Genomic DNA, 114,668 nt, shown 5'->3' on the forward strand with positions numbered 1-114,668 from the left:
CGTCCTCTTCTTCGTCTTCGTCTTCGTCCTCTTCTTCTTCTTCTTCTTCTTCTTCTTCTTCTTCTTCTTCTTCTTCTTCTTCTTCTTCGTCTTCGTCCTCTTCTTCTTCTTCTTCGTCCTCTTCTTCGTCTTCGTCTTCGTCCTCTTCTTCTTCTTCTTCTTCTTCTTCGTCCTCTTCTTCTTCTTCTTCGTCTTCGTCCTCTTCTTCGTCTTCGTCCTCTTCTTCGTCCTCTTCTTCGTCTTCGTCCTCTTCTTCGTCTTCGTCCTCTTCTTCTTCTTCTTCTTCGTCCTCTTCTTCGTCTGTAAAAGTAACTTCTGTTTCATCAAAATATTGAATTTCAACCTCTACACCATTATGCGTGCCTGATTGTATTACTTCAGCTAGAGCTTTTAGAACTTCTTGTAAATCATCTCCAGGATTAACACTAAAGCCATTCTCAACATCTAGTTTTATTTTTGCTCTTTTCACATTAGCCATTTACCTAACTCCTTCCATATAGATTTATATATACTATGTTGAAAGAGTATAAAAAGATTAATATATTTGCGGAAGTTTCATTAATCGTTCTCCTTAGCGTTATTTACCAATATTGATACCCATGGACCTTTTAATGGATGATCCGGAGTAATAATAGTGACTTTTATTTTTGGCTTTTCTATTTGTGTTAAAACGGTCTCATTTAATTCCTTACTTTGTTCTTCCAGCTCTATTACATCTTGAATCTCTTTATCTTGTACTTCATCAATCATTGTAGTTTTTGGTGGTGACTCCTCTTCTAAATCTAGCAATCCAATTTTGGGTAACTCCTCTAATTCCACTTCCTTAATAACCGCTAAATTCTCTAGCACCGAAGATTCATTTAGTACAATATTTTTTTGCTGCTCATACTCTGACAATTCCCATCCCATTGGCCCTGGTGGAGAAAACACAAATTTTTCTAAATCTAAAATAGGGATTATTATCTCTTCTTGTTCTGAACTCATTTTATTTCCCCCCACTATTACTCTTGATTTCATGATAAATATCAGAAAAATTTTGTAAAAATTCTTCCTTAGAATCTTCAAGTGCAATAATATTTTGCAATGCCCAAATATACTTTTCGTCAGACCATGAACGCTTTTGTCCTAAATAGTATTTATGTGCAATTGAACAGAATAAGTGAGGAAACGATAAATCAGTCCAAAGAACACGAAATTGTTTTTCTAAAAAGGGATTTTCCGAATTATACGCACTCAACATATGAATAGCTAAATTAGTATCCCAAACTGACATTTTTTTCATTACTTTATTTAAAATAATACGTAGGTCCCTCACTGGTAAATCACTTGTAATAGAATGTAACTCTTTCATAAACATAGCATCATCTATTTCTGTGAACCTCGCTAATGTAAAATCTTGCTGACAAAAACTATTAGATGCAATAACTTCTTTTGTCCATTGGTCATAATATGGATCATTTAGTTCTTGTAATGCTTTCTTTCCACGTGCTAACATCTTATCAACATACTCTAAAAACATAGTTGAAAATACATCATCTGGAAAGGAAAGTGCAATTCTTTTGTTTCCTTCTAACTCTTGTAATTTCCATCTGTATAATTTATGCCATTTTCCTAATCGACTCCGAATTTTACTTTCTTTCATCGGAATATATCCTTCCGAGGCTTGATGGAATTTACCTGCATATATTAGTACCTTCTCTAATTGTTCTTTATTATAATAAATAGCTTCTTTCCCTTGATGCTTATCATATAGTACATACGCATACTCATTAGATCCAATACAAAAGCCTCCTCTTTTTGTTTTATGAATTTTTGTAATTGGCAATCCATTTTGAAGGAGATGTAAATGTGCTCCAGCAATAAATAGCATCCTTTTGGGGTGCATTTGTGCTTGTTTTAATATTTTTAACCCTTCTTCTGTTTCAACTTCCCACATTGTTCTCCCACTTCTGCTTGATTGTAAAAAAACATTACTTATTTCAAATGGATAAAAGCTAAGGACCTTTTTTAAATGTTCACTCTCTAATCCGGTTGTTTCTTCCACCTTTCATCATCCCCTTCTTAAAATTTATAAGATTTCCCCATACACTTTCATTAAATCCATAGCAACTCGGTTCCAATTAAATTCTTTTTCAACCTTACTACGTCCATATTTCCCTAACTGTTTTCTTTTATTTTCGTTATTTAAAAGATTAATTATCTTTTCTGCATATGCATCAGGGTTTTCAAAGTCATTGACAATATATCCATTTTTTCCTTCTTCAATTACTTCAGGATTACCACCTCGATTACTCGTAATTATTGGTAAACCTGCTGCCATTGCTTCGTAATGCACCCTAGCAAGGGGCTCTTGCCACTGTGAAGAGCAAACAAAAATATCTGACATAGCATAAAGTGTTGAAATATCCTTTGGCTTAACAAATTTAATAAAGATTACATGTTCTGGAAACATCGCACCTAAGGTATATAAGTGTTTTACATAATTATTTACATTGTTATCTCCAAACCATTTTGAACCAATAAATACCATTACAATGTCTGGATTCTCCTCAATTATTTTAGGAAGAGCTTGTAGCAAAATATGAGGACCTTTTACTTTACTCAAGCGTCCAACAAATAAAACTATTTTTTTATTTTGTAAATTCAACTGTTTTTGCACATGACTTTTAACTTTTGTTCCATTCACAGTCCACGAAGGATAGTACTCATTTACATCTACACCAGAATATACTGTTCTCGTCTTTGCTTTTGCAGCTCGAAAGCGCGAGGTAATTGTTTTTCCTATATAATCACTAACTGTTACAATTTTTGAAACAGCTGCAATACATGCTTCTCCCTCTTCATCACTTATCTTTTCATATGCAAACATTTCATTATGCACACTTAACACAAATTTCGTCTGTGGTGCTGCCTCACGTAAAATTGTAATCCAATTTGGACGATTGCATAAATGAACTACATCATATTTTTCCTGTTTCAAATGTTTAATAACATAAGGGAGATATTCCTTTTCTGGAAACCGTATATACCTTACGCCTTTGTTTTTTTCTTCTGGTTTCAAATTTGGATCTGTTATAGAAATAACCGTCACATTTTTTCCATTTGAAGCAATAATGGGAGCAACAGAATCTATATAAATTTGAATAGCTCCACCTCGTACAGCCGGTACAGGTAGCTTTTCAGTCGAAATTATTGCAATTTTCATTAAAACGCCTCCCCGTTTCATAAAAATACAACCTTCTTCATATGTTACGAAAAAAACTTTGTGTTTGTGATTTATCTACCATTTTTTCATCCTTTATTATGAAAATTAGTCAATAGTACTTTTTCTTCTTAAAGGCAAATGGCTAGAACAAAAATGGTCATGTACCATACAGTAATAAGAGAGTATAAAAGGATGGTGATATATGTGGAGAATAACAATGAAGAAGCGGTGTATACATTATCGCCCGAAGAGGAACAAAAACTAGTAGAATTGGCAGCGACAATGATTCAACATTGGGATATTCAAGCAACTACAATCGAATTAATACAAGGTGGACAACTGGCCTTAGTATGGAAAATTCAAACTGCAGATGGACCATTTTGCTTAAAGAGAATTCATCGCCCCGAAAAAAAAGCTCTATTTTCAATTCACGCTCAAGATTATCTAGCCAACAAAGGCATGCGTGTTCCAAGTATAATCCCAAGCAAATTGAATCAGTTGTATACAAAGCACGGTCCATTTTTATTTGTTGTTTATGATTGGATTGAGGGGAGACCATTTGAGCTTACAATGCAAGAAGATCTTGAAATGATTATGAAAGGGTTAGCAGATTTCCATGTAGCCTCGATTGGCTATAAGCCCCCACCAGGCATACCTATATTTACAAAACTAGGACGTTGGCCCAATCATTACATTAAAAGATTTCAACAGATGGAGATTTGGAAAACTTTATCCGCAACTATGCCAGATGATCCATTTTCACAGCTATATTTGGCTGAAATTGATGCGTTTATTTTAGAAGCAAAACAAACTTACCAAAGACTATTGGAATCTGAATATACTAAATGGACTGACGAATTACAAACATCCCCCAATTTATGTCATCAAGATTATGGAACAGGAAATTCCTTATTAGATCCAAGTAATCAAATTTGGGTAATAGATTTAGATACGGTTTCTTACGATTTACCTATTCGAGACTTGCGTAAAATGATTATTCCTCTATTAGATACAACTGGTGTTTGGAATGAAAACCAATTTAAAATTATGATTAACGCATATGAGTCAGTTTCTCCTTTAACAGCTGAGCAGAAGAAAATTATGTTTATTGATATGTTATTTCCATACGAATTGTATGATGTAATTCGCGAAAGATATGTTAGAAAGTCGCCTTTACTTGCTGATGAGCTTGCTGAGGCTATAGAATATGAAAGGATTAAGTCAAAAGCTTTAAATATATTAATAGAGGAACTTTAATATGCAATACTAAGAGTACTAGTGTGAAAATTACTATTATTAATAAAGAAAATAGTTTTGTTGCATATTTGTATCCATATAAACAAAAAAACGCTATTCTTTTTGTAGAATCATAGGAAAGGATGGCGTTTTTGATATGAACTTATCGATTATTATTGAATTAGAATTGTTTTCTAAAGAGTTGCAAGGATATATGTCACCTTAGAAGGACTGTTATTTTTTATTTCGCTCTTATATACTTGCAATCACATAAACCTTCATAAACACATCGTACTTAGCTGCTAACGTTTGTTTTTAGATGGTAATGGTAAAATTATTTCTGCATTTCCAAGACAAGGTCGATAATTTAATTTTTAAGGGAGAAAATAATATGGATTACAAATTTGAGTTACTTAGTACAGGAAGTTTAGTTATTAGACTACCAAAGGAATTCGATATTTTAGAAGCTTTTTTAAATGTAGAGGTATCTGAATTCGGTGATTGGATAGCAGAAACTGTAGATAAAGTTTTAAATGAAAAAAGTGATTATGAAAAAATAAGTGCGAATATTTTTGGGGCAGATGTTCGAAGAGATAAAACTGTTATATTTAATAAGTATGATGAAGATGAAATCGAAATCCCTCTTGAAATAGAAACTATTACATTAAGAAATCTAATAGATATTTGGTTAAATGAATACACAAAATTGAAAACCGAAAAAAATAACAATTAAATGATGTTACATACAACACGAAAAAGGCCGCCTATAATAAGGGGCCCTTTTCGTTAAATTAACGCACATTCACATACGTATCAATAGCCGTAATATAGAAAACTTGCCCATGACTATTATGCACTTTATATTGATACGAATCATTTACACTTATCTTCGCATCAATTATAAATCCTAATCCTGCATCTACAGAACCAGCCACATCTTTATCCTGCCAAGATGGAGTATCGTAGAAACGTAGATTGTTAAGTTTTGAAACAACACGTTTTCCAACAATAGAAGAATCTACTGTGCTTTTCTTACTAAACTTCACATAAGATGGATCGTTTTTAATCCATTGCTCACCGCCAAGATTTAACCAACCATCCATTTTACCCCACACCATATATGATTCTGGTTTATTTAACTGACGAATCTTAGAATAGCTTGTACCTGATCCTTTACGTAAATTTACGTTATATCCTTCAATGCATGCCACACCATCTGTTACAGCTGTTGGCACTTCTTCTGGTTTAGGTGGCTTTTCAGGAACTGAAACTTCTACATTAGTATTATTGTATGCACATTGCACATCAACACGAAATTGAACTTCTGAAACACCGTGACTACGCAAGTAATCAAGTGGATCTTCATGATCTGTTCCACTTAAAAATCATTCATTATTTATCTGGTTATTTTTTCCTATTATCTTATAATTTAAATTAGGAAAGGGAGGAAAATATATATGTCTAAAAATGAAACTGTACTATTAAATCAGATTGAGATAGTAATTGAAATTTTAAAAAATATACAAAAAGAAGATCCCTTCTATAAAGATTTATGAAAACGATGAAAACGATTAAACCGTTTAGCCACTTATCTGCAAAGTAAATCTCGTGGAATTAAAGGCGTAGTGAGAGCCTATACTGAAACCGATCTCGTAAAAAGATTTGACGATCCTCTACTTATTGAATTAGATAAATTAGAGACTATGCTAAATGAAAATAAATAATATTAAACCGACTTCGAAAAATGACTCAGATATGTAGAAGAACAAACAGATAGAATATTAAAGGAAGCTTGCATGTATCCCTTTTTAGAAAAACAAGTGAAACTTTAGTCAGTGGGGTTTTATTCACCCACCACGCGAGTAAAGGTGTGAAAATTTTTGAGTAATATGAAGAAAAGCCGAATTGAAATTCTAAAAATGAAAGCAAAAAGAACTGGTAGTAGAAAAGAACTGCTAGACGAACTTTCTAATATTGTTACAATTTCTATGGACTCATTTATGGAGCCAGAATCTAATGATTTATTTTGTAAAGACTTATTTAATACGCTAACACAAACTTCAAACATAAAAAACTTTGGTAGCACTAATTATGAAGAAAACAGAAGACTATCAATAGTACTGTTAAAAGAAACAGCTAAAACTATTAAATTTCCAGTTGATCAAGGGAGACTCTTTTTCTCTAAGGGTGGTAAATTTGAAGCAGTTAAACTGAACATTGGTGAAGTATTTGAGAATTTAGAAGAGTTATCAACCATATCAAGATTTCTAACTGGATATGCAGATTTTGTATTAGCTGGGGACGATTTAGAATTCGGAATCGTTATTGAGCGCACTGAATACCACTACGAATTCAGTATGTGGGGTGTATCCACAATATGAAATACGAAAATACAAAAGACCACTTCAAAATGAGAGTGGTCTTTTTATTTCTTTATCTATTAGTTTTTTCAAATCCCACTTATCAATATTCTTTTTTAAGACCTTTTCTTCCTAGGACCTATAATCAATTTAATCGCAGTTCTTTCTTGATCATTAATAGTAACCTCTTGAAATGCTGGAACAAAGGCTAAGTCAATACCACCTGGAGCAACAAATCCTCTTGCGATTGCAATTGCTTTAATCGCTTGGTTTAATGAACCAGCCCCAATTGCTTGAATTTCTACATTGCCACTTGTTCTTAGTACACCCGCTATTGCACCTGCAACTGAATTTGGGCTTGATTTTGAAGATACTTTTAATATATTTTCCATGTAAGTTGCTCCTTCTATCATTTATTCGTTCTTTCGTTACGATATAAAATATTTCAACGTATCTTTAACTACTATTCACACCAAAAGCCAACAATGCTACATATGTACATTCATTCGATACTTTTCGTCTTCTTCCTGCCCCACTACGTAAATAAAGGACAACAACCGTAAACTCTTATATACAAACGTTTCAAAATACAGACATTCGCTTAAACGATCACATCATTGCAACTGAGATTTCTGATTTTATTTTTACATGTGAAAATAAAATATGCGTTCCCGCTTGACTTCAATCTTTCAAGATATTCCACTGATATTTTCACCAAATTATTAATCTTTTCTTCTTCAAAAATGGTTACAGCTTCTATTCTATTACTATATTTCATCGTATTAGCACATTATACTCCAAATCTATCACCTTTTATATAAGACAGGCATAAAATACTATGAGTATACACTTCATTCATAATAGGAGGTAATATATTGGGTTCGTACTATCATTCTTCAAACTCCAATAAAAAATGTTCATGTAAATCTTCTTCTAGCTCATATAAAAAATGCTCATGCAATTCCTCTTCTAGTTCCTGTAAAAAAAGCTGTCCAGCATACGGTACTTTTTGGCAAACGGAGTTTATAACTGTTCCTTTCGGAGATCCTTTTCCATTTAATCACGTTGGCCCTATAGCAGGAGGCGTTTCCTTACTAAATCCTACTACTATACAATTTAGTCAAGCTGGTGATTATAGAGTTTCTTTCATTTCGACTATTAACACTACTTTAAATCCTGTATTTCCACATATCCCAGTCATGACTATATTTTTAAATAATAATCCACTTGCTAATAGTCAAGGTGACTTTGCTTTTCAAATGAATACTTCATCAAATAACGAATGTCTTCAACTAGTAGGCGAAACGATTGTTACAGTTCCTGCTAATGCAACTCTTCAATTGAAAAATAATAGTGGTTTTAATCGTCAAAGTATTGTAACTTGTGACAATGGTATAAATTCAGTTGAATTAACAGTTACAAAACTAAGTTAATATTATTTCTTTACATTCAGATACTATTTCAGCATCTTTTTTTATTGAATAACAGTTTTCTTCGACTTTTATTATCTCTCATCACGCAAAAAAGTGCAGAATTCTTTCTAACACAAGATTTCTGCACTTTTATATTATGCTTATTTATTCTTCCTTATTTCTCTACATAAACCGACTTAACAATTGTACGACTATAAGATTTTCCTTCTTTATTCATCCCTTTTATATCCATCGTAACGTTATATACTCCTGGTTGCTTTATGTTCTTCAAAGCACCAGTAAATGTATTGTTATTCACATTTTGTAATTCATTAAATTCAGAGACTAGTTTTCCTTCTTTACTCACGACTCTTACCGTTATAGAAAGATCCCCTTTCATTTCAGGTGCCACAGGTGATTTTTTCAGTTTATACTCAGATTTATTCGCTTTAACTTTTGTAGGCATTTGAAGAACAAATGGTGCGTCACTCTTGTAATCGCTTATAACTAAATATGCATCTTTCGACTGCTTCGCCATCATTTTAACTTTCCATTCTCCTACATCCATTTTATCAAATTTAAATGTTTTAATTGTCGCACCACCAAAGAAAGATTCACCTTCACCAGTAGTTATAACGCCATCTTTATTTGTATACATTTTTCCTTTTGGTGATATCATTTGTACCTCTACATCAGAAGACGCTGTTAATATAGAAACGATTCCTTCTGCCTTTTTATCAACTGTAACGGTTTGCTCTATCCACTGATTTTGTGGCAATTCTCCTCCTAATATGTTTTGATTTGAAGTTGTATTTAATTGTTCTATATTTTCATTTGAACTAGTGCTGGATGCTACTAAAGCTGGTACGGCTACATTTGACGTACGTAAATATGGCTCAATTCGCGAGAAAACAGCAGATCCTTTTCGTATGTTATCATGATCAAATCTGGAATCTGTAAATAAATGCGTTCCATACGGCAACTTAGCACTCCATTCATTTACTAGTCCATCATTTGAACCGTATGATGACAAATATAACCCGCCCATAGATAACGCAGAAAATACTGGTCCCCAGCTTGTCCCAGTAGCGGTATAGTAACGGTTTAATTTAGCTGCTGGATTATTATCAATCGTTGAACGAAATTTTGCCATTTCCCCCATTTGTAATGAGTACGTACCATCATCTTTTTGACCTAATATAGAAGCAAGCCATCCCGCCCACCAACTATATGATAAATCAGCTAAGTTTGATCCATGATGTGGTGTCGCAAGCGTGATAACATTTCCGACAAATCGATTTGCACCATATCCTACTAATGCAGCCTGTGTATCGATACCGCCTTTACTATGTGCTACAATATTAACTTTTTTACCGAAATGATTATATATTTCTTCTAATTTTTGTGCTAACAATTTTCCGTTGTCCCACTGACTAGCTGATCCTTTTCCAGCAGCATCATATAATTGTATAAATACTGTTTGATAGCCTGCTTTCAAAGCATAGTCATACATATCATTTATGTCGTGATATACAGTTTTTCCATACCAACTATCTGCATTTCCATTCCTTCCTTGCACAAAGAGAATTGGAGGCTTACTTTCATCATAATTAGCAGGCTTTTTTCCTAAAAACCATTCTCCAGGTGTAAAGACTTCTTGATCTGGAAAGCCTGTTTTAAGCTCTTTTACAACTTCTGCTCGCACATTTGTGCTAATCATTGGAACCATGATAAAAAATACAATTAGTAAGACAACATATCTTCTCATCAATCGCATGTTACTCTCCCCCCACTTTTTTGAAAGAAGGTGCTCTTTGTAATTTTTTATCTTCTTTCTTAATACTAGATAATCTTTTTACTTAAACAAAATCTTGTCCCTATTCCCAATAGATTACTAGTACCCCTTCTTCCTTAACACACGTTATTCTCTTTGTTTCTATCTCTTCCTTTTGAGAGAACACTATAAAAAAATTTCTCAATAATTGTTAACTTTACTGAATCTAAATATCCCCCAATTATTATTGTTTATATAAAGCATACAAATCTTGAAAAAACTTTAGTAAAAAAACACTTTATTACCAGCCAGTTATAAAAAAAGGTAATGAAGATATGTGCTTTTATTTAATTAAATACAAACTAAACAAAATAGACGCTTATCTTATAAGACTTTCCTACCATTAAATATTAAACTGAAATTTCTGAATATAAAATAACATTTCCAGAAACATATATTATGATAATTTTCGCAGACTTGAATTAAACTTTTAGAAGTACTAACCTATCGGTGAGCAGAAGAAAATTCTGTAAAAAGAAAGGAGAATGCTTTATGATGACCGATTTACAAAAGGAGTTTTTTAAACGATTAAAAATTCCTGCAAAAGAAATAACATTTGATGATTTAGATGAAATTCTCTTAAAAATGGGATTGATTCTCCCCTATGAAAATCTCGATATTATGGCTGGTACTATTAAAAACATCTCAAAAAATAACTTAATAGAAAAGTTACTTATTCAAAAACGAGGCGGTCTTTGTTATGAATTAAACTCCTTATTGTATTACTTTTTAATGGATTGTGGATTTCAAGTATATAAAGTAGCTGGTACTGTTTATGACCTTTATGATAATAAATGGAAACCCGATGATGGTCATGTCATTATCATATTAAATCATAATAATAAAGATTATGTTATAGACGCCGGTTTTGCCTCTCATCTACCTTTACATCCAGTCCCTTTTAACGGAGAAGTCATATCTTCTCAAACGGGTGAATATCGAATTTGCAAAAGAATTACCCGAAAAGGTACACACATTTTAGAAATGAGAAAAGGAGCTAACGGGGAATCTACAAATTTCTTGCAATCTGAACCTTCAGATGAATGGAAAATAGGCTATGCCTTCACTTTAGATCCAATAGATGAGAAAAAGGTGAATAACATTCAGAAAGTCATTGTAGAACATAAAGAATCCCCTTTTAATAAAGGAGCTATCACTTGTAAATTAACTGATTATGGTCACGTATCATTAACAAATAAAAATTATACAGAAACCTTTAAAGGCACAAAAAACAAACGACCAATAGAATCAAAAGATTATGCTCGCATTCTTCGTGAATCTTTTGGAATAACGCAAGTAAAATATGTAGGAAAAACACTCGAAAGAGGATAGTTGATTAGAAGTATTTCATAATAAAGCAGATTCCATATTTAGAATCTGCTTTATTTTATATTTTGTTATAAAGAAATTTATTTTGCTTTTACCCTTTAATTTTCAATGATATACTCATCATCATATTTATCGTATTGGAGCCCTGACCCTATTTTTGATTCCGTAACTTGATCTCTTAAAAACGGTGCAGCTTCCATTTTGCTAGTTGCAATTTCAATTCCATATTTTTTCGTTAAATGGGCTAATTCTATTAAAAACCACTCTCTTCGTAATGTAACTGGAATATCAAATGTTCTTCTTTTCATATATAATAGCACCTCTTTAATTTTCATAACTTAAAAAACATTATAGTATATGCATGTCCATTTTAAATGTGCTATTAATAAAACAAATTTTAGTTTACATAAAATTATTATGTAACAGTAGAAAGGAGCTTGTCCTCCTCTTTCTACTGTAGAGATTTAAATTAAGAACATCTTGGTACACCTAAAGCTAAGAATAAACCTGCTACTCCCGCAGTAATCGGTACTTTCAACGTAATTACATCGTCTACCTTCGTTACTAAAAAGTAAGCATTACCTTCTTGTAATATACAATTCACTAACAATTGAAATTCCATTCAAATCCCCTCCTTTCAATCGATATATTATACTTTATGAATTTTATTTAAAAAGGTAATAAGAAATATATCTATTTTTCCATATATACTAAATAACAATTTGTAAATCTATTAAAAATACTAATTTTCTAAATTTATATAAATCGTGTACTATCCAATAAATTCCTATATAATCAATAGTGAAAATCTTACAAATAGAGGTATAAAAATGACGATTTTGAGTAATATTGGTGCAGCTTTATTTTTTATTGCTTTTATTCTTTTCATTCTATGTATCATCTCGTTTTTCAAGAAAAATGGAACAGCAAAACAATATGGTCGTCCTGCCGTTATTCTTTTTATGATTTCGATTGTATTAATAATAACTAGTGCTGAGACTTCTAATAACCCAATTGTTGAATTCTTTTCTATTTTAAGTTTTGTTTTATTTGTTTTCTTCCTTGTGCTAGCAATCTTATCTGTAATTAAAAAGACTGGTGTAGCAAAAAAACAATTTATTATCACAGCTATTTTATTTGTCATTTTTGTTGCATTATTAAATATTTCAGCTCCTTCTTCTGAAAAGACGACAGCAACTAGTAAAAAAATTACTTCTAACAATGCAGAACAAAAAGAGAATGAGAAGAAAAAAGAACTTGAAAAGAAAGAAGAAAACGAAAAGACTCAAAAACAAGAAGACGAGAAGCGTCTAGCTGATGAACAAGCTCGTAAGCAAGAGGATGAAAAACGCCAAGCCGAAGAGCAAGCTCGTAAACAACAAGAAGAGCAAAAGCGCCAGGCTGATGAACAAGCTCGTAAACAACAAGAAGAGCAAAAACGTCTAGCTGATGAACAGGCTCGTAAACAACAAGAGGAACAAAAGCGCCAGGCTGATGAACAAGCTCGTAAACAACAAGAGGAACAAAAGCGCCAGGCTGATGAACAGGCTCGTAAACAACAAGAAGAGCAAAAACGTCTAGCTGATGAGCAAGCCCGTAAACAACAAGAAGAACAAAAAGCACAGCAAACTCAAACACAACCTGCTTCAGGAAATACTAGTAGTGCATATTACAAAAATTGTGCTGCAGTTAGAGCTGCTGGGAAAGCTCCCCTATATAAAGGACAACCAGGTTATGCCTCACATCTTGATCGTGATGGCGATGGAGTCGCATGTGAAAAATAGTAGTAAAAAAGAAGCTTATTAGAAGCTTCTTTTTTACTACTACGTATAGTTATTACTCTTCCATTCTTGTAAGCCATATATCAATTCAAATTGGCATCTTATTTTTTAAATGCTTGTAATATTAATCATTAACTGGAGCAATACTCCAATTTATTATTTCAAGATTTTTCACCTCTATTTTTCCTTTGACAAGAACATGTGGAATTAAGTGAAACATCCCAAATCTTCTACCCTTTTCATATTCCTCCCTGTAATATTCTTTGGTGCCGGTATTTAATTGCTTTAATTCTCTATATTCATTAAAGTTGATGATTTCTATTTCGCATTCTTTTAATTCTCTATTTGGTCCACCCCAATTATGCTTTGAGTACTTGTATATTGCCATACACTGACCCTTCAATGCGCTAATAGGAACTTTATAAAACAGTTTATTTGTATGAAGGTTTATTCCTATTTCCAGTGATACTTTATAAATCTCATAAGGATGCAATGGTAAAAAATGCACAACATCATTCCATAAACATTCTAATTTTGGTATTTTACGTGTTAATAAGTTCTCCCTTTGAGGATGATCTTTATATTTTTGTATATACTCACCGTATAAATTTGGATATACACTTTTCAATTCATTTAATAGGATTAAATATTCTCCTTTTAGTTCTTCTGGTACCATATGATAAACATATTCCATAAAAACCTCCTATAAAAGATATACTTCCTATCCCAAAATTCTTCGCCATCTTTTCTATAATGTCCTCTGTTGAAGAATAATCCTATTATTCTCAAATCAGATACATAATAAGTGATTTCAATCACCACGTTGTTTTTCATTTATCGCTATTCTTAATTTAGATATTACATTTAAACTTTATGGAGGCATTCATATGGAACATACATTTACTGAGAGTTCAATTGTTGGTGAGATTGTTACACAATTTCCGAAAGCTAGTGATCTTTTTAAATCATATAGATTTTTGTTGTAGTGGTAATAAGCCACTTATTGATGCAATTCATGAAAGAAAATAATGTTTTATTTCCGCGTGCCATTACAAAGGCATAAATAAAAGCAGGACATGAGTAACAATACTCCTGTCCTACTTTTATTCACGCTTCATCACCCTCTCAATCCAAATAACTACATTTCCTATCCGCTTCTCTTTTCACATTAAACTACAAATCATTATTTACCATATTGCCCTAAGTTACGGAAACAATTATACTAGATGTAATCAGAATAAATAATCTGAATATTCTTAGAATTAAAGATGAAATCTTTACTTCCCTCAATTAGATGGATACATTCTATTTTCCGCTAAATAGATTAGAAAGCGATAATAACACATTAGGAGGATTACGATGCACCAGCTTGATTCATTACATCCCATTATAGAAAAAATAATTAACAATATTGAAAAGTTAATGGTCGGAAAGCGAAAAGAAACACTATTAGCTTTAACAGCTCTCTTAGCTGAAGGTCATGTACTATTAGAAGATGTTCCTGGCGTTGGGAAAACGATGTTAGTACGTGCTCTTTCTAAATCTATTGATGCTGATTACAAACGTATTCAATTTACACCTGATTTACTTCCATCAGATGTAACAGGTGTTTCTATTTACAATCCGAAAGAGCTCCAATTTGAGTTCAAGCCTGGACCAATCATGGGGAATTTTATACTTGCTGATGAAATTAATCGTACATCTCCCAAAACACAATCCGCCTTACTTGAAAGTATGGAAGAAGGCAATATTACAATTGATGGTATAACAAGACCGTTACCCAAGCCATTCTTTGTAATGGCTACACAAAATCCTGTCGAATATGAGGGAACATATCCTTTACCAGAAGCACAGCTCGATCGTTTCTTGTTGAAACTAAAAATGGGATATCCTACACAAGAAGAAGAATTTGAAATTTTAAACCGGATGGAAAAAACAAACCCCCTCTCCCATTTACAAGCTATTACTACAATAGAAGAATTACTTTATTTACAGCAAAGCGTACGGGAAATAAGCGTGGACAAAGCGATTAAGCATTACATTGTAAAGCTTGTTAGTCAAACTCGGTCTTATAGTTCTATACAACTAGGCGCAAGTCCGCGTGGCTCGATTGCTTTAATGAAAGCTTCACAAGCTTATGCATTTATCCATGGCAGAAATTATGTTATTCCAGACGATGTTAAATTTTTAGCTCCTTACGTGTTGGCTCACAGACTCATTTTAAAAATGGAAGCAAAATTTGAAGGAATAACAGGAGAACAAGTTATCGTAAAAATCGTTGCACGAACTACCGTGCCTACCCAAAGGAAGATGAACCTTTGATGAAAAGGATTCTACGAGTACTCTATCATTTTACTAAGTTATCATTCATTCCGTTATGCCTAGTCTTAACATTTTTATACGCTATGCTTCAAGGAGGATTTGTAAGTTGGTTTTTGTTTTACAGTATGATTCCTATTGGCCTTTATTCACTATTACTCCCCTTCTATGCTTTGCGGAACGCTGAAGTAAAACGAATAACAAATCAAGACGAATATACAGCAGGAGAACCTTTTTTAAGCACCATTACAATAAAAAGAAGATTTCCTTTTCCATTACTTTATTTAATTATAGAAGATGAATTACCATCACAATTTACAAAGTGTAAACAAACGAAGATGAATAAAGTAATACTCTTTCCAGGATTGAAACGAAATATTTCGTTTCAATATGCAATCGACACAATCCCTAGAGGAGAGCATACTTTTTCAAGCGTACGTGTGAAAACTGGCGATCTATTCGGTATAATGGAGAAAGAAGTAATTTTTTCAGTTCCAGATACATTTTTAGTCTACCCTCAGTATGTAGATATAACATATCGACAAATGGAAAATCATTTCGAACAAGGAGCACTTTCAGCAAATATAAATTTAGTAAAAGACTCTACCATTTCTGTCGGTGTGAGAGACTATAAACCTGGTGACCGCTTTTCATGGATTGATTGGAAAGCAACTGCACGAACGAACAATATTATGACGAAAGAATTTGAACAACAGCGCAGCCATAATATTATGATATTCATGGACAGAACCCCATCCCCTCTATTCGAATCAGTCGTCACATTTACTGCCTCTATTGTCAGATCTGTTTTGAAGCAAAATTCACCGGCGTCATTCGTATCTGTCGGAAAAGAACGAACTTTTTTCCCTTTAGACAATGGAGATAGTCAGTTACATCAAATCTTTTGTCATTTAGCAAAAGTACAAGCGGACAGTGTATTCCCACTCTCCCGAAGTGTAGAAATGGAATTAAGAAAAGTTTATGAGCCCGTAACAATTATACTCGTGACAAGTGATCTTTCTCCCGATATTCAAAAGGCAGCTGACTATGCTGCTATAAAAAATAGAAAATTAATGGTGTTTGTCGTAAAAGAAAAAGCAAATCAACTATCACATCGCGAACTTAGTATTCTAGAAACTCTACAAAAACGAAAAATATTTGTAAATGTAGTTTATGGAAACCAGTATACAAACGTGTTTTTTGAGGTGAGCAAATGATAACATTACAGACAAAAAAACAATGGGATATGACTAGATTTTTCATGCATGTATGCGCATTTCTACTTTTACTAGAATGGCTAAGCCCCCTTATAGGTATTACAAATGTAGGTAGATTAGATATTTTTGTAATATTTATAGGGATTTGCTTCACTCTCTCTTGTTTTCAAACAAAGTGGCAGATTCCAATAAAAGTCTTCACGATTTTATTCATCATTCATTTCCTATACTATAAAAATGCTTTTATAAATCCATCTTGGTTAACAAAATTCTTTAATGATATTTCTCAAAATTCCTCCCTGTTATTTCAGGGGAATTTGCTAGATATTTCTCCTGTTTTTCCAACACTTTTATTTTTTTTATCATTTTGGTTTTTGAGTTCTTTCATTTCCTTTTGGATGATTCATAAAAAGCATGGATTGTTATTTCTTATATTGACTATTATTTATATCACCATTTTTCATAACTTACATGTATACAATGCAAATTACGCTATTATTCGTACTGTAGTCATCGGCTTTTTTATGCTTAGTCTTCTTCGCATAGAACGAATAAAAGAGAGTGAACACTTACAAAATTATGCTAGAGAAATCTCAAAATTACTTAGACCTCTTACATTATTTATTGTATTGTCAGCAACAATCGCATACTTTGCTCCAAAATTTGGCCCTCAATGGCCAAACCCAATGGATTTTTTACAATTCAACACATCCGAAGCAAGTAAAAAACAAGAAGTTTCTAAAATTGGATATGGTTTAGATGACTCGCGATTAGGTGGTCCTTTTAAGACAGATCCTACAATTGTTTTTACAGCAGCAACACAAAACAAACAATATTGGAGAGTCGAAACGAAAGATTTTTATACCGGAAAAGGCTGGGAAGTTTCTGAAAATCAAAAGAAGGTTTCTTTTAAAAATAAAAATGACGTCGTGAGTTGGTACGAACAAAATACAAAAACGGAGACAACAAAGGCAACAATCAACATGCAAAAAAGTTATCCTCATCTTACCTATCCAGCAGGGTTAATATCAGTTGAGGCTTCTTCAGATGTATCATACAGCGTTGACCCATTTTCTGAAAAAATCTATACGATGGATGGAGATTCTTCTACTACTTTACATTCATATAAAGTAACGTATGAGGTCCCGGAGTTTTCCATAGAAAACTTAAAAGCTGTAAAAACGAATGAAGGTCAAGAATCAAATCCTTATTTCATGACAAAGTACACGCAACTTCCAGAAGCATTACCGCAGCGAGTAAGAGACTTAGCTAGTAGTCTAACAAAGGATAAAGACACCCGATACGATAAAGTATTAGCTATTGAAAACTATTTCACCGACCATTCTTTTGTATATGAAACAACGAATGTCTCATTCCCTGCCCAAAACCAAGATTATGTAGATCAATTTCTTTTCGATACAAAAAGCGGCTACTGTAATAATTTCTCGACATCTATGATCGTGTTACTTCGTTCTGCTGGAATTCCTGCTCGCTGGGTAAAAGGTTATACAGAAGGAACTCTTGATAATACGCTGGTGGGTGCTGAAGGTGAGGATGTTTATAAAATCGCGAACGATAACGCACACTCTTGGGTCGAAGTATATTTCCCTGGATACGGATGGATTCCATTCGAACCGACAAAAGGATTTACGAATCCCTATAATTTTATAAATAATACTCCTGCTCCTACTTTACAAAATAGCGAAGAAACTAATTCTCAAAACGCGCAAATGCACCAAAGAAACAATGAAGCAAAGCTTAAAAGTTTAATAGAAGATACTGAAGAAACTCCTACTAACAAAATTACAAATGCTAAAAATAAATTTTCTTGGTGGTACGTATTCCTTTCTACAATACCAATTAGTATCATCGGCTACACTCTCTTCGCTACTAGAATGAAATGGATTACATTTTTTATCATTCTTTACTATAAATATCGAAAAGATGATGCTATTTATAGTAAAGCTTACAGTGCACTTTTGAAACAGTTTGCGAGAACTGGTATACCCCGAGAGGAAAGTCAAACATTCCGAGAATATGCTCTCCATATCGATACACTTTACAACTCGAATGATATGCAACAACTTACTTTCAGTTATGAGAGTGCTATATATCAAAAAGGACAAGCCGCAACAGAATGGGAAAAATCCGTACACTTATGGGAAGTGCTTATGAAAAAAGCTGCTTCTCCGCCTAAATCAAATGACTTCCATTCAGCGATTTAATATTGACAATGTGAATGTAAAAAAATGCCTCAAAGAACAAAATAGTTCTTTGAGGCATTTTTTAATAAAGTGAAACTCCTAGTTATTCGCCAAGTACCTTCTCAATCTCAACCTCTAAATCAACCGGCTTCGTTTGCGGTGCAAAACGCCCTACTACTTTTCCGTCTTTTCCAATTAAAAATTTTGTAAAGTTCCATTTTACTGCTTTCATACCGAGTAAACCTGGTGCTTGTTCTGTCATGTATGTATACAGAGGATGAGCCTTTTCACCTTTTACATCAATTTTTGCAAACATTGGGAAGTTTACACCGTAGTTTAATTCACAAAAGCTTGTAATATCTGCTTCTGTACCTGGTTCTTGTCCTCCGAATTGGTTACATGGGAAACCGAGTATTTCTAGCCCTTGTTCTTTATATTTATCATACACTTCTTGTAATCCTTTATACTGTGGTGTAAACCCGCATTTACTAGCTACATTTACAATAAGAAGCGCTTTTCCTTCGTAATCTTTTAACGATTTATCTTCCCCTGTTATCGTTTTAGCTGAAAAATCATAAACTGTCATTATCCTTGCCCCTCTCTTCACTATCATTCTATGTTTATACTATACTACATTCGTGAATATACAGCTCTTATTACGTACTTACAAGATATAATGATAGCGCTTTATTTTTGTTCGAAAATTCGACACAAACTACTAGACTTTTCTGTTGGAAAGTTTTACAATTGAAATGTGAACAAAATGTGACAGTTTATATTCTATTATGATAGAAAAGGATGGTGTTCAATATGAAAACTGCACAACATGAAACGATTTCAAATCGCGAGTTTTATTTCGTACTATATATGATGTTATTGTATGTGATTGGTTGGGTAATCGATGTAAATGGTTTATTTTTAAGCTCCTACTTTAATTTAGCAGGAGAAATTATCCTTCCATTAGTTGGCGGCATTGTTGGGCTGTTCGTTATGTCTATCAATAAACAACAAAGGCAATAAGAACATTACAAAAAGGCAGAAGACGAATCTTTCGTTTTCTGCCTTTTTGTATTTTTAGCGTATAATAGTTACATACCGTATATAAGGAGTGGTAAAGATGAAAAAAGTAGAGCAATTATCTTCTCACCTATATCTGATTGATGATTTTGATTTACAACATAATGAACGAACTGGTACGTACGTTTTATTTGGTGATGATATTACTTTAATTGAAACTTGTGCAGCCTCTTCTCTTCCGTATATTTTAGACGGCTTACAACAATTACATATTGATTTAATCGAAGTTAAAAACATTATCGTTACACATGTTCATTTAGATCACGCCGGTGCTGCTGGTTTAATGATGGAAAAGTGCCCAAATGCTACTTTATATGTGCATTCTCGCGGTGCTCGTCATATGATTGATCCAACAAAACTTATTTTAGGCGCAAAAGCTGTGTACAAAGAAGATTTCGATAAACTTTTCGATCCAATTCTTCCAATTGAAGAAGAACGTGTTCGTATTGTACAACATGGTGATACGTTACAAATTGCAGAAGACCGCACCCTTACATTTTATGATACACCGGGACATGCGAAGCACCATATTAGCATTCACGATTCATTAACAAATGGCATTTTTACTGGTGATACAATTGGAATTTATTATAGAGAACTTGCAGACCTTGGTGTGGAACTATATCTACCATCAACATCCCCTTCACAATTCCAGCCAGATGCGATGATTGCTTCTAAAAATCACATTCAAAGTATGAATGTAGATACAATTTATTTCGGCCATTACGGTGCATCATCCAATGTTACAGAAGTATATAACCAACTAGAACATTGGTTACCTATTTTCGTTCATACTGGTAAAGAGGTCTTTGAAAAATATAATGATTTCGATGAGGCTACTAAAGCTTTGCAAACTGTATTAATGGATAAGGTCTCTTCTCACCTTACAAAGTTAAACGTTCCATCAGATCATTCCGTTTATAACATTTTACATCTAGATATAGAAATTAGTGCGATGGGCATTATAGATTATTTCACGAAGCAAGAAAAGGCAAACTCCACTATTAACTAACAGTAAAAGAAGAGATATACAACATTCGTTATTGTATATCTCTTCTTTTTTTGAATATATTTTGAGTAAAGGATGGTGGAATGTAATGCAAAAAGTGATGCTATACCTCTGCTTCACATTATTTATCGTCTTATTATTATTTGTCGGAGTGAAAATTCAATTTTATTTAGATACAGACGCGCAAGTGAACTTTAACGTTTATCCAAGATTATTCTACTTTACACTCTTCCCTCTTATAGTCGGTATTTTATTACGATTCCTTCAATCTATTAATCGCGAAACGAGTAAACAAAACTGGAGCTTTCAACCGGATAAATTTATTGCTATTACAGTACCTACACTATTCATTTCCTTTTCCCCAGCACTACTCTTTTCACCACTTGGCGAATACCTACCTTATTTAGTTAATATTATTCTCATAAATACAACTTTTGTTACGATTATTAGTTTAATAGCTGGTTATTCCCTTTTAGATTGTTTTATAAAAAAAGACATTGCAAATATGAAAAAATATAATTGATAACCAATACTTAAATGTCATTGGTTTCGGCGGTTTATTTATAAATGCAATATTACTTGTAAAAGTCGCTACACATGAGAAAAGGAAATTTATGTTAAAATAAAAGGAATCACGTACTAAGTCAAATTACATTTCAATCAAGGGAGAATTATTATGTATAGATTTTTTGGATTCTCGTGTCTAATGTTTCTCGCAAGCATATTTTCTTTCTTTATTTTAAGAGGGCCTAATGCAAATTTAACTTTAATTATTTCGATACTAGGTATTCTCTCATTACTCGGCATTATTTTTGCGATAGCTTCAAAGAATTGGTTATTCGGAATAGTTGGTACAGCATTAAATGGAATAATACTAGTAGTTGCATATTTCCTGTTGCTAGCAAAAGGCATAGGTGGTTAATATATTTACGTTTCAATAAGAAAAGCTCAGAGCTTAGACTCTGAGCTTTTTTACTTATCTCACCTTTTCGTCTACATACTCCATAAACTGCTCTGCTTTCATAAATCTTTCTTTATATGCCTCAGGTACTTCTTCTAGTTTTATTGCACCGGTTGATTTTGTCTTCACTCGTACGATTTCATGTGTCATTAAAGCTTCCATATAGCGATCAAACTCTTCTTGCGTTAATACTTCTCTACTTGATTTATGACCATTTAATTTATCAAAGTATGGTTGAAGGCCCATACTTACCTTTTTCATTTCTTCTCTTTTTGCTGGTGATAATGCATCATAATCAATATTACCGTTCGAATCTCCGTACGCAAGCTTTGCATTTGTTAATTTCTTTAGTTCTTTTGTAAACACTTCATATTCTTTTGTACCCATTTCATCTTTCGCTTCTGATAGCTTTGCACTAAAACGCATATACGCCTCTAATGTCATCGTTCCAGCGTGTTTTTTTAAGTTTTCAAAAGACCCGTATATACCATCTGCCATAATAGATTGATATGCAAAACCAGTTGTCGGGATTAAAAAAGCCGCTGCAAGTACTCCTGCGATAAGGCGCTTCTTCCTCTTACTTCCACCACGATTCATTTTTATTTGAACGATTACTTTTTCTTTTAACTCCGGCGGTGCAACAATCCCCTTCGCTTCTTCTTGTATAGATTCTCGGACTTTACAATCTAAACTCATTTCACATTCCCTACCTCTCCTAAAAAGATTTCTTCTACTTGCTCTTTTTGACGTAGTTTCTTTAATGCCGCATGAATTCTAGATTTCACAGTACCAATTGGAATATGTAATATTTGTGCTACTTCTTCTTGAGAGTAATCGTGTAAGTATCTTAAAATAATAACTTTTTTCAATTTATACGGTAATTTATGAATAAGTTCAATTAGTTTTTGATTTGATATTTTACTTATTACATCGTTAGAAAAATCAATTTGTACTGGTTTTCTTTGCTCTTCTGCTTTTTTTATAATTCGTAGTCGCATCCACCTCTTTCTTCTATAAGAGTGAATTTGTTTAATCGCAAGTCCAATTAGCCAAGGACGAAATGGCTTCTCGCTATCATACTTACGAAGCGATTCATATAGTTGTATGTATATTTCTTGAACGACATCATCTACATCCGTTTTATCTTCAATCAAAAAATGTGCTGTTTTATATACTTCTTGAATCGTTTTATCATACAATTCGCTATACGCTTCTTTATTTCCCGATAAAGTTAATTGGATTAAATCTGTATACACTGTTTCATCCTTCATATACCATCCCTCCTTTGTCTTACACTATATATTGGCAAGTAATCCATATTTCGTTCGATTTTTTCAAAAGTTTTTTTATATAGATTAATATAATGATTCAATATGTTCATAAGCTCCACTTATAATCACGCATAACTATTATATAATTTTCCAATTTCTAATGAAGACTTAAAATGATTTATATAGTCAAATTTAGGAGGATATATAATGAAAGCTATCATTGTAACGTCGTTCGGTGGTCCTGAAGTGATGAAATATACAGATGTGGATATTCCAGCTATTTCAAAAGATCAAGTTTTAATTCGTGTTGTTGCTACAAGTGTTAATTTTGCTGATATTAAATCACGTTATGGCAAAAAAGGAAATAAATCACTACCTTTTATTCCAGGGATAGATGCCGCTGGTATTGTAGAACGTGTCGGTTCTCATGTGAAAAATATTTATCCTGGACAGCGTGTCATTGCATTTCCTCAAAATGGATCATACGCTGAATATGTTGTTGCAAATGAAAATCTTACTTTCGTATTACCTGATGAAATTAATTTCCAAACTGCAGCTGCTTGTCCAATCGTATCTTTTACAAGCTATAATTTACTCGCAAATGTTGCAAGAATTCAACAAGGCGAATCAGTACTCATTCATGCGGCTGCTGGCGGAATTGGTACTACAGCTATTCAACTTGCAAAACTATTAGGGGCTGGAAAAGTTATCGGTACTGTCGGAAGTGAAGCAAAAAAAGAAATTGCTTTATATGCCGGAGCTGATTATGTTATTTGTCATCAAGATGAAGATTTTGTAGAGAAAATCAATGAGCTGACAAATAGAGAAGGCGTAAATATCATTTTAGACTCTATTTCTGGATCTGTTTCGGAAAGAAGTTTAAAATGTCTTGCTTATTACGGTCGCCTCGTTCATTTCGGTAATGCTAGTGGTGAAATTGGCAATTTCCATACGAAAGATTTACATGCAAGTTGCCGTTCTATACTCGGTTTTAGCTTTGGAACTACACGAAAAAAACGTCCTGAACTACTCCAAGAAACTGCAAATGAAGTATTCCGTTATTTGCGTGACGGGCGTTTGCAAATCAAGGCTACAAAATCTTTTCCACTCCAAGATGCAGGGAAAGCACATGAATGGGTCGAAAGTAGAAAAAGTACAGGGAAAGTAATACTAACTGTTCAGTCATCTTCCTGAAATGAATACTTGAAACCGAGGTGTCATTCATGGGATCACGAATTATGCATGCTATTATTGCTAACAGGATTGCCGAGAAATTATGTATTCAAGATAAAACTTCTTTCATACTTGGAGGTGTAGCCCCTGATGCAGTTCATTCAGCAGAAAAAAAAGGAACTTCACATTTTTACGCAGGCACGACGAAAAACTATACGCGAAGGATAGATTTCAATTCTTTTTTTCAAAAATATAAAGTTCATATGAATTCCCCTTTTCTCTTAGGCTATTACACCCATCTCATTGCCGATGATAATTGGCTAAGTGGCTTTTTTCTACCTTGGCTAAAAAATAGAATAGAAAATGATGAAACGATCGCACCTATGTACTATAACGATTTTAAATTGTTAAATGCAAAATTGCTTCATCATTACGATAAAGAACAACAGCTCTTCTCTCTTCTCAATCAAGAGGCTCACATTGTCGATATTGAAGAGGTTTCTAAAGAAAACGTTTTTTCTTTTCGAAAGTATCTTTTTGAAGATATGTTGTATCCGGAGCAAAATTTGCATGAAGACTTACAAGTATTTACGTTTAATCAAATCGTTGGTTATATTGAGACAGCTATTGAAAAAGGCGTATTTTATATTAATCAATTCTCTAATGAAAAATCCACTTCAAACATGTAATCCCCCTCAATATATTTGAAGGGGATTTTCACATAGTAATATTATTATTTGTTCTTTTCCATAACCGCAAAATAATTCCCTTCACTATCAGCAAAGTTAAATACTTTACCAGAAGGCATAGTTACCATTTCGCCAACAGTAACATTTTTATTTTTTAAATCTGCATATAATTGAGCAAGATTTTCTGAGAAGAACATTAAAGACGGTGTACCAAAATTCAATTCTGGGCTCATCTTAGAGATAACTTCTTTATTATGTAATATAATGCTCGTTTCAGCACCGTTAGTTGGAGCGATTTCAATCCATCTCATTCCTTGTTTGTTATCTTCCTCTGCAACTACATGAAATCCTACCTTTTCCGTCCAAAAATTGACTGCCTCATCTTGATTATTTACATATAACATAATTTGTCCAACTTTATGAATCATTGCATTTCCCCCTAATGATTTTTATATTCTATGTAGGTTTCTACAGGTAATGTTATTTTTCCTTTGTCATTCAATTACAAACAAAAAAGACGTAACTACAAATAGTTACGCCTTCCACATTATTTATCTAGGCTTTTTCTTCCCAGTAAATGCTGGTTTCTTTTTCTTTGGTGCTTTCGGTTTCGTTTCTACAAATGATCCTTTGAACATTTCTTGCTTCGTAAATACAATGCCTAGTTTTTTCGCAAATTGCAGTAATTTACGCTCTTCTTGTGGTGTTACAAGAGATACAACAGTTCCTTCTTTACCCATACGTCCAGTACGTCCTGAGCGGTGAATATATTGGTCTACTGTGTCTGGTAACTCTAAATGAATTACATGTGTTAAATCGTCAATATCGATTCCACGTGCTGCAATATCAGTAGCAAGTAGAATTTCTAATTTTCCTCCGCGGAAAGCACGCATTGTCGCTTCACGCTCTTGTTTACTTGCTTCTGCATGAAGAGCTGCTGCTTTCATTTTACGGAATTTCAATTTCTCAGTAATTTCATCTAAACGGAATGGGTCGTTTAAGAACGCAACTGCTTTTACATCGCCCATATGCATAATTCTTCTTACGTAATCATTTTTTTCGCGTCGCTCACAAATGATATACGTATGCTCAACTAAGCTTTTTGATTCTGCACGTGTTACACGTACTAATTGTGGTTCCACTGCTAAATCACGTGCCGCATCTTCTGCCGCTTTTGTCATTGTCGCCGAGAAGAATACTAATTGACGATCGCGCATCGTAGATTTAATTACATCTTGTACAGCACCCATCATCTTTTGTTTTACAATTTGATCAAACTCATCAAATACAATTGTTTTTACTTCATGCATTTTTAGCTTTTTCATACGAATTAATTCTAAAATACGGCCTGGTGAACCAACAATTACTCTTGGGTGTTTCTTTAATTTTTCAACTTGGCGCTTAATATCGGCACCACCAATTAAAGATGCACCTGAAATTTCAGTTCCTGCTGTAAACTTTTGAACCTCTTCATGAATTTGCATGACAAGTTCACGTGTTGGCGCTAAAACAACAACTTGTGGCTGTTTTACTTCAGGATTAATTTTATGTAAAAGGGGTAATAAGTACGCTAATGTTTTTCCTGTTCCAGTTGGAGATTCAGCTATAACGTCTTGTCCTTCTAAAATAGTTGGAATCGCTTGTTTTTGAATTTCAGTTAACTCTTTAAAACCAGCCTTCTCCCAAGCTTGTTGTAAAAATGGTTGCATATCTTTTATCATTTGTTTTTCTCCTTTATCTCTATTTTTGAAGAAAATGCTGTATTGTTCGCACCGTTTCTATCATGTGTGAAATAACAGCTATTAAATCATCAACATGGTCTTCTGTAATCGCTTTTTGAAATAGAACCTCTACCTTATTATGATATGAAATCGCTTGCTTATTATATTCGTATGAAACTTTCTGCATAATCATTCTTTCTTTTCCCCATATAGAACGCATTAATGTTTCAATTTCTTCGCATTTTACTTCTGGTTGTTCTAACGGGAATGAAAATGCTAGCTTCATCTCACAACCAGGTGTAAACTGAGGCACTTCTAGTATTTCACCAGACAAGTTCTTTGCATCCACAGATAATGAAAATGTTGCTTCTACTAACGGTTCAAACGGTTCTGTTAATTGAAATGAGATATGATATATACGACTTAATGAAGCAAGATCCATCATATCTTTTCGATCTGTTACAAGAATATCTCCATGTAGATCAAAATCATACACAGCACCTTCTACGATTACTTTTAAATTGTCAAAAGCAGTTGGATCAAACATAATTTCCTCCAAAAAACAGGCGCCTTTCGATGGAAAGGCGCCACTTGATGTATATATAGTTTACAGATAAACGAGATGAATTACAACCTTTTAGAATAAACCTACTGCTTTTCCATCTTCATTTACATCCATTTGTAATGCTGCTGGTTGTTTCGGAAGGCCTGGCATTGTTAACATTGTACCTGTTAACGCAACGATAAAGCCTGCACCGATAGATGGTTTTAACTCACGAATTGTAACGATAAAGTCAGATGGACGACCTAATTTTGTTGCATCGTCAGAAAGAGAGTATTGTGTTTTCGCCATACAAACTGGTAGGTTACTCCAACCTTCTCCTTCATATTGAGCTAATTGCTTACGTGCTTTCGGAGCAAATTCAATATCTTTTGCACCGTACACTTTTTGAGCAATTGTACGGATTTTTTCTTCTAATGGTAATTCTAACTCATAAAGTGGTGCGTAGTTGTTTTCGCCTTTTTCGATTTCTTTTAACACTTTTTCAGCAAGGTCAACTCCGCCTTGGCCACCTTTCTCCCAAACTTCTGTTAAGGATACTGCATAGCCACGCTCATTACACCATTCTTGTAAGTATGCAACTTCTGCATCTGTATCTGTAATGAATTTATTAATTGCAATTACGAAAGGCACACCGAAGCTTTGAATTGTTTCAACGTGCTTCTGTAAGTTTTCCATACCTTTTGCTAATGCGTCTACATTTTCTTCTTTTAATTGATCTTTTGCTACGCCGCCATGCATTTTAAGCGCACGAATCGTCGCAACAATAACAACTGCTTCTGGTTTAATACCAGCTGCACGAGCTTTAATATCTAAAAACTTCTCTGCACCTAAATCAGCACCAAATCCAGCTTCTGTAATAACATAATCACCTAATTTTGCTGCCATTGTTGTAGCGATAACACTGTTACAACCGTGAGCGATATTCGCAAATGGTCCGCCATGAATGATAGCTGGTGTATTTTCTAGCGTTTGTACTAAGTTTGGTTTTAATGCGTCTTTTAATAATAATGTTAACGCACCTTCTACACCTAAATCTTTAACCGTTACAGGTTGATTTGCAAAATTATAAGCAACTACGATGCGTGATAGACGTGCTTTTAAATCTTGAATATCTGTCGCAAGGCAGAATACGGCCATAATTTCAGATGCTACTGTAATATCAAAACCATCTTCACGTGGTACACCTTGAACGGGTCCACCAAGACCAATTACTACGTTACGTAGGGCACGATCATTTAAGTCAACACAGCGTTTCCAAACGATTTTACGCGTATCAATTCCAAGTGTATTTCCTTGTTGGATATGATTATCAATAAACGCCGCTAACGCGTTATTAGCAGTTGTGATCGCATGGATATCTCCAGTAAAGTGAAGGTTAATGTCTTCCATAGGTACAACCTGTGAAAAACCACCGCCTGCTGCTCCGCCTTTTAGTCCCATCGTTGGCCCAAGAGATGGTTCGCGAAGTGCAATTACTGTTTTCTTACCAATTTTATTAAAAGCTTGACCTAAACCAACTGTTACTGTTGATTTACCTTCTCCAGCTGGAGTTGGGTTAATCGCTGTTACTAAAACAACTTTACCGTCTTTCTCATTCTGTAAGCGCTTAAAAATATCAAGAGATAGCTTACCTTTATAATGCCCGTATGGCTCTAATTCATCTTCTAAAATATTTAAATCAGCTGCAATTTCTTGAATCTTCTTCATACTCGCTTCTTGTGCGATTTCAATGTCGGATTTAACTGTTGTAGTAGTTGTCATATACCCTAGTCCCCCTTTAATTGGTTCTGATGATATTGTATCAGTTTTTTGTATTTTCTGCACTTATTTACCTCCTAAAAATTCTTTCATTTCTTTATACGTTTTTTAACATAAATACCCATAAGAATGTTAACGATTGTTGTAATTCTGTAGGTAGTTGACCTAACATCTGCTCATTTACTCCGCGCTTATATACACCGATACCATCTACAACTTCAAAACCTTGTTCTTGCGCTAACTGTTCAAATTCCCAAGGCATCATCGTATTACAAACAACATCCTTGCCATATAAACGAGGATAACTGTTCTCTCGTGGCTTTGCTGTCGGTCCTAAAATTGCAATACATGCATATCCATCTCTTTGTAAAACACGCTTAATCTCATTTAATGCTCGTAATGGCTCCTCGGTCCATTCTAAAGAATTAATTGCCATAATTGCTTCAAATTGTTCATTTTCAAATGGTAAGGAAGAAAGATCTCCTTTTATAAAAGATAAATTTGGTCCTTCTCCGCGCTCCTTCCCTTTTTGAATCATCACTTCCGATAAATCTACACCAACTGCTTTATATCCTGCGCGACTTAATTTATATGTACCGTATCCATCACCACAACCAACGTCAAGCACCTTGGCTTCTTTCTTCACGTATTGTTCAAAAAATGGAATAATCGTACTCCTACTCCCACTATCCCACATCTCCTGACTATTTTGGTTCCAAAATTCTGCACTACTATCCCATTTTTTCTCTGCTGACTCATGCCAATTAAATTTTGTCATGCAATCCCCTACCTTCACGTTTTGTCACTCATTTCATTCTACATCATTTTCCAAAATCCCTGTTTTATCTTCATAAGGAGATGTACATGCTAATGAAGGAATCTTTATTCTCCAATTTTTGCTTTACTTGGGTTTAACTCATACTCATGCTCTTCTCATTTTGAAAGATACTATAGATACACCCAATTGAAAGAGAGGGATGTACATGCGAAGAAAGAGAAATCATCATTTTAAAAGTGGTGAAAAAAACGAAGAGTATGCAGCTGAAATATCACCAGCTGGCATACCAATTAGACATAAGCGTAAAGAAATTGCAAATGAAATAGAAGGTACAAATACCGGTGCAATGATAGGCTATGTCGCTTTATTTCTTTCGCTTTTCTCCATTGCATTTTATCCAGTTACACTCGGTTCTCTTGCGATTTTAGTCGGCTTATTAGCTGTCAATTTTGGAGCAAGAACACTTGGATATACCGCAATTGGTTTTGGTAGTTTTTCTGTTTTATTTACTTTACTTTATCCGCTTGCTTTGTCAGCGTTTTAAAAAAACACACCAAGTTATACTTGGTGTGTTCATTCGTGATACAACATAATATGACCACATCCACAACAATGTTTCGCTGTAATTTCTTGAAACACTGGATAATTTTCTTCATCCCGATGCTCAATAAACACCTTTTCAAATCGATACATATTTGGTGCATATGCCCAATCTTGTTTCGTACGTGCGTATAATGTAGAAGAGAAAAACTCCTCACCGCCACAAACAATACATGTGTTCTTCATCAATACCCCTCCTATGCTTGTCTTACTTCATCTATATGAACATAAGCATAAGAAAAAGACCTTCTATTACTAGAAAGTCTTCTCTGAAACAAAAAGAAATGTACCAAACATTCCTACTCCGCTATATTCTTTCGTAACACCAGCTTCTGTTTTAAATGTTTGCTTTACAGTCATAAAGAATACACCATTTCGTGCATCTGTACTTTCAAATTTTAGTTTTTCTTTTTTACCATCTACATTTTGTGTGCATTCAAAACTACTCTCATCACATTTCAATGCATACTTATCTTCTAGATACAATTTAAAATCTGATTCTTTTGGACAAGTGATAAGTAAAATTGCCACAAGAATAATACTTACAATACCCACAATTGTATAATACTTCTTCATTTGTACTCCTTTCAAAAGACAAGAAAACTTGACTGCATGCGCCAAGTTTTCTTAGTCTACAACCCATTGCCACTCTTGTTCTTTCTTATCAAAAATAAGCCAACCAGTCTCTGTTGCTTCTTCTTTCAATTCATCGATATTATCTAGTACCTCATCCGTACTTTCATACGAACCCACTACATATACCGGAATTTCAAGACCTCTTCTTGACTCAATTTTTCCTGCCAGATCAATATAAAGACCATCTTCCATTAATGGAATAAGCCCCATAATCACTTCTTTTGAAATTGCTGGGAAAATTTTTGATTTTTGGAAGAAAGAAAAACGTTTCTTACCGAAAGCACCGAGTTTATAAGGAATGACTTTACTTAACATTCCTACAAAATCAGCAATTCTACGATAATACACTTTGTTGTACCATCCGTCATCATGTGAAAAATAAACAAATCTATTTTTCAATAACGGAAAGAACGTTCTTGCAAGTGGTTCTTTTTTGTGAGCCAAATATAAAAGCTCTGCAATTTCTTTTGGCTCTAGTTCATCTAAATCGCTTGCATCATCAAAATCTACCCAACAAAATTCATCAAATTCATCAATCTCTGCTTGAATTAACTTATGTATATTTTCTTCCTCAACATATTCAAATAAAGTATGATAATGAAAATCTGTCCATTCAAAGTTATGCTTCAAAAGCAACACTTGATGAAGCGGTGAAGGGATGTTACTTGCAAACTCTTTAAACGTAATTCCTGATGTAATAAAACAATGACCCCGACGATTACCATTAATATATATCATATTCTTTACTTGGTCAGATCCTCCAGACAAAGCACCTAGCCACCTTCGTTTTATATGTTTCAATTCTATAGCATATTTTAACATGAAAAATTTTAGAAACATAGAAAAAACTTCAAAAACTATTTACAATTTCATGTGTTTTATTACATAGTGATTACAAGAAAAAACACCTGCTCGTAAGCAGGCGTTTTTAAAGGATTTCATCTGGGTTTTGAGGATGATGATTTCCCTCTTTCTTTTCATCTTTTTGGAACATCGATTGAATTTTATCAATTGTTTGTGGAGCTAATTCAATCATTTTCTCTGCTAAATGTGTCGCATTTTGTAAATGAAGAATATTTACTCCATCTTTATTTACTACAAGAAATGCTACTGGTGTAATAGAAACACCACCCGCGCTACCGCCACCAAATGCAGGGTTACCGTTCGCTCTTTGTCCATCATTCGTTTGGAAATCAGAACCTCCTGCTCCAAACCCGAACGCTACTTTAGAAACCGTTAACACTACACCACCGTCAGCCGTTTGAACAGGCTCTCCAACAATCGTATTTACATCGACCATTTCTTTTAAATTTTCCATTGCCGCTTTCATTAATCCTTGAATTGGATGATCCACCGTTCATAACCTCCTTTGTCATATCTTTCCTAGTTTTTCCGAAAGTTTGTGAACTAAACATAAAATTTTATATTGCTTTCAAAAAACTTAAGTTGTAATATTTAGAAAAAATAAAAAAAGGGGCAATTCGTTATGATGCGAAAATTATCAAAGAAAGATCATGAACAAGTATTCACTTACCTAAAAGAAGAAGCAGCCCTTAACTTATTTATTATTGGAGATATTGAAGCTTTCGGTTATGATACAGATTTTCAAGAGCTATGGGGCGTATTTAAAGAGAACGGAACATTACAATCGATTTTACTCCGCTTCCATGATGCATTTATACCGTATAGTCAAGAAGAGTTTGTAGTAAGTGACTATGGGGCACTTCTTTCCGCATATAAGCCGCTGAAACTCTCTGGTAAGTCAACTATTGTAGAACGATTTGAAACCGTTTCAAATATACAACTAGGTACTAAAAATGAAATGTATTTTTGTGAATGTCTAGATGCCGACAACTTACCTAGTACGCCTGCCCAAGAAACAATTAAACTTGCCACACTAGATGATGTAGAGCGAATTATGCAATTACGAAGTAACATCTCTGAATTCCCGACTGCTAATGAATCAGAGAAAATATTAAGACAAGCTCTCGAAACAAATACAGGACGTACATATTATATTGAAAAAGACGGCGCTATTATTGCATCAGCCTCTACATCTGCTGAAAATTCATTATCCGCTATGGTAATTGGCGTATGTACACATCCGAATTATCGCGGAAACGGATATGCTTCGCTTATATTACAAAAAATGATTCGGGACTTTACGGATGAAGGCCGGACACTTTGTTTATTTTATAACAATCCAGCTGCTGGACGAATTTATAAACGATTAGGGTTTAAAGATATTGGGATGTGGACGATGTATCGATAATTAAAAGCCGATTTTAAATCGGCTTTTATACATACTCTGCTATTCCAGCTTCAAAGGCTTTCTTATCATTATTTAATAAACCAAATAATGCCTCTTGAAGCGCAAATGTACTCTTATAAAAATACATTCGCTCCTTTACTGCTTCTAAGTTAGGATAATAGGCTTCAAATAGTTGTAAAAACTCTTCTCCATAACTAGCTAATATTCCAGCAAAATCATAAGCCGGATCTCCAATGCTCGCTCCACCAAAATCTATGACCCCTGAAATATTCTTTTTTGTTGCACTATATAAAATGTTTGTCATGCCAAAGTCCCCATGAACAAGACTAGGAGTAAAGTTAAAATGACTACTTTCATTTAAATATAACTCAAACGATGTTGAGACCTCTTTTCTCGCTACATTTCTCATGAATGGATAAACATGTTCTTTTAATTGGCTATATAAACTATTTATTTCTGAATACATATCAGTACTATCACATTGCATAATACCTTCGAATGTAGATAACGGAATTTCATGCAACTCTTTTAAAAATCTCGCCAATGTGTACGCAAGTTTCTGTAATTGCTTTTCATCATTTATTTCTGTAAAAACATTTTTCCAAAACGGGTCTCCTTCAATCATCTCATAACCTGCAAATACTTTCCCTGGTACTTCATTTTGAAACCCTTGATAACTTGGATTGGGAATTTGAAGCGTAATGAAGGGTCTTATTTTCTCTAGTAACTGTGTTTCTATTAGAAGTTTCTGAATACCTTTTTCATATTTCGGAAACCGGAATACTATATTATCATTTACAATTAACACATCATTATTTTGACCTATTTCATTTATATAAACAGAATTTATTTGTAATTCAGGATACAACCTTTGTAAATACGCAACATACTCATTTTCTTTTCTCACTCTTTCTCTTCTCCCGTTTAAACTATTATTCTCACTTCAAAGTCATAATGACCTGTCTTTCAACAAAACCAAACTCTTCGTACATCCCTTTTGCAAAATTCCCAGCAAATACATTCAAACGAATTTCTGAATAATTCTTTTGTAATTCCTTAATACCAGCCTCCATTAACTTTCTTGACAATCCTTTCCCGCGGTACTCTGGAAAAACATATAATTCGTATATAAACCCTAGTTTTTCATGAGAAAAATAGTCCGTATTTTCCCCTATTAATATCCAACCCATTACAACGTTTTCTTCTTTAACGACTAAATAATACGCTCCCTTTTCTACAATCGGCCTTGTAATTTCAATCGCTTTCTCTGTATTTAAACGACAATTTCCCCTCGTACCTTCAAAAAGCGATTGAGCTGCATATTGTATTATTTCGTCCGTTTCTTCCCGATTTGCCTTTTCTATCATTTTTCACAACTCTCCTCTTTAATAGGCATTAATATCGCTCGTTCAAGATCCTCCGCTTCCATAACAATTGCCATTAATCCATGCTCTGTACTTGTCTCATGAAACTCACCCTTCTCCCAAAACACAGCTTGTCCAGCTTCCACCTTCACTTTTTCTTTATCTGTCCCGCATACATATCCTTCTCCATCCACAATAAGAAGCAGTTGCGATACAACTGCTTCATGATATCCAATTATTCCATTCTCTTTTAAATGCATAGCACCGATATGTATATTCCCTTGATGATTTACTATTTTCGACATTATGAAATTAGATTGAAATGCTGTGATTTGCTTTCCTACTTTTTCATTAAAATCAAAAATTTTCAATTCTAGTCCTCCTTATATGTATAAAACCATCCTTACTGTCTGCATCATATGTCCTTCAAAATCTTCTTCAAATTCCTCTAATTGTGCAAAACCTTTCGCTTCATAAAACCGCTTTCCTTTTTCATTCGCTGCTTCTACATGAATGTATAGTTTCCGAATTCCTTTTAATACCGTTAACCCTTTTTGTAATAAAGCACTTCCTATCCCTTTCCCCTGTTGATCTGGTAACAAATAAATTGCTCCTAATTCTGCTTCGTTTTGCAGTCTAACAGGTGAGAAATTTGCAAAGCCAATTACTTCTCCCTCTTCTTCTGCAACGAATAAATGTGTATTCTCAAGACGATATTTCATTTTTTCATCAGAATAAGCCTCGTCTAAAAAACTGTCTTGAATCTCTCTCGGAATAATGCCTTCGTATGTATCATGCCAAGCTATTTTCGCTACTGATTGTACAGCATGAATATCTTCTTGCTTCATTTCTCTAATTACATATGTCATCTCGTTGTCTCCATTCTCTTTAACTTATATTCTGCTAATATACTAGAAGAAATGGCAGAACCATTTTCATAATTCACCTTAATTAATTTTAATTTTTCAATTGAAGCTGTTGCAAAATCAAATTTTTCATAAATGTATTCCATTACACTTAAAAACTGATTTGTATGTAATCTATTTGCAATCGTACAATGCGGAACCCACTTTCCCGGTACGTAATATGAATTTGGGTTGTCATGAAAAGTTTTAAAATAATCATGATAAGAATGATGAAATTTTAACAATTCATCAGTAACAGTCAGTGCTAGAAAGACCGTTCCATTAGTAGGAAAAACTCCAACAGAAGGAAAAGTTACTGGGTCCGTATTTTCTTGAATAGCTACAAACTCTCCTAATTTCTCCTTATACAAATGAACATCTAACTCATTATAATCAGCTAACGTAATATGAGGTTCTACTCCGGCTAATTGATTTGTGCCAATGATATTTGTTAATTCATTTTGCAATTCTGTAATTTTATTAGTAAACACACGATCAAATGTAGCAATAATAGCGTACATATCCCTTCACCCCTTTGTTACACATAGTGCTTCCCATTCTTCACGAATCATCCCCATTCGAATAGAATCATAGTACGTTCCGTTATAATAACGACATTTGCGCATTCTACCTTCTAAACTCATTCCTATTTTCTCCGCTACTTTCATCATTCGTTCATTACCAGACCAAGTCGTGAGCCCTACTCTACCAATCTCCATCTTTTCAAATAGTAAATCTCGATATAACGTTAACGCTTCTGTACCGTAGCCGCCATTCCAGTAAGCCGGATTATAAATGACAATCCCCATCTCCAACCAACGCGTCGGTTTATACTCCCAATAAAATCCGACCGTCCCTATAACTTGACCGTTATTTTCTATAATTAAATTGGATAGAGGTTCTTCTTTTAAACGAGTTTGCATCTTCTCCTTATAGGATGAGTATTCTTGCATTGAAAACGGAAAATACGGTGCATCCCATTTTTTCCATTCTGGATTTTCTTCTTTAAATGCGAGATCCCATAATGTTTTTATATCTAATTCTTCAATTGTACGAATTGTTACTTTATCCCCTTTTACGATTACGCTTTTCATAATTTCCTCCTACACTCCTCTTTATTTCATATATAATTATAATATTTTTTCTGAAAAATCAAAACAGATATCGTTTATTATATTGTATAATTTTGTTATAAGATACCAATTATTCATGTAGAAAGCTGGTGATTCAGTGAATAATCGATTTAGCATTGCTTTACTTCTCACTATTATTACGACAAATATTATTCTCTATTTCTTCTTACCATTACGTATTGTTACGAAATGGGACTTCAATGGAACACCTACATCAACAATGGATAAAAGTACTTTTGTGATCGTAAATATAATTATATGTTCCTTCTTATTCTTTTTATTTTTAGCTTTATCTAAAGCAGCGAGTAACCAGAAATTTCTCCATTGGATCGGCAACACAATGTTACTATTCTTATTTTTTGTCGATATTGTCATTACCCTCATCGCCCTTGGCTTTTCACTTCCTCTTGATTATTTCATATTTATAGCATTAGGGCTTTTATTTATATTAATAGGTTATTTCAGCTCCAAAATTGATACGAGTAAATCAACCGTTTCATTAGAATGGAATGATAAGCACCTTGAAAAAAGAGCTTCAAATATTTGTAATATTTCAATGATGATAGCAGGTATTTCCCTAGCGGGGCTCCCATTTATCGTTTCTGCTCCGTATAGAGGGTATAGCATACTAGCGATTTTTTTAGGAATGACGCTTATCATTTTACCGAGTACGATTTATTTACTTATTAAAGACAGCAAGCAATCTACTCCTTTAAAAAAGTAATTAAAAAAATAGGAGGTTACATCCCTCCTATTTCAGCTAAATATTTTCTTTTTCGTCTTTTCTATCTCGACTAAAATCCCTTTCTCTATCCAACCTTCTACTCCATCTTTTTTAATTAAATCATATCCTGAGCAGCTAGCATCAATAAGAGAAACAATGTCACCTTTTCTTACGCTTATTTGCGCACAAGAAATATCGGTTTTCACTGTATATTCACCTGAATCTAGTTGCTTAATGTATTCATCTTTCACAGAAAGTATTGTATTCGTTTCCTTTTGCCTACATATTGTGTAATCTTGCTTCTTCTCAATAGGCTCTACGTAATAATGTGGATAGGTAACCCCGCCCTGCATTGTTGCATCTACATGAAAATCTGCTATTACTTCATACTCAGGGAAGTAGTCTACATATGTATAAGAAAACTTATCACCTGTTGGTTTCCTCTGAATGATAAATGCATTTAATTGCCCTGCCTCTTTAATCGTATTTCCGCCGTCAATTGCAATAATCTTTTTTTCCTTATCAATAACTGGATTGTTAGCCGGTGCCTTCTCTGAATAGTTTACAACAGGCCAATGACCGACTACTACATACTTATTTGCTTTATGGGATTGATTGAAAAACTCCGGCATTGCTATCGCATTTTTTCGTTCTGTTTCTTTCCAATCCTCTCTATCTTCAAGACCAGCATGTACAAAAATATAATCCTCAGTTTCAATCGCTGTCGGTAATTCTGTTAGCCACTTTATTTCTTTTGAAAAATGGCTCATTAATTTTGTTTTCAATTCACGAATATCACTTTCTTCATGAGCGGGAACATTCAATTGTGCTAGCCATTCATTAAAAATTGTATTCTTTCGCGTACACAAATAATTTATTAACGCAGGATTTTCATTTACAAGCGCTTCAACTACAACCTCACAATTCCCTTCTATTGCATAAACATTTGGCTTACTAACTACTAGACCCATCACATAGTTGACGACGCCAATGCTATCTCTCCCTTTCTCACAAAGATCACCATTAATAATTAAATAATCTTCATCTTTAAAATTAACTTTATGTAGTAATTCCTTAAAAAGATCTAATTCTCCATGAATATCAGAAATAATAATGACTCTTACATCATTTGGTATTGATAATTCCTTTATTTTTTCCAAGTATAAACGCTCCTAACATTCTCTAAATTCAATATTCCGTTGTTAATTTCTAATATTCGACAAATTATATTACTAGACCTGTCCCTAGCTCAAATCTGAAAAAGAAAATAGGTTCCATATATTTTTACACACGGAACCTACTTAGTATTATAACTCTTTATAAAAAGAATAGCTTACCTTATCAAAACCCTCTCTTTCATAAAAACGATGTGCATCAATTCTTGGAAATGCAGATGTCAGTACGATAGAACTGCACCCTTCTTCTTTCCCCCATTTTTCTACATATGACAGCAGAACATTACCATACCCTTTTGATCTGTGAGCTTCCGCGGTTACAAGGTCATACACAAAAACATGTTTCTCATTATAAAAATTCGTACAAATTGCTACACCAGCTAGACTAACAACTTCATCCTCTTCATTGCGTAGCGAAAATAGTTTATAGTTTTCTTCTTTCATTTTTTGAAATAAACAACTTGCTTCTTCTCTTGAAAGTTTTGTTCGTAATTGCTGTAATACGGGAAATACATCATGTAAATCCGCTTCTGTTACTACTGCTCTAATATTCATTATAATTCTCTCCTTACTATTTATAAAAATTTCTAAATGTTATATCATCATTATAAATAGCAACTGCCCTTGACTTAAGTGACAGTTTCATTCTTTTTTATAAGGCCAGTTTACAAAGGAGCGACTACAAATGGATCTTACTATCCCATTACAATTACAAAGTAAAACACCCATTTACTTACAAATTTACGAATATATGAAACGAGAAATCTCTCAAGGATCACTACGTGCCGGTACACGCCTTCCTTCTCACAGAAATTTAGCGATGCAACTTAATGTGAGTCGGATTACAGTTGAATCAGCTTATCAACAATTACTAGCTGAAGGTTATGTAGAAAGCAAACCGAAACGCGGGATTTTTGTTGCCGAAGTTGATATTGATGTCATTCAAAGGAAACAGCAAATTGCGGCAAGCAGCCCGAACAATAAAGAAAAAGAACAATATGATTATGATTGTAGTCAAGGACTTATTGATCAAAAAGCTTTTCCAATAACAAACTGGAAAAGAGCATTACACGAAACCTTATTTCAGTATGAAAATGAATTATTTGCTAAAGAAGATCCACAAGGTGAGCTCGTTCTACGAGAACATATTTCAAAGTATTTATATCATGCTCGTGGAGTACATTCTTCACCTGATCAAATTATTATTGGAGCAGGTACGCAGCCTCTTCTTTGGCTACTACTTCAACTACTTGGTTCAAAAAAAGAATATGGAATCGAAAACCCTGGGTTTCACCGTATACCTGCTATGATTCAAAGTTCTGGTCTTCCCGTTCACCCGATCCCTTTAGATGATAAAGGGATTCATATTTCCGCTTTACGTGAATCGGGTTCCAATGTGGCATATGTCACTCCATCTCACCAATTTCCACTCGGAATCATTATGCCGTTATCTAGAAGACTCGAGTTATTAAAATGGGCGAATGATTGTAATGGTTATATTATTGAAGATGATTACGACGGGGAATTTCGCTATATAGGAAAACCTATTCCTTCTTTACAAGGGCTAGATTCAAATGAACGTGTCATTTATATGGGAACTTTCTCGAAATCTTTTTTACCTTCTTTACGAATGGGATATATCGTTTTACCACCTCATCTGCTAAAAACCTATAAAGAACTTGGTGGTATGTATAAGCAAACGGTTTCCACGATGCAACAACTTACCTTCGCTACCTTTATTCAAAATGGGGATTGGGAACGTCATATTAACCGAAGTCGTACGTTATACAAAAGAAAACATATTACTTTAATTAAATCTATTACAAACGAAATGGGAAATAACGTACATATACTCGGTGAACAATCCGGACTTCATATTGTACTTCACGTTTATAACGGGATGAATGAACAAGAACTTATTCATACAGCTGCAAAAGAACGCATTAAGTTATACCCTCTCTCCACATATGATTCTGTTCATAATTTGAGGGAGGAGTCATATGTACTGCTCGGTTTTGGCAGTATTCCAGAGGATTGTATCGAAACTGTTGTCAAATTACTGAAAAAAGCGTGGTTCCCTAAATAAAAATAGCTCCACGTAAGTTATCCTTACGTGGAGCTATTTTCATTCACTATTTTTCCGATCTCGCTGCCCTTCCCGGACGTTTGACACCAGTTGTTTCTGTTGAATAAGACGCTTCAATTATAGCAGTTGGATCTACAGAGAGAACGAGATCTTTCATTTTCGGATAAATGAAACGGTTTGTAATACAATAAATGATTCTCTTATGTTCTCCTAAAAAACCACCTTCTCCATGTAGATACGTAACGGATAATTGCAATTCTTTCATAAGTAGATCGCCTATTTCTTTATTTTTACCAGAAATAATCATAACGCTCTTTCCTTGATTAATGCCATCTAATATGAAATCAATCATCTTCGTAACAATATAGAAAATTGCTAATGAGAACATCGCTTGTTCAATTGAAAACAAAATGGCAACAAAGATAAAAATAACTGCATTTACAGCAAGTAAAAATGTACTAATCGGCACTTTAAAATGTTTATTCATCCAAACAGCTAACATTTCTGATCCATCAATTGCTCCGCCCATTTTTACTACAACCCCTACACCAACACCAAATAGGACTCCTCCATAAAGAACAATTAACAATTCAGAAGTTGTAATTGCTGGAAATGGTTTTAAATAAATCAATCCGAGTGTTGTAACAACATTTGCATAGGATGTACGAATAAAGAACTTCTTTCCCATTACTTTTGCAGTAAATAATAAAATCGGGATATTAATTCCTAAGAACACTCCATAAAGCGGCAACCCGGCAACTTTATTCGCCATAATAGCAATGGCCGTTACCCCGCCATCTACTAATCCGTTAGGTGCTAAAATAAGTTCTAATGAACCCGCTACAATAATTGAGCCAATTGTTAATAATACGTATTCAAATATCTTCTTCATTCATTACCCCCAAAACTTATATATTTTCTTAGTATTATTTTAACGTAATTTTTCTACTAATACAAAGATATCAGTTTATATACACAAAAGTTTCACCTTTATAGTGATTTTTTATGTAATTTTTTATAGAAACACACTTACGCATTGCAGTAAGTGTGCTCCAAACATTTATTTAAGTTTTAAGTAGGAATTCATTTTCATTTTAAATATTTCATCAACTGCCCTATTATACCCACCAGCGTTTCGAAGTGACTCTCCAACTTTACGACTATTTTCCTTAAACGTTACATCATACATTACTTTCTTTACAGTCTCACGTAACAATTCAGAAGTTAATTCTTTACGATTAAGCCTTATTCCTGCCCCTACTTCATTCACTCGTTTCGCAACTAAAGGCTGATCTCCTGTTACCGGAATTACAACTAACGGGACACCGTAATATAGTGCTTCACTCGAACTATTCATACCACCGTGTGTCACGAATACATCAGCATGCTGTAATACTTCTAATTGCGGCACATAATTATACAACTTAAAGTTATTCGGAATGTTTTCAAATTGACTTATATTTATCTTCTTACCAACAACTAATACGACTGTCGCTTCTACATCTTTAAACGCTTCAAAACATTTTTCATATAACTCAGGTTGTTCATTAAAAACTGTTCCCATAGAAATGAAAATCAATTTTTTATCTTTTAAATCTTCCATAGGAAAGCTACCTACTTCTTTACGCGTAGCAATTGATGGGCCGACAAACTTATATGATTCATCAAATACATCTGAACGCGGCTGATATTCTTTTGAAGTATACACAATCGTAATATCACCAGGATGGTTCATAATATCATACATACTATTACATTTCATTCCATACTGTTTGTTCCATTTTTCCATTCCCGCTAAACAAGATTGATACAATGGATTCATTTCATCTACTTCACTTGATTCATGTTCATCGTTAAAAGTAATGTACTGATTAAAAGCAAACGTTGTACAAGAAGAAACACTAGGTAATTTTAAAACATTGGCTATAATACGTCCTACTGGAAAATGATTATCATATATCAAATAATCGTACTTTTCCCCTTTTGTTTCTTCTACAATTTGAGTAACAATACGTTCTGATGCTTCCATCATATGAGACAGCATCGTCAAAGGACTCCCACCTTCATTTACTCGCTCCATAATATTAATTTGAGAGAGGAAATTCTCAAACACTCGGAATTGTGCACCCGTTGCTTCAATCTTCTTTCTATAATCTTCAATACAATACGAAACAACTGTTTCCCCTCGACGAATTAACTCACTTACAATAGCTAAAGTCGGATTTATATGACCTTCTCCAGGGAAATTTATTACGAGTACGTTTGCCATCATATTCTCTCCTATCTAATATTATTAATAATTAATTATATTAATTAATTTAAAACTATTATAAAGGAATCTATTCTATTTCTTCACATTTTTCTCTTCATTTTATTATTGAGAAATATTTTTTATAATCTACGTTATAACCCTATTGAAAGTACGTTTAACACTTCATTTACTGAAAAATACGAGATGTATATTCGGGCATTTTTACAGATTTATCACCAGAAACATTATTTCGATAATTCATACAAAAGTAGAAAAATATAATTTTCACACTGATTTCTCACCGTAAATTTATTTAAGTTCTATGTTGTCCCTATCATTATCCACTTCGTACACATTCTGTTATATAATGAATTTATCGAATTTACAGAAAAGGAGCGGCTTCATGCTACAACAACTCTTCGCTTCACCTATTTTATCTGTTCAAACTTTACATCCAAGTTATGAAGACCATGCAAGCGAGGTATTTCTTGTTAAAACAGCATTTGAAGAAGTTATTGTTCGTTCCTCAAAAATGACTGAAGAACCAAACAATGATTTTTGGTGGGGATGCAAAAACCTTTTTGGAATCGATCCAAGGAACGTACATCATTTAGAACATATACACGAATTATTGAAAAAGCATACTAACTTGCCCATCCCCACTATTTTGCAAAAACATGTTTTAAATGGCCGGAAGTATGTTAGTGTCGAAAAACTAACAGGAAGTACGCTCCAATCCTTTATAGGACAATCTGATTCAATTTTATTCAGCCTTGGAAAAGGACTAGCAGAAATTCATTCGTTTCAAGCAGAGTTTATAGGAAATCCATCAGGTACTTTCCAAGTTCCACTAGAAGAATTTAAGTCTCACATATTAAAAGTCAGTAAAGAACTTGTAAATAGGTTTTATTCCGATAATGCGAGCATCCGTAACGCATTTCCTACTTTTGAACAACAACTTTCTTCCTTACCGGTACCACAGGAATCTACACTCGTTTTAATTGATATGGACCCTACCCAGTTTTTATCAGATGGCGCAACTATTACAGGTTTAGTAGATACAGAAGCCTATGCAGTTGCTCCTCGGGAGTTTGATTTTATCGGACTAGAATATGTACTTACCGAAAAAGAAGCGCGTGCCTTTAAAAATGGTTACGAAACAATTATGCCTATTCCTCCACTTGAAAAGTGTAGGTCGCCTTACCGTTATTTGTACCGACTGTTATCTGTTCAAGGAAGTGTGGAATTAGAAAAATGGTTAAGTCATCCATCCTATTTTTAAATAAGAATGTGAGGGGTTATGAAATGAATATTGAACAAAAGAAATTTTTAACAGCAAACGATATTCAGCAAATGAAAGATTTAGCTCATATATGCGGACAACACGATCAAATTGATTACTCGTCAGATTTACATGTAAACTTTTTAACTGCTCGTAATAAAGAAGAGATAAATGATTTTCTATTTTATGACGATACAAAATTAGTCGGTGTATTAAGTATATATGACTTTGAAAGACCAACAAAACTGGAGTTGATAGGCTTTGTTCATCCGAGCTATAGGAAACAACATATAGGCACGACTCTTTTACAAACCGCAATGAAAGAAATACGAATAAGAGTGGCGGATGAAGCGCTTATTATTATGAATGGGGATTCTACTTCTGGGAAAGAATTTGCAAAACATATGGAGTTACCTTATTTATATAGTGAATATAGTATGGAATTCAAAGCAAAAGAAGTTCAAAAAACAGCACAGAATACTATACAGCTTACTCTTGCATCTTCAGAATCACTTCTTGATCTTATTGAAATTTCCAGTAAAGCTTTTGGAGATTCCGTAGAAAATACTACTACATGGTTACAAAAGATGATGAATTCATCTTCCCATCAAGTTTATAGTGCTCGTATCAGTGAAGAAGTGATAGGAACGATTACAGTTTCTGAGCAAGAGCAATCTACTACACTATCAGGATTCGCCGTCCATCCTTCTTATCAAGGTAAAGGATACGGCAAAGATATTCTTAGGTACATGGTACATACCCTTATTACAGAAGGAGTTTCAACAATTGAATTAGACTTCGAAACGAAAAATAACAATGCTTTAAAACTATATACACAATGTGGTTTTGAAATTAAAACGAAGCATGACTATTATAATGTAATGAATTTCAGGGTAAATACATATGTCTAAAAAACTAATTTATTCTGATTATGATATTTTCGCATCCATTTATAATAAACATTGGGGGCATTATGCTGAACATGCCTATCTACTTTTGGAAAAACTCGTTTTACAATATGCACCACCACATTCTTATATTTTAGATCTTTGCTGCGGGACTGGTCACCTTACTAAGAAATTAATTGATAATCATTTTGTAGTAACTGGTATAGATGGTTCTGCTCAAATGATTGAATACGCACGTCAAAACGCTCCAGACGCAGCCTTTATCGTCGATGATGCTCGCAATTTCAATATGTTATCTCTACTGGCGATAGCTTAAACCATATTTTGAAATTAGATGAATTAAAAAGTGTTTTTCATAATGTTTACTCCGTATTACATAGCGAAGGTACATTCGTATTTGATATGAATATGGAGAAAGGTTTTCTAGAAAACTGGAGCGCGTCCTTTCACATTTCAGAAACGGAATATGTTTGTACAATTGATTCTACATATGATAATGAAAATAAAAAAGCAATCATGAACTTTATACTATTTCAACATGACATAGATCATAATTGGACAAGAAGTGACTTTTCATTTGAAGAAGCTTGTTATTCAAATGAAGAAATAATTTCTTCGCTAGAATCCGTAGGTTTTAAGAACATTCAATCACACGGTACAAATAGAGCATTTTTCATTTGTCAAAAATAAAAAAAACTGAATCATAACGATTCAGTTTTTTCTTAGTATATTTACAACAGCAGTCGTTTCATTATTTTCTTTATACACACGTGGAATTCTTCTATCTAACATACATGTAACTTCATAATTAATTGTACCTAACATATCCGCTATTTCTTCTACTGCGATGTTTTCTTCGCCTTGTTTACCGTAGAATACTACTTCGTCTCCTACTTGTACTGGCATTGCTTTTGAAACGTCTAGCATGAGCTGATCCATACAAACACGGCCAATAACAGGTACCCGAACTCCATTTATTAATGCGTGCCCTTTATTAGATAACTGACGGTTATAGCCATCCGCATAACCAATCGGTACAGTTGCAATCCATTCTTCACCAGTCGTTACATACGTATTCCCATAACTTACACCGCGATTCTTTTTCGCATGTTTAATATGAGCTACTTTTGATTTTAACGACAACGCAGGCTGTAACGAAACAACTGAATGATCTACCTCTTTCGAAGGGTACATTCCATAAATTCCAATACCTACACGAACCATATTTTGAAATGTATTGCTAAGTTCCATTGAGCCCGCACTATTTGAACTATGAATATATGGGATATGAATTCCTAATTCTTTTGCTGCATTGACAGCTTTCTCAAATAAACTTGTTTGCATATTCGTATATGATTTATCGATTTCATCTGCCGTAGAGTAATGTGTAAACATTCCTATTACCTCCACATACTCCATACGGTTCAATTCTTCTAAAAATGGTTTAACCTCTTCTTCTTGTAAACCGATACGACTCATTCCTGTATCAATTTTCACTTGAATTTGCGCTTTCTTTTGAAGACGGTTTGCGATTTCATTTATACCTTGTAAATCTTCACTTCTATAAACAGTCATCATAACGTCATATTGAATTGCCTCTTCCGCAGCCGCTACTGACGTATAGCCTAAAATTAAAATCGGCACGTTAATTCCTGCTTCTCTTAACTCTATCGCTTCATCTACAAATGCAACTGCAAGCTGATTTATTCCTGCTTCAATAGCAGCTTTCGCAACTTCAACTGCCCCATGACCATACCCATTTGCTTTTACAGCAGCCATCATTGCAATGTTTTCATCATTTACTCGTTTTTTAAATTCTTTTACATTATGTTTTACTGCATTTAAGTCAACTTCAACAATTGTATCTCTTCCATATTTCAAACTCATTGGTCTAACTCCTAACTCAATAATTGCATTCCATTCTACTTCACGTTTCATATGACCTTTTACAATATAATACTTTTCAATATGCTAGTCAAACTACTAGAATTTTCGGAATTTTGAGTATGATATAATACCCTTAAGAAATTATTATATACGGAGATGAGGAGAATTTCAATGTTTGTTCAATCTGCATTACATCAATTAAAAATTGCTGTTGATAGTTCTATTCAAATGCTTAACCAATATAAAGAAGACGAATTAAAAATACAACCAATTCACTCGAAGCGATCATTATTTGAAATGTGTGCACATCTTTCTCTTATTTGCCATGCAGATCTACTCATTTTAAACGGCAGTACGGAAAAAGAGTTACGTACCTTTTATAAAGAGAATAACCCTAAAACAATTGCTCATATACAGCAAACGATGCTCCAAGGATATGAGTTACTATCTAAAACTTCTTTATCTTATTCGGATGAAGAATTAGCAGAAATTAAGACTACTTATTGGGGTATTTCTTATTCACGATTTGAATGGTTGCTTGAAATTGTTGCACACTTTTATCATCATCGTGGACAAATACATATTTTATTATGCGAGCATATGAAAGACCCTAACATACCTTTATTTCAATAAAGGTATGTTAGACGATATGAAACTTTTCTAAGGCAAATAAAATACCGCCTTCACTTGATTTTTTTGTAACGAAATCAGCTTTTTTCTTTAACTCTTCTCCACCATTTCCCATCGCAATTCCCAGTCCTACATACTGCAACATCTCAATATCATTTCCACCGTCACCAAAAGCAATGGCTTCTGATTTGCAAATTTTCAGGTGCTCCAATACTTTTTGAATTGCAGTTAACTTCGATACTTTACTATCTTCCAATACATTCATAACGTAATCATGAAAACGCTCAAACGTAAGTGTTGAATATCTTTCAAGAAATTTTTGAGCTTCTATTTCATCTGCATACAGACATAAACAATAGATTTCTTCTGACAAATCCCTGCTTTTTTCAGGATACTTCTCTAAATTCAACGTCTCGCTAAGCGCTTGCATTACACGCTCATTATCCGAGGCTATTCCGTTCATTGCAAAATCCTCGGTAAAATAAGAAATACCGTGACCATGTAATTCAGCAAATCTCGAGATATCATGAACGATTTCACGTGAAAGTACTGATTTATGTATAACTTTTTCACCACATTTTATATGGGCACCATTTGCAGAAATAAACGTATTTATGCCTAGTTCCATAAATTGCGAACATAAGCTATAGGGTCTCCCTGTCGTAACAACTACATGAATCCCTTTATCTATTAACCTATGTATCGCTTCCTTTGTACTTTCGTGCATACTTCTATCAATCTCACTTAAAAGCGTACCATCAACATCGAAAAATACAACTTTGTACATAAGTCTCTACATCCCGTCCAAATGATTCGTATCATTAATGAAATGTACCATTTTTTGTTCACCGTCAATTTCAATTAAGCTTATTCCCGTATCTCCCATTTTAAAATAATAGTCCATTGAAATTGGCATTTTGAAAAACGCACGTAATAGACTATTTATTACACCACCGTGTGCAACAATTGCAATTCGGTCATATGTATTCTCTGTCACGATTTTAGAAAAGATGCCTTCTATTCTCATTCTAAATTCAATAAATGATTCCCCATTTTCAAAACGATCATGAAGAAACTTTGGCTCTGGATATTTTTTTGCCTCTTCAAACGATAATCCGGCTTGAACTCCATTATTGAACTCCATTAATTCCTCTTCTAATTGAATTGAGCACCCAATTCCTTCTGCTAATGTTTCACCTGTTTCACGAGCACGTTTTAATGTACTTGCCCAAATGAAATCTGGCGAAAAATCTGCTTTCACTTTCTGTACAAGTCTTTGCACTTGCCTCCTTCCTTTTTCTGTTAATTCAAAGTCAGCTCGTCCTTCATGCACCTGTAAAATGTCCGCTTCGGATTCACCGTGACGTATTAATAATATTTGCACTTGTTTCCCACTCCCTCCATTTAACATCCATAAAATCCCATTATATCATATTTGAAATTTTCTTTAACAAAAATATATTACTTTGACAGTTTTTTAACCCATCTAGTAAACGTGTTAATCCACTTAACAATTCCAAGCACTCTAAACTTATTATTCTGTCAAAAATGACAAACAACAAATTCCTATCCATAATGACAAAGGACTAATATTTTTATCCTACCCAAAAATAAAAAGAGAAATGGCATCCCATTTCTCTTTTTCACTCTTATTGTTCTTTTTCTGTATCATTTGAAGGTAGTTTCTTCGCTTGTTTTTCTTTGAAAATTTCTCCAATTGCTCCAAGAGTACCAAGTGTTTCAATTGCATTAGATGGAATAAACACTTTATTTGCTGGTCCTTTCGCAACTTCAGCTAATGATTCAAATGATTTGTAAGCAAGTATACGTTCATCTAAATTTGCTTCACGAAGTAATTCAATTCGGTTTTGCTCTGCTTTTGCAATTTCCTCAATCGCTCTTGCTTCCCCTTGCGCTTCTAACTCTTTCGCTTCTTTAATACCTTCAGCTTCTCGAATACGTGCCTCTTTATCCCCTTCAGCCATTAATATTTTACTTTGCTTCTCCCCTTCAGCACGAAGAACTTTATCTTGTTTTGCAGCTTCAGCTTCTAAAATAATTGCACGTTTATTACGTTCTGCTTTCATTTGCTTTTCCATCGAAGCTTGCACATCTTTCGGCGGATTAATATCGACAACTTCAACACGTTCAATGCGAACGCCCCATTTTTCTGTTGCTTCATCAAGCGCTAAGCGAATTTCTGTTGAAATTTTTTCACGCCCAGATAACGTTTCATCCAGTTCCATTTTACCAATGATTTGACGCATCGTTGCAGAAGTAATGTTACGTACACCATATTCATAGTTCGAAATGCCATATGTCGCAAGTTCTGGTTCCACAATTTGATAGAAAATAATCGTATCAATCTCTACTTGTACGTTATCTTTCGTAATTACTTTCTGCGGTGGTACATTCGTTTGTTGAATCCGTAAGTCATGATATACACGAACGCGATCTACAATCGGGATTAAAATATTTAATCCTGGGTGCATAATACGTTGAAACTTACCAAATCTTTCAACGACTCCAACTTTTTGCTGAGGAATAATTTTGATTGTCAATGCGATAAATGTCACAACAATTAGTGCAAAAATAATCGTTAGCGTTAATGCTATCATATTTATTCACTCTCCCTTTTTACTTGTAATATAGTACTATGCCTCTTTATAACAATAACTTTTTCTCCAGCATCAATTGGATCATCCGCAATAGCTGTCCAAGTATCTCCATCCACCTTCACAATACCATTCGTTTCATTTGTAATCGCTTGCATAATAATCCCTTTTTTACCGATTAGCATATCTACTGTATCAGTAAAACCTTTTGCTTCTCGAAAGTTTTTTGAAATTCTTTTCGTAAAGAAAGTCAATGTTAAACTTACAATCGCGCCAACAATAACTTGTAAAAATAGAGCATCGGGGGCAAATAAAGCAATAAGACCTCCGACAACAGCTCCAATCCCAAGCCAAAGCATGTAAAATGTAATCGACAACATTTCTGCGATAAATAAAATACCAGCTATTATAAACCAAATTACCCAAGCAGCCATATGCAACCCTCACTTTCTTTCTCATTTTCTATATGTATATGAAGAAAAGAATGGTTTATCCGCCCTTTCTCATACGTGGGCGCTTACTACAAGCTATTGTACATATTCACTGTTATAATGAGTATTATTAAAATACTATATTAATATATTCTTCATTATACATGAAATTTCCTTTCAAAAAGTGACAAAAAATTTAATTCTTTCAAAATTTTATTTTTTAATTATAATTATTATAACTACTTTCATATTTTTCCAGAAAGGTTGTGTGCTTATTGCAAAAACGTTCATTGACTTACTATTTAGGATCCAAAATATGCATTACTCTCGCTGACATCGTATACGTAATGATTATTACAACTCATATGTATATTACAACTAAATCAGCTACATTAACTGCCCTGTTTCCATTGCTCCAAGTCATAACTAATCTTATAGCAAATACATCTGCACCACTTATCATGAATCGTTTTCCATCTTATTCATTACTGTTTACACTACAATGGATAAAAACTGCTCTATTATTTTTATTAATGATATTATTCCCGGTCCTTTCCACAAACATTGTAGCACTATTCATTTTCATTTTTTTCATTTCATTATGTAGTGGCTGGAGCGCTCCATTACTATACGGTATTCTTCCGCGCCTTACACCGAAAGAAAAATTAGTAAAAGTAAATAGTATTTTTTCCTTTTCCACACAAATTGCACAAGCCGCTGCTTATTCATTTACAAGTGTTATTGTGCTTCTTATCGGTGCTTCTTCTACACTCATGATGAATAATATTTTGATGATTTTCGGATGTGTTGCACTACACTTTTCATTACGATCCATACATACTGAACGAGTAATAGAGCCTTCTTCAAAAGGTGCTGCTTTATTAGAAGGTTGGAAACTCTTATTTCAAAATCCTTCTCTCCGTACCGTTACATGTATGGACTTAATTGAAACTTTCGCAGGGACGATATGGATCGGCGCTATTACGATGGCTTATGTAACGACCGCCCTTCATAAAGGAGAAGAATGGTGGGGATATATTAATACAAGTTATTATGTCGGGACGTTAATTGGTGGTCTATTAGCATGGAAAATGAGTCCATACATTCAAAACAATTTAATACGCTCTATGGCGATAGGTTCTCTTCTGTTTAGTATTCTTACATTTTTATATGGTATGACAAGTAGCGGATTTATTGCGCTGTTCCTATGCATTCTAATGGGCCCATGTTACCAAATTAGAGATATTTCTCAAACAACTGTTTTACAATCCAGCGTCGCTCCATCTTTATTATCAAAGATGTATACAGCTCACGGCGCTCTTCTCTCAACAGCTTCTGGCCTTTCTATGCTGAGTGTTGGCATTATTACCGATTTGTTCGGTGTTCGTACGATTTATATCCTTGCTTCAATCCTTATATTGTGCTCTGCTTGTTTATCATTTAACTTATTAAAATATGATAAGACAAAGCAAGAAAACATGTCACTTTAATAAACAAAATAAATAGGACAGGATTTCCTGCCCTATTTATTTTGTTTATGATAAGTTAGGAAATTTCCGATGCTTTGTCACTTGTTCAAAAGCGTATGCGAGTTTAATTAAAGTCCCCTCACGAAAAGCAGTGCTTGCAAGCGTAATTCCAAATGGTCTCCCGTTATCCATATATCCCGCAGGTATTGCTATAGACGGATAACCTGCTTTCGCACATATAGTGGAGCCTATATAAGAAGGGAACAGAATCGCATCAAGATTATATTTTTCCAGTGCAAAATCAATGCCTCGTTCTTGTGAAAAATATATATCTTCTAATCTTGCATTTAAATATTGTGGATTTCTTAACGTATTAGGAAAATCTTTTCCTCTTTCTAACTTAGTTTGTCCATATCTCAGAGCTCTTTCTGCTATGTTTTCATTAAACTCCATTAACTCTGAAATAGAATGGACTGGTATAGTAGAAGGCAATTTCGAAAGATAGTTATCTAAACTATGCTTTAATTCATAGAGCGATACACCCCAGCTCCATTCTCTATGAAAAGACGGAATATTAATATCCTCTACTACTGTCGCACCCTTACTACGTAATACTTCAATTGTTTCCTTAAACAAATTCTCATCATACTCACCAGATTCATAATAATCTTTTGGTGCGTTGTTATATACACCAATCTTTGTTCCATTTAAACCGTTAACATCCAAATACTTTGTATAATCATATTCTGCTATCCCTTCACTTTTACGAGTAGCTACATCTTTCTCATCTACCCCTGTTAAACTCCCTAGCAAAATAGCGGCATCTGTTACTGTTCTAGCAAACGGCCCCGCTGTATCTTGCGAATACGTAAACGGAATAATGCCTCTACGACTAATTAAACCAACAGTCGGTTTAATACCGACTACAGAGTTTTGAACAGCTGGACTCAAAATAGAACCATCCGTTTCTGTTCCAACCGATATTACTGTAAAGTTAGCAGCAACTGCTATGGCAGATCCTGTACTTGAGCCCCCAACAAACATATCATCCTCACCCGTACCGTAAGGGTTTATTGTTTGCCCACCTCTTGCACTATATCCAGCCCACATTTCAAATGACATTGCATTTGCTAATTCTGTCATATTTGTTTTCCCTATTATCACTGCTCCTGCTTCTCGCAGCTTCGTAACGAGAAATGCATCTTCACTACTTATATGTTGTTCTAGCGCAATCGTACCTGCACTTGTATGCATAGAGTCATTCGTTTCAATATTATCCTTAAGTAAAACCGGTATACCATGTAATGGGCCTCTTACACCTTTTGTTTTTCTTTCATGATCTAACGCTTCTGCAATAAAGATAGCCTCCGGATTGATTTCTAAAATAGAATTGATTTTCGGTCCGTCTTGATCATACTTTGCGATTCTATGAAGGTAATACATAACTAATTCTTTTGAAGTTAATTGCCCAGCTTCCATCATTGCTTGTATATCATAAATTGTTAATTCTTTTTGTAGTAGTGTATTGAACTGAATCTTCATCGTCATTCTCCTTCTATAAAGCCTTTTATTGATAACATGTATCTATTACTTGTTTATTTTCTCCGCTCCTCGCATATACAAATACAATCCAATTAAAAGAATTCAACTTACCACTGTAAAAACCTTTTATTTCCTGAAAAACAGAAAAAGTCTGAAACGAATCAACTTCCGCTTCAGACTCTTTTATTATTTTACATATACCTCATCTAACAAATGTAAAAACTCACCTTGTTTCCCCGCTAATTCAGGACATTTTGCAATATCAATCCATTCGTAGCAAAATACTAGGCCTTCATCTTCCTCACCGGCACTTACAATATGTTCCCAACGATCTTTTACATCTGTTAGTAATGTTACGTGAAAGAAATGGCGTTTTTCATATTCCTTTTTTTCTCTCACATGTATGATGTAATCAGCTAGGAATCGTTCTATGCATAAATGACGTAACCCAGACTCTTCTTGTACTTCACGTAAAATCGCTGCTTCTAGCGTTTCCCCTTCGTCAACTGTTCCCCCTGGCACTTGTATACCAGCTTCAGGTATATCACGATGTTTAAAAACAAGCAGTTGCATAACTCCTTCTTTTTCTCTTGTCACATATGCGTGTACTTTTTTCTTATATAACACCGTCATAATCCTTCTCTCCCCTCAATTGTTCACTGCGCTACTTCTTCAAGTGTCAGTTGATTTTCATATAAATATGTAGCTTGTGGATTTCCCACATATCTCACGTGCCATGGTTCAAATCGATAGCCCGTAATCGATTCTTTCTCTTTTGTATATCGAATGACAAAACCAAATTTATGGGCATTTTCAGAAAGCCACTGCCCTTCTTTCGTTTCACCAAAAATTGTCTCTAACTGAAACTTAGCAGATTGTGATGTGATATCCATAGCTAGTCCTGTTTGATGTTCACTCGTTCCAGGAACTGCACTCGACATTGCTGTTTTTGCTTCTCCATCTTGCTTTTTATACATCGTATTTAACGCTTTTTGCCGATCAAAAGATCTAAATCCAGAGACTGCAAATAAGAAAACACGCTCTTTATCCGCTTGCTGAAACATTTCCTCAAGCGCACCGGCTGCCTCTTTCCTCATTTTTTTCTTTTCTTGATCACCTTCATTAGAGTAGCGCACTTTCGGAATAACTAAATCTGGCGGTCTATACCCATCTGGTAAGCGTCTACTTTTATTCACAAGCACAAGCATCGAATTCGGATTACTAATTACCGCAATATCCCCATCCATATTCGCAATCGTTTCTTTCGCTTTCGGAAATATGTTATTTACATTCACCTCGCGCGCTTGCTTATCCTTATACATTTTATAATTGATTCCCGCTACTCCAACAATGAGTATCGCCGCTACGATACCAAGTAGTATCCATCTTTTTTTCATATAACGACCTCTTATTTTAATAATTTGGCCATTTCATACTCATCGATGTTCTCTCCATCGATAATAAGAGCAGCTCTTTTGACACCTTCCTTCTCAAATCCAGCTTTTTTATATAGTGCCTGAGCTCTTGTATTGTGGGCCATTACCGTTAATTCTAAACGCCATACATCATGTAATCTTGCCCACTTCTCGACCTCTTTAAACAATTTAGTCCCAATACCTCGCCCACTATACTCTTGCAAAATCCCAATTACAATACTTGCTACATGTCTCTTTCTTTGAATATGATTTCCATTCACTAAAATAAACCCTACTATTCTCTCTTCTTCAACTGCTACCAATATTGTTGCATATTTATTTTCTACAAAGCGCTGAATCATTTGCTCTTGTTGCTCAGCTGTGAATTTCCTTTCTCCTGGTTCATACAACATAAATTTCGTTTCTTCATCTAATTGCTTACTTAATTGCAAAAATGATGCTGCATCTTCTACTTTGATTTCCCTAATCACTTCAATCACCCTACCAATTTCATAATAAAAAGCTTTCCTTGTAAAAAGATTTTCTCTACTTTCCCGAAAATCCCTTTGTAAATCTCCCAGTATAATTTGACAAATTTCGATATTAGTATAACAACGACAAATTATGTCTATTATGTGACATCTCATCATTACAAAAAAACGCAAGCATTACACTCACGTTTTTCAGACTCTCCCACTAGTTTATGTTTCACTTTATCCATTCACTTTTTCAGCCTGCCAGAAATATTCACCAAACGCTTTAGCTAGCGCATCAATCGATCGATTTAATTCTTCCTCTGTATTATCTACGCCACCAACTTCAATTAATATCGCTTGTCCTGACAAATCTTGATTGTAGACACCATTTCCTGTTTGGAATCCTTTTTGAATGACACCACGACTAACGCCTGGATATTTCTTACTAATCGTCTCATGTAAAGCCGTTGCTAATTGCAAGTTTTTTTCATAGTTTTTGTTACCTTTCCCTACTACAAACGCAAGCTTCGCATATGATTTATCACCGATTATTTTTGTCGTGACATTTTTCCGAGCACTATCACGATGTAAATCAAAGAAGTATTGTAATTCTTTATTGCCGGCCATTGCTTCTTGTACAATTTCCCGTGACATTTTATAAGAACTATTACTATTTAACCCTTTACTAATCAACTTTTGACCAACATCAGTCTTGTCGTTAGTTGCTCCGATTCCTTCATTTGCTAATTGTTCACGAAATCGGTCGCCGACTATTGAAATATTTGTGACTGAACTTGTCGCTTTATTCGGATTTGGATCATTTGCTAAATTCAGTAGTGGCAAATACGATTCCCAACTATGCGTATGATAAATAAATGCAACTTGTCGTTTTCCTGTCGTTTGAGCTGGTTGCTTTTTCTCTTTATTCGTATCCGGCTTTTGGACCTGTCCACCTTCTCCAGTCCGTTCTTTTACTACTTCTTCAAGTGGAACGCTCGACTCTATAGGCAAGTTAGAATAATTTGTTCCTTCACCCGCAATAACAATTTCTGTATCGTACTTACCGAAACCAGGTAGCTCTTTGCCGACAAAACTGCGTACATCGTTAAAACGAATATTCGTAGCCATAGAAAAGAGAAACGAAGATATTGAAAAATCTTGATTTAAATTTCGATATTCCTGTGTAAAATAATGATTCTCTTTCCCAAGAACGTACATGTAACCATTCATTGATAACTCATTTAACCAATTATATAAATACGTTGACTTTGTCTCTTTCATAGAGGTTACCATCATACTAATAAGAAAAAAAGTCGCTAGTACTGTAGCAATAATAAATAATACTAACTTACGTACACTCGTGAATTTCACATAAAAAAAGCCTCGATTCATACTATCACCTCTCTATTTCAAGTTATGTACAAGCTCTAGAGAATAGACCGTCTAAATTCCGGCTATATTGTTAATGAGGTGAAATGAATTGAAACTACTAATAGGAACACTACCCATTGTACTATCATTTATTTTTTATTGGCTTGCTAAGCATCCTACCATCCGTGTTGCGTTACATATTTCAGCATATCTAGCACTTTATGTACTCGGTACAATCATTTCTATTCATATATATGATGTTTTAATACAAGACTTAGTTTTTATGACAAGTATTCATGGGATTTTACTAAATCCATTTTTTCTTATATCAGGAGCGTATATAGGGATATACACTTTGTACCTACTTTTGTCCTACATGATTACAAATATAAAAAATGGAGCGCAATGAAATGCAACCACCGTTCATCTGTCATACATGCAAAAAAAGAATTACGCGAAAGAAAGATCTTATTACTACCACATGGTACTTCCGCTTTTATGTATTTCATAGTGATTGTTTTAAACGACAGCAAGTTTTTATCTCACGATTTATCCCTGTGAATACACTTATTAATTTTTTTCTTATTATATATGGGCTGATTGTTGGTAGCATTCTTATGACTGCAGAGCCATCTATCATTTGGCTTGTTTTCTTACTTCCAATTTTATATCGGTTTCTTTCCTATTATTATGTTGAACGTTTTTTTTCTAAATAAAAATTAGACTTTCCTCTAGGAATACTTAAACATTCCCACTCATTTTCTTTTAACATTTTACCGATGTAAATCATTTGTCCAATATGCAAAGCATAATGAGAAATTTGTCTTTCAATTGCTTGCATGACAGTATGTGCTTCACCGCGAATATATACCGTCTGCAATAAATGTTCTGGCGTTAGCGCATTCATCGTTTTAAAAACATATTCCCAACCTTCATTCCATGCTGCGAGTACCTCTTTCTTAGAAGAATAACCACCTTCAAATTCAGCATCTCGGTTACGATCTATTTTTTCACCGTCAGATGTTAAAAAATCCGTCCATCTAGATCGCATATTACCGTGCAGATGCTTAATTATAATTGCTATGCTATTTGTTGCTTCATGAGAAGACCATTCAATCTGTTCATATGATAATTGTGAAAGCACCCGTTCCCCTTGTTTCTTTGTTGCTTCAAAATTCGAAATGGCACACTGTACGTATTCGCGTCCAATATCCATGTTCCCCCGCCTTTACATTAACTAATTTTTGTTCCATTTGGTAATTCCATATTAGGCTGCAGTAATACAACATCACCCGCTTCAGGTACTCCTCCTAAAACAAGCACTTCTGATTTAAATCCAGCTACACGTTTTGGCGGGAAATTTACAACAGCAACGATTTGTTGACCGATTAAATCTTCTGGGGTATATCTCTTCGTAATTTGAGCACTTGACTGCTTCATTCCAAGCTCTCCAAAATCAATTTCTAGTTTAATCGCTGGAACTCTCGCTTCTTTAAATTCCTCTGCATGTGTTACAGTCCCAATCCGTAAATCCAAAGTTAAAAAATCTTCAAAATTAGCCATTTTATCACCCCTTCCATTTATTACTTAGACAAAACAAAAAAATCTCCTTTAAAAAAAGAAAGGCGCCTAAGCACCTTTCTTTTGTAGTTCACTTGATTCATTTGTTTTATAGAAGAAGAAACCGAGGATCCCGCCAATACATGATGGGATTAACCATCCTATTCCTTCTTTATATAATGGTAACATTTGTAGTACGTTAGAAATCGCGTCAATTTTAATCTTCGCACTTTCTAAACCGTTAAAGAAACTAATTAACAACGCACCTAAAATAGCTCCAATATAAATGGTATTACGCTTCCCAATCCATTTATGGAAGTAAGAAAGTATAATTAATACGATTGCAACTGGATAAATGATCATTAACACTGGTAAAGTAACTGCGATTAATTGTGTTAAACCTAGGTTAGATACAATTAAACTAAATACACATACCATTGTTACAATCGTTTTATGAGAAAGTTTTGGGAATAAGTTTGTAAAGAAGCCAGCACAGGCTGATGTTAATCCAACCGAAGTTGTTAAACAAGCAAGTACAATAACAAGTCCTAATAAAATTTTACCACTTGTTCCATATAACTCATTTACAACATTCGTTAAAATAAGTCCACCATTCTCTGATACCCCAAGTGATGTACTTGTTGAACCAAGATAAGCAAGTGATAAATAGATTAACGTTAAACCAAGTACAGCGATAATACCTGATACTACTGTTATTTTTGCAATTTGATTACTCTCTTTTATTCCTTTAGAGCGGATAACTTGTACAACTACAATTCCAAATACAAGCGCACTAATTGCATCCATCGTTAAATATCCTTGAATAAATCCACCAAAGAAAGCATTTTCCTTGTATGCCTCTAGCGGTGCAGCTGGTTCTCCAATCGGATCAACAATTGCCTTTCCGACAATTACAGCAACAATTAATACTAACAATGGTGTAAGAAATTTCCCGAACCAATCCACTAATTTTGATGGATTTAAAGATAAATACCAAGTTATTCCAAAGAAAATTATAGTGAAAAGAAATAGCATGTACCATTCGGAAACTAATGCCTCTGATAAAAATGGCTTCATACCCATTTCAAATGAAACGGCTCCCGTACGCGGAATCGCGAAAAAAGGTCCGATTGCTAAATAACTAATCAATGGGAAAACAAACGCAAATATAGGGTGAACTCTAGAAGATAGCGCTTTCAAGTCCCCCTCTACAAACGCGACAGCTGTTACAGCTAATAGGGGTAATCCGACTCCCGTTACAAGGAATCCAATTGTAGCAACCCAAACATTCTCTCCAGCTTGTTGCCCTAAAACTGGTGGGAAAATTAAATTTCCTGCTCCTAAAAATAGTGCAAATAACATTAAACCAATTGCTACCGTATCACCTGGCCTTAAACGTCCCTTCATGCTTTTCATTTGCATAGCACTTATTCATTGTTTATCTCTATTTTCACAATATGCTATGCATCCTCCTCTCTGTTCAAGCTGATAAAATATGCCCCTTACAAAGCAGTGTCTTTCTCCATAATTTCTCCATTCCCCTTATTTTTACTCTAATTATTAATTTTTGATTTTTGATTTTTTTGAATTTTCAAATCATTAGAGTGGTATTGCGCGGAGTATAGTTGTCAGACCTCTTTGTTTTTATCACACATATAGTAACATATTTAGTTGAAAAATAAAAACATATTTTCAAATTGACTTTTTTGAAAATCAAAATTATCTACATTTTTTATTCTTTTGCACAAATATTGTTTCAGACTCACTTATTATCCTATCGTTATTTTCAAATAACTTTATACACATAACATAACAAAAGCCATCCAACATAGACGGCTTTTGCATGTTATTCTATCGTTTCAACTTCACGTGGATTTTTCATCTCTTCCACATACACAACTCTAAATCCGTGATCTTCTAAATCTTTCAATAACGTCTCTAATTCACCATCGTTAAACTCTTCTCCTAATGTAAACATAATTCTACGAACTAATAAGGCATCATTATCAAAAGTCATTAAACTTTGGATACCTGTATATTTTTTTAATACTGTCGATAATTTTTGAATAGCCCCATTATAATCTTGTGTCCCAATCATGACAGAATATTTACTAGAATGAACACCCCAGGCATCTTCTAATAGCTCAAAAACCTTTTTATGCGTTAAAATCCCAAGAAATACTCCTTTTTCATCAACTACTGATAAATAAGGTAATTTTTTTATTGTAAAAAATACTTTAAAGAACGAAGAATCTTCTCTGACATATCCTTCTTTATCATTTAATAATTGTAATACATTTTCTTCCAGTGAACCTTTATATTCTAAAATATCTACTTTATATATATTCCCTAAATATTTCTCTTTTTTTTCATCTAAAACTGGTACACAACGATAACCAGTTTTATTTAAATGCTCTAGTGCTTCCCCTATCGTAATTGAACTTGAGCAAAATAAAACTTCCCTTTTCGGCACATAATTCCCTTTAATCCTCATAAACAGCCTCCTTATGTTAAAATACTTTCTGTGCCATAACTATATTATATTTTCAGAAAAAAATAAATAATTTATTTTATTTTTCTGAAAATTATTCATTTTCTTGTCATAATTTATTCACGTTTCATTCAATTCTATCCACTACAATACTAAACTTCTTTAAGAAAAATATATTGTAACTTACTCCGAAAAAAGCTAAAATAAGAATAAGAATTTTCTGAATATTCAAAGAGTAGGTGATTACATGTCTTTATTGCGCTCACATATATATAAATTTATCGTTGGTGTTCTCATTATATTTATCATTAGTCCTATTCCAGCTTTATTCATTACACATAAATACTCATACATCACCGGCTTTATAAGCATTTTCCATAACTTTGCACAACTTTCTTCGATGACAATTCCAAAGATTGATTGGATGCACGAATCTATCTTTTTCTCAGCAAATCAGATGGTACATACTGCTAATCAATCAACACCGTTATTCCCTTACATGTGGGAAATATATTTTTTATCGATTGTTCGTTTTACCTTTACACTTGTGATCGGATTCTTCATCAGCTTAGGGATTGGCCATTTATTTTTTAAAGCACCTCAATCGGTTAAAAAGTTCACTTCTTTATTAAGATGGATACCTTATTCTTTATGTACTGTATTATTACAATGCGCAGTCTTATTACTACTCCTATACATCACAAAATTTATAAAGATTCCTTACTACTCATCTTTTATCATCGTTTGTAGTACTTCCATGATTATCGTTATGCAAGCAATAAAAAAATGGATTCCTTTCTTAAGTAATACAAATGAATATGAAATAAAACAAGCTTCTTTCCTTGTAGATACATTGTTTTTAGCTCTTACTTCGAATCATAAATCTATTTTAGGTTCCATTATTCTTTCATTCGTTTTTATGGAATGCGTTTTTCACGCAAATGGACTATTGCAATTTATTGTTCAATTCGGCGGAAATACCCCTATTATTGTTACAATTAGCTTATTGCTTTTGTATATCCCGTATTGCGTACTCTCATTCCTTCAAACACTATGGACGACAAACCACTTTAAACAACAATCATACGCTTTAACGAGAAGTATTCCAAAACCTTAATTTGAAATAACCCTCTAGAATCTGAAAGTAGGGGGTTATTCCTTTTGTATAGCGGACAAAATAACAGCAAATTCAAAAACCATTGCAGAAACATACCAATATTTCCCCTTTTTCTTTGACTATTCTTTTCATTTGGATTTATTATAAAAGTATAACATAATTGCAGGAGGTGACATCTTTATTCCAAGCGACGGAATAGAGAATACACTTGGACATATTAAATATTTTTCTCATCTTTGTACTTATCCTTATTTCCGGCTTTTTCGTTGCATCAGAATTCGCTGTTGTAAAAGTACGAAAAAGTCGAATTGACCAGCTTGCAAATGAAGGCAATAAACAAGCTTTAGCTGCAAGAAGTGTCATATCTAATTTAGATGTTTATTTATCAGCTTGTCAGCTCGGGATTACAATCACTTCTTTAGGACTTGGTTGGCTTGGTGAACCGACTGTGGAACATTTACTACGACCGCTCTTTGAAAAGATTAATATTACTGGAACAATGGCAAATACTTTATCCTTTATTATCGCTTTTAGCGTGATTACATTTTTCCATGTTGTATTAGGTGAATTAGTTCCAAAGTCTTTTGCAATTCAAAAAGCAGAGGCAATCACACTTAAGTTTGCACGACCACTTATTTTATTTGATAAAATTATGTATCCGTTCATTTGGTTACTTAATAGTACGGCTATCTTTTTCACAAAACTACTCGGTTTAGAACCTGCGAAAGAAAATGAACTGGCCCATTCTGAAGAGGAACTACGACTCATTTTAGGTGAAAGTTTCAAAAGCGGCGAAATAAATCAAGCCGAATATAAATATGTAAATAATATTTTTGAATTTGATGATCGAGTTGCGAAAGAAATTATGGTCCCTCGTACAGAAATAATTTGCTTATCTACTGAAAATACGTTAGAAGAAAATATGGATATCGTGGCAACTGAAAAGTATACACGCTACCCTATCATCGAAAAAGATAAAGATGATATTATCGGTATGATCAATACGAAAGAAGTATTTCATGATCAAACGAAAGGCATTCATAAGCCACTTGAATCTTACATACATCCAGTACTAACTGTCTTTGAAACTGTTCCAATTCGCAAAACGTTAGTTCACCTACAAAAGAATCGCGTTCAGATGGCAATCGTTATGGATGAATATGGTGGTACGGCCGGACTTTTAACAATGGAAGATATTCTCGAAGAAATTATTGGAGAAATTCAAGATGAGTTTGATGCGGATGAATCACCTATGATTGAAAAGCGTACGCCGAAGCTTACTGTTTTAGACGGTAAGGTGCTCATTTCTGAAGTAAATGATATGTTTGGCCTACATATTGATGATAGTGATTTAGATACCATTGGAGGTTGGCTCCTCTCTCAAGCAGTGGACTTAAATATTGAGGCTGGTTATTCCATTGAATTTGCCGGTTTTCAGTTTAAAGCACTAGAACTTGATGGACATCAAGTGAAAAAAATTGCGGTACATAAATTAGACACGAAGAAGGAGCTATAAAGTGACAGTATTATTGACAATCTGTATCATTGCCTGTTTTATTGTTTCATTTCTTTCCTTTATTTACCCTATCATTCCAGGCATCCTCGCTGTCTGGGCTGGATATTTCATTTACCATTTCGGTATAAAAGGTGGCGAACTAACAACTTCCTTTTGGATTATTCAAGTCATTTTCACACTATTCATTTTCGTTGCTGATTTTATTGCAAATGGATATTTCTTAAAAAAATACGGAAGTTCTAAATGGGGAGAACGTGTCGGTATGATTTCTATCATTGTCGGCTCTTTCTTTTTCCCACCATTCGGTTTAATTATCATACCGTTCTTATCGGTATTTATTACAGAACTAGTACATAAAAAAGCGCCAAAAGACGCCTTTCTAGTAGGAGTTGCTACTGTAGGTGGTTTTTTAAGCAGTACAGTTGCGAAAGCCATTCTCCAAATCATTATGATTATCATATTTGTATGTTATATCATCTTTTAACCATCCCATTTCGGGATGGTTTTTTTAATAGGAAATACCTACTCGGCTATTCTCATATTGGTTTTCACTACACAGATTCCACGTAAATTGCGCTGTATCACCAACTGTTATTTTTGCTCCTCCTTCTGGTAATACATCTTTTTCAGTTCGATATATACCTGTCATATCACCGTCAATTAAATGCGTCGGACAAACGACCGTCCAGCATAAATTACTACTACTAAGTATCTTATATGCAGCTAAATGATCTTCTGCTGCTGTTGTCGACTTTCTCTTTGATTCCGTTGATTGAAAACGATATAAATTTAGATTTGTTCTTGCTTGTAAAATACCGGCTGTTCCTATTGTAATGATTTTACGAACTCCTTCTTCTTCCATTTTCTTTATAATTTGTGGCATACTCTTCGCTAACGTCCCATTTTGATCCGTTCCAAGTGCACTAATTACTATATCGCTTCCTTCTATCGCTTTCTTTATATCATTTTCATTTAATACATTACCTTCTATAACTCGTAATCTTTCATGATTTATTTCTACTCTACTTGAATCACGCGCTAATGCAGTCACTTCTGCTAAATCTTTTAATGCTAATTTAATTATGTTTGAACCTACTCGCCCTGTTGCTCCCAATATACATACTTTCATTTGTTTTCCCCCTCTTTCATTCTTTCTCTATTTTTCAATAATCTCAATCAATTTACAACAAAAAAGCTTCCTCACATATAAGAGGAAGCTCTATTATTACATTATTTCTTTTCTTTAGAATCCGTAGACTTCTCAGTTCCACTTGTTTCTTTATCCTTTTTATCCTCTTGTTGTGTTGTTGTATCGTCTTCTTTCTTCTTGTCCTCACCTTTACTACAACCTACCATTAATAAAGAACTTGCAAGTGCCATAGCAGTTAATGATTTAACCCATTTGTTCATTTGCGTTTCCTCCTTTTGATAGAATATGTACAATCCCATATTACTCTCTATTTTTAAAGGAAAGATTGAAAAATAGTAAATAAACGGTAAATATTTGTAAATTTTCTGATAATAGATATGTACATATAGTCATTTTTTCTCCACGAAAAGTAAAAAACTAAGGCACCTATCTTTCCGCCTTAGTTTCTTATGCAAACTTCTCCTTTTCATATACATGTTTAATCTTATACTCTTTCTTCACGACATATTGCCATACACTATAGGCATAACGATTCATTTTCAGGAAGCAGTTTTCTAAAAATGAGCGAAATTCTGGATTTGCAACTTCAACTGCCACTTGAGCAAACTTTAACGCTAACCGTTTCAAATGCGAAATATAACAAGTTGCAATATAAATATCACCTGTATATTTACTATCAGTTTCCTTTTCCATTTCATGAAAATGAAATGAAATTGGTTCACAAGTTATATGCTGTACATTCTCTCCTTCTTGAAAATTCACTTGTTCATTATATGCTTGCAACATATATGGTAAATGATGCTGTAATAGCTCCTTTAATTCTTCGTCTCTTACCTGTCCTGTATACTCCCCAACCTTATATATAAGCATATAACTATACCTCATCAATTCTTTCATACAATTCATGAAAATGCCTCCCTACTTTTTGTCTATATGCTATAAATATGATGCTATAACATTTGCTATTCTTGCTAAAAACCAATCCCATTTACTAATTTTCTCAAAATCTTCTTCCGAAAATCTTTTTGATTTATGGAAGTCTTCTTTTAGTCGATCCCATACGTCAGCAACAACTGTTTTATCATATACGACACAGTTAGATTCACAATTTAAATAAAAACTTCTATTATCAAAATTCGCTGTGCCTATATCAACAATTTCTCCATCAATGATTGTTACTTTCCCGTGAAAAAAACCATTCCGATATTGATAGATCTCCGCTCCAGCATGGTTCATCTCTCTCAAATACGGGTAGGCAGCTTGTTTTAACAATACTGCATCACTTTTAAATGGTACGAGAATTTTCACATTGACACCGCGGTTTAATGCACCTTTTAACGCTTTCATCATTTCTTTACTTGGTACAAAATATGGCGTAGCAATAATTAAAGACTTTTTAGCCTGCTTTATAAGCGCTCCATATTTTTCCCATAAACCTTTTCCGTCTGAAAATAAATATTGGTATTTTACATTCCCAATTGCAGGTAGACTTTCATGTACAGGCATTTTTTCTCCCGTATCTTCTTTCCAGTCAGCTGCAAATTTTCTTTCCATATCCGTGGCACCATTCCCCTTAACTCGTACATGATAATCACGCCACGGGCCAAATTTCGGATCTTGTCCAAGGTATTCCTTTCCGATGTTAAAGCCGCCGATATATGATACTTTTCCGTCTATCGTAACAATTCGTCTATGGTTTCGCTGATGCAACGAATAGAATAAATGTTTCAATTTAGGTTTTTTACTAAACGTAAACTGGACACCATTGCTTTGTAGTTGACGAATTATCTTTTTCTTCAGCTTATATCCACCTATTCGATCGACTGACAAATTCACTTCTACTCCGCTAGATGCCTTTTTCTCGAGCAACTGCAAAAACTCTTTGCTTATTTCATCTTTACCTACAATATAAAAATGGATATATATGTACTTTTCCGCATTACGTATATCCTCAAATAATTTCGTATATAACTCTTCACCGTTCGTATACAGTTGAAATTCACCTAAACGAACTTGTCCTACTTCATATTCACTAGCCATTTTTTTCCCCATTTCCACATCGATGTTCATCCAAATGAATACACCTATTACACAAAGGATTACAACGAAAAAGTGTTTCATGGATATTTTCCTTTCTCCACTTACTGTTATTTCTATATCTTCCCTTTTTTAATACAATATCATTCAAGAAAATATGTCATTGCATGATATATGTCCATATCAAACGATAGCTCATTTGCATATTGTATGTTGTATCTTAAAATAAAAGGAGGAAATAACAATGGGCTTCGCACATGGTAATGGATTCGCGCTATTAGTCGTATTATTTATCCTCTTAATCATCGTCGGTGCTGCTTGCTTCTGCTAAGTAGTTACAGTCATATGATATGTGGATGAAAAAACTATAAAAGCGGACACCTATTTTTAGGTGTCCGCTTTTCATATGAAAAACATTTCAGTCCGTTATAATACCTTTAACGACTTAATATTCAACTTAAAAAGTTAGTAATGTGGCTACTTTCTTACTCTCCGCCTTACGTATATGACGTTGTTCTGCACGCAATACAGCAATGCGATGTAATTCTTTCTCTTCTTCTGTTTCAGGAATTACTCGAGGAACTGGAACTGGATTGTTCTCCTTACTAAGTGCAACAAAAGTAACAAATGACGTTGCTGCGATGCGCTTCTCACCTGAAATTAAATCTTCCGCTACTACCTTCACAAATACTTCCATAGACGTTCTACCCGTCCAAATTACAAAGGATTCATAACTCACACAATCGGTAGAACGAACAGGATGTAAAAAATCTACCCAATCCATAGATGCTGTGACGCATTCTTTTCTTGCATGCCTCGTTGCTGAAATAGAAGCAACCATATCCATCTCGGCTAATATCTTTCCACCAAATAACGTATTATGATCATTTAAATCTGTTGGAAATACTCGGCTCGTTTTGAACACCCTTGATTCATTGGCTGTTTTCCCCTTTACTTCTGTCATTGTTATCACCCCTTTAATGATGTATCCCTAATATCTCAATCATCACTATACTAAATGAACTACACGTTTAATATTAACAACATTCAGAACTCTTAGTCCATAAAAAAGAACCGATGTTATCAATCGGCTCCTCTAAATACATATTGCTCTTTCGGTTGTTCAACTTTATTCCATTTCGTTACTTCTAAAACAGGAATGTTCGCATGGAATGGCTGATAAAATTCCGTTGATATTTCTCCTTCAACTTGAATCCAATCATCATTGTTCCATTCTACTCCTTCTGGCTTTTTCACTAACATACCATATACACCAGAATCCGCTACACAATGTATAATACCGAAACGGAATAAGAAATATTGTTCTTTTTTAGAAGAATCATCTTTGAAAACAAACCCTTTAAAAGATAATTTCTTCCCAGTAAACTCGCCAGGATAATTATAAATTGTTTCCATCCCTTTTAAGAAATCTTCATCTTTTAAAGCAATACTATCTTTCGTAACAAACTCTTTTTTCCCTTTTTCCATTACACCACGATATCCTTCTTTCCCGTAATAAATGCTCGTATCAGGTCTTAGAAATTGCCTTGTCATAAATGGATCTTTACTTTCTGCTTGTGCTACTGGAAAATGAAACCCTTTCGCCTTAACAATATCTGAATCTAACGTTGCAATTGGGAAAAACAAACCTGAGACTATCGGAAAACAAAACAATGTGTACGAAAATGCTTTTTTCCACCAAGTATTTTCATCTTTCGAATGATCATGCCCGCAATGGCTATGATCACAACCACAATTGTGCTGTTCTCTTTCTTTTTCTTTTTGATGTTCTTTTTGGAAAACGATTATAATTTGAACAACAGTTAAAAAACCTAATATAATAGCTGCTGTTTTTGATAAGTAGGCATACTTCATATTAATGTACTTCGTAATATTACCTGAAATATGAAGCTGCGCGATTAAGATTGTAAAACCTAATAATATATATGCTCGAAACATAACCTACCACCCCATCGCATAAATGAGTAGTGAGCTTGCATAAACAACAAGTGTAACTGTAACTGTAACGACAATTACAAATTTTGTTTTAAATGTCGCAAGCATCATAAACATATTTTTAATATCCACCATCGGTCCGTATACGAGGAACGCGACAAGTGATGCTGTTGAAAATGTACTTTGGAATGAAGAAGCAATAAATGCATCCGCTTCTGAACAAAGTGATAAAATATAAGCAAGTCCCATCATAACAGCTGGTGAAGAAAACGGCCCTTGTCCTATAGCAAGCAGTGTTGAAGTTTGTACGAACGTTTGAACTGCAGCTGCAATTAACGCACCTAATACTAAATATTTTCCCATCGAGAAAAATTCCTCAACAGCATGCGTACATACATCCCACATTTTTTTACGTAATGGACGCTTATGATTCACTTCTGGGAAGTGGTCATCTCGTAATTGATGTTCTTTAAACATAAATGATAATATAATTCCAACGATAATTGCTACGATAATCGCTACAATAGAACGATACCATACCATGTGCATACTACTTCCAAAGGCAACGTATGTTGCAAATAATACGACTGGATTAATAATTGGTCCTGTTAACATAAATGCAATCCCAGCATATGGCGGAACCCCTTTTCCGATTAATCGTCTTACAATCGGAACGATTCCACATTCACAGCCCGGAAACATCATCCCTAAAAAAGTAGCCATTAAAACAGACAGAAATCGGTTTTTCGGCATCCATTTTGCTACCATATCTTCTGTAACAAACATTTGAATGAATCCTGAAATAAATACACCAATGAGCACAAAAGGAAGTGCTTCGATCAATATGGAGATAAAGATTGTATTCATTTGCAGGAATGCTTTCGGTAATTGAAACAATTCCATGATGTATTTCCTCCAACTTTTCATTAACAATATGTAATTTTAACCCTATTTCATTAATTGAACAAGACTTATACGAAATTCCCCTCTATCATATACATTACATTTCCTAAGCTATATTCTATTCAAAACTTTCGATTTCATAGCAAAAAAGCTGCTCTAGCGCAGTTATATAACTATGCTAGAGCAGCTTTCTTATCGTTAAAAGTAACGTTTCTTCCAAAAAACAAATGCTAATGTGAAAGATAGTGTTACACATATTATAAGTACAATTACAAAACCGTGCGCTTCCCCTTCAAATGGAACTTTTACGTTCATTCCAAAGAAACTAGAAACCATCGTTGGTAACGATAAAATGATTGTAATAGACGTTAACAGTTTCATAACACTATTTAAGTTATTTGATATAACGGAACTAAAAGTATTCATCATTCCACTTAAAATGTGACTATATATTTCCGCCATTTCAATAGCCTGTTTATTTTCAATTAATACATCTTCTAATAAATCTTGATCGTCTTCATACATTTTTAAAAATGTACTGTTACGCATTAACTTTTGAATTACGATTTTATTCGCCTTTAATGATGTTGTAAAGTAAACTAAACTTTTTTCAAGACCTAGCAATGTGAAAATCTCTTTATTTTTCATCGACTGATTTAATTGATGCTCTAAATCAATTGTTTTTCTGTTAATTTGCTTTAAGTATCTTAAATAATAAGTAGAAATCGTATATAAGAGCTGAAGTGCAAATCGTGTCTTTTTAAACGTATAAAATTCTTTAATACGTTGATTAATAAAACGTTCAAATATTGGGTTTTCCTCTAAACAAATTGTCACAAAACAATCTGGCATAACAATCATACCTATTGGAATCGTGTCATAAATCGAATTTCCTTCTTCATCATGTCTAACTGTTGGAATATCCACGATTATTAAAGTATTACTGTCTTCCTTTTCAATACGAGAACGTTCTTCGTCATCTAAAGGGTCTTTAATGAAATCTAAGTCTACATTTAAAGTTTGTACTAGATATTGAATTTCTTCTTCCGTTGGATGAAGTACATTAATCCAGCAACCCTTTTGCATTTCCTCAATCTCTTGTAGTTTTCCGTTTCGGTCTGTTAAATAAATATTTAACATACTATCACCCCGATTCTTTTTACATGTAGGAATCTACCTCTCTTACATAACAGTTTTTGAACCGCCATTCTCAGCATATGAAACATACGTTTAAATTTCAATAGAAAAATTATTTTGAAAACGTTTTTACAAGAAAAATATTTTAAACAAAGAAAAAGACAGAGCGCTCTCTGCCTTAAAAAGCTTATGTTGCCTTTATAACATATTTAGAAAGCATCCACAAGTTAAAGCCAACTGAAATCGTGTAACCAGCGTATGTTGAAATAATAAAACTTACATAATCGAAATACGGAAGCAATACAATATTTAAAACTATCTTTACAATAATGCCAATCACTAACCCTAGCACCGTTTTTTGTTGCTGATTGATTCCTTGCAGCATCGCAGCTGTTACTGTAAAAAGCGAAAATAGTATACAGGCAGGAGCGTAATACTGTAAAATAACACTTCCCATCTCTGGATCATTTCCGGCACCGAATAAAAGAGTATATACCGGTTTTGCTAACATCATCATTCCAATCGCCGCTGGTACCGTAATACCTACTACTAATAGATTCGTCCTCGTAAAATGTTTGTACAGTAACTTCACATTTCCTACTGTATAAGCTTTTGTCATCTCAGGTACGAGTGACATACTAAAAGCAGTCGCAACGGAAACTGGGATAAGTACAACCATCTGAACAAGTCCAATTATTGCATTAATCTTCTCTGCTTCTCCTTGCATATATCCCATTTGTATAAGCAATTTATTAATTGTAAATGTGTCAATCGTCTGATATAACGGAATTGCTAAACCAACCACAACAAATGGTATTGAATATGTAAAGAGCTCCTTATAGAGTGAGAAAAAAGATTTCGTTGTTTGTGGTATACTTGCCATTTCTTTTTTCTTTAAGTGCTTTCTCCTCCTTATGTAATACGCACTTAAAACAGTTAGTCCACCTATCGCTCCCATAAAAGCACCGAATGTTGAAATACCAACAGCTAGTGAGATAGAAGCTTTTAAAATATATATAACGACAAAGCTTCCTATCAAGATGGTTAATACCCGAAAAAATTGCTCTACAACTACACTTAGAGCAGAAGGCCCCATCGATTGGAACCCTTGAAAAAAGCCCCTTAATAAACTCATGACTGGTACAAGTATTAACGCAAAACTTACAATTTGAATATTAGTAGTGACCGCCGCTATACTATTCCCCGTTTGATCCTTTCCATCGATTACAAGTTTAGCCAAATGCGGAGCTAGCATATACAACGTAAAACATGAAATAATTCCCATTATAAACATAAAAACAATTCCACTTTTCAGCACCCTCTTAACCGTATGGTAATCATTTAGTTGATCATATTTTGATACCATCTTCGAAACGGCAAGTGGTAGTCCCATCGTCGCAATGCTAAGCATAATTGTATATGGACGATAAGCATATGTGTATAAAACGTAACCACTCGTACCGACCATAGCTGTAAATGGTATAACATATATAAACCCTAACATTTTAGATATCATCGTTGCCATTGTTAAAAATATCGTTCCACGTATAAACGGTGATCCTTTCATCACATTCCCCCGCTACACTTTATTATTACACATTATGGACAACTCTTTTTTTTTAGAACCGAAACAAGTAAAAAAAGCCAATGAAAAATCATTGACTTTAACGCGCTGCTTTTTTCTTTTTGAAATACTTTAAACCGAAGTATAAAGCAACGAAGAGAATCGCTCCTATAATTATGTAATGTGTGTAATCAGATGCATATTCTTTAATATGTCGCCAATTTCCACCAAGCTTTTCACCTAAATATATAAATAGTATTGACCACGGAATAATCGCAACTACTGTATACAGTGTGAATAGTTTTAATGGCATCTTAGCTAATCCTGCTGGAATAGAAATTGCATGACGTACGACTGGGATAAAACGTGCCGAAAAGATTACTCCTGCTCCGTAACGCTTAAACCAATTTTCTGCTATGTCTAAATGGTGTTTATTAATAAGCAGATATTTCCCATATTTCTCTACAACTGGACGTCCTCCGTAGTATCCAAGCCAGTATAAAAAAATCTGTGCTAGCGTACCACCGATCGTTCCTGCAATAACAGCACCAACAAAACTAATTTTCTCCTCTGCCACTAAAAAACCGGCATATGAAAGTACAATTTCACTTGGGATAATTTCAATCATTAAACCGAGCGCTACCCCAAAATAACCTAAACTTGCAAAGAACTGCAATAACTGATCTATTATGCTTGCTAACATTTTATTTTCTATCTCCTTTTTTCTTCACATACCATCCCATTATTACATAAAGGTTGCATTCTGCCAATATCTTCATGCCGATAATATCACCGACATATGCATTATTAATCTATTACTATTTCTTTCTGAGGTTCTTTTATGTAGGCAAACATTTCTCTAATTTGCTCTTCTGTATTTCTAGCAATCGATAAATTAGGCAATTCATCCTCACAAAAAAACTCCACATCATCTGTTTCAATACTAGTTTTCTTTTCACCACCAATAATTTTACATCCAATAAAAATTTTATATACATGCGTTGCTGAAGGCGATGGTTGATGTTTTTCTTTATCAAATATAGCGAGTAGCTTAAAATCATCTACTTCAAACCCTGTCTCCTCTAAAACTTCTTTTGCTGCTACTTCTGTCGGCGTATAACCGATATCAGCCCACCCACCTGGCAATGCCCATTTCCCATCACTTTTTTCTTTCACAAATAATAACTTTTCATTTTGAAAAACAACTGCTCTTATATCAACTTTAGGTGTTTGATAGCCTGTCTCGCTTGCAAATAACTTCTCTACAACTTCCCAATCTGTCTTAGTGTAATGTGACATCATCGAAATAGAAATATCCCGTAATTGTTGGAAACGTTCTATATCATACACATCCTTAGAATACGTTAAACCCGCTTGAGCTATAGATTGTATTTGTTTTGCCCACTCAATCCATTTTATCGTCATGTTTCCAACATCCCCATTCTTTATTAAGTACATATTACGTCAATTCTACCAATTCATCTTTATTATACAAAAAAAGAGATTGATAATGTTCCAATCTCTTTCAAAATTAATCCAATTCATGTAAATGATCTTGTATATACTTTCTTCTTTTATTTATATATTCCTCAATCATATCAGCTTCTTGATCAAATGTTTCTAATTTTTCTTTCATATATGGATCTTGTAGTAAATAAGGCCGAATCGACTCACACAAACTTTCTACTTTCGGCATCATAAATGAAACGGTAAATTGTTCTTCTAATATTTCTTCCAAAATACCTCGGTATTGCTTTCTAAATACAGGTATATCTAACAATCTTGCACTTAACGTGTTATAACCTTGAATACGAATATATTCATGATTAAGTGGTCTCCCTTGTACATCTCGCCCCCAAGTCGCATCATAATCCCACGGTATCACTTCAAATAAATTTGTTTCATCATTATGATATAGTGCATAGTTATGAACGAAACCATCAAAGTTTTGTGTAAAAATAACGCCAGCTAACCATCGTAAATATTTATCAACATGCAAAAACTTTCCAATTTCTTTTTCATAAGATTCCCTCGACAAAGCGTTCGCTTGAAATACAAATTCACTCAGCTGTTCTTCACTATTTTTATTCGAATATTTAAATTCATAACCTGCAAAAAGCACGGTCTTAACATCTTTATCTCTCTCACTCATTAAAGAAAAATTCGCATCATCATCTATCGCATAATAAATAGAACCACTCGGTAATCCTCTATTTTTCAAAAAGTTTTCATCAACTGATTCTAACTGTAAATATACACCTTGAATTTGACCATTAATTTTTATAAACACATGTTGTGATTTCGGTGAAAGTACACCAATATCATGAAAAAAGTCTAAAGATAATTTATTTCGTATGAGAGACGGATCCATAAACTCAGAATTTAAATGAATCTCTTTCGCACCTTGAAATTTTTTTGGTTTATAAAACATAACATGATAAGACTTTTTCTCAAATTCACGAATATGAGCACCCCGGTATACGATATCAATATCATACTTCTTTTTACCATACGTTAATTTTGCTGGCACTGGACTGTCTGACCAAATGTCTTTTTTCAATTCCACTAGGTTCATTGGATGAATAAAAAAATCATATGAAGGTAGCATATTTCCACATCCCTTCTCAGTTCTCTTCATTCAATGTATGCACCTCGTCTTGTCCATACATCCGCTATCAACTATTTATATAAAATTACACTCTTGTCCTGTTCAGAAAGATACCTCCATACATATCCTGTTAAGGAAAAAGAATACCTTTTCAACTAAATACATGATAAGGAGGATTTCTATGAAACGTGATATTAGAAAAGCGGTTGAAGAAATCAAAAGTGCTGGGATGGAGGATTTCTTACACCAAGATCCAAGTACTTTTGAATGCGATGATGATAAATTCACTCATCATAATTGTACAACTGGATGTAAATGTACAACTGGGGGTAAATGCCCAAGAACAAGATGTACTCGCGTGAAACATTGTACGTTCGTTACAAAATGTACGCATGTAAAAAAATGGACATTTGTTACAAAATGTACTCGTGTACGCGTTCAAAAATGGACGTTCGTTACGAAAGTGACGCGTAGAAAAGAATGCGTTTTAGTTACAAAACGTACTCGCAGAAAACATTGTACATTCATTACAAAATGCATACGCTTTGAAAAGAAATTTTTCTGGACAAAAAGAAGTTTCTGTAAAAAATGCGAATTCTTCCCTAACAGACACGGTCACTCTTGCGATGATTCATGCGATCATGGTAGAGACTGTCACGATGACGGGCATAAGTGGAATGATTGCAAAGGCGGACATAAATTCCCATCTTGCAAACACAAGAAATTTGATCACTTCTGGTATAAAAAACGTAATTGCTAGTTTTTGTACCTACAAAAAAAGGCCGTTTTGCGGCCTTTTTTACGTTTATCCCACTTTATTGAAAATGACTTATATCTGCAAATTGCTTCACTTCACCTTTATCTTCTTCAAATTCTATTATACTTAGACTAGCACTATGCATAAATGGATCATCCCACACATTTTCTATTTCAATACCCGCAAAATGTCCTACAAGTAGTTTTGCCGCTGCCGCATGGGAGACAATTAATATACTTTCTCCTTTATGCTTTTCTAAAAGAATCTGTATCCCCTCAATTACCCTTTTATGAACAGCCTCAAAATTTTCTCCTGATGTTGACTGAAAAAGATGTGGCTCATACCAAAATAACTGTATGTCGTCTGGATATTGCCTTTCTATATCATCGACTGTCTGTCCTTCCCATATACCCATGTTAATTTCATAGAAATGCTCATCCGCGATTATCGGTATATCACGTTCGCCCTTAATTAACTCTGCAGTATGAAGAGTTCTTTCACTCGGACTACTATAGATCGCATCGATAGATAAATCTTTCATTCGATCTCCCAATTGCTTAGCTTGCAACATACCGTTTTTAGTTAAAGCAGAATTTTTCCGTCCTTGCATTCGCTTCGCTACATTCCATTCCGTCTCACCGTGCCTCGTCACATATACAGTTGTTTTCATTTGCCATTCCCCCTTACCATGTTGGCCGCAATTCCCACGGCTCTACTCGCCCTACAATCCATTCATTACATTTACTTTCAATTCCTTTTATTACTCCATCCGATATTTCTTCATGAGTAAGCCATCTTCCGTATGTATCTTCTAATATAAAACCTAATATTATTCTATGATAGCTACATCGCGTACCACCTATTTTTTGTGAGGCTATTCTCGACGCTTTACTGCCTAAAATATGAAAAACGTTGTATGTTTTAGACGACAAGTCTAATTCTCTACAAATAAGTGATAACGCATCCTTTGCACTTGAGTGTATCCATGCGACAACTAATGTTATTGGGCCATTCCTCCCAATTGTGTTTTTAATAGCTACCTTTACATCGTCATCATTATGATAATCTAACGGAAGGCATGTGATATTTTCTGGTATAGCACTCTCTCGTTTAACATTTTCTAATTTCACTTCATCTCTTCCAATAATAGAAACATGAAACTCTTGCTCACAAAGCCACATAGACACCCTCTTTAGCATTCCTGTTCCACCAATTACTAGCGCATGCAACTTTCTTTGCCCCCTTAGTAAAACGTCATATGAGGTTTATCTTCCCTATAATAATTAAGCCTGTCTTGCAATGTCCCTGAATGAAATTCAAACTTATGCCCGTCTGGGTCAACAAAATAGATAGATTCACAATCCCTTACATCACGTTCTCTTCCTTTTAAAATATGAACATCATTTTCTTCTAATCGCTGCTGTAGACGTTCAAAGTCTTTCTGTTCAACAGAAAACGCAATATGCGTATAAGATTGATGAATCTCATTTCTTGGAATATGTATTTCTTCATTAAGCGCTATCCATACTCCACATATATTAAAATATGCAAGTTTTCTTCCTCTAACTAATAATTCTCCTTCCAATACTTTTTCGTAAAATGTAATAGAATCTTCTAAATTAGATACTGAAAAACAAAGATGATTGATTCCTTTTAACAACTATAATTCCTCCTATACAAATAAAAGATGAGCGAAAATTCACTCATCTTTTATTATACTATTTTTTTGTAATATATGCCCATTTATAACTGAAGTCCCCACCAAACGTATGATTTGCAATACCTTTTACGTATGGTTTCTCTAAGTATGCGGTACTTTGTTGATACGTAGGAGAAATGGCAGCATCTTGACCAATTAAGATTTTTTCCGCTTCTGCAAGTGCATTCCAGCGTGCTTTATCATCTTTTAATAGTTCTCCTTTTGATTTCGCTACTAACTCATCATACTTCGGATTAGAATAATCCATTTCATTAAATGAGCTTCCAGTAACAAACATATCAATATAAGTCATTGGATCTGGATAATCTGGACTCCATGCAGATAAAGAGAATTCATATTCAAATTTCTTTTCTAAATCTAACTTCTGTTTATATGGCTGCTGTTTTAAATTCACTTTAATACCAGGTAAGTTTTTCTCTAACTCTTCTTTAATAAAGTCTCCTACTTTTTTACGACTACCGTTATCATCATTTAGTAATTCGACTGTAATTGTATCTTGGCCAAGTTCTTTCTTTGCTTCTTCCCATAATTTTTTCGCTTTTGCTGCATTATCTTTACTGTCACGGAAATTTTTATTTACAGTACGGAAATCTTTTCCATCTGGTCCTGTCGTAAATTTTTCAGGTACTAAGAAATATGCTGGCAATGATCCGTCATTTAAAATAACATTTGCAATTCCTTTTTTATCATATGCCAGGTCAATCGCTTCACGAACTTTTTGATTTTTAAACGTTGCATTTTTTTGGTTAAATCGTAAGAAATACATACGTGGATCTAACTTCGTTTTAAATTCATCTGGCTTATTCTTTTTATATTTATCAACAAATTCAGAAGTTAAAATAACACGGTCCGCTTGATCACTATCATATAAATTTACTCCTGTGCTTGTTTCCTTCACAATATTCACATTAATTTCTTCTAACTTCACAGTATCTTTATCCCAATAATTAGGGTTTTTCTTTAACTGATAACTTCTTTCATGTTTCCATTCACTCATCGTAAACGGTCCATTATATAATAATTTATCTGCTTCTAATCCGTATTTATCTCCTTGTTCTTTCACATATTTTTCATTTAAAGGGAAGAATGTTGGGAATGAAGTAAGCTCAAGGAAATATGGTGCTGGTTGTTCTAATTCTACTACTAACGTTTTATCATCCTTCGCTTTCACTCCTAATTGATCTAACGGTAACTCTCCTTTATTTACTTTCTGTGCATTTTTCACATCAAATAAAATAAATGCATACTCAGCTGCCGTTGCTTTATCTAATGTACGTTGCCATGCATATACAAAATCTTGTGCTCGAACTGGATCACCATTTGACCATTTCGCATCACGTAATTCAAATGTATATGTCTTTTTATCTTCACTAACTTTCACGTCTTTTGCCATACCTGGAGTTGGTTTATTATCCTTATCCAAACGATATAATCCTTCCATTGCATTTACAAAGGCACGGAATGATACAGAGTCTGTTGACTTTGACGTATCCATTGAAGGAATTTCTGCTGTTTCTAGTAAGTTTAATACTTGCTTATCTGCTGCCCCCTTACCTGCTTCTTTCTTCGTTGTAGATGCCTTCTCCCCATTTCCGCAACCTGCAACTAATACACTAGTCGATAATGCAACTGCAGCAATCGTTGTTACCTTTCTCTTCATTGTTCCTTCCCCCAATCTATATGTATAAATGAAAGCCAGTATAATACATATTATTATACAAAAAATTCAGATTATTTCAAATATTATTTTCATATATACAAAAAAAGAAGCGGATAGAGAGCTCTACTATCCACTTCTTTTTCTATTTCTTTTACTTGTAATCCCTCCTCTATGTCAAATGGATTTTGAACTTTAAATATTTCGTCCATTATCTTTAAAAATTCTTCCTCATTTTTAGATTCGCCATTAATCATAAGTGAGTATGGCTCGATCTCACCCAATTTATAATCAACAACAAATTGGATCGTAACCTTTTTCTTCGACATATCCGGACTATCCCCTTGGAACTCTACCAATTCTAATCCTTCAGTGCCACGATAATATGCCCAACCCGGATTTCTAAAATAATTTTCAAACGATTCACCAATTGAAAAGAATGGATATTCATATAGCGAGCTTGTACGAACCTTTTGAATAATATCTCGATCAGTCGGGAAAAAGAAATGGCTGATAAAAATACTAGCAACCGCTAAAATCGTAACGATTGTTGCTCCCATTTTACTCGTTCCACCACTATCACGAATGAGGTACTTTTCAACCGATGCATCTTGAATTTCTCGTGCTTTTATTCGATATATACGCCTTTCTGCAAATTGATAATATAATCCATTCGCAAAAATCGCCATTCCAAATAAAATAAAAACGAGTAATAGAAACGTAAGAGGCACCATATTAATGATCGGCAATGCTACGTTGAAGCCCATATAATAAGAAAACGCATCACACGCTAATAATAACAATACAAATAAAGCTGCAGGTAAATAATACTTACGATATCCGAGCCAACCTACATTGAAAATAGCTGCCCAACCATTCCAGCTCCACCTAGCAATCCGCTTTTCCTCAAGCTCCCATTTCCTTTTGTAATACGGATATTGTCTCCCTACATATACTTCTAATTCCTTGTCTATTAGCGAACTTCCTTCACTTTGTTCAGTATGCAAAGTCCGCTGGCAACTTTCACAATTTAACTGATTTCCCTCGCAAAGTTGCCCACAATTTATACATTTCAAAACAATCCCTCTTCCCGTCCATACGTCATTTCAAAATACCTTCGTGTTTTAATAACCACTCTTTCCTCCATAAACCGCCCGCATACCCAACAAGTTTCCCGCTCTTTCCTATTACACGATGACACGGAACGATTATTGAAATCGGATTGCGACTATTTGCTCCTCCTATTGCTCGTACAGCTTTCATATTTCCGACTTTCTCTGCAATATCTAAATATGAAGCACTTACGCCATAAGGAATAGTATAGAGCGCATCCCATACATTTTTTTGAAATGCTGTTCCCTCAGCAGACAGCGGAACTGTGAACTCTTTTCTCTTTCCCTTAAAATATTCATCTAATTCATTTATACATTGATCTATCATTTCATTTGTATGTTCTTCTTGTCTCTCATCAACAAATATAACAGACGTAATTCCTTTATCGTTTGCTGTAATTTCTAACAAGCCTAATTCACTTTCATAATAAGCCTGATACATATGCCATCCTCCAATTCAGTTCATATTCATTATTGTAACACGAATAGACAAAATTTTTCGTATAAGCATTTTATTAGGGAAACAAAAACGGGAATGATACAATGTAAGAAAATTCAATCTAGGAGGCTATTTGATGCATTCCAAACTTTTTTCACCTTATACAATTAAGGATGTTACATTAAAAAACCGGATTGTTATGTCACCTATGTGCATGTATTCATCGAAAAACGAGGATGGCCAAGTAACGAATTTCCATCTCATTCATTATGGAACAAGAGCTGCTGGTCAAGTTGGTTTAGTTATGATTGAAGCAACAGCCGTGTTACCTGAAGGTCGAATTTCAAATAAAGACTTGGGCGTTTGGGATGACAGTTTAATTGAAGGCTTACATAAAGCAACAACTTTTATACACGATAATGGTGCAAAAGCTGCCATTCAACTCGCTCATGCTGGAAGAAAAGCAGAATTAGAAACAGATGCGTTAGCTCCTTCAGCGATTCCATTTAATGAAACAATGAAAATGCCAATAGAAATGAGCAAACACCAAATTAAAGATACTGTATTAGCTTTTCAGCAAGCTGCAGTACGATCCAAACAAGCTGGATTTGACATTATTGAAATACACGGTGCTCACGGTTATCTTATTAATGAATTTCTTTCTCCACTTACCAATAAGCGGACTGATGAATATGGTGGTTCACCTGAAAATCGATATCGTTTCTTACGCGAAATCATTGAATCGATAAATGAAGTTTGGAACGGACCGTTATTTGTTCGTATTTCAGCAAATGATTATCATCCTGACGGGTTAACAGTTCAAGATTATGTACAATATACAAAATGGATGAAAGAACAAGGAGTGGATTTAATCGATTGTAGCTCTGGGGCTGTTGTACCTGCGCGCATCGATGTTTATCCTGGGTATCAAGTACAATATGCTAAACATATTAAAGAGCATGCTAACATTGCAACTGGTGCAGTTGGATTGATTACGACCGGAGCACAAGCAGAGCAAATTTTAAATAATAACGAAGCAGATTTAATTTTTATCGGACGTGAGTTACTTCGCAATCCTTACTTCCCACGAATAGCTGCCAATGAACTTGGCTTTGAGTTAGAAGAACCGTATCAATACGAGCGAGCGCCTGGGAAAATCAGTATAAATAAATAAAACCGAGAAGCTTTTCTTCTCGGTTTTATTTATTCTATCGTTGTAATTTCATTCGAATTATAAATGTGGATACCTGATTCTTCTCGCAATGCAGTTATATACATCCCTTTTGCAACATCTTTTGCTGAAATTGGTTTATACTTTTTGAAGGCTCCTTTAAATATAAAAGGAATAATACGAGATAATTTTTCCGCCATTCGTTCACCTAAGCGAAATTCTTGTCGATTTCCTACTAATAAAGATGGCCTAAAAATGTGAATACCACCAATTACTAACTTTTGCAATTCCTCTTCCATTCTTCCTTTCACTTGTGAATAAAAGAAAAACGATTTAGGATTCGCTCCCATTGAGGACACAACAAGAAAATTTTGCACCCCTTGTTTTTCAGCTAAACAAGCCGCTCGTAACGTATATTCATAATCTACCTTTTTGAAATTAGCTTTCGTTTTTGCTTTTTTGATTGTTGTTCCTAGACAACTAAATACGTCATCTACAGCAAAGAACTCTTTATATTCCTCTAATGCCAAATAATCTACTTGCTTTTGCTGTAACTTTTCATGTTGCCATTGCATTGGTTCTCTTACAAAAATAGTAACCGAATCGTAGTAATCTGATTCAAGTAATAGACGCGTTATCTCTTGCCCAACTAAACCACTTGCACCAAGTACTAACGCTGTTCGCTTATTCATATATGCATATACCTCTTATTATACTTTTCTCTCCTATAGTAAAATACAACTTTTAGGAGTTTCCTTCTCTCATTTTACCACAAGTAAAGCACTATGCGTACGCATAGTGCTTTACTCACTCTTTTTTCTCATCTTTTTCTCGTAATTTTGTTACGGTTGATGCATCTCCTAAATTACTTATTAATCTTCTTAAAAAAATTAAGACTACGGCTAATGGTAGTACTACCGCTAATATCAATAAAATAGCTTCCATTAAGTAACCCAAACACTCATCCCCCTCTACACCCTCCTTTCATATATATGAACACTACGTTGTCACATATGCATGTATTCGCAAAAATAACACATCTATATTTGACAACTTTATAACAAAATCAAATCGGAATGATTATTATTTATTGCAACTTTATAAAAGATGTATTATACTAAGTTCGCAAACTAAAACGTAATTATTCCGTTTTGTGTTAAAATGATATTTTTCTTCTATAATTGGGGAAAATATATCCGTAAAAAAAGAAAAGAGGAGAACTTCATGCCTAAAAGATTGACTATACTTTCATTCTTACTTATTTTCACTTTAATTTTTACTGGCTGCTCAAATACAAAAGAAGGTAATGCCAAGAAAGACGGAAAGCTAACTGTTTATACAACTATTTTTCCTCTTGCAGATTTCGCAAAAAAAATTGGTGGCGACTATGTAACTGTTGAAGCAATTTACCCACCTGGTGCAGATTCTCATACATTTGAACCAAGTCAGAAACAAACAGTACAAGTTGCAAAAGCCGATTTATTCGTTTATAACGGCGCTGAATTAGAACCATTTGCTGAAAAAATGGAAAAAACATTACAAAAAGAAAACGTTAAAATTGTAAATGCATCAAAAGGTATTGAACTGCGTACTTCTACTGAAGAAGAGCATCATGATCACGGAGACGGCCATAAAGAGGATGAACATCATCACGATAAAGACCCACACATTTGGTTAGACCCTACTCTAGCAATGAAACAAGCAGAAAAAATTAAAAATGCACTTGTAGAATTACAACCTGACCATAAACAAGAGTTCGAAAAAAACTTTGCAGCACTTCAAACAAAATTTACTGATTTAGATGATCAATTTAAAGCAGCAGTTGCGAATGCAAAAACGAAAGATATTTTAGTTTCTCATGCGGCTTATGGATACTGGGAACAACGCTATGGCCTGAAACAAATTGCTATCGCCGGTATTTCAGCTTCTGATGAACCATCTCAAAAACAACTTGCTGACATTACAAAAACAGTAAAAGAACATAATCTAAAATATATTTTATTTGAAACATTTTCTACTCCAAAAGTAGCATCCGTAATTCAAAAAGAAACAGGGACAAAAATTTTACGCTTAAATCACTTAGCTACTATTTCTGAAGACGATGCGAAAAATAATAAAGATTACTTCACTTTAATGGAAGAAAACGTAAACACATTGAAAGAAGCTACTAACTAACCAACTTTTTATAAGAAGCTGAATATGACATTCAGCTTCTTTTTTATGTGTTTCTGCTTGACTGGACTAAAATAACAAGTAAAATTATCCATATTAGCTTTTAAGCTATATTAATTTAGAAGGTGAGTTGGAATTATGACTCTTCACATTTGTGAAGTAACAGAAAAAAATTGGCGTTCGGTAGCTGCTTTAAACGTCGCAAAAGACCAGCAGCAATTTATTGAAAGCAATGCGTTTTCTCTAGCAGAATCATTATATGAGGGAAACGGAACGTCAGTAGGTTTATATGATGGAGAAACACTTGTAGGATACGCAATGTATGGATGGCATTGTGAAAAACGTAAAAGCGTATGGTTAGACCGCTTTATGATTGACCAACAATATCAAGGAAAAGGATACGCAAAACGTTTCCTTCGCTTGCTTATTCGATTCTTACAAAATAAATTTGAATGTAAAACAATTTATTTAAGTTTACACCCAGACAACAAACTTGCAATGGGATTATATGAGTCATTTGGCTTCCGTTTAAATGGCGATATTGATGATGAAGGCCCTGTTGTAGGTGTTGTAATGGAGTTACTTTTAGATAAACATACAAGCCTGTGAAAACAGGTTTTTTTAGTCCTTCGTTTTTGGCAATCTAGTATTTTTCTACAAAACACTTAGTTAAGTCCAAAAAATAAGCCTGCAATAAACGCAGACTTATTTCACACACTCCTCGAGATGTTCTTGGAACCATTCTTTATTAATATCTTTTCCAATGAAAACAACTTCACTTACTCGTTCTTCGCCCTCTTGCCACTCTCTATCATATGATGCAGCAAACAGTGTATGCACACCTTGGAAAACGATGCGTTTATCTACTCCATCAATTGATAAAATTCCTTTGTAGCGATATAAATATTCACCTAGTTCTTGAACGACAGCTGACATCCATTCATTTAGTTTTTGTAAATCTAACGGACGCTCTTCGCGTAGTACAAACGATTTTACACCTTCTAAATGATTATGCTCTGTATGAGGATAAATTTGTAACGTATCTTTCGTTTTAAACGTTTGAATTTGTAGTAACGATGGAATATCCACATCACAATTAGTCGACTGAATTAACTTTGCAGTCGGGTTTATTCCTTGAAGTTCATGCAAAAGATTTTCTTTTTCACTCTCTTCAATTAAATCTAACTTATTCACTAATACAACATCAGCAAAGGCGATTTGTTCTTTTGCTTCTAGCCCTTTTTCAAAATGTTTATGTATATGATAACTATCTACTACTGTTATAACACCATTAATTTGGTATGCAGATTGAATAACAGGATCTAAAAAGAATGTTTGAATAATAGGACCTGGATTTGCAAGACCAGTCGTTTCAATTACTAATCCATCAAAGTCCATTTTCCCTTCTGCTTTTACGTCCAGTAATTGTTTTAACGCAACGAGTAAATCCTCACGTACAGTACAGCACAAACAGCCGTTTGTCATTTCCATAATTTCTTCTTCAACATTCATAATCAACTGATTATCAATACCAATTTGCCCGATTTCATTTACGATCACCGCTAATTTCTGACCGTGATTCTCTGATAAAATACGATTTAATAATGTCGTTTTCCCTGATCCAAGAAAACCAGTTAATATTGTTACTGGAATCATTTCGTCCTCTCCTTCTAGCTATATGTTTCTACATTATAGCATATAGAAAAAATCGTTTTTATAGCAAAACATATTTATTGTTTGTACGCCCCTCTAACTATATAATAATATGTAGTAAGAAAGCCTTTTCAAAATAATAATCATTCATCAAGGGGGTACTTATAATGGAACGAGTTCAAATGGCCGAAACACTCGAATTTTCTCGTATTATTCAAGGTTTTTGGCGTTTAGCAGAATGGAATATGACGAAACAAGAATTACTTTCTTTCATCGAAGATTGTATGGATATGGGAATTACTACTTTTGATCATGCTGATATTTATGGTGGTTATACGTGTGAAGGACTGTTCGGAGAGGCATTACAACTAAAGCCTTCCTTACGTGAAAACATGCAAATCATCACAAAATGTGGAATCGCTCCCCCATCACCGAAATTTCCAGAGCGTTATGTTGCTCACTACAACACTAGTGCAGAACATATTATTCAAAGTGCAGAAGCTTCACTTAAAAATTTACATACAGATTATATTGACGTATTACTTATCCATCGTCCTGATCCTTTCATGGATCCAAATGAAGTGGCAGTAGCGTTCTCACGCTTAAGACAAGAAGGAAAAGTTCGTCATTTTGGTGTATCTAACTTTTTACCTTCCCAATTCAATATGTTAAGTTCATACTTAGATTTCCCGCTTATTACGAACCAAATTGAAGTATCAGCTCTGCAGCTTGAGCATTTTGAAAAGGGAACAATTGATTTATGTCAGGAAAAACGAATCAATCCAATGATTTGGTCACCTCTTGCTGGCGGAGAAATCTTTACTGGTCAATCAGAACGTGCTGTACGTGTACGTGAAACTGTGCAAAAAGTCGCTACTGAGCTAGGTGTTTCTAGTATCGATACGGTTATGTATGCTTGGTTACTTGCACATCCAGCTAAAATGTTGCCAATCATCGGCTCTGGTAAATTAGATCGTGTTAAAACAGCCGCTCTTGCTACAAAAGTTAACTTAGACCGTCAACAATGGTTTACAATTTTCGAAAGCTCTAACGGACATCCTGTACCATAATGTACAAAAAGAAGAGCCGTTTCTCTACAGCTCTTCTTTTTCATATGTATTTCTAGTCATCGCAAATACACACATATCCCTTAATCCGTTTCCATCTACTGCAACACTCGCACTTTCTAAAACACCCTCTAATTTAAAACCTAATTTCTCAGGGATCGCCCTACTCTTCTTATTTAAAGAATCACAACGAATTTCTACGCGGTTTGCTTTCAGTTCAGAAAAAGCATAATCTGTTATGCCTTTCGCAGCCTCGACCATATAGCCCTTTCCACTAAATCTTGAATCAATCCAATACCCAATTTCAAATTGAGGTATATCCCAATTAATACGGTGTAATCCACTAGAAGCAATAAATTCACCTGTTTCTTTCGAAAAAACTAGTAATCTCAAATCCTCACGCTGTAAAAATTGGATATGTGATTTTCTAATACTCACTTCTACTTCTTCCTCTGTTTGCTCTTTTTGTGCAAAAACCATCCATGGTTTTAATTCTTTCATAGAAGCTTGAATGGCATCATATACAACTTTTCCGTCACCTGGTTTCGGCATTCGAATAAATAGCCTTTCCGTATAAAATTCAGAAGGAAAATCGAATAATAATGGCTCCACTGTAAACACTCCCTATAACTCTTTTATATATAATAATATCCATCTCAAACTATATAGTAAATAAATTTCTGAATTTTACACCTTTTATTCATTCACCTCTACCGCTACACGAACTCCAGATTCAATCGCCCCTTGTATCCATCCGTGATATAACGTCGTATGGTCTCCAGCGAAGAATATTCTTCCCTCTGGTTTGACAATCGCTGGTTGTAACTCTGATTCTTGACCTGCCTGAAATAGAGCAAATCCTCCAAGTGCATATGGATCCAACGTCCAACTTTTTGATATACCAGATAAGAATTCATCATATACTTGATCACCTAATATCGTTGCTAAGTTTTGTAAAGTATAATAAATACGGTCACCCTTTGATAATCCATCCCATAACAACGCATCGTATGACCATGTATAGCTTCCTAGCATCATTGCTGGTCCCTTTCCTCCAATTCCATAGCTTGGATAATAGGCGTAACGAATTGGCAAATCCGTTATAATTCTGCCACCTAATTGTCCTTGTTCTTCCCAAAATCTACTTTTAAATTGAACTCCTATTTTTGTCGCAGGCATATAATGCAATTCACGAATTGCTTTCCATTTCTCATGAGATATAGAATCAAATGGATCTACTTCTACAAACCGCATTGTCGAAAATGGAATAGTAACAATAACTAAGTCCCCTGTAATACTACTATATTCAAACGTTTTTTCGTTTCGATAGAAAGCTGTCACACCATTATCATGTTGATGTAGCTTCATTAATTTTTGATTATATATAATATCTTTCTCTAATTGTGGTAAAAAAGACTTTGGTAATCTATCATTCCCGCCTATTATTTCACAAAATCCGCTCTCCTCTTGCATAATGTATAAAAAACGCATTGTCTCAACGAATGACCTTTCTAAAAAACCTTCTAAATCTAACAGAACACCAATCATCTCAATTGTTACCGGCGAGAAATATGTATTATATTGATAAGGATGATACTTTAAAAATTGCCCTGTAGAGTATCTCCCAAAATCCTTTACTACAACATCCCAATTTTTCTCTGGGTTCTTTTTAATAAAATTTATAATAGGCTGCACCGCTAACAATAATAGTTCCTCAGACGTTTTCCCAACTTCATTCATTTCCACAGGATACTTTAATATACTTGGATCTTTTTCATATTGTTTTAATATCGTTTTTCGGCCGTTTACGTAAATAATATCAGTCTCATTCCTATTAATAAAAGGGCTCACCTGTAGCCCAAATTTTCTTATATATGTCATCGTTAATGTATGCGAATACGGAATTCTCATTGCCCCTACATCCAAATATAAACCGGTATCTTCCATTCTAACTGTCTCTATGCGGCCACCTACCCGGTTGTTTGCTTCAAAAATCTTCACTTCATGTCCCGCAGCTTTTAATAAAGATGCCGAAACTAATCCAGCCATGCCAGCCCCTACTACAATAATTTGCTTCGGGCTCGTCGTCTTCTTTAATCCTTTATCTATAATTTTTAATGCTTCATCCATCTCTGTGTTATACATTATATCTTTCTGCACAATTCCACCCCTTACTTCATCAAATGGGCATTAGTCGTTTAGTGCATTTTATTCATAAAATTCCATAAACATAACAACAGAGCAAATTGAATATTCACTAAAAACACATAAGAAATAGCTCTCACATCTCTTTACGCTTCGTATAATATAGCAACAGCAAATAAGGAGTGGTTGAAAATGAAACCAACTTACGACTACAATGCTACAAAGAAGTATTTAGAAGAAAAGAAACAACAGCTATGCAACAAACTTAGTAATATGCATCTATCTAAAAAAGAACGTGAACAACTAAAACTTGAGATTGATAACTACGAATATATTCTAAATGTAGTCGAAATGAATCATTATGAACGAGGATTTTCACGTTAAAAGTGGATATGTAATTTATCCACTTTTTATTTTGAGCATTTCATTACGCATTTTTCGTAAGTAAATATATAATAGGATGTACATTAAGATTGAGAGGTATATTCTATGATCAAATTAAGTGTATTAGACCAATCCCCTATTTCAGATGGTAGTACGGCAGCCCAAGCTTTTTCACATACAGTTACGCTTGCGCAAGAAGTTGAAAAACTTGGATATACACGCTTTTGGGTATCAGAACATCACAATTCTGTAAGCCTTGCTGGCTCAAGTCCAGAAATACTTATTTCTCATATTGCAGCGAAAACGGAGCGGATGAGAGTCGGTTCGGGTGGTGTCATGTTGCCACACTATAGCCCGTATAAAGTTGCCGAGAATTTCCGCGTTTTAGAAGCTCTTTATCCAAATCGTATTGACCTTGGTGTCGGCAGAGCACCTGGTGGTATGCCAATTGCAACTCGCGCACTACAAGAAGGGAAAATGGTCTCACTTGATCAATATCCAGAACAAATTGCAGATGTTGCAATGTACTTACATGATCAAGTACCCGAAAACCATCATTACGCAAATTTAAAGGCTACTCCTGTAATTCCAACATCTCCCGAGATGTGGATGCTCGGTTCTAGTGGAGAGAGTGCAATGATTGCGGCAAAACAAGGTGCTTCTTTTGCATTCGCACAGTTCATCAACGGATACGGTGGCGCTGAAGTAATGAAGGCTTATCAGGAACAATTCCAACCTTCCTATTTAGGAGATAAACCAAAATCAATCGTCTCCATTTTTGTTATTTGTGGAGAAACAAATGAAGAAGCGGAAAAAATTGCTTCTAGTTTAGATTTATCAATCTTATTACTAGAACAAGGAAAGCGTACAACTGGTACACCTTCTATTGAAACTGCACAAAATTATTCATACAGCGCTTATGATTTATTCCGTATAAAAGAAAATCGTCAACGTATGATCGTCGGTGATCCATCTTCTGTGAAAGAACAAATCGTAAACTTAAGCAAAGCGTACAATACTGATGAATTTATGATTGTCACAATTACTCATCGATTTGAAGATAAATTAAATTCTTATCGCTTACTAGCGAATGCTTTTCATTTATAATGATAAAAGGGAGATGCATCCATTATGATGCATCTCCCTTTCTTACTAGTTTTTACTTTTGTCTTCTATATATTTAATAGCTTCTTCTAATAACTCTTCAAAATTCCTAGGATAATCGTGATTTAAATTGGACACAACTTTATACTTATGTTCTATATTCTTATCTTTTAATACTTGTACAAATTGCTGCGTACATTCGAAACAATCTTCATCTTGATCCCCGCACACTACATATCCCTTTATATTTTTATCTTGTAGCACTTCCAACAACTCATTCCATTCATCAATCTCCGGAAGCCACGGCGCGATAAAAATAAAACCATCTACTTCTATATCTGTTTGTAAAATTGTATACAAAGCTACTCTTGCACCAGCAGAAAAGCCACCAATTATTACACTTTCTACTGTATGATTTTCTTTAAAATTAACGTAATGCTCTTTTAATTCCGCTTTCCCTCTATGTATATCATCCCAAACAAACCCATCTGAAAACTGAATTTGCGAAGACTGTGGTAAAGCCAACGTATAACCTTGATCCAAAACAGATTTCCAATATGGTTCTACTATTCCTATATTTTCTTGATCTCCGTGCATTGCAATAAATAGTTTTTCTTTTTTCTTACCATCTATAAATTTCACGTCTGCTCGTTCTGTTTTCTTTGCTAATTCTTCTCTCTCTTTACATAATTGAACCATTTTATGAAACTCTTCAAATTTATGTAGTGGTTTTAAATCGTCGTCAGTAATTAAATATTCATTTCCATACCAAAAACCCTTTTCTATAATGGCTTCCTTCATTAAATTCATCGCTTCTTCTTCAAGTCCTGCTGCACCCGCTAGTGCATATTTGAAATTATATATTTGCGCCTCATTCCCCACTATGCCTTTCGCATGCTCCATTATATAAGTGTATGCTTCCAAACTTCCTTTATTTGCATAACGATGTAACGTTTCATTTAATAATTGAATGTAAGTCATACTATTTTTCATACACCCATTCCCCCATATTCTTTTATAATATGTATTTCTCAAACCTTTTTACTATTTTGTAATCACTATATATAACTCACGCTAATAGTACTTAATCATTACTCCTCTTCGTCCAATGATTTTAGTATAAAGTTTAATAAACTGAAAAATCAATATTTTTATAAACAAAAAAAGACAACAATATATTTATTGTTGTTTTCAATATATCTATCCACTCTTTTGTTTTTTTCTATCTGGTTTACTTGAAACTAAATAATGTTTTTCTGAAATATATAAGTCTCTTTTTAATATACGATCTAAGTAAGGTCCTAGTTTCATTCCGCATATGAGGCGATCTTCACTACCTTCTACAATTGGAAACATTTCTTTTTCTGTTACATATTGATCTACTGCCTTTTGTACGATATCAATTTCTTTAACTAGGTTTAGATTTTCTTCTGTATGTTCAAATACCTCAAGCGTTTCCTTCGTAATAAGAAAAAGGTTTGTTGGAAATGCAGGTAAATATGGCTTTAACAAATCATAATTTACTGTATAATCATCATTTACTAATACTGTATAAACGATATTAGCATTCTTTTCTAGAAACTTGGCCATCGCTTGTTCCAATTCATCTTTCGTAATTTCACGCTCTTCTTTTCCAGTTTTGAAAAAGCGAAACATCGCATCGCCTCCTTTTTACTATATTATAGCATAAAAGAAAACTGAAAAATCACAAAAAAGTCATTGAAAGAATTTTTCAATGACTTTTTTCTTTATATTCTTATATTTATCCCGCTTTAATGGGCAGTAAGACCCCCACTGATTAAAGTTTCACTTTATTTTAAGAACGCACTTAGCATCCATACATGTTGTTCTAATGTTGTATGAATTGCTAACAGCATGTCCGCTGATGTTTCATCCCCAGCTTCACCAGCAACTTCCATACCTTCTTTTAATTCTTGAATAAGTGCAGAGTAATCATTCACTAATGTTTGTACCATCTCTTCTGCAGATTCCTTGCTTGTTCCTTCTCTGACACTAGAAGTAGCAAGATATTCTTTCATTGTCGCTAGCGGTTTACCTTCCAATGCTAAAATACGTTCTGCTAATTCATCAATATACGTTCCAGCTTCATTGTAAAACTCTTCAAATTTCTCATGTAATGTAAAGAAGTGTGGTCCTGTCACATACCAGTGATAATTATGTAATTTCACATATAACACATTCCAGTTTGCTACCTGCTTGTTTAATACTTCAACAACATTTGCTTTCGTACTCATACAATCCACTCCTCTTATCATTTTGTAATGACTATCTTTTAATAACCCAATTACATTTTACCATACATTCCCTATCCTTTTGAACGATTAGTTCATATGTAACAAAGTTTTAACACCTTTAATACTTCCCTAATATCTATTAATTCATGTATGTTTTCAAACACTTCATACGTCTAATTGTCCAAGCTCCTACATATGCATAATAGTAAATCAAGCTCATCGTAGTAGAAAGAGGGATAACATGGACAATCAACAATGGCAAGTAGCAAAGAAAGTCGCTGCTACTTATATTGGAACAGTCGTTGGAGCTGGATTTGCTACTGGACGAGAAATTGTTGAATTTTTTACAGTGAACGGATTTTATGGAACAATTGGCATATGTGTAAGTGGATTTTTTTTTATTTGGCTTGGCACAAAGATGATGTTACTTTCATCACAAATCGGTGCATTTTCAGCGCAGGAATTTAACAAATATTTATTTGGGGATGTATTTGGAAATGTGGTAAACACACTATTATTACTCGTATTATTCGGTGTAACGAGCGTTATGTTATCAGGAGCTGGGGCGGTATTTGAAGAGCAACTTCATTTACCAAGACAACTCGGTATTTTCATTACAGTGATCGCCTGTCTCATGATAAGTAGTCGCGGATTGCAGGGTGTTTTTGAAGTAAATACACTTGTCGTACCTATTATGATGATTTTTATTATCGGACTTGCTATTACAACTTTTATTCACGGTACAACACCTATTAGTAACACTATTCCTGCAGAAAGTTGGAATATGAAGTGGATAACTAGTCCTATTACATATGTCGCCTTAAATCTTTCTCTCGCCCAAAGCGTTCTCGTCCCGTTAGCCAGTGAAGTAAAAGATCGAAAGGCCATTTTATGGGGGGGGATTTTAGGCGGAGCAGGACTTTCTTTAATTTTATTATGCAGCCATTTAGCTATCTTATCAGTCGATCAATTTTATCAATATAATATCCCAATGGCTGAAGTCATCAGAAAATTCAATGCAACTTTTCACTTTTTCTTTGTTCTTATCATTTTCGGTGAAGTGTTCACAACTTTAGTTGGCAATGTGTTCGGCATGACAAAACAAATGCAATCCATCACCGGGTGGAAAAGTAACAATATTATTTTCTTCATTTTACTAATAAGCTATTGCTTTAGTTACGTTGGCTACAGTGAATTACTCCACATTCTATATCCTATAATCGGGTGGGTAAGCATCATTTTACTTCCGATTATTGCTTTTAAACAACTGCAAAAAACATAAAAGAAGCATCCATGTTATTGGATGCTTCTTTTATATTTTATTCACAATCAGCACATACTTCCCAGTACGGCGCCATTTCGAGTGCTAAATACGGCTTTAATTGCAACCGAATCATCCGACTAGGCATACGTTCTAAAACGAATTGAATCCCTTCTTCCTCTTCGTCTAATTCAACTTTTGAAATCGCAATTCTTTGCATCGTCGAAATAGGCATTCCATCTTTATATAAAGTGATTTTCACCTCATCATATTCATTAAAATACAATTCAACACTCATTTGATTTTTCAACATTTCATCAACAATTTCATATTTATCATTTCGTTCCTGGATTATATATTTCCAGCCGCCTCTAACTTCTTCTTTCGGAGCTGCTTGAAATAATGTCATCAAATCCTCATATAGCATAAGATAACCCCTCTCTTACTAAAAAACGATGAGTATTTTATATACCCTTTATCTCTATCACTATCCATATGTATTGTACCATATATCGCCGTTCTTACCGTATTCATTTGCTTCATAACTGTATATAAAACACCTGATTCTCTGCATTACTTTCTGGATTGTCTCTTAATGCATTTCTTAATCCCCTTCTAAAGCTTTCAAATCATATCAAACTTAAGTAAATGCTTTCTTTGTCCATCCTCCAATTTATTATTTCCATGCAATAAAAAAAGAAGAGTGACTTATATCACTCTCCTTAAAAGAATTTCCCAGTAGCTGCTAACGCTAATACTAGTATTAAAATAGTAAATAATAATGATACAATGAAACTAAAAATAGGTAATGCTTTCTTTTCATTCTTCTTCAAAAGTAACTTTAAACTAAGGAAGATGTTTATTGGTACAAATATAAAATAAAAATATTTAACAATTTGTACCGAACTATTCGAAAGTGTTTTTAAAATAAACACTTCAATTAGAAAAACAATAAAAAATGAAATACTTAACCAAAATGAGACATAACTAAGCCAAGAATGTCTTTTGGTACCCCAGTACACTCCCATATTTATCTCCTTTATTTGTATTCTATATGATTATTATTATACACAAAGTTAACAAATACCTCTATTTTTCGACAAATATTATATAAAATATACCTTTAAATATTATAAAAATACTCTCCATCCCCATTTACTTTTATATAATAAAAACAGGCAACTCCAAAATAGCATACTACTATTTTGGAGTTGCCTGTCCTCTGCTAAACTTTAAATCTTTCAATTAACCCTTGTAACTCTTCAGCCATTTGAGATAATGTACCAGCCGCAGAACTAATCTCTTCAATGGATGCTAGTTGTTCTTCTGCTGACGCTGCAACGTTTTGGGTACTCGTCGCATTATTCTGTGCCGTCATTGCAATTTGACCTACTGAAATAGATACTTCATTTGCCCCTTTTGACATTCCATTAGCCGTTTCAACCATCGTTTTAATTTGAACTGCAATTTCATTTGTAGATTGTAAAATCTCAGTAAAGTTTTGCTTCGTTTCATTCGCAATTACAAGTCCAGATTGAACTTCTTCATTTACATGCCCCATTGATTTTACCGTCTTACTCATGTCATCTTGTATTTCACTTATTAATTTACTAATTTCACTAGAAGATACGCTAGACTTCTCCGCCAATTTACGTACTTCATCTGCAACGATTGCAAATCCTCTTCCGTGCTCTCCTGCTCTTGCAGCTTCAATTGCCGCATTCAAAGCTAGGAGATTTGTTTGATCTGCAATATTTTGAATTACTTCTAGTATGTCACCAATTTGTTTTGATTTATTATTTAATAACTGTATAACTTCATCTGACTGTGAAACAGATTCTGCAATAGACTGCATTTGATTTACTGTTTTTCCTACTAGTTTTCCACCATCTTCTGCTTTTTCACGAGTATGCGCAGAAGCCGTACTAATTGATGATGAACTATTTGCTACATGCTGAATTCCTTCTGTTACATTAAATAGTAACATTGCACCATTTTCTACACTTGCCGTTTGCGTTGTTGCCCCGCTCGATATTTCATCCATTGCCATTGTAATTTGCTCAGTCGCTTCACTCGCTTGTCTTACACTTGCCGTTAGCTCTTCTGATGCTGCTGCAACATGTCCAGCCGAAGTATTAATTCTTCCGATTAACGTTCGCAATGCATCAGTCATCTCATTAAATCCTTTTGCAAGTTGACCAATTTCATCATTAGAATGAATTTCGATGGTTTGCGTTAGATCTCCCTCACTTATTTCTTTAGAAGTAACAACTAATCTTTTTAATGGCTTCGTTATAGAAAGTGTCACAAAATAAATAAGTGCCCCGCCTATAACTAATGAAATGAACATAACAATTAACATATTATAAAATACAGGCTGCGCAGCTTCAATTACTTCATTTGAGTACATCGTCCCACTGATTTTCCAACCTGTTTTTACATTTGTAGCAAATACCATTTGTTTTTCGCTACCGTCATACGTATATGAAAAAGCGCCATGATTATCTTCATAAATTTTATTTGCCCAAGAATCAGCTGCTTTTTCTCCTGATTTTTCTTGAGGATGCGTAATTATTTTTTGTTTCCCATCTAAAATGAAAGCATATCCTTTTTTACCAATATTGATTAACTTTGTTGTTTTTAATAAATTATCTAAACTTAAATCTACTGCTACAACACCGTTTTTATCTTCTGTTTGTTTTGCAATCGTTACGACAATATGTCCATTGCCTTTCGCCTTATACGGCTCAGTAATTACAATACCACCTTGTTTTGCCACTGCATCTTTATACCAAGAACGTTCTGTTGGATCATAGTCCGCTGCCATTTGTATATTTGGTTCTTGCACAAATTTCTTATCATTTCCAGCAAAGTATACTTGTTCAATATCTTTATTTAAATTGATATATTGAGAAAGCATTTTTCTTAATTCATCTTGATTTTCCCCTTGATACATATTCCCTTGAATCACTCGCGCAAAATTATTTATATCATTAAATTTTTCCTCAATCATTTGATTGATTAAATTATCTAATATTTTTATATTGTCGTGAGCACTACTCGTAATTTGTGATTCAAAATTCTTTTTAGCTGTTTGATAAGACATACCTCCGATAATAGAAACAGCCGCAATTAAAATGATGAAAAATGAAATTAGTAGTTTTTTTGCTACTTTCATATCACGAAACCAATTTAATAGTCTACCCATTACAAACCTCCTGCTTTTCAATTTTATAAGGTAAATCTTGTGAATTATAAATATTTCCCATTCCCGAATTATTATTTTCATAACCTATTATGATGAATACTTTGTAAAGTTTAAACAAATAAATTCTATTTGTCTATATATTTGAATAATATTATTATAAAATTTACAAATGTAAAAAACCAAAGGAATATTCCTTTGGTTTCTTACATTTTTTTATGTTGTTTGGAAATCTTCTTCCACTTGTCACGCTCTGCTCTTGCAAGAATAGCATCTTGTTTTCTCATAAAATACGCCAGTTCTCTTTGTAATTTTTTATAGCTTTGCAAACGATTTATCGTAATAATTCCAGTTTCAATTGCATTATGCACTGCGCACCCTGGCTCATTTTCATGTTTACAGTCCCTAAAACGGCATGTTTTTGCTAATTCTTCAATATCAGAAAATGTCGTTTGAATTGCAGCGCTTCCTTCCCAAAGCTGCAACTCCCTCATACCCGGAGTATCAATAACTAAACTACCACTCGGTAATCGGAACAATTCACGATGAGTTGTCGTATGCCTTCCTTTACTATCTTCCTCACGAATATCTCCCGTTTTTGCTACTTCAATTCCTATAAGTGCATTTAACAAAGTAGATTTTCCAACCCCGGATGATCCGACTAAAGCAATTGTTTTTCCTGCAGTAACAAATTGCTGCAACGATTCAATGCCAGTATGCTCTAAACTATCAACGACGAAGATTGGAACACCAATTGCCACAGCTTCCGTTTCAACAATTTTCTGTTCCATATCCTCACATAAGCTACTCTTTGTTAAAACAATTACAGGCATTGCACCACTTTCATACGCTAAGAGTAAATAACGTTCCATTCTTCTTACGTTAAAATCATGGTTAAGTGCATTTACTAAAAATAGATAATCTACATTTGCTGCTATTACTTGTTCTTCCGTTCGAGTACCTGCCTCTTGTCTAGAAAAAGAGCTTCTTCTCGGAAAAATACGATGAATGATTGCTTTCTTTTCATTCTCTATTTTCTTTATATACACCCAATCACCAACAGCTGGATAATCTCCCTTCGTTACTGCTTCATGCCGAAACTTTCCAGACAGTTCTGCCATATATTCACCATCATTACAAATAATTCGATATATATGCTTATACTCAAGTAAAATACGCCCTACCTCAAAGTTCTCTACAGCTTGTTCCTCAAAGAAAGAATCCCAGCCGAACAATTCTAAAATATTTTGATTCAAATTTATATCCTCCCTAGTGTAAGCTAAGTGGAAGGATCGTGCGCTCACTTATATAGTATCGCCCTTTCCATCCACCTTTGTATTTGGTTTATGATTCATATAAGTTATTTTCGCCATAATACATCACCCCGTTCTCATTTTAATTACTCTCATTATATGGAATATTTATTTAAAAAGCCACCTTATTTAACGTAATTTTCAAATAATTTATTTTTCATCATTCTAATTTGCCCACGGTGACTAATCTCATCTTCTAGCACGTGAAACCACAAATAGTACTGGTTATGCGCTACACCGTTAGGCCACTTTCTTTCTGACATTAGCCATGCATCATCTTGTTTACTCAAATACTGCAGGGATTCTTCTCGAACACTCTGTAAAAGTTGTACATAATACTTCATTTCATGACCACGGATTGTTCTCCCCACTTCGCCTAAATACAGTGCGTCTTCCCATATTTCTAATTCTTCCTTTGTAAAGTCACGCTCTTCAAATGAAATAAGCTGATGTGCTTTTTCAATAGCTGCAATATGCTTTAATAAAGCTCCGATGAATTCCCTCCACTTGGCATAATTGAATCTAATTGCTCAACTGATAGATTGTTTATTTCCTGTAATGTTACAGCCCTCGTATGCTCCAGCATGCTTACTAATTCCCCTATATTTTTTGTATAACCATCCACACTTCTTATTCGGTAATCTATATTCATATCACGCACCCCTTTCTGTATTCATATTAAGGAATAACAGCTTCATATAATAGACTGAAATATATCAGATTTTTCTGTTATAATTAAATTGAATACGTAATACCCCCAAACAAACTTTCTCAATATGCTTCTATGAAATATTAAAAGGAATCAATATAAAATAATCGAATCTTATTCACTAAAAGGAGTGGATTCGATGGAAATGTATCAATGGCTAACTGCTATACTCGTTGGTGGCATCACCGGTTTCGTTTCCCATCTAATCAATAACCAAGGTAAGTTATTGCTTCCACGCCGTTTGAAGACTTTTTTTCACTTTGGGTTTTTGACTGATATTTTCACTGGTAGTCTAGCTGCACTTCTTGGACTCGTTTTATTTGATGTCACCTTAATAAAAGAAATTATAAAAGTATCCATTGTGACTGCTATTTCCGGTCAGACTTTTTTACTACATCAAGCTCTTGGTGGCGAACAGGCTAAAAATACGCAAATCGGGAAAGCTGATGAGAAGATTCAAGAAATTGACAAATTATTGCGACGTTAGTCTATACTTTTTTTGAAAATTATTGCTATAATAAACAATAAATATTTTCTATTGCGTCGTTTGTCAGAAGAAAGGGTGTTTCGTATGACAAAAAAGAAAATAGAAGATTTCTTAACAGACACTGAAAAAGAGGAACTGCTAGAAAACTATAAATGTTTACGAGAAGCCCGCACAAAAAGCGAAGCTAACTATTTTGGAGAAGCAGTAAACCATCTATTAAATAAAGCTAAACAACGAATTATTAAAGATGCAGGCATACATGATGAAAATGCAGCAACTGTTCAATCAAAGAGAAAAGCACTGTTTTAGTTCATTAGCTAAAACAGTGCTTTTTATTATGTTATTTTTCACATTACTTTCACATCTATTTCACAATTATAAGTAGTCCTATATGTTATACTCAGTATATCCTTTTCCAAGGAGCTATATGCCGATATATTAATCCCTATCTCTATAGGGATTTTTATTTTTGGGCTTTTTTTATTTGTAAAGACTTTATGACGCAATTCCTGTTTCACGATTCTCAGTTAGTCTTTCACTTTTTCTAAACAGAAATAAAGCTAAAATATATAATAACGCAGTAAAACTACCTACAAATATAAAATTGTGAGATGCTGCAAATAACATTCCTGCCATTGCCGCTCCAATCATTTGACCAATATACATAGAAGCATTAGCTAGAGCCGCTCCTGTTCCTCTTGCTACGATAGATATGTTTTGTAAGTGCCTCATCATTAATACAAACAAAATTCCTGTCACAAAAAACAAAACAAAGAATAATAACTCCACCATTATAATGTTGTTTACATGAGGAAGTAATGTATATAGAACTGCTGTAAATATAATTCCACCATAGAATGAAAGGTTATAACCAATTTTATTTACGATTCTAGGTCCAAAAATATTACCAGTTAAATTTCCTAATCCTAATACGAGCATAGCTGTGCCTATTTCATGAATTTGCAAGCCAAATTGAATAGACAGCCACACACCGAAGAATGAAAATGCAGCAAAATTACCAGTTTGAAAAACAAAATATGCAAAATAAGAAAGTGAAACCTTAGAATCTGAAAGTAATTGTTTATAGCGCTTTAAGATATTTGTTTTCTTTTCTCTTATATGAACCGGTTGTATTTCTGGTAATACTCCATAAATAAGAATAACAAGTAGTGCTGATAATATACCAATGATAAAGAATGGTGTTGTATAGTGTATCATTGCTAAATATGATCCAACTGGCAGTCCTAAAATTTGAGAGAGTGACAATCCTGCTGTTGCAATCCCAATTGCCTTTACAATTTGTTCCTTCTCTATAAGCAGTGGAATAGATGCCCACACTTGTGGAGATACAAAGGCTGCACTTACACCTGCTAAAAATCTAAATATTAACATCCATAGAAAACTCGGTGCAATTCCACATAAAAACGTACTTAACGCAAAAAAACTCATTCCTATTACCATCACTTTTTTTCTGTTTAAACTATCTGATATAGGACCAGCGATAAGTGCAAATGCAGCATATCCTAAAGCATATGAACTCACCATCCACCCTGACAACTCAGTTGAAATATGATACACCTGTTGTAATGTGGGTAAAAGTGGTGAAATTAAGAAAGTATCGGTACCGATCATAAACATGATTGTAAAGAATACAGCTAGTACTCTTTTCATTTAAATCTTCTCCTTTTATATAAAAGTAGGGAATTATCCCTCCTTTCAACTAATCTTCTAAAATAGATTCAATCTCTTTCATGACATCTTCATTCAATGAAACTTCCACCGCTCTTACACTTTCTCTTATTTGCTCCGCTCGTTTCCCACCAGGAATAACAGTATCAATTCCTTTTTGGTTTAATAACCATGCTAAAGCTACATGCGATAATTCGAGATCCTTTTCTTTAGCTATGTCTTTTAACTTTTCAACTTTCTTAAAGTTGCTCTTATATGTATTCTCTTCAAATAGATTTACACTTTGACGCCAATCTCCTTTATTCAATTTAAAATCTTCTGTATATTTACCGCCTAGTATCCCAAAAGCAAGAGGCCCGTAAGGAATAAATGAAATACCTGATTCTATACAATATGGCAAAAGTTCTTGCCCAGCAGTACGATCTAACATATTATACGGTGATTGTACAACATCTATGTGTCCATGCTGATTCGCTTCTTTTAATTGCTCTACGTTTACGTTAGATATGCCAATTGAACGAATTTTCCCTTCTTCTTTTAGGCGAGTAAGTTCTCCAATTGAATCTATGTAACTTGTTTCTGGATTTGTAAAATGTAAATAATATAAATCAATATAATCAGTTTGCAATCTTCTTAAGCTATTTTCCACAGCATTTCTTAAATAGCTTGGTTCATTATTCATATAAACCTCTCCATTTAATAAGGGCTGTATTCCACCTTTTGTAGCAAGTACAACTTCATGACGTTTTCCCTTCAATACTTCCCCTACCAATTCTTCTGATCTGCCGAAACCGTATGAATCTGCTGTATCAATAAAGGTAATCCCTTGCCCCATAGCTTCTTCTATTAATTGTTTTCCTTCTCCCTCATTCACATCAGCATATAAATTATGTCCCCCCACAGCGTTTGTTCCTAACCCCAATTTTGAAATATGTAGTCCTGCCTTTTGCAATTTTGTATACTTCATTTTTTCTCCCCCTATATTTCTATTGTTCGAATATATTCGAACAATAGAAATATACCACTTTATATGTTATAGTGCAAATATATTAACTTATACAAGCAGGTGAAAAAATGCGTACTCTCTATCATCCAAATCGAGAAGAAATTCAATTCTCTTCTGTTCTATATGCACTTAGCGATCAAATTCGTTTACAAATTGTAACTATGCTACTAGAAAAAAACGAACAATCTTGTGGCGCGTTAAACATCCCAATCGCGAAATCAACTTTATCACACCATTTCAAAGTTTTACGTGAATCCGGTGTTATGTATACACGCCTTGAAGGAACTCAACGTTTCATTTCAATTCGTGAAGATGACTTAAATGCTAGATTCCCCGGTTTATTAGATGTCATAATACATGCGACAGAACCATACTAAAAAACATCTCATAAAATTATGAGATGTTTTTTGTATGTTCTATTCTTTTAATAAATCTAATAAACCATTCCCTTCAGATGTACGTTCATATCCTAAAGGTACAGTTCTTTTAATAAGTTGTGCATATATTTCTGGTTCTGATAACTTTCTACCATATTCCCTTTCACACTGCTTTATGAGCAATGCCAGCGCTCCAGCGACATGCGGTGTGGCCATAGAAGTTCCACTTAATACCGCATATTTCCCCTCAGGATACGTAGATAATATTCCATCGCCTGGTGCCACTAAATCAATTTCTTGATTTGAATTACTAAAACATGCGATTTTCCGCTCTAAATTGACGGCACCGACTTCAATTACTTCTGAGTATGCACCTGGGAAATCTAGTTCCTCCGTATTATCATTACAATCTCCATTATTCCCAGCAGCACATACGACGAGAACATCTTGCTTTACCGCATTTTGAATTGCCTCATGTAATTCTGGAACGTCTTGTGGGCCACCAAGTGACATGGAAATGACTCTAACTCTTTCTTTATTAGGTCCTCTCCAATTTACAGCATAATGAATTGCCTCAATAATTTGCTCATAACTTCCAGAACCATCTCCTGCTAAAACCTTTAACACTAACATTTTAGCGAGTGGTGCGACCCCTAAAACACCTACACCATTTTCAGTCGCTGCAATTGTCCCAGCTACATGAGTACCGTGTCCGTTATTATCAAGATATATATTTGGATCCCCTTCGTAATCTTTCGTGAAATTTCTTCCACCGATAATACGATCCTTTAAATCTATATGATTCATATCACACCCTGTATCTAATACGGCAACAACAATATCTTTTCCTTTCGCACTCTTCTCCCATACTTGCGGAGCATGAATGAGTTGCACACCTGGCGGAATTTCATTTACTTGTTCAACCACCTTATCTACTGTAAAAGGAATTAATTGTATACCTTTTTGTTTATTCGCTGTACTACTATTCATCGTAATCCCTCCTGAAAATATATTATTTTCATTTCAGACCACTTTTGAAAACACTTATATGTAACATTCGTTTTATGTGTTTCGTTTTCCTTTCTTAAAAATGTTTCTCAATAAGGCTTACAAATTTTATACTACTCTTTTATCCCGCTTTAATGGGCAGCTCGATTGGTGAGGGCTGATAATCAGTGGGGGATAAAGCCCCCCCACTGATTAAAGTTTCACTTTATTTATCTCGTAATTTTTAGACACGAAAAATTACGAGATAAATAAAAGGACCAATTGAATGGTCCTTTTATAGTTTTTAAAGAATGATATGGAATTTTAAAAATAATTTGAATCAAGACTAAACCTCACTCTTGTTTAAAAACTTTTCTATTTCTTTTATTAAATATTTCGCTCCATCTATACTAACAGTAATGTTTCCATTTGCTAATGATATGTTTTGATTTGAAACATCACCTGTTATTTGACAAGCATTGTAAGGTTGATATTTTTGTAAAATGACTTTATCTTCTTCTACGAAAATTTCAAGTGGTGATTTGATTTGTATTCCCAATACATCACGTAATTCTTTAGGAATAACAATTCGTCCTAATTCGTCTACTTTTCGAATAACTCCTGTTGCTTTCATATTACTCCCCCCCTTACTTTTATTAATTTTTCCACCTCGCTTTTTCCATTTTATCACTTTTTGGTAATACTTGCCTCTTTTTAGAAAATTTTGTACTCAAGTTAAAAAAACACATTTAACGAATACGTAATCTCTCTTTCAATTGTTTTAAATAACGAGATCGAATCAGTAAGAAGTATACAACTTGAATTCCTATGAAAATACTTAATACAATGGCATTTTCTTTAAATAGTGAGTACTCAAACATTTGTCCGAGTGCAGTTAACGCTACTGCCCCGTGTAATGTTGCAACACATATTGGAACAAAGAATAAAAGTCCCAATCGGATTGTAACTACTTTCGATAATTCCCCGCTCGTTAAGCCTACTTTTCGAATCATTTCAAACAAACGAGTATCATCCTCTAAGTCAGAAAACAAACGGAAATAAAGGAAGCTTCCTGCACATACGAAAAATACAATACCAATAAAGAAACCTACAAATAGAATTGGTCCTGCAATTTGTAAACTTTGGTTTTGTTCGTACTCTTCTGCACTAAACGTTGTATGTTCTTCATAAGGCTTCATCTGATGCGTTAGTTCTTTACCAACCTCAATTTCATCTTTCTTTCCTTCTGTTTTGTACACATAATCTTTTTCCTCTTTAAATCCATCTTGTAATGCATCATACTGATTGTTAGAGATTACATAAATGTTACCTCTTATTATTTTACTTAATGAAGAAGTATTAACTTTTTTCACTTTTAATCGTTCATTCAAATGCGGTAACGTAATTTCTTTTCTTTCTTTCATCGGTGGTCCTGGTATATCAACTGTCAAAAATAAAACTTCTTTTTTTGATACCGCATGAAAAGGTTCTCCTGTTAACTTCGCATATTCCTTATAGTCTGATTCCTTTATAAACGTGGCGCTTCTTAACGACTGCTCCTCCGTTTTCTTCGTTGAAATATTAGTTTTTGAAGCTGCTATACTATGTTTCTTTAACCCTTCGTCAATCATCTTCAAATGCTGTGATTCATTACTATTTCCTTGCTTAGAATGATAGTGAAACGCAATTGGTCTCTCCATAATCGCCTTTGTCATTGATGTAAAGCCAACTAATGTACCTATTGCTGAAAATGCTACAGTTGAAATGATGGTTACAATAAAGAACATTCTTGCGTTATCTCTCATACGGTAAGCTAAATCTGACAACGTAATAATATTTGTCTGTGTCCAATAGAAACGTTTACTTTTTTTACATAGTCTAATAATAAAGACACTCAACTGCTTATACAGCAAATACGTACCAATAATGACTACCGTTGTAACAGGAATCATCATGATAAATACCATTGCACCGTGTGACATAAGTGCTCCTGCATATCCCGCACTAAGCAATATGACTGCTAATATAGAAGAAATAATGGATGCTTTCGGTTCCGGCTTCGCTTCTGCCGATCCTCTAAACAATTTCATAATTTTATTTTTTCGAATCATTCCTGCACTAAACAATGAAATGATCATAAATAATACAAAAAACATAATACTCGTTACAACAATGGCTTTCATTGGAATGTAATAAGGTAAGGAAATATCTAACTTTAATATCATGGGAGCTACAAATAGTAATACTCCAGAAAATAACATTCCTGCTAGAATTCCAAAAATAATTGCTCCTATCCCAATCATAATATTTTCAAAAAAGATAAGACGCTTTAATTGATATTTCGTCATACCTAACATCATTAAAATTCCTAGTTCACGCTTTCTCGTTTTTAAAAACATTCCCATCGAATATAAAATAAAGAAAAATGTAAATAAGTAAATAATGGACTGTGCAAAAGACATACTTACGAACACGTACTTGCCTAATTGTCCAGCACTTAATGCCGGATGAAACGCAAAAAATGAATACACAAAAAAGGCCATAATAGCAAATGCACTACTTAAAAAATATGCTGAATATGTTCGTCTATTTCGCGTCACATTCCGATATGCGAGTTCTCTAATATTCATATTACTTCTCCGCCCTTCTACTAACTATGTTCTTATATTAGTAAAGTACGGAAATACCTTCCATCGATTCAAATGACAAAAACCTTACATTATTGAAAGGTTTCAAAAAAATTGCTTAAATGAAACACTTTCATTATAATGACTACATTCATATTCATACACACATCCTATTGTATATTCGTTAATTTTGCGAAATAATAAAGGATAGAAGTATGTACCAATATACATATAAACTTATTTACCGCTTTAATATGAATAGGAGGAAAACATAATGACATTGCAAGAACAGATTATGAAAGCATTACACGTTCAACCTGTAATTGATCCGAAAGCAGAAATCCGTAAACGTGTTGATTTCTTAAAAGATTATGTAAAAAAAACAGGTGCGAAAGGATTTGTACTTGGAATTAGTGGCGGACAAGACTCTACATTAGCTGGACGTTTAGCTCAGCTTGCAGTGGAGGAAATTCGTAATGAAGGTGGTAACGCAACGTTTATCGCCGTGCGCCTTCCTTATAAAGTGCAAAAAGACGAAGACGATGCACAATTAGCATTACAATTTATTCAAGCTGATCAATCTGTTGCATTTGATATCGCGTCAACAGTTGATGCTTTCTCAAATCAATACGAAAACTTATTAGGTGAATCATTAACAGATTTCAATAAAGGTAACGTGAAAGCACGTATCCGCATGGTTACACAATATGCAATCGGTGGACAAAACGGTCTCCTTGTTATCGGAACAGATCACGCCGCAGAAGCTGTCACAGGATTCTTTACAAAATTCGGAGATGGTGGTGCAGACCTATTACCATTAACGGGACTAACGAAACGTCAAGGACGTGCCTTATTACAAGAATTAGGTGCGGATGAGCGACTTTACTTAAAAATGCCAACAGCTGATTTATTAGATGAAAAACCAGGTCAAGCTGATGAAACAGAGTTAGGTATTACGTACGATCAACTTGATGACTATTTAGAAGGTAAAGCAGTTCCAACTGACGTTGCAGAAAAAATTGAAAAACGTTACACAGTGAGCGAACATAAGAGACAAGTTCCAGCATCTATGTTTGATGATTGGTGGAAGTAAGTAAAACATAAAAAGAAGCTAATCTCATTTAGCTTCTTTTTTATATGTTAACGATATACCCCTACTCTTTTCTCCAATAAATCTTGCAGGCAATCTTCATGCTGTTTACAAAACAACGGTGGTATGTCGTTCAACGGGAAAAACTTCAAATCCAACGTTTCATTACCATCTACTTTTTTGTCGCCTCCAACTATTGAGAATGAAAAGAACATTGTAATTGACTGTGCCTTGTCTCCATTTGGATACGATTGAAAATATTTTGTATACACTCCAATAAGCTCATTTATTTCTACATCATACCCGGTTTCTTCTTTTATTTCTCGAATTGCAGTTTCCGCAGCCGATTCTCCTATCTCCATTGCGCCACCTGGAAAGCCCCAAGCGTTAAAGTCTCCTCTTTTTTGCAGTAATACTTCTCCTTCTTTATTAAATACACAACCACCGGCAAAGTTTAAGAAAACATAATCATGTCCTACTTTTTCACGTAATTCTTTTATATAATTAGCCATTCTCTTTCCCCTTTTCATACTTCTTCTATCACTATTTCTTATCTTTTTCAAGCAATTCAATAATTCGATCTAGCTTCTGGTTCATATTAATCGCGTGGTGTTTCTTTGCAGCACTGCTTTGTAATACTCTTCTAATAAACAAAGTAAATGATATGAAAAACAAAACGATAAGTCCGATTACTAAACAAGTATATATCAATGTAAATATATTACTTTCGAAGAAGTTCATTCAGCATTCACATCCTCTCCTTGTTATTTTATCACATAATTCCCAATATTTTAAAGTGATAAACAAATATAAAAAGAGCACCTTTTACAGATGCTCTTTTTCATTGCTTAATACGTAAATGTAATTGTCGCTAATGAATAATCTGCCATCGCACTATAAGGTGCTACTTGATAAGATACACGCTTTGCACCTTTTGGCCAATTTATTTCATTTAACACTTTCTTTATATCTTGCATTGTTCCATCCATAGATTGCTTATATCGTACTTCTACCTTTTCTGGCTTAGAAGCGAATTGTTGCTGTAGTTTTTTCTTAAATTCACTGTAATTTTCTGCCCCGTATTGTGCAGATAAGTATTTTAAATTTGTTTCTTTTAACATTTGTTCATATGCAGCAGTTTTTGGACTACCCGTTTTTATTTTGTTTGTTAATTCCCCAAAGTAACTTGTAGTTGCTGCTGGATATTTACTACGATCCCAGTCGTGATCTTTACTTAATTGTTCATCAGACATATTAAAATATGAATATGTTACACGCCCAGCTTTATCCGGTACCGGATCATCGAATGTAGTATCAAGATGATACCATTTGTTTTCAATGTTTACTAAATTCCATGCGTGAGCTTGTCCATTTCCTGTACCTGTTACAATATGGTTTTGGATACCCGCTTCTTTTAGCAATTCATATGTTAATAACGTATATCCTTGGCAAACGGCAGAACGATTCGCTAACGCTTCATATGCTGTATATGCTCCATAAGACGTATCATACGATACATGTTTTACAACGTAATCATGAATAGCTTTTACTTTCTCATGCTCATCCATTCCTGGTTTTACAATCGAGCCTATAATCGCTTTCGCCTGGGATTTTACATATCGTGTTTGCTCTTTTGATTCACGGTACTTAACTTGCAGTGTAAACGTATAGTTTCCTGGTAGCCCTTTAATAGAATATTTAGTAGAGGCTACATTATATTTTACATACTCGTCTACATCTACAATTTTATTAAACTCGCCATACAATTGGTCCATCACATTTCTAGCATTTCTATCTTTCGTTTTATATGTGATTGTAATATTTTCTTCTCGATTATCAACCTGTTTTTTTAATTCTTTTCTAAAATCATTTAACAACTTTGCATCTGATTGTGATGTCGCTACAGTTGAATTCGTAGCTGCATAAGATACAGATGAAGCCTGTAAGCCTCCCATTACTATCGTTGAACAAAGTGCGGCAGCTGTCACATACTTACTTGTCTTTCCCATCATGTCACTCCTTACATTCTATAACTATACGAAAAAGTATCGTATAGTTTCAGAGTATACAATACTTTTTCGTATAGGTCATATGAGATTATGCATATTTAACATTGTAAAAAGGCTGTTCTTTTTATAAGAACAACCTTCTTCCTTAACAAGTTTGTAATACACAACATGCATTTTCAAAACGTCGATTTTTCAAGTCTTCATTTCCAATGCAGAAATAAAGCATCCCTAAATCTCCCCACATCATATTACAATTTTTAGTATCTGAGTCAATTTGGAATAAAAGCGTTATTTGCTGTGGGTCTATTTCCATATACTGTCCAGTTTCGTACAATACCTCATCTTGTACAGAAAATGGCTCACCAAATATTTGATGGTTATCGTAGTTATCTGGGATTAGCTCTTCAAGTAATTGTAAGAAACGATCTGAATCATCCTCATCTTCAATGAAAAGCTCTGGCAATTTATATGTCAGTTCAAAAGTAGTCGCACACTGGTTATAATTCGTTTGCAATTCATCCGCTCTCCGTAATTGCTCAACAGGAACATCATAATAAAGCACACGTCCCGCTTCGGTTGGATTCACATCTTCTTCAAAGTAATTTTCAACGCTAAAGAAATATAACATCCCTGTCTTAGGAAGATCATGAACCATACCAACATTTTGTAAATCCTTTAAATTAAATTGTGCAATAAACTGTAACGGATTTCCTTTATGCGTTGGATATTCAAATGTAAATGGCAAGTCAGGAACCCCTCCCATTTTCGAACTACCTATCGCTACTGTTTCCTCCTGCTTTGGCACAACTTTTATACAAGGAAATACAGTATTCATAAGTTCCTCTTTTAAATGCGTCAGCCCATATTTATCAATTAATACTTCAATTTGTTTATTCATACATTCTCCTTATATTTACATACTTATTTGTATCATCGCACAAAAATTATACTCCATTCTTTATAAAAACAACAAGCCTCCAAAAAACGGGCTCTTCCTTCATACGCGAACAAGTTTAAAAAAGCATAGTATACATTGTTCCTACAAACACGATAGTTCATTATTTCTTCCAGTACATTTTCCCCTCGTTCATTTTTATTTTTAATATAAGGAGGAATTCCACATGGGTTACGGATATAGTTGCGGCGGTTACGGTTACGGCGGTTACGGCGGTAGTTGTGGTGGATGTGGTTATGGAGGTTTCGCTTTATTAATCGTTTTATTCATCCTTCTAATCATCATCGGAGCTAGCTGTTGGGGCGGCTTTGTAGGCTGCTAGTAAATTTAAAAACTATTGTAAAAAAGCACGTACAATACGTGCTTTTTTGCCATTTTCAAATATTTTATGTGAAAGGAAGTATGATTTTATGAAGATTGATGGTGTTTTTGAAGGAGGCGGTGTACGCGGAATTGCGCATGTAGGGGCAATTTGTGCGTTAGCTGAAAAAGGCTATGAATGGGAACGTGTAGCTGGAACATCAGCTGGTTCGATTATCGCTGCGCTCCTAGCAGCAGGATACTCTTGCTCAGAGCTAAAAACGATTATAACGGATATTGATTATAATAAATTTACGAAGAAAACCTTTATTGACAGAATCCCATTTATCGGAAAAGGATTAAGCGCATGGACTACTCTTGGTATTTACTCTAATATTTTTATAGAAGAATGGATTGAAGAATTACTGCGAAAAAAAGGAGTTCACTTATTTACAGATTTACCTGATTTAAATAAGCTTAAAATTATCGCTTCTGATATCAGTAATGGTAAAATGGTTATCTTTCCCGATGACTTACCAAACTACGGATTTTTAAATTATCGCTTCTCTATTGCTAAGGCTGTAAGAATGAGTAGTACAATCCCCTTCTTTTTTGAACCGGTAAAATGGAGAACCCCAAAATGGAAGCAACCTTGTTATATGGTTGATGGAGGGATTTTAAGCAATTATCCAATTTGGATTTTCGACTCCCCTACCTCTCCCCGCTGGCCGACTTTTGGGTTTCATTTCGTAAAAGATGAGATTCAAGCTGACCCAGCCCACTACAACGAGCCTATCTCCATGTTCAAAGGACTTTTTAAAACAATGATGCAAGCCCATGATTTACGTCATTTAGACAAGGAATCAAAAGCAAGAACAATTACAATCCCAACAGGGTCCATTACTAGTACAAACTTTGAGTTAACAATGGAAGAAAAAGAGTGGCTATACAATTCTGGTTATAACGCCGCAAATAAGTTTTTACAATCATGGAATTTCAGAAAATATATTGATGAATATAGAAATGGAAATCAAGACCGAAAAACAAATCGGTATTTCCGTCAACTTGACTCATAATACTATTATCTTTTATACGAGACCATGTAACGCTTGCAAAAAAAATAAACCTAGTAATAATATATTACTAGGCTTATTTACTTTCTGCATCATTCTTATACGTTGTTTAAGGATAAGTTAACCCTTCTGCTTCCTCTGCAGTAAGAACGGTGTATCGATTTCCCGTTCGTAATCCTAACAATTCTGCTTTTTCAATTGCTTCCTGCTTCGTCTCCGCATAAGCAGCTAAATATTTTTTTTCATTGATAATTTGGCAAATTACATATTGTTTCATTATATTCTCCTCTTACTTTTTCATTAAACGTACAAGTTTTTTTATACCCATTTCAATTTCTTCTAATGTTGCGTATGAATAGGATAGACGCAAAAATTGATTTGCACTTCTATCATACAAAGTACCTGGATTTAATAAAACCTTTTCTTTCAAAGCTTTATCAAATAAGCTACGATTTGAAACGGAGATATTCATATGTAACCAAATATAAAAACCACCTGCTGGTTCATACCAAGTTGCTATATCATGGCAATATTTCTCTAACATTTGTAACATAAAATCTCTGCGTTTTTTCAACTTAGTTCTTACAAACTGTAAATGTTCATCATACGATCCATTTGTAAACCATTCCGCTGCAATTTGCTGGGATATAGAACTCGATCCATAATCTGTTTGCATTTTTATGTCTGCCAATCTTTGAATAACAGGCTCAGATCCAACAATCCATCCAATTCTTAATCCTGGACTAATAACTTTAGACATACTCCCGATATGTAGTACAATTCCGTTTTTATCATATGCTTTTAAAGGCTTTGAAACTGGCTCATCAAACCATAAGTCTTGATACACTGCGTCCTCTATAATTGGCAACCCAATTTCATTACATATTTCCATCACTTCTATTCGTTTCTTCGTATTCATACTAAAGTTCGTCGGATTATGATAAGACGGGATTGTATATAAAATAGATGCATTAAATTGTTTCTTATATTTCGAAATATATGATGTATGTAAACCATTCTCATCCATTGGTATTCCAATGAGACGCATTCCTGCGGATTGAAAAACATTAAGCGAATATAAATAGGATGGTTTTTCTAATAAGATGGATGCCCCTTTTGGAAGAAGCCCCATAGAAATAAGTTGCAAAGCTTGAATTGCTCCTGAAACAATTAATATAGAATCAGGCGTTACATATATACCATGTCCTTTTAAATAGTCTGCAATCTTCTTCCTTAAAGAGAGATTTCCTTTCGGCTCTTCATAGCCAAGTATCATCTTGGATCCTAAAAGTTTATTCATAATATCTCTCATCTTTTTTTCAGGTAAAAGACTTGGCGCGAGCTCACCTGTTCCTAAACGAATTACATGCGGATCAAATTCAGCTTGATTTATTTCTTGAATAGCAGGCAGATTCGGATAATGAAGTCCTGTTTCTACATAAGACTGCCAATTAGGCGGGGGTGCGTATGTGGAGGCATTCACATTATTATTTACAACAATTGTTCCTTTCCTGCCATTCCCTTCAATGTACCCCTTTGCAACTAGTTCATCGAAAGCCATTACAATTGTGCTTCGATTCACACAAAATGTATATGCCAATTCTCTTTGTGAAGGTAATTTCGTTCCAACAGTCCATTCTCCATTAACGATTCTTTCTTTTATATACATTTCTATTTGTTTATATAGAGGCGTCGCTAGAGACATATTCGGTTTCCAAACGATTCTTTCCATCATATCACCTTACATTCTTTTTGGTTGGTAACCTCCCCAACCATATGGATGGATACAAATTTTCATTTCTTCTATACAATATACACTATCATAACGAATTAAAATAGGAGGTAATATGATGAGTGAAGCAATTATTCATGGTATCATTCTTGCATTTGGTCTTATCATTCCATTAGGTGTTCAAAATGTTTTCGTCTTTAACCAAGGTGCGAGCCAACCAAACATTTGGAGGGCAGCCCCTGTCGTATTAACTGCCTCTATATGTGATACGTTACTCATATTGATAGCGGTACAAGGTGTTTCCCTTGTACTCCTTACTTTTTCTTGGCTAACTAACTCGTTATATATAATTGGATTTTTCTTTCTCCTATACATGGGCTTTGTTATTTGGAGAAGTAACCCTTCCAACGATGTAAAACAAGAAAAAAGTATGCCCTTAAAAAAGCAAATCCTTTTCGCCGCATCGGTTTCGTTATTAAATCCACATGCAATTTTAGATACAATCGGTGTAATTGGAACCAATTCTATTCAATACATAGGAAATGAAAAATGGGCTTTCACACTTGCAACTATTATCGTTTCTTGGATTTGGTTTATAAGCTTAGCTTTAGCGGGGAAATTTCTAAAAAGGCTAGACTCAACCGGAAAGACAATCGTATTATTAAATAAATTTTCTGGTCTCATCATATGGAGTGTCGCACTTTATATGTTAAAACAAGTTATTTATTCTTAATGAACGAAAGAGAATTGCATGTTAATGAAAACAACATGCAATTCTCTTTCAAATTATGAAGTAGGTTCCGGTTTCTGTTTTACTTTCTTTGCATCTTTTGCTGGTTTAATCCAAATGATTGCTATAGCAGCACCTATCCCAGCGAAAATACTTGTTAAATAAAACACTTCATGGTCAGCACCCTTCATGAAAAAAGAGTATAGAGGTGGTCCAGCTGCTACACCGATAAATCGCATAGAACTATAAAATGACGTAACCGTCCCCCTTTGCTCCTTTTCAATTCCTTGTGTAATGAGAGCATCTAAACATGGGAGTGCCATACCAATTCCTACCCCCATAATAATGAGACAAAGAAGTAGTAAATAAATT

General features: G+C 34.2%; 130 protein-coding genes and 5 pseudogenes (1 of these 135 running past the window's edge). 46 read left to right on the forward strand and 89 right to left on the reverse strand.

Annotated elements, in window-relative coordinates:
* The 4 genes and pseudogenes from AC0NJG_RS12950 to AC0NJG_RS12965 all read right to left on the reverse strand — a co-directional run.
* Nucleotides 1-478: pseudogene (locus AC0NJG_RS12950) on the reverse strand (AAA family ATPase); the annotation flags it as partial.
* A gap of 80 nt (nt 479-558) precedes the next feature.
* On the reverse strand, nt 559-984 hold the full coding sequence (locus AC0NJG_RS12955) for a hypothetical protein (RefSeq protein ID WP_308901156.1): 426 nt from the start codon (nt 982-984) through the stop codon (nt 559-561).
* Nucleotide 985: 1 nt separating this feature from the next.
* Nucleotides 986-2,044, reverse strand: coding sequence for a spore coat putative kinase CotS (gene cotS, locus AC0NJG_RS12960; RefSeq protein ID WP_088327369.1), 1,059 nt, complete (start codon nt 2,042-2,044; stop codon nt 986-988).
* A 24-nt stretch (nt 2,045-2,068) separates the two neighbouring features.
* Nucleotides 2,069-3,205 carry a glycosyltransferase family 4 protein gene (locus tag AC0NJG_RS12965; protein WP_088327367.1) on the reverse strand — a complete coding sequence of 379 codons (1,137 nt, stop codon included), beginning with the start codon at nt 3,203-3,205 and terminating at the stop codon, nt 2,069-2,071.
* A gap of 153 nt (nt 3,206-3,358) precedes the next feature.
* On the opposite strand from AC0NJG_RS12965, the gene AC0NJG_RS12970 reads away from it, so the two are divergent.
* Together AC0NJG_RS12970 and AC0NJG_RS12975 are read left to right on the forward strand one after the other, a co-directional pair.
* Nucleotides 3,359-4,462, forward strand: a complete 1,104-nt coding sequence (locus AC0NJG_RS12970; protein WP_088327395.1) for a CotS family spore coat protein — start codon at nt 3,359-3,361, stop codon at nt 4,460-4,462.
* A gap of 370 nt (nt 4,463-4,832) precedes the next feature.
* Nucleotides 4,833-5,174: a hypothetical protein gene (locus AC0NJG_RS12975; RefSeq protein ID WP_000384715.1), complete on the forward strand. Its 342-nt coding sequence runs from the start codon at nt 4,833-4,835 to the stop codon at nt 5,172-5,174.
* A gap of 58 nt (nt 5,175-5,232) precedes the next feature.
* Here the strand turns inward: AC0NJG_RS12975 and AC0NJG_RS12980 are convergent.
* Nucleotides 5,233-5,826 (reverse strand): annotated as a pseudogene (locus AC0NJG_RS12980) (SH3 domain-containing protein); the annotation flags it as partial.
* Between the two features lie 495 nt (nt 5,827-6,321).
* Here AC0NJG_RS12980 and AC0NJG_RS12985 point away from each other — a divergent pair.
* Complete coding sequence (locus AC0NJG_RS12985; protein ID WP_474063130.1) at nt 6,322-6,822, forward strand: YxiF family protein; 501 nt, start codon at nt 6,322-6,324, stop codon at nt 6,820-6,822.
* Between the two features lie 95 nt (nt 6,823-6,917).
* On the opposite strand, the gene spoVS is transcribed toward AC0NJG_RS12985, so the two are convergent.
* Entirely contained in the window at nt 6,918-7,193 is a 276-nt protein-coding gene (gene spoVS / locus AC0NJG_RS12990) for a stage V sporulation protein SpoVS (protein WP_000427804.1), read from the reverse strand.
* Between the two features lie 483 nt (nt 7,194-7,676).
* Here spoVS and AC0NJG_RS12995 point away from each other — a divergent pair, with 483 nt between their 5' ends.
* A complete protein-coding gene (locus tag AC0NJG_RS12995) occupies nt 7,677-8,234 on the forward strand; it encodes a preprotein translocase (protein ID WP_087995872.1) in 558 nt (185 codons plus the stop codon).
* 154 nt (nt 8,235-8,388) lie between these two features.
* On the opposite strand, the gene AC0NJG_RS13000 is transcribed toward AC0NJG_RS12995, so the two are convergent.
* Complete coding sequence (locus tag AC0NJG_RS13000) at nt 8,389-9,990, reverse strand: esterase/lipase family protein (RefSeq protein ID WP_474063131.1); 1,602 nt, start codon at nt 9,988-9,990, stop codon at nt 8,389-8,391.
* Between the two features lie 549 nt (nt 9,991-10,539).
* Between AC0NJG_RS13000 and AC0NJG_RS13005 the strand changes: the two genes are divergently transcribed.
* Entirely contained in the window at nt 10,540-11,379 is an 840-nt protein-coding gene (locus AC0NJG_RS13005; RefSeq protein WP_087995875.1) for an arylamine N-acetyltransferase family protein, read from the forward strand.
* Between the two features lie 95 nt (nt 11,380-11,474).
* Here AC0NJG_RS13005 and AC0NJG_RS13010 read toward each other — a convergent pair whose 3' ends face one another.
* Nucleotides 11,475-11,684, reverse strand: coding sequence for a hypothetical protein (locus AC0NJG_RS13010; RefSeq protein WP_000830253.1), 210 nt, complete (start codon nt 11,682-11,684; stop codon nt 11,475-11,477).
* Between the two features lie 161 nt (nt 11,685-11,845).
* Nucleotides 11,846-11,998: an exosporium protein ExsG gene (gene exsG, locus AC0NJG_RS13015; RefSeq protein WP_000395674.1), complete on the reverse strand. Its 153-nt coding sequence runs from the start codon at nt 11,996-11,998 to the stop codon at nt 11,846-11,848.
* Nucleotides 11,999-12,206: 208 nt separating this feature from the next.
* Here exsG and AC0NJG_RS13020 point away from each other — a divergent pair, with 208 nt between their 5' ends.
* The gene (locus AC0NJG_RS13020; RefSeq protein ID WP_474063132.1) at nt 12,207-13,160 is read left to right on the forward strand and encodes an excalibur calcium-binding domain-containing protein; all 954 of its coding nucleotides are present in this window, start codon (nt 12,207-12,209) and stop codon (nt 13,158-13,160) included.
* A 121-nt stretch (nt 13,161-13,281) separates the two neighbouring features.
* Here the strand turns inward: AC0NJG_RS13020 and AC0NJG_RS13025 are convergent, their stop codons facing one another.
* On the reverse strand, nt 13,282-13,851 hold the full coding sequence (locus tag AC0NJG_RS13025; protein WP_087952720.1) for a group-specific protein: 570 nt from the start codon (nt 13,849-13,851) through the stop codon (nt 13,282-13,284).
* 193 nt (nt 13,852-14,044) lie between these two features.
* On the opposite strand from AC0NJG_RS13025, the pseudogene AC0NJG_RS13030 reads away from it, so the two are divergent.
* The 4 genes and pseudogenes from AC0NJG_RS13030 to AC0NJG_RS13045 all read left to right on the forward strand — a co-directional run.
* A pseudogene (locus tag AC0NJG_RS13030) lies at nt 14,045-14,180 on the forward strand (DUF542 domain-containing protein); the annotation flags it as partial.
* Between the two features lie 336 nt (nt 14,181-14,516).
* Nucleotides 14,517-15,479, forward strand: coding sequence for an AAA family ATPase (locus AC0NJG_RS13035; RefSeq protein WP_087995878.1), 963 nt, complete (start codon nt 14,517-14,519; stop codon nt 15,477-15,479).
* Nucleotides 15,479-16,693, forward strand: a complete 1,215-nt coding sequence (locus AC0NJG_RS13040) for a DUF58 domain-containing protein (protein WP_087952723.1) — start codon at nt 15,479-15,481, stop codon at nt 16,691-16,693. The genes AC0NJG_RS13035 and AC0NJG_RS13040 overlap by 1 nt, the downstream gene beginning before the upstream one ends.
* On the forward strand, nt 16,690-18,918 hold the full coding sequence (locus AC0NJG_RS13045; protein ID WP_474063133.1) for a transglutaminase TgpA family protein: 2,229 nt from the start codon (nt 16,690-16,692) through the stop codon (nt 18,916-18,918). The genes AC0NJG_RS13040 and AC0NJG_RS13045 overlap by 4 nt, the downstream gene beginning before the upstream one ends.
* An 82-nt stretch (nt 18,919-19,000) precedes the next feature.
* Here AC0NJG_RS13045 and bsaA read toward each other — a convergent pair whose 3' ends face one another.
* Nucleotides 19,001-19,483 (reverse strand): glutathione peroxidase, encoded by a 483-nt coding sequence (bsaA, locus tag AC0NJG_RS13050; protein ID WP_087952726.1) that lies wholly within the window; start codon nt 19,481-19,483, stop codon nt 19,001-19,003.
* A 224-nt stretch (nt 19,484-19,707) separates the two neighbouring features.
* Between bsaA and AC0NJG_RS13055 the strand changes: the two genes are divergently transcribed.
* The 4 genes from AC0NJG_RS13055 to AC0NJG_RS13070 all read left to right on the forward strand — a co-directional run bounded on the left by AC0NJG_RS13055 (nt 19,708) and on the right by AC0NJG_RS13070 (nt 21,905).
* Nucleotides 19,708-19,917 (forward strand): DUF3925 family protein, encoded by a 210-nt coding sequence (locus AC0NJG_RS13055; RefSeq protein ID WP_087952728.1) that lies wholly within the window; start codon nt 19,708-19,710, stop codon nt 19,915-19,917.
* An 88-nt stretch (nt 19,918-20,005) separates the two neighbouring features.
* Nucleotides 20,006-20,986: an MBL fold metallo-hydrolase gene (locus tag AC0NJG_RS13060; protein ID WP_474063134.1), complete on the forward strand. Its 981-nt coding sequence runs from the start codon at nt 20,006-20,008 to the stop codon at nt 20,984-20,986.
* An 85-nt stretch (nt 20,987-21,071) separates the two neighbouring features.
* Nucleotides 21,072-21,506 carry a hypothetical protein gene (locus tag AC0NJG_RS13065; protein ID WP_087952732.1) on the forward strand — a complete coding sequence of 145 codons (435 nt, stop codon included), beginning with the start codon at nt 21,072-21,074 and terminating at the stop codon, nt 21,504-21,506.
* 153 nt (nt 21,507-21,659) lie between these two features.
* Nucleotides 21,660-21,905 (forward strand): hypothetical protein, encoded by a 246-nt coding sequence (locus tag AC0NJG_RS13070; RefSeq protein WP_000285541.1) that lies wholly within the window; start codon nt 21,660-21,662, stop codon nt 21,903-21,905.
* Between the two features lie 54 nt (nt 21,906-21,959).
* On the opposite strand, the gene AC0NJG_RS13075 is transcribed toward AC0NJG_RS13070, so the two are convergent.
* A complete protein-coding gene (locus AC0NJG_RS13075; protein WP_087952734.1) occupies nt 21,960-22,640 on the reverse strand; it encodes a DUF3600 domain-containing protein in 681 nt (226 codons plus the stop codon).
* Nucleotides 22,637-23,215 carry a sigma-70 family RNA polymerase sigma factor gene (locus tag AC0NJG_RS13080; RefSeq protein ID WP_044792604.1) on the reverse strand — a complete coding sequence of 193 codons (579 nt, stop codon included), beginning with the start codon at nt 23,213-23,215 and terminating at the stop codon, nt 22,637-22,639. Before AC0NJG_RS13080 ends, AC0NJG_RS13075 begins: the two co-directional genes overlap by 4 nt.
* A 207-nt stretch (nt 23,216-23,422) precedes the next feature.
* Between AC0NJG_RS13080 and AC0NJG_RS13085 the strand changes: the two genes are divergently transcribed.
* Entirely contained in the window at nt 23,423-24,409 is a 987-nt protein-coding gene (locus AC0NJG_RS13085) for a quinone oxidoreductase family protein (RefSeq protein ID WP_087995882.1), read from the forward strand.
* A gap of 29 nt (nt 24,410-24,438) precedes the next feature.
* The gene (locus tag AC0NJG_RS13090; RefSeq protein ID WP_087952738.1) at nt 24,439-25,077 is read left to right on the forward strand and encodes a zinc dependent phospholipase C family protein; all 639 of its coding nucleotides are present in this window, start codon (nt 24,439-24,441) and stop codon (nt 25,075-25,077) included.
* 44 nt (nt 25,078-25,121) lie between these two features.
* Here AC0NJG_RS13090 and AC0NJG_RS13095 read toward each other — a convergent pair whose 3' ends face one another.
* The 5 genes from AC0NJG_RS13095 to AC0NJG_RS13115 all read right to left on the reverse strand — a co-directional run bounded on the left by AC0NJG_RS13095 (nt 25,122) and on the right by AC0NJG_RS13115 (nt 29,899).
* Nucleotides 25,122-25,505 carry a VOC family protein gene (locus AC0NJG_RS13095; RefSeq protein WP_088327345.1) on the reverse strand — a complete coding sequence of 128 codons (384 nt, stop codon included), beginning with the start codon at nt 25,503-25,505 and terminating at the stop codon, nt 25,122-25,124.
* Nucleotides 25,506-25,628: 123 nt separating this feature from the next.
* Entirely contained in the window at nt 25,629-26,798 is a 1,170-nt protein-coding gene (locus tag AC0NJG_RS13100) for a DEAD/DEAH box helicase (RefSeq protein WP_000588613.1), read from the reverse strand.
* A 19-nt stretch (nt 26,799-26,817) separates the two neighbouring features.
* A complete protein-coding gene (locus AC0NJG_RS13105; RefSeq protein WP_000460219.1) occupies nt 26,818-27,345 on the reverse strand; it encodes a hypothetical protein in 528 nt (175 codons plus the stop codon).
* A gap of 90 nt (nt 27,346-27,435) precedes the next feature.
* Nucleotides 27,436-29,124 carry a formate--tetrahydrofolate ligase gene (locus tag AC0NJG_RS13110; RefSeq protein ID WP_011040261.1) on the reverse strand — a complete coding sequence of 563 codons (1,689 nt, stop codon included), beginning with the start codon at nt 29,122-29,124 and terminating at the stop codon, nt 27,436-27,438.
* A gap of 94 nt (nt 29,125-29,218) precedes the next feature.
* On the reverse strand, nt 29,219-29,899 hold the full coding sequence (locus tag AC0NJG_RS13115; RefSeq protein ID WP_087995884.1) for a class I SAM-dependent methyltransferase: 681 nt from the start codon (nt 29,897-29,899) through the stop codon (nt 29,219-29,221).
* Between the two features lie 205 nt (nt 29,900-30,104).
* Between AC0NJG_RS13115 and AC0NJG_RS13120 the strand changes: the two genes are divergently transcribed.
* A complete protein-coding gene (locus AC0NJG_RS13120) occupies nt 30,105-30,443 on the forward strand; it encodes a hypothetical protein (protein WP_001253199.1) in 339 nt (112 codons plus the stop codon).
* A 29-nt stretch (nt 30,444-30,472) separates the two neighbouring features.
* Here AC0NJG_RS13120 and AC0NJG_RS13125 read toward each other — a convergent pair whose 3' ends face one another.
* The 4 genes from AC0NJG_RS13125 to ytfJ form a co-directional block, all read right to left on the reverse strand.
* Nucleotides 30,473-30,685 (reverse strand): hypothetical protein, encoded by a 213-nt coding sequence (locus tag AC0NJG_RS13125; protein WP_000798747.1) that lies wholly within the window; start codon nt 30,683-30,685, stop codon nt 30,473-30,475.
* A gap of 69 nt (nt 30,686-30,754) precedes the next feature.
* Complete coding sequence (locus AC0NJG_RS13130; RefSeq protein WP_000761181.1) at nt 30,755-31,075, reverse strand: hypothetical protein; 321 nt, start codon at nt 31,073-31,075, stop codon at nt 30,755-30,757.
* A 51-nt stretch (nt 31,076-31,126) separates the two neighbouring features.
* Nucleotides 31,127-31,903, reverse strand: coding sequence for an oxalate:formate antiporter (locus AC0NJG_RS13135; RefSeq protein WP_000014090.1), 777 nt, complete (start codon nt 31,901-31,903; stop codon nt 31,127-31,129).
* 160 nt (nt 31,904-32,063) lie between these two features.
* Nucleotides 32,064-32,489 (reverse strand): GerW family sporulation protein, encoded by a 426-nt coding sequence (gene ytfJ / locus AC0NJG_RS13140; protein ID WP_000349987.1) that lies wholly within the window; start codon nt 32,487-32,489, stop codon nt 32,064-32,066.
* Nucleotides 32,490-32,621: 132 nt separating this feature from the next.
* Between ytfJ and AC0NJG_RS13145 the strand changes: the two genes are divergently transcribed.
* Entirely contained in the window at nt 32,622-33,407 is a 786-nt protein-coding gene (locus AC0NJG_RS13145; protein WP_071724628.1) for a GNAT family N-acetyltransferase, read from the forward strand.
* A gap of 25 nt (nt 33,408-33,432) precedes the next feature.
* Here the strand turns inward: AC0NJG_RS13145 and AC0NJG_RS13150 are convergent, their stop codons facing one another.
* The 6 genes from AC0NJG_RS13150 to AC0NJG_RS13175 are packed head-to-tail and all read right to left on the reverse strand — an operon-like array spanning nt 33,433 to nt 36,770.
* Nucleotides 33,433-34,314: a phosphotransferase family protein gene (locus tag AC0NJG_RS13150; protein WP_087952745.1), complete on the reverse strand. Its 882-nt coding sequence runs from the start codon at nt 34,312-34,314 to the stop codon at nt 33,433-33,435.
* 31 nt (nt 34,315-34,345) lie between these two features.
* Complete coding sequence (locus AC0NJG_RS13155) at nt 34,346-34,774, reverse strand: GNAT family N-acetyltransferase (RefSeq protein ID WP_087952746.1); 429 nt, start codon at nt 34,772-34,774, stop codon at nt 34,346-34,348.
* Nucleotides 34,771-35,142, reverse strand: a complete 372-nt coding sequence (locus tag AC0NJG_RS13160; RefSeq protein WP_087952748.1) for a cupin domain-containing protein — start codon at nt 35,140-35,142, stop codon at nt 34,771-34,773. The genes AC0NJG_RS13155 and AC0NJG_RS13160 overlap by 4 nt, the downstream gene beginning before the upstream one ends.
* Before the next feature lie 12 nt (nt 35,143-35,154).
* The gene (locus tag AC0NJG_RS13165; RefSeq protein ID WP_000222822.1) at nt 35,155-35,640 is read right to left on the reverse strand and encodes a GNAT family N-acetyltransferase; all 486 of its coding nucleotides are present in this window, start codon (nt 35,638-35,640) and stop codon (nt 35,155-35,157) included.
* On the reverse strand, nt 35,637-36,197 hold the full coding sequence (locus AC0NJG_RS13170; RefSeq protein ID WP_087995888.1) for a 2'-5' RNA ligase family protein: 561 nt from the start codon (nt 36,195-36,197) through the stop codon (nt 35,637-35,639). Before AC0NJG_RS13170 ends, AC0NJG_RS13165 begins: the two co-directional genes overlap by 4 nt.
* 6 nt (nt 36,198-36,203) lie before the next feature.
* On the reverse strand, nt 36,204-36,770 hold the full coding sequence (locus tag AC0NJG_RS13175) for a GNAT family N-acetyltransferase (RefSeq protein WP_087952752.1): 567 nt from the start codon (nt 36,768-36,770) through the stop codon (nt 36,204-36,206).
* A 136-nt stretch (nt 36,771-36,906) separates the two neighbouring features.
* On the opposite strand from AC0NJG_RS13175, the gene AC0NJG_RS13180 reads away from it, so the two are divergent.
* Complete coding sequence (locus tag AC0NJG_RS13180; protein ID WP_087995890.1) at nt 36,907-37,533, forward strand: DUF1648 domain-containing protein; 627 nt, start codon at nt 36,907-36,909, stop codon at nt 37,531-37,533.
* A 32-nt stretch (nt 37,534-37,565) separates the two neighbouring features.
* On the opposite strand, the gene AC0NJG_RS13185 is transcribed toward AC0NJG_RS13180, so the two are convergent.
* A complete protein-coding gene (locus tag AC0NJG_RS13185; RefSeq protein ID WP_474063135.1) occupies nt 37,566-38,693 on the reverse strand; it encodes a metallophosphoesterase in 1,128 nt (375 codons plus the stop codon).
* Between the two features lie 147 nt (nt 38,694-38,840).
* Nucleotides 38,841-39,263 carry a GNAT family N-acetyltransferase gene (locus AC0NJG_RS13190; RefSeq protein ID WP_087952758.1) on the reverse strand — a complete coding sequence of 141 codons (423 nt, stop codon included), beginning with the start codon at nt 39,261-39,263 and terminating at the stop codon, nt 38,841-38,843.
* 130 nt (nt 39,264-39,393) lie between these two features.
* Here AC0NJG_RS13190 and pdxR point away from each other — a divergent pair, with 130 nt between their 5' ends.
* Nucleotides 39,394-40,794 carry a MocR-like pyridoxine biosynthesis transcription factor PdxR gene (gene pdxR, locus AC0NJG_RS13195; protein WP_474063136.1) on the forward strand — a complete coding sequence of 467 codons (1,401 nt, stop codon included), beginning with the start codon at nt 39,394-39,396 and terminating at the stop codon, nt 40,792-40,794.
* Between the two features lie 46 nt (nt 40,795-40,840).
* On the opposite strand, the gene AC0NJG_RS13200 is transcribed toward pdxR, so the two are convergent.
* Together AC0NJG_RS13200 and AC0NJG_RS13205 are read right to left on the reverse strand one after the other, a co-directional pair.
* Nucleotides 40,841-41,686, reverse strand: a complete 846-nt coding sequence (locus tag AC0NJG_RS13200; RefSeq protein WP_474063137.1) for a YitT family protein — start codon at nt 41,684-41,686, stop codon at nt 40,841-40,843.
* Between the two features lie 168 nt (nt 41,687-41,854).
* The gene (locus tag AC0NJG_RS13205) at nt 41,855-43,063 is read right to left on the reverse strand and encodes a macrolide family glycosyltransferase (RefSeq protein ID WP_087952762.1); all 1,209 of its coding nucleotides are present in this window, start codon (nt 43,061-43,063) and stop codon (nt 41,855-41,857) included.
* 385 nt (nt 43,064-43,448) lie between these two features.
* Here AC0NJG_RS13205 and AC0NJG_RS13210 point away from each other — a divergent pair, with 385 nt between their 5' ends.
* The 3 genes and pseudogenes from AC0NJG_RS13210 to AC0NJG_RS13220 all read left to right on the forward strand — a co-directional run bounded on the left by AC0NJG_RS13210 (nt 43,449) and on the right by AC0NJG_RS13220 (nt 45,925).
* On the forward strand, nt 43,449-44,327 hold the full coding sequence (locus tag AC0NJG_RS13210) for a protein kinase family protein (RefSeq protein WP_087952764.1): 879 nt from the start codon (nt 43,449-43,451) through the stop codon (nt 44,325-44,327).
* Between the two features lie 23 nt (nt 44,328-44,350).
* A complete protein-coding gene (locus AC0NJG_RS13215) occupies nt 44,351-45,238 on the forward strand; it encodes a GNAT family N-acetyltransferase (protein WP_474063138.1) in 888 nt (295 codons plus the stop codon).
* Nucleotides 45,231-45,925: pseudogene (locus AC0NJG_RS13220) on the forward strand (class I SAM-dependent DNA methyltransferase). The gene AC0NJG_RS13215 and the pseudogene AC0NJG_RS13220 overlap by 8 nt, the downstream one beginning before the upstream one ends.
* A 21-nt stretch (nt 45,926-45,946) precedes the next feature.
* Here the strand turns inward: AC0NJG_RS13220 and alr are convergent.
* Nucleotides 45,947-47,122, reverse strand: a complete 1,176-nt coding sequence (gene alr / locus AC0NJG_RS13225) for an alanine racemase (protein ID WP_087953066.1) — start codon at nt 47,120-47,122, stop codon at nt 45,947-45,949.
* Nucleotides 47,123-47,293: 171 nt separating this feature from the next.
* Between alr and AC0NJG_RS13230 the strand changes: the two genes are divergently transcribed.
* The gene (locus AC0NJG_RS13230) at nt 47,294-47,755 is read left to right on the forward strand and encodes a DinB family protein (protein WP_087952769.1); all 462 of its coding nucleotides are present in this window, start codon (nt 47,294-47,296) and stop codon (nt 47,753-47,755) included.
* Nucleotides 47,756-47,762: 7 nt separating this feature from the next.
* On the opposite strand, the gene AC0NJG_RS13235 is transcribed toward AC0NJG_RS13230, so the two are convergent.
* The 4 genes from AC0NJG_RS13235 to AC0NJG_RS13250 all read right to left on the reverse strand — a co-directional run bounded on the left by AC0NJG_RS13235 (nt 47,763) and on the right by AC0NJG_RS13250 (nt 50,801).
* Entirely contained in the window at nt 47,763-48,539 is a 777-nt protein-coding gene (locus tag AC0NJG_RS13235; RefSeq protein WP_308901136.1) for a Cof-type HAD-IIB family hydrolase, read from the reverse strand.
* Between the two features lie 6 nt (nt 48,540-48,545).
* The gene (locus AC0NJG_RS13240) at nt 48,546-49,136 is read right to left on the reverse strand and encodes a histidine phosphatase family protein (RefSeq protein WP_474063139.1); all 591 of its coding nucleotides are present in this window, start codon (nt 49,134-49,136) and stop codon (nt 48,546-48,548) included.
* A gap of 265 nt (nt 49,137-49,401) precedes the next feature.
* Entirely contained in the window at nt 49,402-50,370 is a 969-nt protein-coding gene (locus AC0NJG_RS13245; protein WP_087952772.1) for an SPFH domain-containing protein, read from the reverse strand.
* 2 nt (nt 50,371-50,372) lie between these two features.
* Nucleotides 50,373-50,801, reverse strand: a complete 429-nt coding sequence (locus AC0NJG_RS13250) for an NfeD family protein (protein ID WP_087952774.1) — start codon at nt 50,799-50,801, stop codon at nt 50,373-50,375.
* 272 nt (nt 50,802-51,073) lie between these two features.
* Here AC0NJG_RS13250 and AC0NJG_RS13255 point away from each other — a divergent pair, with 272 nt between their 5' ends.
* Nucleotides 51,074-52,288 carry an MFS transporter gene (locus AC0NJG_RS13255; protein WP_140421226.1) on the forward strand — a complete coding sequence of 405 codons (1,215 nt, stop codon included), beginning with the start codon at nt 51,074-51,076 and terminating at the stop codon, nt 52,286-52,288.
* 45 nt (nt 52,289-52,333) lie between these two features.
* Here the strand turns inward: AC0NJG_RS13255 and AC0NJG_RS13260 are convergent, their stop codons facing one another.
* The 5 genes from AC0NJG_RS13260 to spoIIP form a co-directional block, all read right to left on the reverse strand.
* On the reverse strand, nt 52,334-53,809 hold the full coding sequence (locus tag AC0NJG_RS13260) for an amidase family protein (protein WP_474063140.1): 1,476 nt from the start codon (nt 53,807-53,809) through the stop codon (nt 52,334-52,336).
* Between the two features lie 186 nt (nt 53,810-53,995).
* Nucleotides 53,996-54,442 (reverse strand): NUDIX hydrolase, encoded by a 447-nt coding sequence (locus AC0NJG_RS13265; protein WP_000217587.1) that lies wholly within the window; start codon nt 54,440-54,442, stop codon nt 53,996-53,998.
* Nucleotides 54,443-54,465: 23 nt separating this feature from the next.
* Nucleotides 54,466-55,206, reverse strand: coding sequence for a M15 family metallopeptidase (locus AC0NJG_RS13270; RefSeq protein WP_087952780.1), 741 nt, complete (start codon nt 55,204-55,206; stop codon nt 54,466-54,468).
* An 11-nt stretch (nt 55,207-55,217) separates the two neighbouring features.
* Complete coding sequence (locus AC0NJG_RS13275; RefSeq protein WP_139867518.1) at nt 55,218-55,715, reverse strand: GNAT family N-acetyltransferase; 498 nt, start codon at nt 55,713-55,715, stop codon at nt 55,218-55,220.
* Between the two features lie 222 nt (nt 55,716-55,937).
* On the reverse strand, nt 55,938-57,092 hold the full coding sequence (spoIIP, locus tag AC0NJG_RS13280; RefSeq protein WP_087952784.1) for a stage II sporulation protein SpoIIP: 1,155 nt from the start codon (nt 57,090-57,092) through the stop codon (nt 55,938-55,940).
* Between the two features lie 88 nt (nt 57,093-57,180).
* Between spoIIP and AC0NJG_RS13285 the strand changes: the two genes are divergently transcribed.
* Together AC0NJG_RS13285 and AC0NJG_RS13290 are read left to right on the forward strand one after the other, a co-directional pair.
* Entirely contained in the window at nt 57,181-57,480 is a 300-nt protein-coding gene (locus AC0NJG_RS13285) for a hypothetical protein (RefSeq protein WP_087952786.1), read from the forward strand.
* Between the two features lies 1 nt (nt 57,481).
* The gene (locus AC0NJG_RS13290) at nt 57,482-57,787 is read left to right on the forward strand and encodes a hypothetical protein (protein ID WP_033677760.1); all 306 of its coding nucleotides are present in this window, start codon (nt 57,482-57,484) and stop codon (nt 57,785-57,787) included.
* Here the strand turns inward: AC0NJG_RS13290 and AC0NJG_RS13295 are convergent.
* The 4 genes from AC0NJG_RS13295 to cbpA form a co-directional block, all read right to left on the reverse strand.
* Nucleotides 57,760-58,287: a DUF1572 domain-containing protein gene (locus tag AC0NJG_RS13295; protein ID WP_087952788.1), complete on the reverse strand. Its 528-nt coding sequence runs from the start codon at nt 58,285-58,287 to the stop codon at nt 57,760-57,762. The two genes, AC0NJG_RS13290 and AC0NJG_RS13295, sit on opposite strands and share 28 nt — an antisense overlap.
* 17 nt (nt 58,288-58,304) lie before the next feature.
* Nucleotides 58,305-58,634 (reverse strand): chaperone CsaA, encoded by a 330-nt coding sequence (gene csaA, locus AC0NJG_RS13300; RefSeq protein ID WP_001263035.1) that lies wholly within the window; start codon nt 58,632-58,634, stop codon nt 58,305-58,307.
* Between the two features lie 66 nt (nt 58,635-58,700).
* Nucleotides 58,701-60,038 (reverse strand): branched-chain amino acid transport system II carrier protein BrnQ4, encoded by a 1,338-nt coding sequence (gene brnQ4, locus AC0NJG_RS13305; protein WP_474063174.1) that lies wholly within the window; start codon nt 60,036-60,038, stop codon nt 58,701-58,703.
* Nucleotides 60,039-60,477: 439 nt separating this feature from the next.
* The gene (cbpA, locus tag AC0NJG_RS13310; RefSeq protein WP_087994535.1) at nt 60,478-61,125 is read right to left on the reverse strand and encodes a cyclic di-AMP binding protein CbpA; all 648 of its coding nucleotides are present in this window, start codon (nt 61,123-61,125) and stop codon (nt 60,478-60,480) included.
* Nucleotides 61,126-61,369: 244 nt separating this feature from the next.
* On the opposite strand from cbpA, the gene AC0NJG_RS13315 reads away from it, so the two are divergent.
* The 3 genes from AC0NJG_RS13315 to AC0NJG_RS13325 all read left to right on the forward strand — a co-directional run bounded on the left by AC0NJG_RS13315 (nt 61,370) and on the right by AC0NJG_RS13325 (nt 64,239).
* Nucleotides 61,370-62,239, forward strand: a complete 870-nt coding sequence (locus AC0NJG_RS13315; RefSeq protein ID WP_474063141.1) for a hypothetical protein — start codon at nt 61,370-61,372, stop codon at nt 62,237-62,239.
* Between the two features lie 208 nt (nt 62,240-62,447).
* Entirely contained in the window at nt 62,448-63,755 is a 1,308-nt protein-coding gene (locus AC0NJG_RS13320; RefSeq protein ID WP_474063142.1) for a hemolysin family protein, read from the forward strand.
* A 1-nt stretch (nt 63,756) separates the two neighbouring features.
* A complete protein-coding gene (locus AC0NJG_RS13325; protein WP_474063143.1) occupies nt 63,757-64,239 on the forward strand; it encodes a DUF456 domain-containing protein in 483 nt (160 codons plus the stop codon).
* 24 nt (nt 64,240-64,263) lie between these two features.
* On the opposite strand, the gene AC0NJG_RS13330 is transcribed toward AC0NJG_RS13325, so the two are convergent.
* The 4 genes from AC0NJG_RS13330 to cls all read right to left on the reverse strand — a co-directional run bounded on the left by AC0NJG_RS13330 (nt 64,264) and on the right by cls (nt 67,026).
* Nucleotides 64,264-64,884, reverse strand: a complete 621-nt coding sequence (locus AC0NJG_RS13330) for an NAD(P)-dependent oxidoreductase (RefSeq protein ID WP_087994534.1) — start codon at nt 64,882-64,884, stop codon at nt 64,264-64,266.
* Nucleotides 64,885-64,985: 101 nt separating this feature from the next.
* Nucleotides 64,986-65,165 carry a hypothetical protein gene (locus AC0NJG_RS13335; protein ID WP_001045960.1) on the reverse strand — a complete coding sequence of 60 codons (180 nt, stop codon included), beginning with the start codon at nt 65,163-65,165 and terminating at the stop codon, nt 64,986-64,988.
* 187 nt (nt 65,166-65,352) lie between these two features.
* The gene (locus AC0NJG_RS13340; RefSeq protein WP_173601425.1) at nt 65,353-65,811 is read right to left on the reverse strand and encodes a spore coat protein; all 459 of its coding nucleotides are present in this window, start codon (nt 65,809-65,811) and stop codon (nt 65,353-65,355) included.
* 30 nt (nt 65,812-65,841) lie between these two features.
* Nucleotides 65,842-67,026 (reverse strand): cardiolipin synthase, encoded by a 1,185-nt coding sequence (gene cls, locus AC0NJG_RS13345; protein WP_140421225.1) that lies wholly within the window; start codon nt 67,024-67,026, stop codon nt 65,842-65,844.
* A gap of 160 nt (nt 67,027-67,186) precedes the next feature.
* Here cls and AC0NJG_RS13350 point away from each other — a divergent pair, with 160 nt between their 5' ends.
* Entirely contained in the window at nt 67,187-67,273 is an 87-nt protein-coding gene (locus tag AC0NJG_RS13350; RefSeq protein ID WP_000505094.1) for a YjcZ family sporulation protein, read from the forward strand.
* Nucleotides 67,274-67,399: 126 nt separating this feature from the next.
* On the opposite strand, the gene AC0NJG_RS13355 is transcribed toward AC0NJG_RS13350, so the two are convergent.
* From AC0NJG_RS13355 to cotH, 8 genes are all read right to left on the reverse strand, one after another.
* Nucleotides 67,400-67,906 (reverse strand): acyl-CoA thioesterase, encoded by a 507-nt coding sequence (locus AC0NJG_RS13355; RefSeq protein ID WP_000141171.1) that lies wholly within the window; start codon nt 67,904-67,906, stop codon nt 67,400-67,402.
* 119 nt (nt 67,907-68,025) lie between these two features.
* The gene (locus AC0NJG_RS13360; protein WP_087952813.1) at nt 68,026-68,901 is read right to left on the reverse strand and encodes a TIGR03943 family putative permease subunit; all 876 of its coding nucleotides are present in this window, start codon (nt 68,899-68,901) and stop codon (nt 68,026-68,028) included.
* Nucleotides 68,902-68,904: 3 nt separating this feature from the next.
* Nucleotides 68,905-69,801 carry a permease gene (locus AC0NJG_RS13365; protein WP_000418724.1) on the reverse strand — a complete coding sequence of 299 codons (897 nt, stop codon included), beginning with the start codon at nt 69,799-69,801 and terminating at the stop codon, nt 68,905-68,907.
* A gap of 198 nt (nt 69,802-69,999) precedes the next feature.
* Nucleotides 70,000-70,941: a magnesium transporter CorA family protein gene (locus AC0NJG_RS13370; RefSeq protein ID WP_000932390.1), complete on the reverse strand. Its 942-nt coding sequence runs from the start codon at nt 70,939-70,941 to the stop codon at nt 70,000-70,002.
* A gap of 184 nt (nt 70,942-71,125) precedes the next feature.
* On the reverse strand, nt 71,126-72,505 hold the full coding sequence (locus AC0NJG_RS13375; RefSeq protein WP_087952816.1) for a putative polysaccharide biosynthesis protein: 1,380 nt from the start codon (nt 72,503-72,505) through the stop codon (nt 71,126-71,128).
* Nucleotides 72,506-72,602: 97 nt separating this feature from the next.
* Nucleotides 72,603-73,205 carry an undecaprenyl phosphate transporter UptA gene (gene uptA / locus AC0NJG_RS13380; protein WP_087952818.1) on the reverse strand — a complete coding sequence of 201 codons (603 nt, stop codon included), beginning with the start codon at nt 73,203-73,205 and terminating at the stop codon, nt 72,603-72,605.
* Between the two features lie 104 nt (nt 73,206-73,309).
* A complete protein-coding gene (locus AC0NJG_RS13385) occupies nt 73,310-73,927 on the reverse strand; it encodes an NUDIX hydrolase N-terminal domain-containing protein (RefSeq protein ID WP_087952820.1) in 618 nt (205 codons plus the stop codon).
* A gap of 106 nt (nt 73,928-74,033) precedes the next feature.
* Complete coding sequence (gene cotH, locus AC0NJG_RS13390; protein ID WP_087953069.1) at nt 74,034-75,110, reverse strand: spore coat protein CotH; 1,077 nt, start codon at nt 75,108-75,110, stop codon at nt 74,034-74,036.
* A gap of 181 nt (nt 75,111-75,291) precedes the next feature.
* Here cotH and exsB point away from each other — a divergent pair, with 181 nt between their 5' ends.
* On the forward strand, nt 75,292-75,870 hold the full coding sequence (exsB, locus tag AC0NJG_RS13395) for an exosporium protein ExsB (RefSeq protein ID WP_029439421.1): 579 nt from the start codon (nt 75,292-75,294) through the stop codon (nt 75,868-75,870).
* 55 nt (nt 75,871-75,925) lie between these two features.
* Here exsB and AC0NJG_RS13400 read toward each other — a convergent pair whose 3' ends face one another.
* From AC0NJG_RS13400 to AC0NJG_RS13425, 6 genes are all read right to left on the reverse strand, one after another.
* On the reverse strand, nt 75,926-76,537 hold the full coding sequence (locus tag AC0NJG_RS13400; RefSeq protein WP_087994533.1) for a phosphoserine phosphatase 1: 612 nt from the start codon (nt 76,535-76,537) through the stop codon (nt 75,926-75,928).
* A 13-nt stretch (nt 76,538-76,550) separates the two neighbouring features.
* Entirely contained in the window at nt 76,551-77,096 is a 546-nt protein-coding gene (locus tag AC0NJG_RS13405) for a short-chain dehydrogenase (RefSeq protein WP_088327319.1), read from the reverse strand.
* 14 nt (nt 77,097-77,110) lie between these two features.
* On the reverse strand, nt 77,111-77,527 hold the full coding sequence (fosB, locus tag AC0NJG_RS13410) for a FosBx1 family fosfomycin resistance bacillithiol transferase (RefSeq protein WP_087952825.1): 417 nt from the start codon (nt 77,525-77,527) through the stop codon (nt 77,111-77,113).
* 58 nt (nt 77,528-77,585) lie between these two features.
* A complete protein-coding gene (locus AC0NJG_RS13415) occupies nt 77,586-79,247 on the reverse strand; it encodes a peptide ABC transporter substrate-binding protein (RefSeq protein ID WP_088327317.1) in 1,662 nt (553 codons plus the stop codon).
* Between the two features lie 89 nt (nt 79,248-79,336).
* On the reverse strand, nt 79,337-80,320 hold the full coding sequence (locus tag AC0NJG_RS13420) for a DUF2628 domain-containing protein (RefSeq protein ID WP_140421224.1): 984 nt from the start codon (nt 80,318-80,320) through the stop codon (nt 79,337-79,339).
* A gap of 25 nt (nt 80,321-80,345) precedes the next feature.
* Nucleotides 80,346-80,798 (reverse strand): methylated-DNA--[protein]-cysteine S-methyltransferase, encoded by a 453-nt coding sequence (locus AC0NJG_RS13425; protein WP_087952830.1) that lies wholly within the window; start codon nt 80,796-80,798, stop codon nt 80,346-80,348.
* A 133-nt stretch (nt 80,799-80,931) separates the two neighbouring features.
* On the opposite strand from AC0NJG_RS13425, the gene namA reads away from it, so the two are divergent.
* Nucleotides 80,932-81,969: an NADPH dehydrogenase NamA gene (gene namA, locus AC0NJG_RS13430; RefSeq protein WP_087952832.1), complete on the forward strand. Its 1,038-nt coding sequence runs from the start codon at nt 80,932-80,934 to the stop codon at nt 81,967-81,969.
* A 29-nt stretch (nt 81,970-81,998) separates the two neighbouring features.
* On the opposite strand, the gene AC0NJG_RS13435 is transcribed toward namA, so the two are convergent.
* Entirely contained in the window at nt 81,999-82,658 is a 660-nt protein-coding gene (locus tag AC0NJG_RS13435; protein ID WP_001992819.1) for an oxidoreductase, read from the reverse strand.
* Between the two features lie 115 nt (nt 82,659-82,773).
* Nucleotides 82,774-82,911 (reverse strand): hypothetical protein, encoded by a 138-nt coding sequence (locus AC0NJG_RS13440; protein ID WP_001997329.1) that lies wholly within the window; start codon nt 82,909-82,911, stop codon nt 82,774-82,776.
* A gap of 279 nt (nt 82,912-83,190) precedes the next feature.
* Here AC0NJG_RS13440 and AC0NJG_RS13445 point away from each other — a divergent pair, with 279 nt between their 5' ends.
* Both AC0NJG_RS13445 and AC0NJG_RS13450 read left to right on the forward strand, forming a co-directional pair.
* Nucleotides 83,191-84,141: a metal ABC transporter substrate-binding protein gene (locus AC0NJG_RS13445; RefSeq protein WP_049111007.1), complete on the forward strand. Its 951-nt coding sequence runs from the start codon at nt 83,191-83,193 to the stop codon at nt 84,139-84,141.
* Nucleotides 84,142-84,276: 135 nt separating this feature from the next.
* Nucleotides 84,277-84,747 carry a GNAT family N-acetyltransferase gene (locus AC0NJG_RS13450; protein ID WP_087952833.1) on the forward strand — a complete coding sequence of 157 codons (471 nt, stop codon included), beginning with the start codon at nt 84,277-84,279 and terminating at the stop codon, nt 84,745-84,747.
* Between the two features lie 96 nt (nt 84,748-84,843).
* Here the strand turns inward: AC0NJG_RS13450 and AC0NJG_RS13455 are convergent, their stop codons facing one another.
* Nucleotides 84,844-85,794 carry a CobW family GTP-binding protein gene (locus AC0NJG_RS13455; RefSeq protein WP_087952836.1) on the reverse strand — a complete coding sequence of 317 codons (951 nt, stop codon included), beginning with the start codon at nt 85,792-85,794 and terminating at the stop codon, nt 84,844-84,846.
* Between the two features lie 164 nt (nt 85,795-85,958).
* Here AC0NJG_RS13455 and AC0NJG_RS13460 point away from each other — a divergent pair, with 164 nt between their 5' ends.
* On the forward strand, nt 85,959-86,861 hold the full coding sequence (locus AC0NJG_RS13460; protein WP_088327313.1) for an aldo/keto reductase: 903 nt from the start codon (nt 85,959-85,961) through the stop codon (nt 86,859-86,861).
* 24 nt (nt 86,862-86,885) lie between these two features.
* On the opposite strand, the gene AC0NJG_RS13465 is transcribed toward AC0NJG_RS13460, so the two are convergent.
* Nucleotides 86,886-87,470, reverse strand: coding sequence for a GNAT family N-acetyltransferase (locus AC0NJG_RS13465; protein ID WP_087952839.1), 585 nt, complete (start codon nt 87,468-87,470; stop codon nt 86,886-86,888).
* Nucleotides 87,471-87,554: 84 nt separating this feature from the next.
* Entirely contained in the window at nt 87,555-89,018 is a 1,464-nt protein-coding gene (locus AC0NJG_RS13470; RefSeq protein WP_140421223.1) for a flavin monoamine oxidase family protein, read from the reverse strand.
* 177 nt (nt 89,019-89,195) lie between these two features.
* On the opposite strand from AC0NJG_RS13470, the gene AC0NJG_RS13475 reads away from it, so the two are divergent.
* Nucleotides 89,196-89,387, forward strand: coding sequence for a DUF3896 domain-containing protein (locus tag AC0NJG_RS13475; RefSeq protein ID WP_000805517.1), 192 nt, complete (start codon nt 89,196-89,198; stop codon nt 89,385-89,387).
* A 105-nt stretch (nt 89,388-89,492) separates the two neighbouring features.
* Nucleotides 89,493-90,494: an LLM class flavin-dependent oxidoreductase gene (locus AC0NJG_RS13480; protein WP_087952841.1), complete on the forward strand. Its 1,002-nt coding sequence runs from the start codon at nt 89,493-89,495 to the stop codon at nt 90,492-90,494.
* A 45-nt stretch (nt 90,495-90,539) separates the two neighbouring features.
* Here AC0NJG_RS13480 and AC0NJG_RS13485 read toward each other — a convergent pair whose 3' ends face one another.
* The 3 genes from AC0NJG_RS13485 to AC0NJG_RS13495 form a co-directional block, all read right to left on the reverse strand.
* The gene (locus AC0NJG_RS13485; RefSeq protein ID WP_087994526.1) at nt 90,540-91,484 is read right to left on the reverse strand and encodes an alpha/beta hydrolase; all 945 of its coding nucleotides are present in this window, start codon (nt 91,482-91,484) and stop codon (nt 90,540-90,542) included.
* Nucleotides 91,485-91,691: 207 nt separating this feature from the next.
* The gene (locus AC0NJG_RS13490) at nt 91,692-92,147 is read right to left on the reverse strand and encodes a DUF3939 domain-containing protein (RefSeq protein ID WP_087952845.1); all 456 of its coding nucleotides are present in this window, start codon (nt 92,145-92,147) and stop codon (nt 91,692-91,694) included.
* Nucleotides 92,148-92,302: 155 nt separating this feature from the next.
* On the reverse strand, nt 92,303-92,746 hold the full coding sequence (locus tag AC0NJG_RS13495) for a Dps family protein (protein ID WP_087952846.1): 444 nt from the start codon (nt 92,744-92,746) through the stop codon (nt 92,303-92,305).
* 241 nt (nt 92,747-92,987) lie between these two features.
* Here AC0NJG_RS13495 and AC0NJG_RS13500 point away from each other — a divergent pair, with 241 nt between their 5' ends.
* On the forward strand, nt 92,988-94,028 hold the full coding sequence (locus tag AC0NJG_RS13500) for a YkvI family membrane protein (RefSeq protein WP_087952848.1): 1,041 nt from the start codon (nt 92,988-92,990) through the stop codon (nt 94,026-94,028).
* Between the two features lie 37 nt (nt 94,029-94,065).
* Here AC0NJG_RS13500 and AC0NJG_RS13505 read toward each other — a convergent pair whose 3' ends face one another.
* The 5 genes and pseudogenes from AC0NJG_RS13505 to AC0NJG_RS13525 form a co-directional block, all read right to left on the reverse strand.
* A complete protein-coding gene (locus AC0NJG_RS13505) occupies nt 94,066-94,434 on the reverse strand; it encodes a DUF3979 family protein (protein ID WP_088327311.1) in 369 nt (122 codons plus the stop codon).
* Between the two features lie 295 nt (nt 94,435-94,729).
* Nucleotides 94,730-95,035, reverse strand: a complete 306-nt coding sequence (locus tag AC0NJG_RS13510; RefSeq protein ID WP_000539568.1) for a hypothetical protein — start codon at nt 95,033-95,035, stop codon at nt 94,730-94,732.
* 197 nt (nt 95,036-95,232) lie between these two features.
* Nucleotides 95,233-97,215 carry a HAMP domain-containing methyl-accepting chemotaxis protein gene (locus AC0NJG_RS13515; protein WP_088327309.1) on the reverse strand — a complete coding sequence of 661 codons (1,983 nt, stop codon included), beginning with the start codon at nt 97,213-97,215 and terminating at the stop codon, nt 95,233-95,235.
* Nucleotides 97,216-97,418: 203 nt separating this feature from the next.
* A complete protein-coding gene (gene rsgA / locus AC0NJG_RS13520; protein ID WP_140421222.1) occupies nt 97,419-98,468 on the reverse strand; it encodes a ribosome small subunit-dependent GTPase A in 1,050 nt (349 codons plus the stop codon).
* A gap of 182 nt (nt 98,469-98,650) precedes the next feature.
* Nucleotides 98,651-99,177: pseudogene (locus AC0NJG_RS13525) on the reverse strand (DinB family protein).
* A 196-nt stretch (nt 99,178-99,373) separates the two neighbouring features.
* On the opposite strand from AC0NJG_RS13525, the gene AC0NJG_RS13530 reads away from it, so the two are divergent.
* The gene (locus tag AC0NJG_RS13530) at nt 99,374-99,721 is read left to right on the forward strand and encodes a DUF4257 domain-containing protein (protein ID WP_000426313.1); all 348 of its coding nucleotides are present in this window, start codon (nt 99,374-99,376) and stop codon (nt 99,719-99,721) included.
* A gap of 84 nt (nt 99,722-99,805) precedes the next feature.
* Complete coding sequence (locus AC0NJG_RS13535; protein WP_000162601.1) at nt 99,806-100,030, forward strand: hypothetical protein; 225 nt, start codon at nt 99,806-99,808, stop codon at nt 100,028-100,030.
* A gap of 186 nt (nt 100,031-100,216) precedes the next feature.
* Here the strand turns inward: AC0NJG_RS13535 and AC0NJG_RS13540 are convergent, their stop codons facing one another.
* Nucleotides 100,217-101,392, reverse strand: coding sequence for an MFS transporter (locus AC0NJG_RS13540; RefSeq protein WP_088327306.1), 1,176 nt, complete (start codon nt 101,390-101,392; stop codon nt 100,217-100,219).
* Nucleotides 101,393-101,441: 49 nt separating this feature from the next.
* Complete coding sequence (locus AC0NJG_RS13545) at nt 101,442-102,377, reverse strand: aldo/keto reductase (protein WP_087952857.1); 936 nt, start codon at nt 102,375-102,377, stop codon at nt 101,442-101,444.
* A 107-nt stretch (nt 102,378-102,484) separates the two neighbouring features.
* Here AC0NJG_RS13545 and AC0NJG_RS13550 point away from each other — a divergent pair, with 107 nt between their 5' ends.
* Nucleotides 102,485-102,793 carry an ArsR/SmtB family transcription factor gene (locus AC0NJG_RS13550; protein ID WP_001259915.1) on the forward strand — a complete coding sequence of 103 codons (309 nt, stop codon included), beginning with the start codon at nt 102,485-102,487 and terminating at the stop codon, nt 102,791-102,793.
* A 39-nt stretch (nt 102,794-102,832) separates the two neighbouring features.
* Here the strand turns inward: AC0NJG_RS13550 and AC0NJG_RS13555 are convergent, their stop codons facing one another.
* From AC0NJG_RS13555 to AC0NJG_RS13565, 3 genes are all read right to left on the reverse strand, one after another.
* Nucleotides 102,833-103,783 (reverse strand): serine protease, encoded by a 951-nt coding sequence (locus AC0NJG_RS13555; RefSeq protein WP_001089039.1) that lies wholly within the window; start codon nt 103,781-103,783, stop codon nt 102,833-102,835.
* Between the two features lie 343 nt (nt 103,784-104,126).
* Nucleotides 104,127-104,414 (reverse strand): AbrB/MazE/SpoVT family DNA-binding domain-containing protein, encoded by a 288-nt coding sequence (locus tag AC0NJG_RS13560; protein WP_000648331.1) that lies wholly within the window; start codon nt 104,412-104,414, stop codon nt 104,127-104,129.
* Between the two features lie 115 nt (nt 104,415-104,529).
* Nucleotides 104,530-106,410 (reverse strand): FtsX-like permease family protein, encoded by a 1,881-nt coding sequence (locus tag AC0NJG_RS13565; RefSeq protein ID WP_087952859.1) that lies wholly within the window; start codon nt 106,408-106,410, stop codon nt 104,530-104,532.
* Between the two features lie 271 nt (nt 106,411-106,681).
* On the opposite strand from AC0NJG_RS13565, the gene nadE reads away from it, so the two are divergent.
* The gene (gene nadE / locus AC0NJG_RS13570; RefSeq protein ID WP_000174881.1) at nt 106,682-107,500 is read left to right on the forward strand and encodes an ammonia-dependent NAD(+) synthetase; all 819 of its coding nucleotides are present in this window, start codon (nt 106,682-106,684) and stop codon (nt 107,498-107,500) included.
* 47 nt (nt 107,501-107,547) lie between these two features.
* On the opposite strand, the gene AC0NJG_RS13575 is transcribed toward nadE, so the two are convergent.
* The 4 genes from AC0NJG_RS13575 to AC0NJG_RS13590 form a co-directional block, all read right to left on the reverse strand.
* Entirely contained in the window at nt 107,548-108,009 is a 462-nt protein-coding gene (locus AC0NJG_RS13575) for an NUDIX hydrolase (protein WP_087994521.1), read from the reverse strand.
* A 31-nt stretch (nt 108,010-108,040) separates the two neighbouring features.
* The gene (locus AC0NJG_RS13580) at nt 108,041-108,238 is read right to left on the reverse strand and encodes a DUF4083 domain-containing protein (protein ID WP_014893815.1); all 198 of its coding nucleotides are present in this window, start codon (nt 108,236-108,238) and stop codon (nt 108,041-108,043) included.
* A 107-nt stretch (nt 108,239-108,345) separates the two neighbouring features.
* A complete protein-coding gene (locus AC0NJG_RS13585; RefSeq protein ID WP_474063144.1) occupies nt 108,346-109,506 on the reverse strand; it encodes a transglutaminase domain-containing protein in 1,161 nt (386 codons plus the stop codon).
* A 145-nt stretch (nt 109,507-109,651) separates the two neighbouring features.
* A complete protein-coding gene (locus AC0NJG_RS13590) occupies nt 109,652-110,404 on the reverse strand; it encodes a YwqG family protein (protein WP_087952865.1) in 753 nt (250 codons plus the stop codon).
* A gap of 223 nt (nt 110,405-110,627) precedes the next feature.
* Here AC0NJG_RS13590 and AC0NJG_RS13595 point away from each other — a divergent pair, with 223 nt between their 5' ends.
* Both AC0NJG_RS13595 and AC0NJG_RS13600 read left to right on the forward strand, forming a co-directional pair.
* On the forward strand, nt 110,628-110,783 hold the full coding sequence (locus AC0NJG_RS13595; protein WP_000540426.1) for a YjcZ family sporulation protein: 156 nt from the start codon (nt 110,628-110,630) through the stop codon (nt 110,781-110,783).
* Nucleotides 110,784-110,871: 88 nt separating this feature from the next.
* A complete protein-coding gene (locus tag AC0NJG_RS13600; protein ID WP_087994520.1) occupies nt 110,872-111,837 on the forward strand; it encodes a patatin-like phospholipase family protein in 966 nt (321 codons plus the stop codon).
* Nucleotides 111,838-111,943: 106 nt separating this feature from the next.
* Here the strand turns inward: AC0NJG_RS13600 and AC0NJG_RS13605 are convergent, their stop codons facing one another.
* On the reverse strand, nt 111,944-112,111 hold the full coding sequence (locus AC0NJG_RS13605) for a DUF3933 family protein (protein WP_474063145.1): 168 nt from the start codon (nt 112,109-112,111) through the stop codon (nt 111,944-111,946).
* Nucleotides 112,112-112,123: 12 nt separating this feature from the next.
* Nucleotides 112,124-113,569, reverse strand: coding sequence for an aminotransferase-like domain-containing protein (locus AC0NJG_RS13610; RefSeq protein WP_140168470.1), 1,446 nt, complete (start codon nt 113,567-113,569; stop codon nt 112,124-112,126).
* Between the two features lie 115 nt (nt 113,570-113,684).
* On the opposite strand from AC0NJG_RS13610, the gene AC0NJG_RS13615 reads away from it, so the two are divergent.
* Nucleotides 113,685-114,299, forward strand: a complete 615-nt coding sequence (locus AC0NJG_RS13615) for a LysE/ArgO family amino acid transporter (RefSeq protein ID WP_001287294.1) — start codon at nt 113,685-113,687, stop codon at nt 114,297-114,299.
* Between the two features lie 53 nt (nt 114,300-114,352).
* On the opposite strand, the gene AC0NJG_RS13620 is transcribed toward AC0NJG_RS13615, so the two are convergent.
* Nucleotides 114,353-114,668, reverse strand: partial view of an MFS transporter gene (locus tag AC0NJG_RS13620; RefSeq protein WP_140168477.1) — the 3' portion only. It continues 914 nt past the right edge of the window; only the last 316 of its 1,230 coding nucleotides appear in the window; its start codon lies beyond the right edge, outside the window; it ends in the stop codon at nt 114,353-114,355.

Source organism: Bacillus sp. SSR7, assembly GCF_055902415.1.

Excerpts from the sequence above, each read along its gene's own strand:
- AC0NJG_RS13600 (WP_087994520.1), top strand. The coding sequence starts at position 110,872 with ATGAAGATTGATGGTGTTTTTGAAGGAGGCGGTGTACGCGGAATTGCG.
- AC0NJG_RS13115 (WP_087995884.1), bottom strand. The coding sequence starts at position 29,899 with ATGACAAAATTTAATTGGCATGAGTCAGCAGAGAAAAAATGGGATAGT.
- nadE (WP_000174881.1), top strand. The coding sequence starts at position 106,682 with ATGACATTGCAAGAACAGATTATGAAAGCATTACACGTTCAACCTGTA.
- AC0NJG_RS13145 (WP_071724628.1), top strand. The coding sequence starts at position 32,622 with ATGATGCGAAAATTATCAAAGAAAGATCATGAACAAGTATTCACTTAC.
- AC0NJG_RS13355 (WP_000141171.1), bottom strand. The coding sequence starts at position 67,906 with ATGACAGAAGTAAAGGGGAAAACAGCCAATGAATCAAGGGTGTTCAAA.
- AC0NJG_RS13515 (WP_088327309.1), bottom strand. The coding sequence starts at position 97,215 with ATGGGTAGACTATTAAATTGGTTTCGTGATATGAAAGTAGCAAAAAAA.
- AC0NJG_RS13065 (WP_087952732.1), top strand. The coding sequence starts at position 21,072 with ATGCAAAAAGTGATGCTATACCTCTGCTTCACATTATTTATCGTCTTA.
- AC0NJG_RS13100 (WP_000588613.1), bottom strand. The coding sequence starts at position 26,798 with ATGATAAAAGATATGCAACCATTTTTACAACAAGCTTGGGAGAAGGCT.
- AC0NJG_RS13070 (WP_000285541.1), top strand. The coding sequence starts at position 21,660 with ATGTATAGATTTTTTGGATTCTCGTGTCTAATGTTTCTCGCAAGCATA.
- spoVS (WP_000427804.1), bottom strand. The coding sequence starts at position 7,193 with ATGGAAAATATATTAAAAGTATCTTCAAAATCAAGCCCAAATTCAGTT.
- AC0NJG_RS13170 (WP_087995888.1), bottom strand. The coding sequence starts at position 36,197 with ATGTACGCTATTATTGCTACATTTGATCGTGTGTTTACTAATAAAATT.
- AC0NJG_RS13445 (WP_049111007.1), top strand. The coding sequence starts at position 83,191 with ATGCCTAAAAGATTGACTATACTTTCATTCTTACTTATTTTCACTTTA.
- AC0NJG_RS13095 (WP_088327345.1), bottom strand. The coding sequence starts at position 25,505 with ATGATTCATAAAGTTGGACAAATTATGTTATATGTAAATAATCAAGAT.
- AC0NJG_RS13575 (WP_087994521.1), bottom strand. The coding sequence starts at position 108,009 with ATGGCTAATTATATAAAAGAATTACGTGAAAAAGTAGGACATGATTAT.
- csaA (WP_001263035.1), bottom strand. The coding sequence starts at position 58,634 with ATGGCTAATTTTGAAGATTTTTTAACTTTGGATTTACGGATTGGGACT.
- AC0NJG_RS13035 (WP_087995878.1), top strand. The coding sequence starts at position 14,517 with ATGCACCAGCTTGATTCATTACATCCCATTATAGAAAAAATAATTAAC.
- cotH (WP_087953069.1), bottom strand. The coding sequence starts at position 75,110 with ATGCTACCTTCATATGATTTTTTTATTCATCCAATGAACCTAGTGGAA.
- AC0NJG_RS13175 (WP_087952752.1), bottom strand. The coding sequence starts at position 36,770 with ATGAAAAGCGTAATCGTAAAAGGGGATAAAGTAACAATTCGTACAATT.
- AC0NJG_RS13200 (WP_474063137.1), bottom strand. The coding sequence starts at position 41,686 with ATGAAGAAGATATTTGAATACGTATTATTAACAATTGGCTCAATTATT.
- AC0NJG_RS13040 (WP_087952723.1), top strand. The coding sequence starts at position 15,479 with ATGAAAAGGATTCTACGAGTACTCTATCATTTTACTAAGTTATCATTC.
- alr (WP_087953066.1), bottom strand. The coding sequence starts at position 47,122 with ATGAGTTTGAAATATGGAAGAGATACAATTGTTGAAGTTGACTTAAAT.
- AC0NJG_RS13475 (WP_000805517.1), top strand. The coding sequence starts at position 89,196 with ATGAAACCAACTTACGACTACAATGCTACAAAGAAGTATTTAGAAGAA.
- AC0NJG_RS13090 (WP_087952738.1), top strand. The coding sequence starts at position 24,439 with ATGGGATCACGAATTATGCATGCTATTATTGCTAACAGGATTGCCGAG.
- uptA (WP_087952818.1), bottom strand. The coding sequence starts at position 73,205 with ATGTTAGCAAGCATAATAGATCAGTTATTGCAGTTCTTTGCAAGTTTA.
- AC0NJG_RS13230 (WP_087952769.1), top strand. The coding sequence starts at position 47,294 with ATGTTTGTTCAATCTGCATTACATCAATTAAAAATTGCTGTTGATAGT.
- AC0NJG_RS13350 (WP_000505094.1), top strand. The coding sequence starts at position 67,187 with ATGGGCTTCGCACATGGTAATGGATTCGCGCTATTAGTCGTATTATTT.
- AC0NJG_RS13460 (WP_088327313.1), top strand. The coding sequence starts at position 85,959 with ATGGAACGAGTTCAAATGGCCGAAACACTCGAATTTTCTCGTATTATT.
- AC0NJG_RS13080 (WP_044792604.1), bottom strand. The coding sequence starts at position 23,215 with ATGAAGGATGAAACAGTGTATACAGATTTAATCCAATTAACTTTATCG.
- AC0NJG_RS13450 (WP_087952833.1), top strand. The coding sequence starts at position 84,277 with ATGACTCTTCACATTTGTGAAGTAACAGAAAAAAATTGGCGTTCGGTA.
- brnQ4 (WP_474063174.1), bottom strand. The coding sequence starts at position 60,038 with ATGAAGGGACGTTTAAGGCCAGGTGATACGGTAGCAATTGGTTTAATG.
- AC0NJG_RS13120 (WP_001253199.1), top strand. The coding sequence starts at position 30,105 with ATGCGAAGAAAGAGAAATCATCATTTTAAAAGTGGTGAAAAAAACGAA.
- AC0NJG_RS13385 (WP_087952820.1), bottom strand. The coding sequence starts at position 73,927 with ATGACGATAAAATGGATTGAGTGGGCAAAACAAATACAATCTATAGCT.
- AC0NJG_RS13045 (WP_474063133.1), top strand. The coding sequence starts at position 16,690 with ATGATAACATTACAGACAAAAAAACAATGGGATATGACTAGATTTTTC.
- AC0NJG_RS13580 (WP_014893815.1), bottom strand. The coding sequence starts at position 108,238 with ATGAACTTCTTCGAAAGTAATATATTTACATTGATATATACTTGTTTA.
- AC0NJG_RS13485 (WP_087994526.1), bottom strand. The coding sequence starts at position 91,484 with ATGAAAAATAGTATGACTTACATTCAATTATTAAATGAAACGTTACAT.
- AC0NJG_RS13590 (WP_087952865.1), bottom strand. The coding sequence starts at position 110,404 with ATGAATAAACAAATTGAAGTATTAATTGATAAATATGGGCTGACGCAT.
- AC0NJG_RS13535 (WP_000162601.1), top strand. The coding sequence starts at position 99,806 with ATGACAAAAAAGAAAATAGAAGATTTCTTAACAGACACTGAAAAAGAG.
- AC0NJG_RS12955 (WP_308901156.1), bottom strand. The coding sequence starts at position 984 with ATGAGTTCAGAACAAGAAGAGATAATAATCCCTATTTTAGATTTAGAA.
- AC0NJG_RS13265 (WP_000217587.1), bottom strand. The coding sequence starts at position 54,442 with ATGACGGTGTTATATAAGAAAAAAGTACACGCATATGTGACAAGAGAA.
- pdxR (WP_474063136.1), top strand. The coding sequence starts at position 39,394 with ATGGATCTTACTATCCCATTACAATTACAAAGTAAAACACCCATTTAC.
- AC0NJG_RS13495 (WP_087952846.1), bottom strand. The coding sequence starts at position 92,746 with ATGAGTACGAAAGCAAATGTTGTTGAAGTATTAAACAAGCAGGTAGCA.
- AC0NJG_RS13505 (WP_088327311.1), bottom strand. The coding sequence starts at position 94,434 with ATGCTATATGAGGATTTGATGACATTATTTCAAGCAGCTCCGAAAGAA.
- AC0NJG_RS13025 (WP_087952720.1), bottom strand. The coding sequence starts at position 13,851 with ATGGAATATGTTTATCATATGGTACCAGAAGAACTAAAAGGAGAATAT.
- AC0NJG_RS13005 (WP_087995875.1), top strand. The coding sequence starts at position 10,540 with ATGATGACCGATTTACAAAAGGAGTTTTTTAAACGATTAAAAATTCCT.
- AC0NJG_RS13375 (WP_087952816.1), bottom strand. The coding sequence starts at position 72,505 with ATGAAAGGATCACCGTTTATACGTGGAACGATATTTTTAACAATGGCA.
- AC0NJG_RS13085 (WP_087995882.1), top strand. The coding sequence starts at position 23,423 with ATGAAAGCTATCATTGTAACGTCGTTCGGTGGTCCTGAAGTGATGAAA.
- AC0NJG_RS13335 (WP_001045960.1), bottom strand. The coding sequence starts at position 65,165 with ATGAACAAATGGGTTAAATCATTAACTGCTATGGCACTTGCAAGTTCT.
- bsaA (WP_087952726.1), bottom strand. The coding sequence starts at position 19,483 with ATGACAGTTTATGATTTTTCAGCTAAAACGATAACAGGGGAAGATAAA.
- AC0NJG_RS13370 (WP_000932390.1), bottom strand. The coding sequence starts at position 70,941 with ATGTTAAATATTTATTTAACAGACCGAAACGGAAAACTACAAGAGATT.
- AC0NJG_RS13340 (WP_173601425.1), bottom strand. The coding sequence starts at position 65,811 with ATGAATTGTATGAAAGAATTGATGAGGTATAGTTATATGCTTATATAT.
- AC0NJG_RS13055 (WP_087952728.1), top strand. The coding sequence starts at position 19,708 with ATGAAAACTGCACAACATGAAACGATTTCAAATCGCGAGTTTTATTTC.
- AC0NJG_RS13105 (WP_000460219.1), bottom strand. The coding sequence starts at position 27,345 with ATGTTTGATCCAACTGCTTTTGACAATTTAAAAGTAATCGTAGAAGGT.
- cls (WP_140421225.1), bottom strand. The coding sequence starts at position 67,026 with ATGAAACACTTTTTCGTTGTAATCCTTTGTGTAATAGGTGTATTCATT.
- AC0NJG_RS13550 (WP_001259915.1), top strand. The coding sequence starts at position 102,485 with ATGCGTACTCTCTATCATCCAAATCGAGAAGAAATTCAATTCTCTTCT.
- AC0NJG_RS13560 (WP_000648331.1), bottom strand. The coding sequence starts at position 104,414 with ATGAAAGCAACAGGAGTTATTCGAAAAGTAGACGAATTAGGACGAATT.
- AC0NJG_RS13205 (WP_087952762.1), bottom strand. The coding sequence starts at position 43,063 with ATGGCAAACGTACTCGTAATAAATTTCCCTGGAGAAGGTCATATAAAT.
- AC0NJG_RS13010 (WP_000830253.1), bottom strand. The coding sequence starts at position 11,684 with ATGAAAAGAAGAACATTTGATATTCCAGTTACATTACGAAGAGAGTGG.
- AC0NJG_RS12965 (WP_088327367.1), bottom strand. The coding sequence starts at position 3,205 with ATGAAAATTGCAATAATTTCGACTGAAAAGCTACCTGTACCGGCTGTA.
- AC0NJG_RS13215 (WP_474063138.1), top strand. The coding sequence starts at position 44,351 with ATGAATATTGAACAAAAGAAATTTTTAACAGCAAACGATATTCAGCAA.
- AC0NJG_RS13250 (WP_087952774.1), bottom strand. The coding sequence starts at position 50,801 with ATGGCTGCTTGGGTAATTTGGTTTATAATAGCTGGTATTTTATTTATC.
- AC0NJG_RS13295 (WP_087952788.1), bottom strand. The coding sequence starts at position 58,287 with ATGGATATTGGACGCGAATACGTACAGTGTGCCATTTCGAATTTTGAA.
- AC0NJG_RS13400 (WP_087994533.1), bottom strand. The coding sequence starts at position 76,537 with ATGAAAACAACTGTATATGTGACGAGGCACGGTGAGACGGAATGGAAT.
- cbpA (WP_087994535.1), bottom strand. The coding sequence starts at position 61,125 with ATGAGGATTAAAGGGAATTATGTGCCGAAAAGGGAAGTTTTATTTTGC.
- AC0NJG_RS13020 (WP_474063132.1), top strand. The coding sequence starts at position 12,207 with ATGACGATTTTGAGTAATATTGGTGCAGCTTTATTTTTTATTGCTTTT.
- AC0NJG_RS13610 (WP_140168470.1), bottom strand. The coding sequence starts at position 113,569 with ATGATGGAAAGAATCGTTTGGAAACCGAATATGTCTCTAGCGACGCCT.
- AC0NJG_RS13435 (WP_001992819.1), bottom strand. The coding sequence starts at position 82,658 with ATGAATAAGCGAACAGCGTTAGTACTTGGTGCAAGTGGTTTAGTTGGG.
- AC0NJG_RS13245 (WP_087952772.1), bottom strand. The coding sequence starts at position 50,370 with ATGATAGCATTAACGCTAACGATTATTTTTGCACTAATTGTTGTGACA.
- AC0NJG_RS13480 (WP_087952841.1), top strand. The coding sequence starts at position 89,493 with ATGATCAAATTAAGTGTATTAGACCAATCCCCTATTTCAGATGGTAGT.
- AC0NJG_RS13455 (WP_087952836.1), bottom strand. The coding sequence starts at position 85,794 with ATGATTCCAGTAACAATATTAACTGGTTTTCTTGGATCAGGGAAAACG.
- AC0NJG_RS13365 (WP_000418724.1), bottom strand. The coding sequence starts at position 69,801 with ATGGAATTGTTTCAATTACCGAAAGCATTCCTGCAAATGAATACAATC.
- AC0NJG_RS13500 (WP_087952848.1), top strand. The coding sequence starts at position 92,988 with ATGGACAATCAACAATGGCAAGTAGCAAAGAAAGTCGCTGCTACTTAT.
- AC0NJG_RS13130 (WP_000761181.1), bottom strand. The coding sequence starts at position 31,075 with ATGAAGAAGTATTATACAATTGTGGGTATTGTAAGTATTATTCTTGTG.
- AC0NJG_RS13125 (WP_000798747.1), bottom strand. The coding sequence starts at position 30,685 with ATGAAGAACACATGTATTGTTTGTGGCGGTGAGGAGTTTTTCTCTTCT.
- AC0NJG_RS13075 (WP_087952734.1), bottom strand. The coding sequence starts at position 22,640 with ATGAGTTTAGATTGTAAAGTCCGAGAATCTATACAAGAAGAAGCGAAG.
- AC0NJG_RS13290 (WP_033677760.1), top strand. The coding sequence starts at position 57,482 with ATGCAACCACCGTTCATCTGTCATACATGCAAAAAAAGAATTACGCGA.
- AC0NJG_RS13210 (WP_087952764.1), top strand. The coding sequence starts at position 43,449 with ATGCTACAACAACTCTTCGCTTCACCTATTTTATCTGTTCAAACTTTA.
- AC0NJG_RS13235 (WP_308901136.1), bottom strand. The coding sequence starts at position 48,539 with ATGTACAAAGTTGTATTTTTCGATGTTGATGGTACGCTTTTAAGTGAG.
- AC0NJG_RS13440 (WP_001997329.1), bottom strand. The coding sequence starts at position 82,911 with ATGGAAGCTATTTTATTGATATTAGCGGTAGTACTACCATTAGCCGTA.
- AC0NJG_RS13545 (WP_087952857.1), bottom strand. The coding sequence starts at position 102,377 with ATGAAGTATACAAAATTGCAAAAGGCAGGACTACATATTTCAAAATTG.
- AC0NJG_RS13270 (WP_087952780.1), bottom strand. The coding sequence starts at position 55,206 with ATGAAAAAAAGATGGATACTACTTGGTATCGTAGCGGCGATACTCATT.
- AC0NJG_RS13605 (WP_474063145.1), bottom strand. The coding sequence starts at position 112,111 with ATGAAACAATATGTAATTTGCCAAATTATCAATGAAAAAAAATATTTA.
- AC0NJG_RS13360 (WP_087952813.1), bottom strand. The coding sequence starts at position 68,901 with ATGTTTCGAGCATATATATTATTAGGTTTTACAATCTTAATCGCGCAG.
- spoIIP (WP_087952784.1), bottom strand. The coding sequence starts at position 57,092 with ATGAATCGAGGCTTTTTTTATGTGAAATTCACGAGTGTACGTAAGTTA.
- AC0NJG_RS13260 (WP_474063140.1), bottom strand. The coding sequence starts at position 53,809 with ATGAAGATTCAGTTCAATACACTACTACAAAAAGAATTAACAATTTAT.
- AC0NJG_RS13540 (WP_088327306.1), bottom strand. The coding sequence starts at position 101,392 with ATGAAAAGAGTACTAGCTGTATTCTTTACAATCATGTTTATGATCGGT.
- AC0NJG_RS13530 (WP_000426313.1), top strand. The coding sequence starts at position 99,374 with ATGGAAATGTATCAATGGCTAACTGCTATACTCGTTGGTGGCATCACC.
- AC0NJG_RS13565 (WP_087952859.1), bottom strand. The coding sequence starts at position 106,410 with ATGAATATTAGAGAACTCGCATATCGGAATGTGACGCGAAATAGACGA.
- AC0NJG_RS13000 (WP_474063131.1), bottom strand. The coding sequence starts at position 9,990 with ATGCGATTGATGAGAAGATATGTTGTCTTACTAATTGTATTTTTTATC.
- AC0NJG_RS13110 (WP_011040261.1), bottom strand. The coding sequence starts at position 29,124 with ATGACAACTACTACAACAGTTAAATCCGACATTGAAATCGCACAAGAA.
- AC0NJG_RS13555 (WP_001089039.1), bottom strand. The coding sequence starts at position 103,783 with ATGAATAGTAGTACAGCGAATAAACAAAAAGGTATACAATTAATTCCT.
- namA (WP_087952832.1), top strand. The coding sequence starts at position 80,932 with ATGCATTCCAAACTTTTTTCACCTTATACAATTAAGGATGTTACATTA.
- AC0NJG_RS13490 (WP_087952845.1), bottom strand. The coding sequence starts at position 92,147 with ATGTTTCGCTTTTTCAAAACTGGAAAAGAAGAGCGTGAAATTACGAAA.
- AC0NJG_RS13510 (WP_000539568.1), bottom strand. The coding sequence starts at position 95,035 with ATGGGAGTGTACTGGGGTACCAAAAGACATTCTTGGCTTAGTTATGTC.
- exsB (WP_029439421.1), top strand. The coding sequence starts at position 75,292 with ATGAAACGTGATATTAGAAAAGCGGTTGAAGAAATCAAAAGTGCTGGG.
- AC0NJG_RS13330 (WP_087994534.1), bottom strand. The coding sequence starts at position 64,884 with ATGAAAGTATGTATATTGGGAGCAACAGGGCGAGTAGGTTCAAACATA.
- exsG (WP_000395674.1), bottom strand. The coding sequence starts at position 11,998 with ATGGAATTTCAATTGTTAGTGAATTGTATATTACAAGAAGGTAATGCT.
- AC0NJG_RS13615 (WP_001287294.1), top strand. The coding sequence starts at position 113,685 with ATGAGTGAAGCAATTATTCATGGTATCATTCTTGCATTTGGTCTTATC.
- AC0NJG_RS13425 (WP_087952830.1), bottom strand. The coding sequence starts at position 80,798 with ATGTATCAGGCTTATTATGAAAGTGAATTAGGCTTGTTAGAAATTACA.
- AC0NJG_RS12970 (WP_088327395.1), top strand. The coding sequence starts at position 3,359 with ATGGTCATGTACCATACAGTAATAAGAGAGTATAAAAGGATGGTGATA.
- AC0NJG_RS13155 (WP_087952746.1), bottom strand. The coding sequence starts at position 34,774 with ATGATAGAAAAGGCAAATCGGGAAGAAACGGACGAAATAATACAATAT.
- AC0NJG_RS12975 (WP_000384715.1), top strand. The coding sequence starts at position 4,833 with ATGGATTACAAATTTGAGTTACTTAGTACAGGAAGTTTAGTTATTAGA.
- AC0NJG_RS13190 (WP_087952758.1), bottom strand. The coding sequence starts at position 39,263 with ATGAATATTAGAGCAGTAGTAACAGAAGCGGATTTACATGATGTATTT.
- AC0NJG_RS13585 (WP_474063144.1), bottom strand. The coding sequence starts at position 109,506 with ATGGGAAAGACAAGTAAGTATGTGACAGCTGCCGCACTTTGTTCAACG.
- AC0NJG_RS13315 (WP_474063141.1), top strand. The coding sequence starts at position 61,370 with ATGTCTTTATTGCGCTCACATATATATAAATTTATCGTTGGTGTTCTC.
- AC0NJG_RS13595 (WP_000540426.1), top strand. The coding sequence starts at position 110,628 with ATGGGTTACGGATATAGTTGCGGCGGTTACGGTTACGGCGGTTACGGC.
- AC0NJG_RS13415 (WP_088327317.1), bottom strand. The coding sequence starts at position 79,247 with ATGAAGAGAAAGGTAACAACGATTGCTGCAGTTGCATTATCGACTAGT.
- AC0NJG_RS13165 (WP_000222822.1), bottom strand. The coding sequence starts at position 35,640 with ATGACATATGTAATTAGAGAAATGAAGCAAGAAGATATTCATGCTGTA.